This is a genomic window from Streptomyces sp. NPDC002730 (assembly GCF_042888805.1).
GTDB lineage: Bacteria > Actinomycetota > Actinomycetes > Streptomycetales > Streptomycetaceae > Streptomyces.
The window spans coordinates 1-107,622 of the sequence record NZ_JBIAQG010000020.1; the positions used below are offsets into that span (position 1 = coordinate 1).

A 107,622-nucleotide genomic window follows, 5' to 3' on the forward strand; every position below is an offset into this window, starting at 1 on the left:
TCGTTACGACAAGCGCGGATACGTCTTCCTCGGCACCGTCACCGCCGCAGCCCTCGTCATCTGGCTCCGCTCATGATCGACCGGACACTGCCTAGGGGACGAAGACGCCGGATGGGGTTCAACTCCGCCTCACCCACGCTGTTTGCCGTCTACGCTCATACGCGGACAACGGCGAGGAAACTCTGCATACCTGAGAGCCATTGAGGCTTGCTTGAGCCGTATGCGCGGATGACGTGCACGTACGGTTCTGAGGGGGCCGGGGTCCAGCAATGGACTCCGGCTACCCGACAAGAGTAGCGGGTCCTACCCGCGCGTCCGTGTCGAGAGCGGCGGTCGCGGGGTGGTTGCCCAGGCTGGCTCGGTGCTGCCGGTCGAGACGGTCCGCAAGTCCGGCCTGGACGGCGCGATATCGGCGGCACTGGCACCGTGGCGCAAGCCGCGGGCCGTGCACGATCCGGGCAAGATCCTGCTGGATGTGGCCCTGGCCGTCGCACTCGGCGGAGACTGTCTGGCCGACGTCGGCATGCTGCGGGCCGAGCCGGGTGTGTTCGGTCCGGTGGTCTCCGATCCGACGGTCTCCCGTCTCGTCGGCGCTCTCGCCGCGTCCGGCCCGAAGGCCCTTGCGGCGATCCCAGGCGCACGTTCCGAAGTGCGGACGCGGGTCTTGGAGCTGGCCGGCGCGAGCAGCCCGGCCGCCGACTTCGTGTCGGACGGTTGGGCGGCGGCCAGAGCCTCGATATCCGTCCGGGGGTCGGGGTACGCGGCGAGTACAGCAGTCAGGAAGCCGGCCCACCGTGCGGCGACGTCTGCCTGTGTGCCCGTCTGCTGTGTCAGCGCGGAGGCGTCCTCGTCCAGCGTCCGCCGTGCCTCGCTCCGCTGCTGTGCAGTTCCACGCTGGAAGATCGCGGGGAGCCGGGTTCGGAGTGTCAGCGTGCCCTGCGATCAGGTAGGCAACGACGTTGCTGGCAGCTCCTGTCGGGATGGCTATGGCTGCTGCATCGAGCATGTAAGTGGCGTCTCGTGGAAGGGGGGGCGAGCACGCTGCTGCGCGTATCCGTGGCGGCTCAATGGTCTCCCTCATATGGGGGGAACCATGTGCTGGCATTCGCCATAAACAACCCTCTTTTTCGCCTCAGTTGGCCAGATCACGCCTGTCGGAAATGCCAGTACTGGAATGTCACCATCCATATCAGATCTTACGCAACTCTATTGCCGCTCGCGAACCTCAGGTTTCGCTCAAATTTTGGAACTCTGTTGACACGGACATGCGGGGATCTTAGTTTTGGTGGGCGTCAACTCCACATCGGTAAGCCTGAGTTGAGGGAATGGGGTAATCAGTGCGTAAGACACCTAGAATCCTCCTGATGGGGTTCACGATGCTCGGCCTTGCGCTTACGGCACCTGCCACCGCATCAGCCGACAGTATCGAGTTAAAGGGGCGGCCCGCCGGCTGCAAGTATCAAGTTGCTGATGGTTGGCGAACCGCGGGCACTTGCACTAGCTCCAATGGTGGTTCCTACCGAGCTCTCGCAATTTGCAAGGATCCGGAAACCGGGGCGCTGCAGCAGTTCCAGGGCCCCTGGAAGAAGTACGGATGGTCCATCGCGTACTGCCAGGGATCCACCAAGACTCAGAGTGCAGGTATCGAGACAAAGGTCTCCTAAGAGTGCAGGTATCGAGACAACTGCACGTGGCATGACCTAGAACGAGTCAATCGAGAAAGGGTTCGCACGAATGAAGAAACAATTATCGGTACTGCTTGCTGGCGGTGCGCTGGCGACCTTCGCTCTGGGATTTCAGGGCACGGCCTCCGCGGCTGCCTACGAGTCTGCTGCCGATAAGTCCGTTACCGTGATGGGCTGGCCAACGGGCTGCGAATACAACAAGGTGTTCATAAACGGCGGGGCTGCCCGCTGCGCTAAGGGTAACGGCGGACACTACAAGGCGGTGGCGAATTGCGCGAGGTGGGACGGCACCGGTGTCGTCGTGCGCGAAGCGGGGAAGTGGGTGTCCAGCGGCTGGTCTCTTGTTTACTGCCCGCCGGAGACACACGTCGCATCCGCGGGGATCACGATGAAGGCCTCGTAGAAGCCATCCGCTCACCAGTCGGCAGGCTTGATCAGTCGAACTGGGATCTCGCGCCGACGACATGCCTGCCGTGTGGTCCGGCTCCCGCCTCTTGGTGACCGCCTCGGTGGCAGGTTCGCGCACTACGGGTGCGTTGGCCTCATGCCGTGGAGACCTGCCTGTATGAGACGGGCCCCGGACTGGATGGGCTGACGCTGTTGGCTAGTTCGAGGCCTTGATCACTTCGCCCCGTCGAGTTGTTCCTCGGCGGGGCGAAGTCGTGCGAAGTGGCGGGTGCCGGTGCGGGCCGGGGTGTGTCGGTGAGGTTGATGGCGACGCCGGAATCTGCGCAGTCCACAGCGCTGGACGCCTTGGGAGATGGTGCCTTCGACTCCGGCGCGGATCTTGTACCGCTCTTTCCGGGTGTCGGTTCGCTGTTCGGCCCGGACTGCTTGGACGGCTTCGTGTTCGTCCCGGTGCCGGAGGTTGAGCTCACGGCGGTGGGTGAGCTGACACAGTCGCGCAGGTGCGGGCAGGTGCGGGCAGGTGCGGGCAGGTGCGGGCAGGGGCGGCAGTCAGCCGGCTTGAATCGGACCCGGATGACGGGCAGGCCCCTGCTGCGAGTGCCAGTGGTGCCAACTGGGTGCTCGTAGTCCCGTTAGGTCACCCGCTCGCGGTCCCAGTCGATGGTGAACGCGTCCTGCCCGAAGGGCCGTCGGCCGAAGCTGCGGTGCTGCGGCCATCGGCCCGTGCAGGTCGATGCCGTGGTCCCGGCGGGCGGCCACGATCTGGCCGGCGGCGACCGGGACTGTGCCGGGCAGGCTGGACAGCCAGTAGTCGGTGGGCGCTTCGGCTTCCTTGGGCCATTCGACCAGCAGCCGGATGTCGGGCAGGACACCGTCTCAGTGACCGTCGCGCGTGGTGACGGTAGCCTGGGCCAGAGAGCGGGCCCGCACCCCGGCCGGACGCACCCGCAGGCCCAAAAGGCGTGAGCGTATCCGCGTGAGCCTTCACGCCAGGTCACCTCGGTGAAAGCCTCCCGTCCCTGGCCCGTTGCCAGGGCGGCCACCGAGGACGGCTTGTCGCGGTAACGGGGCTGCGGGCGGCGGCCGTTGCCGGACCAGAGCGGGGCGGTGGGCACCGCATCGTGCGGGTGGACAGTTACATCCGAACGGACTGCGACGACATATCCGATGCCCCGGTCGGTCAGCCCGGCCCGGAAGTCGGCGTTCTGCCCGTAGCCGGCATCGGCCACCAGCATCGGCGGCACCAGGCCCCACCCGGCCAGCTCGTCAGGACGTCCAGAGCCAGGCGCCACTTCTCGCGGTGCCCGATGTCCTCAGGTATCCCGCTCTTGTGCCGCCCTCCGGCATTGTCCGCCCACTCCTGCGGCACGAACAGGCGCCACTGCAACGGACAGGACGCGGTGTCGATGACCGCGTGCACGCTCACCGCGACCTGGCAGTTAGCTTGCTTACCAAGCGCGCCGCAGTACTGGTGGGCGACTGCTACCGACATCCGGCCGTCGGGAACGACAGATCATCGACCGCCCATGCCTCCGGACCGATCAGCGGGACCATCCGCTCCGCAATCCACCCCCGGACCGGCACCGGATCCCAGGGGGACTGGTTCACGAACTGCTGCAGGTTCTGCTCATTGCCGTCCGGCAGTCGCTCGGCCATCGGCTGGATCGACTTGCGCCGCCCGTCCAACATCAGCCCCCGCAGATAGCAGTCACCCTTCACCCGCTGGTCCTTTCGTGGCACCGAGGCGAACACATCCGCCACGAACCCCGATAACTCCGCCCGCAGATACTCGACTTGTCGCACGTCCATCCATCCACCGTGCCCCGCACCCTCAACCAGGCAAAGGACCTAACGGAGTCCTACTAGGGCCTGTTGCGAAAGTGGATCTTGGGAGGGGATGATCGCGTGCCGTGGGGTGTGGTGATCTGACGAGCGACCAGTGGGCCCGGCTGGAGCCGTTGCTGCCGCAGGGCATCAAGCTGGGCCGTCCACGGGTGTGGACCCGGCGGCAGTTGATAGACGGCATACGGTGGCGGACCCGGACCGGCGCCCTGTGGCGGGACGTGCCCGAGCGGTACGGATCGTGGGACCGGGTCTACTACCTGTTCAGGCGCTGGCAGCGGGACAGCACCTGGGCCCAGATCGTCACCCACCTCCAGGCCGAGGCGGACGCGAAGGGACTGATCACGTGGGACGTGAACGTCGACTCCACCGTCTGCCGGGCCCACCAGCACGCCGCCGGAGCGGTCAAAAGGGGGACCTGCAGAAGGAGCCGCCTGGTGGCGTCGCCGTCGAGCCGGCCGACCATGCACCCGCGGGAACGAAGAACGGCGGGCGGCATAAGTGGTTTGCCGCCCGCCGTCCTTGCTGATCGTCCGGATGGACTGTCAGTCGGCCTGTGTCTGCGGGCCTTCGGGATCCCTGAGTGGAGCTGTTCCACCTTCGACGTGCGGTCCGAGCGGGCCACCGGAGGTGTCGAGAACCCCCGGAGCCTCAGCGGGCTCCACGGCCGCTGCCGTCGCTATCCCGCTCTTGGCGCGTCGCCCTCGCTTCTCGATCCAGGTGGCGAGCGCAGAAAGCGCCAGACACATCGCCACATAGATCGTGCCGATGACGATGATCGTCGAGACGTACGGGTACTGGCCGTTGACCTGAGTGTTGCTGGCGATCAGCCGCGCGGTCTGGAGCAGTTCAGGGTACAGAATGATAAACCCGAGCGAGGTGTCCTTGAGGGTCACCACAAGTTGGCTGATGATCGTCGGCAGCATTGCCCGAACGGCCTGTGGGATCAGCACGCTGACCATCACCTGGGTCTTGCTCATTCCCAAGGCGTACGCGGCCTCCCTCTGCCCCTTGGGCACGGAGTTGATGCCGGCCCGCAGCACCTCGGCCTGGACACAGCCGTTGTAGATCGACAGGCCCAGTGCCAGCGCCCACATCGAGTAGTCGGTGAGGAAGCCCACCCAGACGGCGTAGATCGTGATCAGCAGCGGGATGGAGCGGAACAGCTCGATGAAGCCGGTTGCCAGCCAAGAGACCGGCTTGTGGTCGGAGAGCCGACCGACGGCCAGGACCACACCCAGCACCAGTGAGCCCACTGCGGCCAGGCCGAAGGCCTTGAGGGTGGCGACGATGGCGTCGGCGATGTTCTGCCGGATGCCCGCATAGTTGAAGATGTCCCACATTTCAGGAGCGAGATGCCCCTTGTCGGACAGTCGCAGTACGCTGACCACGATCAGCGCGAGGATGGCGAGGGTGCCGACGACGGCGTAGATCCGGTTGCGTACGACGGCCTTGGGGCCCGGTGCGTCGTAGAGAACACTGGCACTCATCGGGCGACCTCCAGTCGGCGCTCAAGAAGACGGAAGATGCCGCTGATTGTGAAGGTGATGACTAGATAGCCGAGGGCGACCCAGATGAAGATGGGGACGATGTCGTAACCCTGGTCGCTCAACACCTTCTGCCAGCCGAAGAGTTCGGTGACGCTGAAGGCGCCAGCGATCGCGGAGTTCTTGGTGAGGGCGATGAAGATGCTGCTCAACGGCGGCAGAACGGTCCGCGTCGCCTGGGGGAGCACGATCAGCCGCAGCGTCTTGGAGAAGGTCATCCCGATCGAGCGGGCAGCCTCGGCCTGGCCGAGCGGGACAGTGTTGATGCCGGACCTGACGGCCTCGCAGACGAACGCCGAGGTGTAGCAGCCTAGCGCCAGGGAGCCGAGGACGTACGCGCTCATTCCCGGAAAAAGGACCTCGGGCACGACGAACGCGGAGATCAGGAAGAGCAGAGTGAGCGGGGTGTTACGCAGCAGCGTGACCCAAGCCGTGCCGAAATAGCGCAGCGGCGGGACGGGGGAGACCCTGAAGCCGGCGATGACGATGCCGAGTACCAGCGCGATGGCGGAGCTGAAGAGCGTGATCGACAGGGTTCCTATGAAGCCGTCACGGAATGCTGGGAAGTTGTCGAGCAGTACGTTCATGAGGTCTCCGCGTCGGCGGTCAGCGGCTGGAGGGCAAGGGGCGGAGCGCCCCATACACGGGTACGGGGCGCTTCAGCGAGCGGTGCTAGGTAGCGGCGATGGTCAGTAGCGGACGATGGCAGGCGGCTCGACGTAATGGGAGCCGGACAGGCCCAGGGTCGCCTCGTAGATCTTCTTGTACGTGCCGTCCTCGATGTGCGTCTTGAGCGACTTGTTGACTGCCTCACGCAGGACCTTGTCGTCCTTGTTCATGCCGACGCCGTACGGCTCCTCGGTGAAAGGCTTGCCCACTACCTTGAGCTTGCCTGAGTTGGCGGCGGCGTAGCCCTTGAGGATCGAGTCATCGGTGGTGACTGCGTCGACCTGCTTGGTGAGTAGCTGCTGGACGCAGTCGGAGTACTTGGCGAGCTCGACGACGTTCGCGCCGTACTCCGGCTTCTTGATCTCCTGGAGCGGGGTGGAGCCGACGATCGAGCAGACCTTCTTGCCCTTGACAGAGTCCTTGCCGGTGATCGACGTGTCGTCCTTGCGGACCAGGAGGTCGGCGCCGGCCTTGTAGTACGGACCAGCGAAGCCGACGAGCTTCTTGCGCTTGTCGTTGATTGTGTAGGTGCCGACGTAGTAGTCGACCTGGCCCCTGGAGATCGCGGTCTCGCGGACGCCGGAGTCAACGGTCTTCCACTCGATCTGGTCTTCGCTGAAGCCCAGATCGGCGGCGACCAGCTTGGCGATCTCGATGTCGAAGCCCGAGCGCTTCTTGGTCGCCTGGTCCTCGAAGCCGAGGTAGGGCTGGTCGGCCTTGGAGCCGATGATGATCTTGCCGCGCTTCTTGGCTTCCTTGAAGGTCGGCGAGTCGAGGTTCACGTCCTTGGCGACCGTGTACGTCGGGAGCTTGGGGGCGCCCTCGCCACCCGGCTTGGCGGACTGCTTGTCCCCCGCCGAACCTTCCTTCCCGCCACATGCGGTGGCGGCCAGCGCGAGTGAGAGCACAGCGGCCGAAGCGGCGGTGACCTTGCGAAGCTTCATGGTGACTTTCCCCTGGGTTGACGCGATGTGGGTGATCAGCTGATCCGGGACTCAGTGGTGCAGGATCTTCGACAGGAAGTCCTTGGCGCGGTCACTGCGCGGGTTGCTGAAGAAGTTGTCGGGCGTGGCCTCTTCGACGATCTTGCCGTCGGCCATGAACACGACCCGGTTGGCGGCCGAGCGCGCGAATCCCATCTCATGGGTGACGACGACCATGGTCATTCCGTCGCGGGCGAGCTGCTGCATGACCTCCAGCACCTCATTGATCATCTCGGGGTCGAGCGCGGAGGTCGGCTCGTCGAAGAGCATCACCTTGGGATCCATCGCCAACGCCCGTGCGATGGCGACACGTTGCTGCTGACCACCGGAGAGCTGGGACGGGTACTTGTCCGCCTGCGTGGCCACGCCGACCCGGTCGAGCAGGGCGCGCGCCTTCTCCTCGGCAGCCTTCTTGTCCATCTTGCGGACCTTGAGCTGGCCCAGCATCACGTTCTCGAGCACCGTCTTGTGCGCGAAGAGGTTGAACGACTGGAAGACCATCCCCACGTCGGCACGCAGCCTGGCCAGCTCCTTGCCCTCATCGGGCAGCGGCTTGCCGTCGATCGAGATCGCACCTGAGTCGATCGTCTCCAAGCGGTTGATCGTGCGGCACAGCGTGGACTTCCCGGACCCGGAGGGCCCGATGACGACCACGACCTCGCCACGGGCGATGGTCAGGTCGATGTCCTGGAGCACATGCAGCGCGCCGAAGTGCTTGTTGACGTTGCTCAGCACGACCAGGTCGCCCGCGGTGGGCACAGCGTCTTCGGCGCCCTTGGTCACTGAAACTCCGCTCATCGGCTTCTTGCTCCGTCCTCCTCGGTTGGCAGGACCCTATTCACCTAGTGCGACCAGCGTCATTACATCTGAGCGGAAATTGAGGATAACGATCCGGCTGCAACCGGACACTATGCGTGAACGGGGAGGTGATCGGCGTACCGGGTGGGTAACGGAAACCGACATGTAACGGGGTGCCTCTTGACTGTCTGGGCGACAATCGGCCTTGATGCCCAGGTACATCGGAGAAGACCGCACGACCGGAGGGGGGCCATGAGACTGCTGCTCGTCGAGGACGACGACCATGTCGCCGCCGCCCTCTCCGCCGTGCTCGCAAGGCACGGCTTCGAAGTGGTGCACGCTCGCAACGGCGAGGAGGCGCTGCAGGCCGTGCTGCCCGCGACGCATCCGCACAAGCCGCCTTTCGGGGTCGTCCTGCTGGATCTGGGGCTGCCCGACCAGGACGGCTACCAGGTCTGTGGCAAGATCAGGAAGCTCACTTCGATCCCTGTGATCATGGTGACCGCGCGGGCCGACGTCCGATCCCGGATACACGGGCTCAACCTCGGGGCCGACGACTATGTCGTCAAGCCGTACGACACCGGTGAGCTGCTCGCGCGCATCCACGCCGTCAGCCGGCGTACCGCGCCCGGAGACGACGCTGCTACGGCCACTGCCGATCACGCGCTGCGGCTCGGCCCGGTCATCATCGAACTGCCCACCCGCCGCGTCAGTGTCGACGGTGCGACGGTGCAGCTGACCCGCAAGGAGTTCGACCTGCTGGCCCTGCTCGCGCAGCGGCCGGGGGTCGTCTTCCGCCGGGAGCAGATCATCAGCGAGGTGTGGCGGACCAGTTGGGAAGGGACCGGCCGCACGCTCGAGGTGCATGTCGCGTCCCTGCGCTCCAAGCTCCGCATGCCCGCCCTGATCGAGACCGTGCGCGGCGTCGGCTACCGCCTCGTCGTTCCCGTCGGCGCGTAAGGCCCGTAACTCCCTGTGCGTACCCGACTTCTCCCGCTGCTCATCGTCCTCATGGCGGGCGTGTTGCTCGCGCTCGGCTTCCCGCTCGCCGTGAGCGTGGCCGCCGCACAGCAACAGCGGGTCGTCGTCGACCGGATCGACGACACGGTGCGCTTCGCGGCGCTCGCGCAGTTCGTCACCGATCGCTCGGGTGCCGACGAGCGGCGCTCCACGCTCCAGGAGCAGCTCGACCGATACCACGACACCTACGGCATCAGTGCGGGCGTCTTCTACCGCGACAGCGACGCCATGGCACGCGCCCCCGAGACCTGGTCCGTGCCGTTGAGTGGCCAGGGCCGACAGGCCTTCGAAGAGGCGCTGTCGGGGCGGCGCAGCCATGACCCGCCGCAGGTCTGGCCGTGGCAGCAGGGCGGCCGGCTCGTCGTCGCCTCACCGGTCGTACGGGACGGGGACGTCGTGGCCGTGGTGTTCACGGACTCGCCCACCGGCCAGCTGCGTTCACGCGTGCTGCAGGGGTGGCTGCTGATCGCGGCAGGCGAGGGCGCGGCGATGCTGCTGGCCGTCGGCGCTGCCTTCCGCCTCACGGGCTGGGTGCTGCGGCCGGTACGCATCCTGGACGCGGCCACCCACGACATCGCGACCGGGCAGATGAACTCACGTGTCGCGGCGGCGAGCGGACCTCCGGAACTCCGGCGCCTGGCCCGTTCGTTCAACGAGATGGCCGACAATGTCGAAGAAGTCCTCGAACAGCAGCGGGCGTTCGTCGCCGACGCCTCCCACCAGCTGCGCAACCCGCTCGCCGCACTGCTGCTCCGGATCGAGCTCCTTGCACTCGAACTCCCCGCGGGCAACGAGGAGATCGCCTCGGTCCGCACCGAGGGCAAGCGCCTCGCCCAGGTCCTCGACGACCTGCTGGACCTGGCGCTGGCCGAGCACGCCTCCGCGGATCTTCAGCTCACCGATATCGGCGAACTGGCCGCCGAGCGGGTCGCGGCCTGGCGCCCCCTCGCCGAGGAGAAGGGCGTCCGGCTGACCGGACACGGCGCCGCGGTCACCGCCTGGGCCGATCCGGTCGCGTTGTCCAGCGCACTGGACGCGGTGATCGACAATGCCCTGAAGTTCACGCCCCAGGGCGAGGAGGTCACGGTCTCGGTCGCCTCCAACGGTGAGAGCTCCACGGTGGTGATCACCGACGGAGGTCCGGGTCTGACCGACGAGGAGCTGGCCCGAATCGGCGACCGCTTCTGGCGCAGCGGCCGCCACCAGAACGTCAAGGGCTCCGGCCTGGGCCTGTCCATCTCGCGCGCGTTGCTGACGGCGGGCGGCGGCTCGATCGCGTATGCGCATCACGAGCCGCGCGGACTGCGGGTGACCGTCACTGTCCCGCGTACGTCTCCTACGGCCTGACCGGGCGGTATCGACGGCCTGACCGGTCGGCGACGATGGCCTGACCGGTCGGCGACGACGGCCGCCCAGCCAGGGCTACGGCTTGACCGAGCGGTAGTAGCGCTGGGCGCCTTCGTGCAGCGGCAGCGGATCCGTGTAGACCGCGGTCCGCAGATCCACCAGCTGGGCAGGGTGCACCGTATTGCCGATACGGTCCCGGCTGTTGATCACCGTACGGGTGAAGCCCTCGGTCATCGCCGGATCCATCCGGTCCGTGGTGACCAGCAGATTCGCCACCGCCACGGTCGGCACGGGCACGCCGCTCTGCGCCTGGAGATAGGCGTCGGCGGGCATCACCGCGGAGCGGTAGTAGCTGGTCGACTCGCCTGTGGCGTGCAGCTTCTCGACGAGATCGGCCTCCAGCGGGACCAGCCGGATCTGGAAGCGCGCGGACAGCTCTTCGACGGCCGCCGTCGGCAGGCCGCCCGACCAGAAGAAGGCATCGAGCTCGCCGGCTTCGAGCCGCCCGGGCACCGTGTCGATTCCGGCCGGGACCGGAGTGATGTCCCGCGTCGGATCGATCCCTGAGGCCCTCAGCAGTCGCTCGGCGACCAGCCGCACACCCGACCCCTCCTGCCCGATGCCCACCCGCTTGTCGCGCAGATCCCGGACCGACATCACCGGCGAGCCGCGCGGCACGATGAGCTGCACATAGTCGTCGTACAGCCGGGCACAGCCGCGCAGCCGGGCGGCGCCCGGCTTGCCGTCCCGCTTGTACTTGGCGACGGCGTCGGCCGTGGCGATGGTGAAGTCGGCCTCGCCTGCGGCCACCCGCGCCAGATTCTGCTGCGAGCCCTCACTGGTTCGCAGATCGATCTTCACATCCGGCAGGTCATGGGCGAGTGCGTCCTTCAGCAGCACGCCGTACCGCTGATAGACGCCGCTCTGCGAACCGGTGCTGAAGGTCAGCGTCCCGCGCGGCGAGGTCTCGCCGAAGGGCAGCAGCCACCACAGCAGCAGCCCGAACACCACCAGGGCAGCGGCCGACCCCTGCAGGGCACGGCGGCGGCTGATGCGGGACAGGGCCGGGAACATGGCCGCGATCCTGCCAGCTCACTCCCTGTAATGGCCAGGCCCTCCCTCGCGGAAGGGAGGGGCGGAGCGTCGGTACGACCCCGTACCCTGGTGGGCGCGATGAGTGCGAAAACTTACGAGGTGCGCACCTACGGGTGCCAGATGAACGTCCACGACTCCGAGCGGCTGTCGGGCCTGCTGGAGGACGCAGGCTATGTGCGCGCGCCCGAGGGTGCCGACGGTGACGCCGATGTCGTCGTCTTCAACACCTGCGCGGTGCGGGAGAACGCCGACAACAAGCTGTACGGCAATCTCGGCCGGCTCGCGCCGATGAAGACCAAGCGGCCCGGGATGCAGATCGCCGTCGGCGGCTGCCTGGCCCAGAAGGACCGCGACACCATCGTGACCAAGGCGCCGTGGGTGGACGTCGTCTTCGGTACGCACAACATCGGCAAGCTGCCGATGCTGCTGGAGCGCGCCCGTATCCAGGAAGAGGCGCAGGTCGAGATCGCGGAGTCGCTCGAGGCCTTTCCCTCGACGCTGCCGACCCGCCGTGAGTCCGCCTACGCGGCGTGGGTCTCCATCTCGGTCGGCTGCAACAACACCTGCACCTTCTGTATCGTCCCGGCGCTGCGGGGCAAGGAGAAGGACCGCCGGCCCGGCGACATCCTGGCCGAGGTGGAGGCGCTTGTCGCCGAGGGCGTTTCCGAGATCACCCTGCTCGGCCAGAACGTCAATGCGTACGGCTCCGACATCGGCGACCGCGAGGCGTTCTCCAAGCTGCTGCGCGCCTGCGGAAAGATCGACGGTCTGGAGCGGGTCCGCTTCACCTCGCCGCATCCGCGTGACTTCACGGACGACGTGATCGCGGCGATGGCCGAGACCCCGAACGTCATGCCGCAGCTGCACATGCCGCTGCAGTCGGGTTCGGACACGATCCTGAAGGCGATGCGCCGCTCGTACCGGCAGGAGCGTTTCCTCGGAATCATCGAGAAGGTGCGCGCGGCCATTCCGCACGCCGCCATCTCCACCGACATCATCGTGGGCTTCCCCGGCGAGACCGAGGAGGACTTCGAGCAGACGATGCACACGGTGCGCGAGGCGCGCTTCGCGAACGCCTTCACCTTCCAGTACTCCAAGCGCCCCGGCACCCCGGCGGCCACCATGGAGGGGCAGATCTCCAAGGAGGTCGTCCAGGAGCGCTATCTGCGCCTGGTCGCCCTCCAGGAGGAGATTTCCTGGGAGGAGAACAAGAGGCAGGTCGGCCGGACGCTGGAGGTCATGGTCGCCGAGGGCGAGGGCCGCAAGGACGGCGCCACCCACCGCCTTTCGGGGCGCGCCCCCGACAACCGCCTGGTGCACTTCACCAAGCCGGACGAGGAAGTGCGCCCGGGCGATGTGGTGACTGTCGAGATCACGTATGCCGCGCCGCACCACCTGCTCGCCGAGGGCGCTGTGCACTCCGTACGTCCCACCCGCGCGGGCGACGCCTGGGAGAAGCGCAATGCCGCGGCGGCCGCGAAGCCGGCCGGCGTGATGCTGGGCCTGCCGAAGATCGGCGCACCCGAGCCGCTGCCGGCGGCTCAGGCGCCCGGGTGCGGCTGCGACTGACGGACCACCCGCGGACGGCGGACAGCCCGCTGGAAGGCCCGCCGGCAAGAGCGACGGGCTGAGTACGGACTACGCTGGCGATCATGCTTGTCGCCGCAGCCGTCTGCCCCTGTCCGCCGCTGCTGGTCCCGGACGTCGCCGCCGGGGCCGCCCCGGAACTCGACACCGCGCGGACCGCGTGTGCCGATGCGCTCGGGGTGCTCGCCGCCGCCCGGCCCGATCTGCTCGTCGTGCTCGGACCTGCCGAGCAGGACGGCCGCGGCCCGCACCTCGCGGGCGCGACCGGATCCTTCCACGGGTTCGGTGTGGACCTCGACGTACGGCTCGGAGCGGGCGAGGTCCAGGAACGGCCGCTGCCGCCCTCGCTGGCCGTCGGCGCCTGGTTGCTCTCCCGCGCCCGGTGGGCGGACGCCCCGGTGGAGGGCCTCGGCGTCGGCGAGCCGCTCGCCGGTGAGCGCTGCGTGGCTGTCGGTCGGGAACTGGCCGCCAGGGCGGACCGCGTCGCGCTGCTGGTGATGGGTGACGGCAGCGCCTGCCGCACGCTCAAGGCCCCCGGCTATCTCGACGAGCGGGCCGCGGACTTCGACGGACAGACCGCCCGTGCGCTGGGCGCCGCCGATGTCGAGGCGCTCAAGGCGCTGGACGAGTCACTGGCGTACGAACTCAAGGCGGCGGGCCGCGCTCCGTGGCAGGTGCTGGCGGGAGCCGCGGAGAACGCGGGACTGGCCGGACAGCTGCTGTACGAGGACGCCCCGTACGGCGTCGGCTACTTCGTCGCCGCCTGGTCCTAGTGGACGTAAAGCCGCCCCGTCGTAGCGGACCCAGAGCCGCAAGCCGCCCGGTCGTGGCGGTCGTGACGAAGATGTAGAGGCGTGACGTAACGAGGACGTCGAGCGGAGACGTACATCGGCGGGCGGCCGCGGAGCGAAGAGCTCCGCGGCCGCCCGCCGGTGATGTCAGGAAGCCGGAGGCGTCGTGCCATCGTCCTTGTGGGCGATGCGGCCCAGGGCGTTCTTGGCTTTGCCGGTGCCAGTCTCGATCTTGCTGCTGTACTTGCCCTTGGTCTTTTGATCGACCGTCTTGGCGGCTCTCTCCAGACCGTGCTCGATCTTGCCACCGTGCTGCTGCGCGAGGTCAGAGACCTTGTCCTTGGCCGGGGTGAGCTTGGCTTTCAGCGTGTCCTTGAAGCCCATGGGTCACCTTCCCTCGTGTTCCCTCGCCGGGGACTACTTGCGGGCGCCCTCTCCGGCTTCGTTGTCCGCCGCCTCCTCGGCCGACTGCTGCTTCGGAATCTCCACGCCTTCGGCAGCCGTGGCCTCAGCCGCCTCGGCGACCTCAGCCTCTTCGGCTTCGGTGACCTCGGCCGCCGCGTCCTTCGACGCTTCGGAATCGGAATCCGCCTCAACCGGGGACTCGGCTGTCAGAGTGCTGACAGCCGCCTCCTCGGTTGACGTCTCGGCAGTCGTCTTGGACTTACGACGAAATCGTGAAAAAACGCCCATATCTGCTCCATAGCCTACTCGTGTGGGCGAAGTTCCGCGCCGCCCGGGGCGTTCCATTGCGCCGCCCGCGGGCACCGGCCCAAAAACCGGCGTTCGGAACCTCGCAACAGGCAACGAACCCGCCCCTGTGCCGTCACCTCGCTCGTTCGGGGACATGCCTGCGGGTTTGCGAGACTGGGGCAGTGAGAAGTGCAGCTCCCGCACCGCGGGTCATCGCCATCGTCGGTCCCACCGCGGCCGGAAAGTCCGATCTGGGCGTTTTCCTGGCCCAGCGGTTGGGCGGTGACGTCGTCAACGCCGACTCCATGCAGCTCTACCGAGGGATGGACATCGGTACCGCCAAGCTGACGACCGACGAGCGCGGTGGCGTCCCGCACCGGCTCCTGGACATCTGGGACGTCACCGAGGCCGCGAGCGTGGCCGAGTATCAGAGGCTGGCCAGGGTGGAGATCGACCGGCTGCTCGCCGAAGGCCGTACACCCGTGCTCGTCGGTGGCTCCGGGCTCTACGTACGCGGTGCCATCGACGCCCTCGAATTCCCCGGCACCGACCCGGAGATCCGTGCCCGGCTCGAGGAGGAGCTGACCCAGCACGGCTCCGGCGCGCTGCACGCCCGGCTCGCCACCGCCGACCCGGAGGCCGGCAGCGCGATCCTGCCCAGCAACGGCCGCCGCATCGTCCGGGCGCTCGAGGTCATCGAGATCACCGGCAAGCCCTTCACCGCCAACCTTCCCGGTCATGACGCCGTGTACGACACCGTCCAGATCGGCGTCGACGTCGCACGCCCCGAGCTCGACGAGCGCATCGCGCTGCGGGTCGACCGGATGTGGGAGGCGGGTCTCGTCGACGAAGTGCGTGCGCTGGAGGCGCAAGGTCTGCGCGAGGGGCGCACGGCCTCACGTGCGCTCGGCTACCAGCAGGTGCTCACGGCGCTCGTGGGGGAGTGCACGGACCAGGAGGCGCGCGAGGAGACCGTGCGCGCCACGAAGCGCTTCGCGCGCCGCCAGGACTCCTGGTTCCGGCGGGACCCGCGGGTGCACTGGCTGAGCGGCGCCGCCCAGCACAGGGCGGAACTTCCGCACCTGGCGCTGGCGTTGGTCGAACGAGCGGTCACAGCCTGATCACGTGATGGCATCGGGACGCTCTGCCAGCCATTTCGGCACCCTGGAGCGTGCCATCATCGAGCATCGATCGACGTGGAGTCCGAATTGGGAGGGCGCGTGGCGATGGAGGCCGGCCCTCGCGACAGAGAACAGGAAAGGCGTGACGCAGCGGACAGCGCGTCCCGTCTGAGTCCGGACGGGCCTGACGAGCAGGACGTGATCGCGGACGAGGTCGAGGTCGAACTGCGCCCGCAGCGCAGGCTGCGGATCTGGCAGCTCGCCCCCATCGTGACGCTCGCCGCGATCGGCTCCCTGATGTTCGCCTTCCCTCTCGCCTTCGGCACGGGCGACGGCGGAGCGGTCGTCGCCATGCTGGGACTGCTGATCAGCTGCTGCGCCGCCGGCTGGGGCGTGATGGCAGCCCGCCGCGTGGGCCACACCTGGCCCGGACTGCCGGCCCGCGGCTCCGGGGAGCGCCCGGACTGGCGGGTCATCGCCCTGTACGTCGGCGTAGGCGTGGCGATCGTCGCGCTCGCCGTCTGGCGCGTGGCACGCCTCCGCTGAACTGTCCGCCCGGCCGTCCTCGTACGATGGACGGCGTGAGCACTCCGCAGACCTCGCCGATCGCCTTCCTCAAGGGCCATGGGACCGAGAACGACTTCGTGATCGTCCCCGACCCGGACAACGCCATCGACCTGCCCGCATCAGCTGTCGCCAGGCTCTGCGACCGCCGGGCCGGCATCGGCGGCGACGGAGTGCTGCATGTCGTGCGGTCCGCGGCGCACCCCGAGGCGCGTGCCATGGCCGACGAGGCCGAGTGGTTCATGGACTATCGCAACGCCGACGGGTCGATCGCCGAGATGTGCGGCAACGGCGTACGCGTCTTCGCCCGCTACCTCGAGCGAGCGGGCCATGCCGCGGCGGGCGACCTGGCCGTGGCGACCCGCGGCGGCGTCAAGAAGGTGCACCTCGGCAAGGAGGGCGACATCACCGTCTCCATGGGGCGCGCGCTGTTTCCCGAGGACGGCGTCACAGTCACCGTCGACGGCCGCAGCTGGCCCGCCCGCAACGTCAACATGGGCAATCCGCACGCGGTTGCCTTCGTCGACGACCTGGACCACGCAGGGGATCTGCTCTCCGTACCGACCTTCAGCCCGGCGTCGGTCTACCCGGACGGCGTGAACGTCGAGTTCGTCGTCGACCGCGGCGAGCGCCATGTCGCCATGCGTGTGCACGAGCGCGGCTCCGGCGAGACCCGCTCCTGCGGCACGGGTGCGTGTGCCGTTGCCGTGGCGGCCGCCCGCAGGGACGGCGCGGACCCCTCGGTCACCGGCGCCCCGGTCACGTACACCGTGGATCTCCCCGGCGGACGGCTGGTGATCACGGAACGGCCCGACGGCGAGATCGAGATGACAGCCCCCGCCGTCATCGTCGCCGAGGGCCACTTCGAACCGGCCTTCCTCGCTGTGACCGAAACCGCGATCGCATAGAGCTTCGCTCGAATGGGTGATCCCTTTCACGCTGAGCGAGAGCCGGACTGCGCCACGTGGTGGGCTCGGTAGCATCAAGCACCGGCACGGAGTGCACGCCTGCCCTTTCCACCGCCGGTCGAAGCTGCCGGAGGTGCCCCATGAGTGCAGAGGCCACCAACCCTGGTGCCCACAGCCGCAGGCGCGGCCGTCCCAGGATCGACCTCCGCAGGCTGGGCCGCGCCGCGCTCCTCGGGCCTGCCGCCCGGGACCGGCTGCCCGACGCGATCGGCCATGTTGCCGACGCGCACCGCGCACACCATCCCGATGCCGACCTCGCCATCCTGCGCAAGGCGTACGTCCTGGCCGAGTCCTCCCACCGCGGACAGTTCCGCAAGAGCGGCGAGCCGTACATCACGCATCCGCTCGCCGTGACGCTGATCCTCGCCGAACTGGGCGCCGAGACCACGACGTTGACCGCCTCGCTCCTCCACGACACCGTCGAGGACACCGAGGTGACCCTCGATCAGGTGCGTACGGAGTTCGGCGCCGAGGTCTGCTATCTCGTCGACGGCGTCACCAAACTGGAGAAGGTCGACTACGGCGCCGCCGCCGAGCCCGAGACCTTCCGCAAGATGCTCGTCGCCACCGGCAACGACGTCCGCGTGATGTCGATCAAACTCGCCGACCGGTTGCACAACATGCGCACGCTCGGCGTCATGCGCCCCGAGAAACAGGCTCGTATCGCCAAGGTCACCCGCGACGTCCTCATCCCCCTCGCCGAACGGCTCGGCGTACAGGCGCTCAAGACCGAGCTGGAGGACCTGGTCTTCGCGATCCTCCACCCGGAGGAGTACGAACACACCCGCGCCCTCATCGCCGAGAACACCGGCGCGGGTGATGCGCTCGCCGCCACCGCGGAGGACTTCAAGGCGGTGCTGCGGGACGCCGACATCGCCGCCGAAGTCCTCGTCAGGCCACGGCACTTCGTCTCTGTCCACCGGGCGCGGCGCAAGCGTGGCGAGATGCGCGGCACGGACTTCGGTCGGCTACTGGTGCTCGTCGGCGAGGACGCCGACTGCTACGGCGTCCTGGGTGAGCTGCACACCTGCTTCACCCCGGTGATCTCCGAGTTCAAGGACTTCATCGCCGCCCCCAAGTTCAACCTGTACCAGTCGCTGCACACCGCTGTCGCGGGACCGGACGGCGCGGTCGCCGAAGTCCTCATCCGTACGCACCAGATGCACAAGGTCGCCGAGGCCGGAGTGATCGCACTCGGCAATCCATACGTACCCCTGGAACCCGTCGAAGGGGCAGAACCGGCCGATGGCGAACGCGCCGACCCCACCCGGCCCGGCTGGCTCTCCCGCCTCCTGGAGTGGCAGCAGTCCACCCCCGACCCCGACACTTTCTGGTCCTCCCTGCGTGCGGATCTGGCACAGGACCGGGAGATCACCGTCTTCCGCGCCGACGGCGGCATGCTCGGCCTGCCGGTCGGCGCGAGCTGTGTGGACGCCGCGTACGCGCAGTACGGAGAGGAGGCACACGCCTGTATCGGCGCACGCGTCAACGGCCGTCTGGCGACGCTCAGTACGGTGCTGAGCGACGGCGACACAGTGCATCTGCTCCTCGCCCAGGACGCCGCATCCGGACCTTCGCCCGACTGGCTCGACCATGCCCGCACACCCGCCGCGCGCATCGCCATCGCCGCCTGGCTCGAGGCGAATCCGGAGGGGACGAAGGTCCCCGCCACCGCCATCCGCCGGCCCGCCCCCGTCACCGCCGACCGGCCGGCGGCCGCGAACGCAGTCGTCGATCTGCCGGACGCGACGGTACGTCTCGCCGGCTGCTGTACGCCCGTACCGCCGGACGCCGTCACCGGGTTCGCGGTACGCGGCGGCGCCGTGACCGTCCACCGCGAGAAGTGTCCGGCCGTGGCCCGCATGAGAGCCCTGGACCGCGAGCCCATCGCGGTGAGCTGGGGCGATGCCGCCGAATGCCGGGTCACTCTGATCGCTGAGTCCTTCGGCCGCCCGCGCCTGCTGGCCGATCTCACCGAGGTCATCGCCACCGAGGGCGCGGCCATCGTCTCGGCCACCGTCGAGCCGCCCAGCGAACAGCGCGTACGGCACACATACACCCTTCAACTCCCGGACGCCGCCGGGCTTCCCGCCCTGATGCGCGCCATGCGCGATGTGCCGGGGGTGTACGACGTGAGCCGCACCCAGCATCCGGCGGCCACCGCCTGATCTCGTTCGGGTGGTGCGAAGCGCGCCGCCACTGTCCGCGCCGAGCGCGCTGATAGCCGTAGTGCATGCTGCACACCTCTCGGCGCCGCCTGCGTGCCACTCTGCTGGCCGCCGCATCGGCCACCCTCGTCGCCGCGGCCCTGCCTCCGCCCGCACCGCTCGGCATCGGCGATCCGCTCTTTCCGCAGCTGGGCAATCCCGGCTATGACGTCCTCGCCTACGACATCGCCTTCACCTATCGCGGCAGCAACGCCAAGCCGCTGGACGCCGTCACAAGGATCGACGCACTGGCGACTCGGCGCCTGGACCGCATCAATCTCGACTTCACGCACGGCACCGTCAGCGCGGTCGAAGTGAACGGCGAGTCCGCCGAGTTCGCGAGTGCCGGAGAGGACCTGGTCGTCACCACGCCGGACGCGGTCGAGGAAGGATCACCGCTGCGGATCACCGTCACGCACACCAGCGACCCGAGGGGACCCGCGGACGCCGGAGGCTGGGTGCGCACCGCCGACGGGCTCGCGATGGCGAATCAGGCCGACGCCGCCCACCGGGTCTTCCCGTCCAACGACCACCCTGCCGACAAGGCGGACTTCACCTTCCGGATCACCGCGCCCAGCGAGCTCACCGCAGTGGCCAACGGGGTGCGGACGGCAAAGGTACGGACAGGGTCCACCACCACGTGGGCGTACCGGACGCTGCATCCCATGGCCACCGAGCTGGCCCAGGTGTCGATCGGCCGCTCGACCGTCGTCCGCCGCCAGGGGCCGCACGCCCTGCCCGTACGCGATGTCGTGCCGACCGCCGATCGCACGAGGCTGGAACCCTGGCTGAAGAAGACGCCGGAACACCTGAAGTGGATGGAGCGGCAGGTCGGCCGCTATCCCTTCGAGTCGTACGGAGTGCTGATCGCCGAAGCCGACACCGGATACGAGCTGGAGACGCAGACGCTCTCGCTCTTCGAGCGCTCGGTCTTCACCCAGGGCAGATTCCCCGAGTGGTACGTCGACTCGATCATGGTGCATGAGCTGGCCCACCAGTGGTTCGGTAACAGTGTCTCGCCCCGCACCTGGTCAGATCTGTGGCTGAACGAGGGGCACGCCACCTGGTACGAGGCGCTCTACGCCGATGAGAAGGCGCAGAAGTCCCTGGATCTGCGGATGCGCGAGGCGTACAGGCAGTCCGACCGCTGGCGTGCGGACGGCGGGCCGCCGGCCGCGCCCAAGCCGCCGGCACCGGGGGAGAAGATCAGCATCTTCCGTCCCGTGGTGTACGGCGGCAGCGCCCTGGTCCTGTACGCGCTGCGGCAGACGATCGGGAAGGACGCCTTCGGGCGGCTGGAGCGGGCCTGGGTGAGCGGGCACCGGGACCGGACGGCGAGCACGGCCGACTTCGCGGCACTGGCGTCGGGGATCGCGGGCCGTGACCTGTCGGCGTTCTTCCGGGAATGGCTGTACGGGAAGCGGACACCGCCGATGCCGGGGCACGCGGACTGGCGCAGCACGGCCGCCGCAGCCGCCGCAGCCCGCTGAAACTGGGGTGACGGCCCCGGCAGGCCCGTGGGAACATCAACAGGTCGACGACGCGGCCGGGGCCGGAACCCCTTGGGGAATCATCCGGGGCCATTACGCGTTGTGACTGACGTACCGGACTTCTCTCCGGCACTTTTTCCATCGACTCCCATCGACGTAAGGATCCAATGACCTCCTCTTCATCCCCTTCCCAGAACGAGCAGAGCTTCGCGGATACGCGCACCGAGAGCCTTCGGGCTGATGCCCTGATGGAAGAGGACGTCGCCTGGAGCCACGAGATCGACGGAGAGCGGGACGGCGATCAGTTCGACCGCTCCGAGCGCGCCGCGCTGCGGCGTGTGGCAGGTCTCTCCACGGAGCTCGAGGACGTCACCGAGGTCGAGTACCGGCAGCTGCGCCTTGAGCGTGTGGTGCTGGTCGGCGTGTGGACCACGGGGACGGTACAGGACTCGGAGAATTCCCTCGCGGAGCTGGCGGCGCTCGCCGAGACGGCGGGCGCGCTGGTGCTCGACGGCGTCATTCAGCGCCGTGACAAGCCCGACCCGGCCACCTACATCGGCTCGGGCAAGGCGCAGGAGCTGCGCGACATCGTGCTCGAAACCGGCGCCGACACCGTCGTCTGCGACGGTGAGCTCAGCCCCGGCCAGCTGATTCACCTCGAAGACGTCGTCAAGGTCAAGGTGGTCGACCGCACCGCCCTGATCCTCGACATCTTCGCCCAGCACGCCAAGTCCCGAGAGGGCAAGGCGCAGGTCGCGCTGGCACAGATGCAGTACATGCTGCCGAGGCTGCGCGGCTGGGGTCAGTCGCTGTCCCGGCAGATGGGTGGCGGCAGCGGTGGCGGCATGGCCACCCGAGGTCCCGGTGAGACCAAGATCGAGACGGACCGGCGTCGGATCCGCGAGAAGATGGCGAAGATGCGCCGGGAGATCGCGGAGATGAAGACGGGCCGCGAGATCAAACGGCAGGAGCGCCGGCGCAACAAGGTGCCCTCGGTCGCGATCGCCGGCTACACCAACGCGGGCAAGTCGTCTCTGCTCAACCGCCTCACGGGCGCCGGCGTCCTGGTGGAGAACGCACTGTTCGCCACTCTGGACCCGACCGTCCGCCGGGCCGAAACGCCGAGCGGCAGGCTCTACACCCTGGCCGACACCGTCGGGTTCGTACGGCATCTGCCGCACCACCTCGTCGAGGCCTTCCGCTCCACCATGGAGGAGGTCGGGGACTCCGACCTGATCCTGCATGTGGTGGACGGATCACACCCGGCGCCGGAGGAGCAGCTGGCCGCCGTGCGCGAGGTGATCCGCGATGTGGGCGCGACGGACGTGCCCGAGATCGTGGTGATCAACAAGGCGGATGCGGCCGATCCCCTCGTACTGCAGCGACTGCTGCGTATCGAGCGGCACGCGATCGCGGTTTCGGCGCGGACCGGCAGGGGCATCGACGAGCTGCTCGCGCTGATCGACGTCGAACTGCCGCGGCCCGAGGTCGAGATCGAGGTCCTCGTGCCGTACACCCAGGGCGGGCTCGTCTCGCGGGTGCATGCCGAGGGCGAGGTTCTCTCCGAGGAGCACACCACGGAGGGCACGTTGCTCAAGGCGCGGGTGCACGAGGAGCTGGCCGCGGCGCTGGCGCCGTATGTGCCGGCGACTCGCTGATCGCGTACTGAACCGAACAAGCCGGAAGGCCCGTCCCCTCATCGAGAGGGGACGGGCCTTCCGGCTTGGTGTGTGTCCAGCAGCCGGCAGTCTTACTGGCCTGCGAACTTGTCGCTCATCGTGGTGTAGATCTGCTTGGCTCCGGCGCCCAGGCGCGGACCCGCCAACCAGCCCGAAGTGACCGGGCCGATGGAGGTGTTGGAGACCAGCGCGGGCTTGCCGTTCGGCTGGTTGGCGAACCAGCCACCGCCGGAGGAACCGCCGGTCATCGTGCAGCCGATGCGCCACATCGTCGGCGTACCGGGAGCGACCGAGAGACGGCCCGGACGGTCGACGCACTTGTGCATGATCGCGCCGTTGTACGGCGGGGCGGCCGGGTAGCCCCAGGCGCCCATCGCGCTGATGCTCTTGGCCTCGGGCGCGTCGAAGTTGACGTCGAGGGCGTTGCCCACCGTCTCCTCCAGCGACTTGGTGCCCTTCTCCGGCTTCACATGCATCACGGCGTAGTCGTACGGAGCACCCGTACCGCCGGTCGGGCCGCCCTGGGAGATCCACTCGCCCGAGGTCGAGACCCAGTCGGCCCAGTAGACGCCGTACGGAGCGATCTCCTGCGGCTGCGCGTTCTCCAGCGCGGCCGGGGACTTGCCCAGGTCGTTGTACGACGGCACGAAGGCGATATTGCGGTACCAGCCGCCCGCCTGACCCGCGTGGACGCAGTGGCCCGCCGTCCACACCAGGTTGGACTTGCCCGGGTTCTTCGGGTCCTTGACGACGGTGGCGGAGCAGACCATCGTGCCCTCGGGCGAATCGAAGAAGGCCTTGCCGACCGGGGCCGCGTTCTCGTGGTACGGCTTCTTCTCCGCCTGGGCCTGGACCGGGCGCGGCTCCGGGTCGGTGACGCCCTGGTCACCGGAGATGTCGCCGGCCGCGAGCGTCTTCGCCGGCGCCTTGGCCGTCGTCATCCGCTTGGGCTTCCACAGCCCCTCGATCACCGGGTTGACGAAGTCCTTGGCCTCACGCAGCCACTTGTCCTTCTCCCAGTTCTTCCACTCGCCGTTCTTCCACTTGTCCAGGTCGACACCGTGCTCCTTGAGCTTGTCGGCCAGGTCTGCGGGAAGATCCGCGCCACCCTTGTCGGCCGCGGGGCTTGAAGCGGCGGGCTTGTCGGCCGCCTTGTCCTCGCCCGGACCACAGGCGGTGGCCGTCAGCGCGAGGGCTGCGGCAATGCCCGTGGCAGCCAGCAGCGGACGTATGGATCGCATGGAAACGATTCCCCCTGAAGTGCTTTTGGAAATGTGCCTATGTGCCTATGTGTCATGAATGTGTCGTGCATCAGTTGACGGCGTGGTGGTGCTGCCCTGCGCGTGAATTGCCATGAGCGTGTCACGCGAAAGGGCGGCCTTCCGGGGCCGCCCCTGCTTGGGCACCACCCTATGCCCGGTGCGGAGCCGCACAGTTGAGACGGGCCCCACCTGCACGGAGTCTCCACCAGGAAGGGCAGGAGCCATCGGCCCCCGCCCTTCTGCGGACTGCTTACTGGCCCGCGAACTTCTTGCTGACCGAGTTGTAGACGCCCTTGGCCTCGTCACCCAGGCGGGGACCCGCCAGCCAGCCGGCCGTCACTGGGCCGATGGAGGTGTTGGACACCAGGGCGGGCTTGCCGTCCTGGCCGTTGGCCACCCAGCCACCGCCGGAGGAACCGCCGGTCATCGTGCAGCCGATGCGGTACATCGTCGGCTCGTTGGCCTTGATGGACAGTCGGCCCGGCTTGTCGGAGCACTGGAAGAGCTTCTGGCCGTCGTACGGCGGCGCCGCGGGGTAGCCCTTGGCGGTCATGTTGTCGATCTTCGGCACAGGCGGGGCGTTGAAGTCGACCGGAAGTGCCGAACCGACTGTCTCCTCAAGCGACTTGCCCGTACCGCCCTTCTCGGGCGTGACGTGGATCACGGCGAAGTCGAACGGAGCGCCCTGGCCGCCGGTCGCGGCGCCCTGGGAGATCCACTGCTCGGAGGTCTGGGCCCAGTCGCCCCACCACACGCCGTACGGAGCGATCTGCTCCTTGGGAGCCTTCTCCAGCGCGGCGGTGGGCTTGGCGCTGTCGTTGTACGACGGCACGAAGGCGATGTTGCGGTACCAGCCGCCGCGCTTTCCGGCGTGCACACAGTGGCCCGCGGTCCACACCATGTTGGACTTGCCGGGGTGGGCCGGGTCCTTGACGACGGTCGCGGAGCAGACCATCGAGCCCTCCGGGCCGTCGAAGAAGACCTTGCCGGCCTCGGCGGCGTTGGAGTGGTACGGAGCCTTCACGGCCTGCGCGTTGACCGGGGCGGGCGTGGGGTCGGTGACACCTTCGTCGCCCGAGATGTCGTTGTCGACGGGCTTCTCCGGCGGCTTGTCGGCATCGCGCATCCGGTCCGGGTCCCAGAGGTCCTCGATGATCGGGTTGACGAAGTCCTTGGCCTCACGCAGCCACTTGTCCTTGTCCCAGTTCTTCCACTCGCCGTTCTTCCACTTGTCCAGGTCGATCCCGCGCTCCTTGAGCCGGTCCTTGAGATCGTCCGGGATGGTGATTTTGCCGTCGGTGGGCTGGCTGGCGGGCGTGCTCGGCTTTTCGCCCGCGTTGTCCTCGCTCGGACCGCAGGCGGTGGCAGCCAGCGCGAGTACAGCGGCTATGGAGGCCGCTGCCAGCGTCGGGCGAATGGGTCGCATGTCGTGATCCCCCTGGGACTTCATAACTCTGAACCGTCGGAACTTCACAAAGCGTTGCTCAGCCGAGGGCCGTACGTGGAGCCTGGCCCGGCTGCGGCCCCCACTATGCCGGTGCCGATGGGGACGGTGCGCAGCAGGTCCGCGGTTCCGTCACCGCAAGGATCTTCCGAATGCCCGTAATCCCCGGCTCCCGGCGTCGTTGGGTACGTACGGGGGACACAAGGCCAGCGTTCAGCGTGGGTGGGCGGCCTACGAATGCTGTACCGATGTGCAACGCAACTGTTACAGCTGGAGGACCAACAGCCGTGGCCGTGACCGAACCTGCTCCGGTGGCGCTGCCTGCCGCGCACGAGGGGATTCTGCGTCGGCAGTCGCTCCGCGAATCTGCGGCCCGTACATATGCACGCTCGCTGCCCATCGTTCCCGTACGGGCCCGGGGACTGACGATCGAGGGAGCGGACGGGCGGCGCTATCTCGACTGCCTTTCAGGGGCGGGGACTTTGGCGCTCGGGCACAACCATCCTGTGGTTCTCGAAGCGATCAGAAAAGTGATCGACTCGGGAGCGCCGCTGCATGTCCTCGACCTCGCCACCCCGGTCAAGGACGCGTTCACCACCGAGCTGTTCGCCACGCTGCCACCGCAGTTCGCCGACGACGCACGGGTCCAGTTCTGCGGGCCTGCCGGCACCGACGCGGTGGAAGCCGCCCTCAAACTCGTCCGCACGGCGACCGGCCGAAGCGGCCTCCTTGCTTTCACCGGCGCATACCACGGGATGACGGCCGGCGCGCTCGACGCCTCGGGTGGCGCCACCGACGTACGCGTGACCCGGCTGCCCTTCCCGCAGAACTACCGATGCCCCTTCGGGATCGGTGGCGAACGCGGCGCCGAACTCGGGGCCCGCTGGACCGAGAACCTCCTCGACGACTCCAAGGGCGGAGTGTCCACGCCGGCCGGGATGATCCTGGAACCGGTGCAGGGTGAGGGTGGAGTGATCCCGGCCCCCGATGCATGGATGCGCAGGATGCGGGAGATCACCGCTGCCCGCTCGATTCCGCTGATCGCCGACGAGGTGCAGACGGGCGTCGGGCGCACCGGTGCCTTCTGGGCGGTCGAACACAGCGGTGTCGTGCCCGATGTGATGGTGCTCTCCAAGGCGATCGGCGGCTCCCTTCCACTGGCTGTCATCGTCTACCGGTCCGAACTCGACGCCTGGCAGCCCGGTGCCCACGCCGGCACCTTCCGCGGCAACCAACTCGCCATGGCGGCGGGCGCGGCCACCCTTGCCTTCGTACGCGAGAACCGGCTCGCCGACCGCGCCGCGACCCTCGGTGCGCGCATGCTGGGCCGGCTGCAGGGACTGGCCGCGGCCCACCCCTGCATCGGAGACGTACGCGGCCGGGGCCTCATGATCGGCGTCGAGCTTGTCGACCCGGACGCCGCCGCCCCCGACGCCCTGGTCCCGCCGACCGCCCCGGCACTCGCCGCCGCTGTCCAGCACGAGTGCCTGAACCGCGGGCTCATCGTCGAACTCGGCGGACGCCACTCCGGTGTCGTACGGCTACTTCCTCCTCTCACCCTCACCGACGAACAGGCCGTGGCCGTCCTCGACCGTTTTGCCGACGCCCTGGCCGACGCCGAACGCTCCATGCGACACCGCACCGACAACGGGCAGTTGCACTGACCCGGACAAATCACAAGGAAGCCCTCCGTGAACCCCACCCCCGCGCCCGATGTGCCCGAGGCCGACGGCCGTCCCACCGCCCACCACCAAGGACAGGGCGGAATGTGTGGCCCCCTCATGGTCGAGGCGGCGGCGGTGCCCCGCCAACAGACGGGTGTTCTCGGCGAACAGCACACGCCCACGGCCGGCGCGTCCTCCGGCGCCCGAGCCGCAGAGCCCCTCGACCATCCGGATCCGCAGCGAGCGGCGGACGCGGCCGCCGTCGAGAATCTCCTCCGCTGCTGGGTACGGGAGAACGACCTCGCGAAGCCGGACGGCGCCACCCTGCGCATCCCGCTGCACGCCAGTGGCACCGCGCTGCTCGTCCCGGTGCGGTACTGGTCGGTCACCGGCTGGCACCGCTTCGGCCTGCCCGCCCTGGAGGGCGGTCCGCGCGACGCGCCGGGCGTCGATGCCGTCACCGTCGCCGCACTCCTCGGCCGGGAAGCGGGTCAGAGCGAAGGAGCCGATCTGGTGGGCCGCGTCGCCGACTCGGTGCGGCGCACCACCGACTTCATCACCGACCGCCGGGCCCATCCCGCTCCCGCGCCGGAGGCGGATCTCTTCCTCACCGCCGAGCAGTCCCTTGTACTGGGCCACCCGCTGCACCCGACACCCAAGAGCCGCGAAGGACTCTCTGAGGCCGAAGTCCGGCTCTACTCACCGGAGTTGTACGGCTCCTTTCCGCTGCACTGGATGGCCGTCGACCGCTCCGTCCTGGCCACCGAATCGGCATGGACCGAACAGGGCCGCACCCTGTCGGCCGAGCAGCTCACCGCCCGCCTCTGCGGTGACCTCCAACTCCCCGACCACACCGTTCCCTTGCCGCTGCACCCCTGGCAGGCCCGCGAACTGAAGCACCGCCCCGCCGTCGCAGCCCTCCTCGACGCTGGTCTCCTGCACGACCTCGGTCCCTATGGAGACCTCTGGCACCCCACCTCCTCGGTCCGCACGGTGCACCGTCCCGGCGCCCCGGCCATGCTCAAGCTCTCGCTCGGCGTACGCATCACCAACTCCCGTCGTGAGAATCTCCGCAAGGAACTCCACCGCGGCGTCGAGGTGCACCGGCTGCTCCGCACCGGCCTCGCCGACCAGTGGCAGGCCGCCCACCCCGGCTTCGACATCGTGCGGGATCCCGCGTGGCTCGCGGTCGACACCGCCGACGGCGAAGCCGTACCCGGCCTCGACGTCATGCTGCGCCACAATCCCTTTGGCCTCGGCGACGACGCCGTCTGCATCGCAGGGCTGACCGCACCCCGCCCCTGGCCGTCCCGCCCCGGAATGCACTCGCGCCTCTCCGATACGGTGGAACGGCTCGCCACGCGCACCGGCCGGCCCACCGGCGCAGTCGCCGCCGAGTGGTTCCTGCGCTACCTCGATCACGTCGTACGCCCGGTGCTCTGGCTGGACGCCACCGCCGGCATCGCTCTCGAGGCCCACCAGCAGAACACGCTCGTGATCCTCGACCCTGAGGGCTGGCCCGTCGGCGGCCGCTACCGAGACAACCAGGGCTACTACTTCCGCGAGTCCCACCGTGCCGCACTCGAGCGCCGCCTTCCCGGCATCGGCACCGTCAGCGACACCTTCGTCTCCGACGACGTCACCGACGAGCGCTTCGCCTACTACCTCGGCATCAACAACGTCCTCGGACTGATCGGAGCCTTCGGGGCTCAACGCCTCGCCGACGAGCGCGTACTCATCGCCGCTTTCCGACTGTTCCTCACCGCGAATGCAGGCATGGGATCGCCGTTGCCCGCTCAGCTTCTCGATGCCCCCATCCTGCGGTCCAAGGCCAATTTGCTCACGCGGCTGCGCGGCCTCGACGAACTCGTCGGTCCTGTCGACACCCAGTCCGTCTACGTCACCATCACCAACCCCCTTCGTCCTTGAGGGAACACAACCCGACCGAACTGCGAGAGGAGAGAGCCACCGTGCCTCCCACCGATGCGAGCACCGACACCGGAGCCGGGCCGGCACCTCAGCTCGGCGGAGGGGCCGAGGACACCTTGGACCTACAGCTCCCCGAGGAGCTCTTCGCGCTGTTCCGGGAGGACGAGCTGGCCTTCGCACCTCAGCGCACGGACGACGGCGCCGGCCACCTGCTGGACACCCCCGCCTGCTGGGGGCCGGCCACCACCCCGCTCGGGCTCTTCCAGCTCGTCCCCGTCCGCATCGAACGCGATCTGGCGCTGATCAGTCGCTGGATGAACGACCCTGCCGTCGCCGCGTTCTGGGAGCTGGCAGGACCCGAGTCGGTCACCGCCGGCCATCTGCGTGCCCAGCTCGACGGCGACGGACGCAGCGTCCCCTGTCTCGGCGTGCTCAGTGGCACCCCCATGAGCTACTTCGAGATCTACCGCGCCGACCTCGACCCATTGGCACGGCACTACCCGGCCCGTCCTCATGACACCGGAATCCACCTCCTCATCGGCGGTGTCGCCGACCGCGGCCGCGGTGTCGGCTCCACTCTCCTGAGAGCCGTCGCCGAACTCGCTCTCGACAATCGACCCCGCTGTGCACGAGTCATCGCGGAACCAGACCTGCGCAACACCCCCTCCGTATCTGCCTTCCTGAGCGCCGGCTTCCGGTTCTCCGCCGAAGTCGACCTCCCTGACAAGCGAGCTGCCCTCATGGTCCGCGACCGCGCCCTTCGCAACCTGCTGTGAACGACCCGCTGCCTTACTTACACCGCTCGACCCGCATCGGTTCCACTCGAGGAGTCCCCGTGCTGAAGTCCCCTGCCACCCATGACTCCGCGGAACCGACCGCGGTCCCGTTCACCCCGCCCGGGCTGAACCCGCAGGGCTGGGACCGGGCGGCCGGCCGTCTCCTCGCCAAGATGCTCGGTGAGTTCGCCTACGAAGAGATCATCGAGCCGGTCCCCGGCGCGGGTGACCACTACACCCTCGCGCTGGACGACGCATGCAGCCTGTCCTTCCGCGCCCGGCGCGGGGCATACGGAAGCTGGCGCGTCGATCCGCACTCCATCGAGCACCAGGGCCGGCGCTTCACCGACCCGCTTGCCTTCCTCGCTCAGGCCCGACGGCTCCTTGCCCTCGACGGAGCCACCCTCGGCCATCTCCTCCGCGAGCTGTCCACCACCCTCGCCTCCGACACCAGGCTCGATCACACAGCGCTGACCTCGGCCGAGCTGGCCGATCTCGGCTATGCCGAACTCGAGGGCCACCAGACCGGTCACCCGTGGCTCGTCCTCAACAAGGGCCGCATCGGTTTCTCCGCCACCGACACCGCCCTCTGGTCGCCGGAGGCCCGCAGACCCGCCCGGCTCCCGTGGATCGCGGTCAGCTCCAACCTCGCCGCCTACCGCGGTGTCCTCGGGCTCGGCACCCCCGAGGACCTGTACGTCCGTGAACTCGACCCTCCCGTACGCGAGTCCTTCACGGCCACCCTGCGCGCCAGGGGCCTCGACCCCGACACGTACCTCTTCCTCCCCGTACACCCCTGGCAGTGGGACGAGGTGCTCCTGCCCCTCTTCGCGCCGGCCATCGCCCGGGGCGAGATCGTTCCGCTGCCCACCGACGGCGATCTGCGGCTGCCACAGCAGTCCATCCGTACCTTCGCGAACCTGGACCGCGCCGACCGGCACACCGTCAAGCTGCCGCTGTCGATCCTCAACACCCTCGTCTGGCGCGGACTCCCGACCGAACGCACTCTCGCAGCCCCCGCCGTCACCTCTTGGGTGCACGGACTGCGCGACGCCGACCCCTTCCTGCGCGACGAGTGCGGTGTGATCCTCCTCGGCGAAGTCGCCTCGGTCACCGTCCAGCACCCCCTCTACGACCACCTCGCGGAGGTGCCGTACCAGTACAAGGAACTCCTCGGCGCGATCTGGCGCGAGCCGCTCCAGCCCCGCCTCGCCCCTGGCGAGCGGGCCCGCACCCTCGCATCGCTCCTTCACACCGACCCGCAGGGCCGCGCTTTCACGGCCGAGCTGGTCGGACGTTCCGGGCTCGACCCCACCGTCTGGCTTCAGTGTCTCTTCTCCGCACTGCTGCCTCCGCTGCTGCACTTCCTCTACCGCTACGGCACCGTCTTCTCCCCGCACGGGGAGAACGCGATCGTCGTCTACGACTCACAGGACGTCCCCGTGCGTCTCGCGATCAAGGACTTCGTCGACGATGTGAATGTCAGCGCCCGGCCGCTACCCGAACACGACTCGATGCCCGACGACGTACGCGGGATCCTCCTCACCGAGGACCCCGCCTTTCTCACTCAGTTCATCCACTCCGGGCTCTTCGTGGGTGTCTTCCGCTTCCTCGCCCCGCTCTGTGAGGAGCAGCTGGGCGTACCGGAAGAGGAGTTCTTCGCGCTCGTACGGGCGGAAATCCTGCGGCACCAGGCCCGTTTTCCGGGGCTCAAGGACCGTTACGAGATGTTTGACCTGCTCACGCCGCGTATCGAGCGCCTCTGCCTCAACCGGAACCGGCTCCATCTCGATGGCTACCGTGACCGTCCCGACCGGCCCCACGCCGCCGTCCACGGCACCGTCCCCAACCCTCTGGGCCCCTCTCGATGAACGGACGCGTGACCGCGCTGTCAGTGGTGCCCCGTAGGGTGGTCGGGCTATGACGAAGCCATCCCTCCCCGAGCTCCTGCACGCCGCCGTCACCGCCGTCGGCGGCGTGGAACGGCCAGGCCAGGTCACCATGGCCGAGGCCGTCGCCGAAGCCGTCGACGACAATGCGCACCTCCTCGTCCAGGCCGGCACAGGCACCGGAAAGTCCCTCGGCTATCTGGTGCCCGCCCTGGCGCACGGCGAGCGCGTCGTGGTGGCCACGGCCACCCTGGCCCTGCAGCGCCAGCTCGTGGAGCGTGATCTTCCGCGTACGGTCGACGCGCTGCACCCGCTGCTGCGTCGGCGGCCCGAGTTCGCGATGCTCAAGGGGCGTTCCAACTACCTCTGTCTGCACCGCCTGCACGAAGGCGTTCCGCAGGAGGAGGAGGACGGCCTCTTCGACCAGTTCGAAGCTGCCGCGCCCACCAGCAAGCTCGGTCAGGACCTGCTGCGGATGCGTGACTGGGCCGACGAGACCGAGACAGGAGACCGTGACGACCTCACCCCCGGAGTCTCCGACCGGGCCTGGGCGCAGGTCTCTGTCTCCTCCCGGGAGTGCCTCGGCGCGACGAAATGCGCCTACGGCGCCGAGTGCTTCGCCGAGGCGGCCCGCGAGCGCGCCAAGCTCGCCGATGTCGTCGTCACCAACCACGCGCTGCTGGCGATCGATGCGATCGAGGGCGCCCCGGTGCTCCCTCAGCACGAGGTGCTGATCGTGGACGAGGCCCATGAGCTGGTATCCCGGGTGACCGGCGTCGCCACCGGCGAGCTCACCCCCGGCCAGGTGAACCGGGCCGTGCGCCGCGCGGCGAAGCTGGTCAACGAGAAGGCCGCGGACTCTCTCCAGACTGCTGCGGAGACCTTCGAGCGGCTGATGGAGCTCGCGCTCCCGGGTCGTCTCGAGGAGCTCCCCGAGGATCTCGGGTACGCACTGATGGCGCTGCGCGACGCGGCCCGTACGGTCATCTCCGCCCTCGGCTCCACCCGCGACAAGTCCGTCCAGGACGAGGACGCGGTACGCAAGCAGGCCCTTGCGTCCGTCGAGAACATCCATGACGTCGCCGAGCGCATCACCCAGGGCTCCGAGTACGACGTCGTCTGGTACGAGCGCCACGACCGATTCGGCGCGTCTTTGCGGGTGGCTCCGCTCTCCGTCTCCGGGCTGCTGCGCGAGAAGCTCTTCGCCGAACGATCGGTGGTGCTGACCTCTGCCACGCTCAAGCTCGGCGGTGACTTCAACGGCGTCGGTGCCTCGCTCGGCCTCGCCCCGGAAGGCACCGAAAGTGAGGACGTCCCGCAGTGGAAGGGTCTCGACGTCGGCTCGCCCTTCGACTATCCCAAGCAGGGCATCCTCTACGTCGCCCGCCATCTGGCGGCGCCGGGCCGCGAAGGCTCCCGGGGCGACATGATGGACGAGCTTGCCGATCTGGTGGAGGCGGCCGGCGGCCGTACGCTCGGCCTTTTCTCCTCTATGCGGGCCGCCCAGGCGGCGGCCGAAGAGCTGCGCGGCAGACTCGACAAGCCGATCCTGCTCCAGGGCGAAGAGACCCTCGGCGAACTGATCAAGACCTTCGCCGCTGACCCGGAGACCTGTCTGTTCGGCACGCTCTCCCTCTGGCAGGGCGTCGATGTGCCCGGGGCCAGCTGCCAGCTGGTGGTGATGGACCGGATCCCGTTCCCACGCCCCGACGATCCGCTGATGAGCGCCCGCCAGAAGGCGGTCGAGGAGGGCGGCGGCAATGGATTCATGGCCGTCGCAGCGACGCATGCAGCCTTGCTGATGGCCCAGGGAGCGGGCCGTCTCGTCCGTGCCACGGGTGACCGGGGCGTCGTCGCCGTACTCGATCCGCGGCTCGCCAACGCCCGCTACGGCAGCTATCTGCGCGCCTCACTGCCCGACTTCTGGTACACCACGGACCGTAACCAGGTACGTCGCTCGCTGGCCACGATCGATGCTGCCGCCAAGGCGGACGGCAAGTAGTGCCCCTGCTGAACCGCATGCACGGAACCGCCTGAACCGCACTTGGTGAACGCACTCAGCCGCACTCAGACACAGCAGGGCCCCGGGACCGGCGCAGTGGGTCCCGGGGCCCGGTCAGAGCCGGCGGGTCTGTCACACCCGCCGCAGCACCGCCACCACCTTGCCGAGGATCGTCGCCTCGTCACCGGGGATGGGCTGGTACGCAGCGTTGTGCGGGAGCAGCCACACATGGCCGCTCTCCCGCTTGAACCGCTTGACGGTGGCCTCGCCGTCCAGCATCGCGGCCACGATGTCCCCGTTCTCCGCGACGGGCTGGCGTCGCACCGTCACCCAGTCCCCGTCGCAGATCGCGGCCTCGATCATCGAATCGCCGACGACCTTCAGTACGAACAGCTCGCCGTCCCCGACCAGCTGGCGGGGGAGCGGGAAGACGTCCTCGACGGATTCCTCCGCGAGGATCGGGCCGCCTGCCGCGATCCGGCCGACGAGTGGCACGTACGACGCGGCGGGCTTGCCCGTCGTGTCCGTCGGCTGGGTGCTGGGCTGGTCGGAGCCGCGTACCTCGTACGCCCTGGGCCGGTGCGGGTCCCTGCGCAGGAAGCCCTTGCGCTCGAGCGCCATCAGTTGATGTGCGACGGACGAGGTGCTGGACAGGCCTACCGCCTGACCGATCTCACGCATCGACGGTGGGTATCCGCGCCGCTGCACGGAGTCCCGGATCACCTCGATGACGCGCCGCTGCCGATCCGTGAGGCCGGAGCTGTCTGCCCGGATCCCTGGAGGTCGGCCGGGCAGCGAACGCGTGGGCTTGGGACCCTCCGGGGTCGTGGCTGCGTCATTCATGGCATGCACCGGCTCGAATCGGTTCTGGGAGCGGTCCTGGGCAGTGATGGTGGCACTGTCTGCGGTGGTGGTCACGTCGGCCCCTCTCGAATGGTCTCCCTAGCTGGACAACGGTAGTTGGTTTCGAAAGGTTGCGCCAAACACACGTTCGAGTGAAAAATCGCAGATCGCCTGACGTGAGCGTCTGGCTGGGTGTATGTGCGAACGATCTGTCCGCGAGGCATTTCGGGCCACTACGCTAACCTTCACCGCCGCGGCGCGGTGAGGCGGGGTGATTCCAGTCTGGCACCCGGGGGTCAGGAATCCGCGGAGCCGCGCGTCTCCCGTACTCTCATGGCCGGTCCCGTGCCGCCCGGATGCCGCGGCGAGGCGCTCGTACGTCGCTGGTGCAGCCTTCCTGCGGCCCCCCACCGCGCACCCGCCGCGCCCCCGCCGTGTGACACGCGCGCTGAGAGCCAAAGCGCGACCAAACCCCAGATCTAGTGGTTGGATTGTGTCTGTCGCCCAGAAGTTGTGGTCCCCGGTCCTTCAAGACCGTGGTCATCGCCTATGCTTGGGGCTGCTTCGGAGGGCTTCGATCTGCCTGTCGAGGCCATTCAGTCGTGCTGTGAAGGAGGGTTGGGAGCCATGCACTGCCCCTTCTGCAGGCACCCCGACAGCCGTGTCGTCGACAGTCGCACCACCGACGACGGAACGTCGATCCGGCGTCGTCGGCAGTGCCCCGACTGCTCCCGCCGCTTCACGACGGTGGAAACCGCCTCGCTGATGGTGATCAAGCGCAGCGGGGTGACCGAACCCTTCAGCCGTACCAAGGTCATCTCCGGCGTGCGCAAGGCGTGCCAGGGACGGCCGGTCACCGAGGACGCCCTCGCCCAGCTCGGCCAGCGGGTCGAGGAAGCGGTGCGTGCCACCGGCAGCGCCGAGCTGACCACCCATGACGTGGGTCTGGCCATCCTCGGCCCCCTGCAGGAACTCGACCTCGTCGCGTACCTGCGCTTCGCGTCCGTGTACCGGGCTTTCGACTCACTCGAAGACTTCGAGGCCGCCATCGCGGAACTCCGCGAGCAGCGGCCTCCCGCAGAGGAATGCGGGATCGGCGAGACCCTCGAGGTCCCCGTGCCCGCCACCGCCGCCGACTGAGCAGTACCGGCTGACCGGCTCGGGCCCGCGAAAATCCCGTCGGCCGGCAGCAGAGCGGCAAAAGACCTGTCACGGGCGCTGTGCGCGGCGCCCGAGGCATCAGACACACAATGTGCCACGGGAAGATCTGGGCACTTCAGGGCGTTTTTGCCCATGTATGGGAGGCGGCATGACAGAGACGACGAGCGGCCCGGCACGAGGGTCCCGAGCCAAGGGATCGAAGGCGAGCAAGGGTCTGCGTATCGAGCGAATCCACACCACCCCGGGCGTGCATCCGTACGACGAGGTTGTCTGGGAGCGCCGTGACGTCGTCATGACCAACTGGCGCGACGGCTCGGTCAACTTCGAGCAGCGTGGCGTCGAGTTCCCCGACTTCTGGTCGGTGAACGCGGTCAACATCGTCACCAGCAAGTACTTCCGCGGGGCCGTCGGCACCCCGCAGCGCGAGACCGGTCTCAAGCAGCTCATCGACCGGATCGTGAAGACGTATCGGAAGGCCGGCGAGGACTACAGCTACTTCGCCTCGCCCGCCGACGCCGAGATCTTCGAGCACGAGCTGGCGTACGCCCTCCTGCACCAGATCTTCAGCTTCAACTCGCCGGTGTGGTTCAACGTCGGCACGCCCCAGCCGCAGCAGGTCTCCGCCTGCTTCATCCTGGCCGTCGACGACTCCATGGAGTCGATCCTCGACTGGTACAAGGAAGAGGGCATGATCTTCAAGGGCGGCTCCGGCGCCGGCCTGAACCTCTCCCGTATCCGCTCCTCCAAGGAGCTGCTCTCCTCCGGCGGCAATGCCTCCGGCCCGGTCTCCTTCATGCGTGGCGCGGACGCGTCCGCAGGAACGATCAAGTCGGGCGGCGCCACCCGCCGTGCGGCGAAGATGGTCATCCTCGACGTCGACCACCCCGACATCGAGAACTTCATCGAGACCAAGGTGAAGGAAGAGGAGAAGATCCGCGCCCTGCGTGACGCGGGCTTCGACATGGACCTGGGCGGCGACGACATCACGTCCGTCCAGTACCAGAACGCCAACAACTCGGTCCGTGTGAACGACGAGTTCATGAAGGCCGTCGAGGCCGGCGGCAAGTTCGGGCTGCGCGCCCGGATGACCGGCGATGTCATCGAAGAGGTCGACGCCAAGTCGCTCTTCCGCAAGATGGCCGAGGCCGCCTGGGCCTGCGCCGACCCCGGCATCCAGTACGACGACACGATCAACAACTGGCACACCTGCCCGGAGTCCGGCCGGATCAACGGCTCGAACCCGTGCAGCGAGTACATGCACCTGGACAACACCTCGTGCAACCTTGCCTCGCTGAACCTGATGAAGTTCCTCAAGGACGACGGCAAGGGCAACCAGTCCTTCGAAGTCGAGCGCTTCGCCAAGGTCGTCGAGCTGGTCATCACCGCGATGGACATCTCCATCTGCTTCGCGGACTTCCCGACGCAGAAGATCGGCGAGAACACCCGCGCCTTCCGTCAGCTGGGCATCGGCTACGCCAACCTCGGCGCCCTGCTGATGGCCACGGGTCACGCGTACGACTCCGACGGCGGCCGTGCGCTGGCCGGCGCCATCACCTCGCTGATGACGAGTACCTCGTACAAGCGCTCCGCCGAACTTGCCGCGGTCGTCGGCCCGTACGACGGCTACGCCCGCAACGCAGAGCCGCATCAGCGGGTCATGAAGCAGCACGCCGACGCCAACACCACGGCCGTCCACATGGACGACCTGGACTCGCCGATCTGGGCCGCCGCCACGGAGGCCTGGCAGGACGTGATCCGCCTCGGCGCGAAGAACGGCTTCCGCAACGCGCAGGCCTCGGTCATCGCGCCCACCGGCACCATCGGTCTCGCGATGTCCTGCGACACCACCGGCCTCGAGCCCGACCTCGCCCTGGTCAAGTTCAAGAAGCTGGTCGGCGGCGGCTCGATGCAGATCGTCAACGGCACGGTCCCGCAGGCGCTGCGCCGCCTGGGCTACCAGGAGGAGCAGATCGAGGCGATCGTCGCCCACATCGCCGACCACGGCAATGTGATCGACGCTCCCGGCCTGAAGACCGAGCACTACGAGGTCTTCGACTGCGCCATGGGTGAGCGCTCCATCTCCGCGATGGGCCATGTCCGCATGATGGCGGCCATCCAGCCGTGGATCTCCGGCGCGCTCTCCAAGACGGTCAACCTGCCGGAGACCGCCACTGTCGAGGACGTCGAAGAGGTCTACTTCGAGGCGTGGAAGATGGGCGTCAAGGCGCTCGCGATCTACCGCGACAACTGCAAGGTCGGCCAGCCCCTCTCCGCCAAGACCAAGGAGAAGGAGAAGGCCGAGGTTACCGAGAAGGCCGAGGAGACGATCCGGGCCGCGGTCGAGAAGGTCGTCGAGTACCGCCCGGTCCGCAAGCGCCTTCCGAAGGGCCGTCCCGGCATCACCACCTCCTTCACGGTGGGCGGCGCCGAGGGCTACATGACCGCCAACTCCTACCCGGACGACGGTCTCGGCGAGGTCTTCCTGAAGATGTCGAAGCAGGGTTCCACCCTCGCCGGCATGATGGACGCCTTCTCCATCGCCGTCTCGGTCGGTCTGCAGTACGGCGTCCCGCTCGAGACGTACGTCTCGAAGTTCACCAACATGCGCTTCGAGCCGGCCGGTATGACGGACGACCCGGATGTGCGGATGGCGCAGTCGATTGTCGACTACATCTTCCGCCGCCTGGCGCTGGACTTCCTGCCCTTCGAGACCCGCTCGGCGCTCGGCATCCACTCGGCCGAGGAGCGTCAGCGTCACCTGGAGACCGGTTCGTACGAGCCCTCCGACGACGAGATGGACGTCGAGGGCCTGGCCCAGTCCGCACCGCGTCAGCAGGAGACGCTGAAGCCCGTCGCGGTGCCGAAGGCCGAGGTTCCGGCTCCGAAGCAGGCGCACACCTCGGCGGAGCTCGTCGAGATGCAGTTGGGCATCAGCGCGGACGCGCCGCTGTGCTTCTCGTGCGGGACGAAGATGCAGCGGGCCGGCTCCTGCTACATCTGCGAGGGTTGCGGCTCGACCAGCGGCTGCAGTTGATACTCCGGCGTTGGCCGGTAAGTGAATGACGGATAAAGCGGTGGCCGAAAATTCGGCCACCGCTTTATCTCGTTTGACCGTCTGCTGGAGGCGGGGTTCGCCACCTTTGGGGGCAAGCGGGAGCTTTACCTCGCAGCCCTGCGTCGCTACCTGCGCCACCGTGCGCAGCCCGCGTTCCAAGAAATGACCCCGCGATCCGCGCCTTGCTGGACGAGTTCCACCAGCAGCTGCGGGACGCGATGTGCGCCGTACTCGAAACGGCTCGCCTCCGCGGACAGCTGTCCTCGGGTGTCTCGACCGAGGCTGCTGCCGAGGCGCTCGCACTGCTCGCCTACGGCGTGAACCTGCGTTCTCGCGCCGGAGCCGACCCGGGCGTGCTCCTCCGCAGCGTCATTGCTGCCCTTGCGCCGCTCGGGCCGGGAAAATGGCTCCAGGTGAACAGCCGCGGGACCGAGGCTGCGCAATCTGCTGCGTCACTTGATCGAGCAGGGAGCCGACGCACTGTCGGCTCCCATGCTCTGCTCCCCGGCCCCTCCGCGCGTGCGTACGGGATACAACGCGAGCTCAGTAAGTACTGCTGCCCATGACCTCGACGAAGGACTGCGGGTCGGCGTCGAACCCGCGGACGGCCAGGTGGAATTCCCAGTCGCCCGCCTCGCTCCGGATGAACTCCCCGACGACCGCGGCAGTGGATCCGGAGACGGCGGCGAAGTCGTGCTTCCCCAGCTCGGTGTGCCCCTCGAGTACGCGGACGAGAGTGTTCGCTATGTCGGCGAACACCCTCCGTCCCTCCCGCTGCTGGATGACCACACCCACGACGACGCGCCCGTAGGTGGCCGCCAGGCGGTCGAACTCCAGCGTCATGACCTCGTCGGAGCCGAAGCCCTGACCGGTCTTGCTGTCCCTGGTCAGGATGATGGTGCCGTCCGGCGATCGGCTGTCGAAGTGCACGACGTACGCCGGTTCACCATGCGTGGCATCCGCCCGGTACGTCGCGGCGACGATGTCGAGATCACGCGCCGGCTCGCCCAGGGGGCTCGGATCCCACCTGAGTGTCACCTCGGCCTTCCGGACCCCCTTGTTGAGACTGCTCACCAGATTCCCCTTCCCCGTAACCCCGTAACCGCCGGGAGATTTACGTCGGTTGACCATGCTGCCATGCTCACGCTCCCGCACCACGGAGTCCTGCTTACGCTCAGTGCGGGATCAGCCGCGGCGGTCGCTGTCGCACGACTTCCTCGCGGAAGGACTCGATGGCGCTGCTGACCTGACGGATCAGATGGGTGTTCTCGATCCGGTCCAGATACAAGCAGCGGCGGGCCAGGCCGTCGAGCTCGAAGGCGAAGCAGATCGACATCAGAGGATTGATGAACAGTTCGCTGCCGCGGGTGCGGGAGGTGAACTGGACGTTCCCGAAGGCGCCCTGGACCGCCGCGGCTATGGAACCGTTCACGATGCTGGGATGGTCGGGGGTGTGCGCCTGGGCATGGGCCACGGCGTCGATGAAGAGGGCGCCCTCCCGGGTGGAGCGAGGCACGGAGAAGGCTCCGAGATACGCGCCGTCCGCTTCGAGCGCGGCGATGTTCTCCAGGACGAGGCCATGGCTCACCCCGTGGTACGCGTCGACACCGAAGCCGAGGGAAACCACCAGACGCTCGGGCAGGTCGATCCCATCGAGACCATGGAGCGCCGCGACGCTGGTCAAGTCCTCCTCGGGAGTGCCCAGCCCTGACTCGTCGCCGCGCATGAGGATGTCCGTACCGCCGTCCACGAGGACGACGGCATCGATCTCGTACCGTTCGATCAGCGCCCGGTAGGCGGCGCGCAGTGGCTGGACTCCGACGCGGGCGAAGGCGTGGACCGTACTGGGGTAGCCGTGCAGGGCCAGCCATTGGGCGAGTGTGCGCTCGGGGAAGTACGTCTGATGGGGTGCCGATTCGGGAGTGATCTCGGCGACGTCCGGGGCGAGCCAGGCGTCCAGTGGCAGGCCCTCGATCGCGCTGAACGACAGATTGGCCAGATGTACATCCTTGCCCTGGTGCAGGAGGGAGAGTGCCACCGGAAGCCCGGCGTACACATCGAATCCGCCGCCCGCGCCCGCGACCAGAATGCGTTCCGCGGACTCGAGGCGAGTGAACAAAGGGTTTGTGTGCAGCGCCGTCATGACGATCATTGTGCAGGCCGGGCCGCTCGGGTCGTCGGCGACGAGACGGGGGTGGGAAGTATGACGTGGAGTAGTGAAGAACTCGATCTGGACGCGTACTTGGCGCGGACCGGGTACGACGGGGCAGCGCTTGCGCCGGATCTGGAGACGCTGCGGGCGCTCATGCGGGCGCATGTCGCATCGATCCCCTTCGAGAATCTTGAAGTGGCGCTCGGCCGGAGTGTGCCGCTGGATCTGAAGAGCCTGCAGGCGAAGCTGGTCGGCCGGCGGCGCGGCGGCTACTGCTACGAGCAGAACTCCCTGTTCGCCGCCGTGCTGGAGCGGATTGGCTTCCAGGTGGCGGGGCGCGGCGCCCGCGTTCGGGCGAGTGGACCCGGACTGCGGCCGGTGACCCATGCGGTCCTGGTGGTGACGGTGGACGGCGAACCCTGGCTCGTCGACACGGGGTTCGGCGCGTCCGGAATTCTGGAGCCGGTGCCGTTGCGGGACGGGACCGAGGTGGTGCAGGCCGGATGGACCTTCGGAATCACCCTGGAGGACGAGGGGATTCACGTACTGCGGACTCTTCGTCTCGAAGGGTGGGCCGATCTGTACGCGTTCGCTCCGCAATCGCTCTATCCCGCGGATTTCACGGTCATGAACCACTACAGCTCGAGCCATCCGCAGTCGCGATTCGTCGGTCAGGTGGTCGCGCAGCAGCCCGGTCCCGAGGTGCGTCACGCCCTTGTGCGTGACGAACTGAGCGTGTCGCGTTCGGACGGTACGCACGAGCGGCGCATAGTGTCGGCGGGTGAGCTGACGGCCGTACTGGAAGAGATATTCGGCATCCAACTGGATGCCGAGGATGCCGCGCGGCTGCGCGCACTGAGCGAGCGCAGTGGGGAGTGCCGGTGACGACGGAGACGGCGTGGAGCAGCGGCGAGCTGGACCTCGCGGCGTATCTGCGGCGCACCGGCTGTACGGAGTACCGGGAGGGCGCCAAGCCCGACCTCGCGACGCTGCGTGCCGTCCACCGGGCGCATGCGGCCGCGATTCCCTTCGAGAATCTGGACATCTTGCTCGGCCGGCCGATCCCCCTGGATATCGCGTCTCTGCAGGCGAAGCTGGTCGGCCGACGGCGCGGCGGCTACTGCTACGAGCAGAATCTGCTGTTCGCGGCCGTGCTGGAGCGGATCGGTTTCGCCGTGACGGGACTTGGCGCCCGGGTCAGGATGGGCGAGACGAAACTGCGGCCCGTCACGCATATGACGCTGAGGGTCGAGGCCGACGGTGAGCCGTGGCTCTGTGACGTCGGGTTCGGCGGGGAAGGGCTGCGGGAGCCGATACCGCTGCGTGACGGCGTCGAAGTGAGCCAGGGAGGGTGGACGTTCGCCATCGCTCGCGAGGACAAGGGGGTCAGGGCACTGCGCTCGCTGCATCCGGACGGCTGGTTCGATCTGTACGGCTTCACGCTGGAGGAGCGTTTCCCCGTCGACTACGCCGTGATGAACCACTACACGTCGACGCATCCGCGCTCGCCCTTCATCGCGCGGGCCGTGGTGCAGCAGACGGGAGAGGGCGTACGCCACAGCCTGGCGGGCACGCGGCTGTCGACCGCGCGCCCTCACGCCCCCGAGACGGAACGGCAGGTTCCGGCAGGGGAGTTGCCCGAGATGCTCGCCGATGTGTTTGGGATCGAACTGGACGCAGAGGAGTCGGCCGAGCTGATACGGGTGCACTCCGCCCGAGAGTGACCGGGGCCACGCTCCGCGCCGTACGATGGCGCGGTGCTGGTCAAGTGGATTCGCTGCACCGTGGTGGACCGTCGAGGGTTCGAGCGGGGGCAGCGGAAGTGGGCGGGGCTGCTGGGTGAGCCGGGATTCCGGGGACAGGGCGGTGGGTGGAGCAGGGGGCGGCCGCATGTCGCCCATGTATTCGCGTTCTGGGAGAGCCGGGCGTTCTACGACTCGTTCATGGCGCGCTCCCACGACAGGCTCGCGGCCGGCCAGTCGGGGACGTACAAGGACATACAGGTCAAGCTCTTCGACTACCGCTTCGATGTGAAGACGGGGTTCGAGCCGCGGTTCACCGACGCCGACGTGGTGCGGGTCGCGCACTGCCGGGTGCACGAGGACCGGGTCGAGCACTACGCCCTGATGCAGGAGAAGGTGTGGAACCCGGCGATGGCCGGGTCGCCGGGGATGCTGCGCGGGGTGTTCGGTGAGGCGCCGGGGAGCGAGTTCCTGGTGATGTCGATGTGGCGGTCGGAGGCGGAGCACGGGAAGTACCGGAGGGAGCGGGTGGAGCGGCTGCTGCTACGGGCGCAGACCGAGGCGGATGTCGCGGCGCTGGCCGGTGATGTGGTGCAGCTCGAACCGTCCTGGACGGTCTGAGTCCGGCTGTCGGCCTGCCCGTGGAACTTGCCGGATAAGCCGTCCGGAACCCGTCCCGAATACTCGGCCGGGTCCGGACCGAACTACTGTCAAGACATGGCACGACCGCAACGCATCGTTCTCGTCCGGCACGGCGAGTCGGAGGGGAACGCCGATGACACCGTGTACGAACGCGTGCCCGACCATGCGCTGCGGCTGACCCCGACCGGCCGGGCCCAGGCCGAGGCAACGGGTGCGCGCCTGCGTGAGCTGTTCGGACGCGAGACCGTCAGTGTCTATGTCTCGCCCTACCGCCGCACCCATGAGACCCTCCGGGCGTTCGCCCTGGACCCGGAGCTGGTGCGGGTCAGGGAGGAGTCACGGCTGCGCGAGCAGGACTGGGGGAACTGGCAGGACAGGGAGGACGTACGGCTGCAGAAGGCTTACCGGGACGCCTACGGCCACTTCTTCTACCGCTTCGCCCAGGGTGAGTCGGGAGCGGATGTGTACGACCGGGTGGGGGCGTTTCTGGAGAGCCTGCACCGGAGCTTCGAGGCGCCGGACCACCCGCCGAACGTGCTCTTGGTCACGCACGGACTGACCATGAGGCTGTTCTGTATGCGGTGGTTCCACTGGTCGGTGGCGGAGTTCGAGTCGCTGTCCAACCCGGACAACGCCGAGCCCCGGATTCTGCAGCTCGGCGACGACGGGCGCTACACACTGGACCGGCCGTTCGAACGCTGGCGGACCCCCGAGCCGTACGGCGTCACCGGATAGAGTGGCAGGAAGATGACCGACGACTCCTCTCGCGACCGGCGCTTCGAACGCGCCCTGGACAGCCTGCGCGGACTGTCCGTGGGAGACGCCTTGGGCTCCCAGTTCTTCGTACCCGCGAACTATCCCCTGCTGAAGCGGCGCGAGCTGCCGCCAGGTCCCTGGCAGTGGACCGACGACACCGAGATGGCCTGCTCGGTACTGGCCGTTCTCGCGGAGCACCACCGGGTGGACCAGGACGCGCTCGCCCGGTCCTTCGCCGAGCATCATGACTTCGACCGCGGCTACGGCCCGGCGGTCAACCGGATGCTCCGGCTGATCAGGGAGGGCGGCGACTGGCGGGAGCTGGCCGCCGAGCTTTTCAAGGGCCAGGGCTCGTGGGGCAACGGCTCGGCGATGCGTATCGCACCGCTCGGCGCCTGGTACGCCGGCGACCCGGAACAGGCCACCCACCAGGCCGAAATCTCCTCGTACACCACGCACCAGCATCGTGAGGCCGTCGTCGGCGCCATGGCCGTCGCGGCGGCCGCCGCGCTCGTCGCGGATCCCGCAGGCCCGCCCGGGCCCGCGGACCTGCTCGACGGAGTCGTCGCGCTCGTGCCGCGCAGCGCGGTGGGAGCCGGTCTGCGCCGGGCGCGGGACATGCTCGACTACGAGGATGCCGGGACGGTCGCCGCCGTCCTCGGCAGCGGTCGGCGAACCAGTGCGCACGACACAGTGCCGTTCGCCCTGTGGTCCGCGGCCCGCTCACTCGGCGACTTCGAGCGGGTCTTCTGGACGACCGCACAAGTGGGCGGGGATGTCGACACCACGTGCGCCATCGCCTGTGGCGTGGTGGCTGCGGGCAAGGCGGGGCAGCCGCCGGCCGACTGGCTGGAGCAGACCGAAGCGCTTCCGGAGTGGGTGCCCGGCCGGGCACGCTGAGCTGCGGCCGCCGGGCCGTTGACCGCCGGCGGCGCGGCCCGACGGTCACGGTCCGGCCTCGGGCGCGCATACGGGGGCGTCGATCGGGCGTGCCGGAGCTAGCCTGTCCGACACGCCGCTGCGTTGATCATCACGGGCGAGCGCAGACGAGACACCGGTCGTACGCACCGTCCTGCCGACGTGCGCTGCGCCCGGTTGGGAGGGGGTCCCGTGTCAGACGTACGCGACACACCGCCGTCGGCTTCCGAGCCCGGTCCGGGCGCGGAGCCGAAGGTTCCGGTCGCGGAGCCGAAGCAGGCGCCGAAGCAGGTGAAGGCCGATCCGTACAAGCCGCCACCCCAGTGGCAGCAATGGCAGTCCAACGAGCCGGCTGCCTGGCTCGTGCGGGTACGCCCCGGCCCGCCGGCCGGCGTGCGGGTCGCCACGCTCTGGTCGGCCCTGGCCACGGCCGTTCTCAGCGCGTTTCTGCTGGGCGACGGGGCAGGTCTGAACCTGCTGATCGTGGCGGTGCCCGCCGCCCTCGGCGCGTATTTCGCAGCCCGCACGGCCGGTCGCCGACTCCGTCCCTGGACCTGTGTGTGGGCGGTCGGCGGGGTGGTGCTGCTGGCGGTTCCGGTACTGAGGGACGCAGGCTGGCCGACGTTCCTTGCCGTCGTCTCCGCGCTGGCGGCCGGGTCCCTGGCTCTGCACGGCGGCCGCACCTGGCCGGGCGTACTGCTCGGCTCGCTCGGACTGTTGGGCGCGATCGGTTCCGGCATGGCCTGGGGAGCGCAGGGACTGCGCGAGCGGGCGGGCAGCTCGCGCGGCCGCTGGGGCCCCGTGGTGCGTACGACAGCGGTCGCGGCGGTGCTGCTGATCGTTTTCGGCGCGCTCTTCGCGGGCGCCGACGCGGCCTTCGCCGATCTGCTCGGCGGGCTGATCCCGGACATCTCGGTGGCCGACGGCCCCTGGCGCTTCCTCCTCTTCCTGCTCGGCCTGGTCGGAGCGCTCGCCGCCGCGCACACCGCCGCCGCCCCGGTGCGCTGGGACCGTTTCGATGTGCGTCCCGGCCGGGCCCGCGCCCGCTGGGAGTGGGCGCTGCCGCTCATCGTGCTCAATCTGCTCTTCGCCGCCTTCATCACCGTCCAGCTCGCCGTTCTCTTCGGCGGCTACGACAAGGTGTTGCGCGAGACCGGACTGACGTACGCCGAGTACGCGCGGCAGGGCTTCTGGCAGCTGCTCTGGGCCACCTTGCTCACGCTGCTCGTGATCGCGCTCGCGCTGCGCTGGGCCCCCCGCGCCGGTGCCCGCGACCGTGCGCTGGTCCATGTCGTCCTTGGCGCACTCTGTGTGCTCACCCTGGTCGTGGTCGCCTCGGCGCTGCGCCGGATGGATCTGTATGTCGCCGCGTACGGGCTGACGCGGCTGCGGGTGTCGGTGGCGGCGATGGAACTGTGGCTCGGCCTGGTGATCGTCCTGATCATGGCGGCGGGGGTGTTCGGCGTGAAGTGGCTGCCACGCGCCGTCGCGGCGAGCGGCGCGGTCGCCGTGCTCGTTTTCGGCCTGCTCTCCCCGGACGGAATGGTCGCCGACCGGAACGTACAGCGTTACGAGAGCACCGGAAAGATCGACGTCGAGTACTTTCAGGAGCTGTCGGCCGATGCCGTACCGGCCCTCGACAGGCTGCCGGAGCCGCTGCGCTCCTGCGCACTGAAGGGCATCGCGGCGAACCTCGAGGGCACGCACAAGCCCTGGTACGCGTCCAGTTGGGGCGAGTGGCGGGCGCGGAAGATCCTGGCGGAGCGGAAGGTCGACACCTTCAGGTATGCCTGCGGGGATCAGGGGATTCCCGGTGCGGGGCGCGACCAGTACGACGAGGACGCCCAGTTCGGCGAGGAGGGCGAGATCAGCCCGTACGACGTGCCGTGAGACTCCTTGCTGAAGGAGGCTGAGGTACGGGTCGTGCCCCCCGCGCACGACCCGTACCCCAATGTGGCGGATCTACGCGGCTGGCCCGCCCGCGCCCGCCGCCCCGCTGAGCGCCTCCAGGTCGCTCTTGCGTACGCGGATGATGAACACCGCGGTCAACACGGCGAGTCCGACCAGACCAACGCCGGCCCAGAACGCCGTCGCGATGCCTTCGGCGAGCACCTGGTGCCCCCACGGCGGGGGCAGTTCGTGCGTCCTGGCGAAGACTTCCTTCTGCGCAGGGGTCGAATCCGCGAGGAACGACGGCAGTTGCCGTTCGGCCTCGTCGCGGCTGGCGGTACTGAAGACGGTCATGAGAATCGACAGCCCCAGGGAACCACCCACCATCTGTGTGGCGTTGAGCAGACTGGAAGCCGCACCCGATTCGTGCTGCGCCACGCCCGAGACCGCCGTGAGCGTCGCTGTCACGAACACCAGCCCCATGCCGAAGCCGAAGAGCAGCATCGGACCGAGCACCCCGCCCGCATATGAGCTGCCGGGATCGAGCGCGGTCAGCCATGCCATGCCGCTGCCGGTGAGCACCGCGCCCGCCGCCAGGAACGGTTTGGGACCGAGCACCGGCAGCAGCTTCGAGGAGATTCCGGCCGCCGTCACGATCATCACCGTGACCGGCAGGAACGCGAGACCGGAGTTGATAGGGCTGTAGCCCAGCACGTTCTGTACGAACAGGACGATGAAAAAGAACATGCCGAACATCGCCGCGGCGAGGCTCATCATGATCAGATACGTGCCGGAGCGGTTGCGGTCGGCGAACATCCGTAGCGGAGTGATCGGTTCCCGCGCCCGCCGCTCGGTCAGTACGAAGGCGGTGAGAAGCACGATCGCCGCGGCGAACGAGGAGAGGGTGAGTCCGTCGCTCCAGCCGTCCTCGGCGGCCCGGATGAAGCCGTAGACCAGGGACGCCATGCCCGCGGTCGAAGTGAGCGCGCCCGCGATGTCGAACCGGCCGGAGTGCGGCTCGGACTCATTGATGAAAACCGGAGCGAGCACCGCGATCAGGATTCCGATCGGGAGATTGACGTAGAACACCCAGCGCCAGTTCAACCACTCGGTGAGCATGCCGCCGGCGAGCAGGCCGATGGCCGCGCCGCTGGCCGAGACCGCAGCGAAGATGCCGAACGCGCGGTTGCGCTCGGGGCCTTCGCGGAAGGTCGTGGTGATGAGAGCGAGCGCCGTGGGCGAGGCGATGGCGCCGCCGACGCCCTGGAGCGCGCGGGCCGCGAGCATCTGCCAGGGCTCCTGCGCGACGCCGCACAGCAGTGAGGCGAAGGTGAAGAGCAGCACACCGAAGACAAACACCCGCCGGCGGCCGAGGATGTCGCCCGCCCGGCCGCCGAGCAGCAGCAGCCCGCCGAAGGTGAGGGTGTACGCGTTGACCACCCAGGAGAGCTGGGTCGTGGTGAACTCGAGAGCCTCTTGGATGTGCGGGAGCGCGATATTCACAATCGTGGTGTCGAGGACCACCATGAGCTGCAGCGCGGCAATGACGGCCAGGGCTATCCCGGGGCGTCCCTGTCTGCGGGCCGCTCCCGGTTTGCTTGGAGCAGTTAATTGAGAGGTTGTCACTATGGTCCCCCACAAGTGAGTTAGTGAACGCAGCCGTTCACTGTCCTGTCAACCGTAGAGAGTCCCCCTCAGTGAACGCAAGCGTTCACTGCAGCTCCTGTCCCCAACGGAGAGAAGAACATGGCCAATTCGCGCTGGACTGCAGCCGCTGAGACGCCCCCGGTCTCGCTGCGCCGTCGAGGACCCGTGCTGGAACGCGCGATCCTCGAGGCCGCTCTGGAGCAGTTGAGTACGGTCGGCTGGAGCGGGCTCACCATGGAGGGCGTCGCCGCCGGGGCCCAGACCGGCAAGGCCGCCGTCTACCGGCGCTGGCCGTCGAAGGAGGATCTCGTCGCGGACGCCCTGCAGGCCGGGCTGCCGGTACTCGACGAGGCCGCCGATCACGGCAGCATCCGCGAGGACCTCTTTCAGCTCTGCCGGCAGGTGCGCGACGCGATGTACTCCAGGTCCGGCTTTGCGCTCCGCTCTGTGCTTTACGAGTGCGACAGCTCCACCGCCGAGCGCTTCCACGGGGTGATCGTGCGCCGTGTGGTCGAGCCGTCGAATCAGCTCTACCGGGAGGTGGTGCGGCGTGGTGTCACGCGCGGCGACGTTCGCCCCGACGCCATCGGTGAGCTGGTTTTCGATGTGATTCCGGGTCTGATGATGTACCGGTCCAAGGTGTGCGGCAGCGAATGGCCGGACGAGGACATCGCCGAAATGATCGATCAGATCATGGTGCCGCTGCTGCGCCCGGGCGCCGGCTGATCGCAGGCCCGCAGCCTCCGAGCGCAATCCGGTTGTCGCCGGCGGCGTCCGGCGGCGTACGCTTGCTGTCGCCATGCCGTACGAACCACCCACCCACACAGTCGAGCGCTCAATCCGAGCCACCACCGGCGCCAAGATCGTCGCAGGTGTCGACGAGGTTGGACGCGGGGCGTGGGCCGGTCCGGTCACGGTGTGCGCGGCGGTCACCGGACTGCGCAGGCCGCCCCCCGGGCTGACCGATTCCAAACTGATCAGCCCGAAGCGCCGTACGGAACTGGCCGGGCGGCTGGAACAGTGGGTCACGTCGCATGCCCTGGGGCACGCGTCCCCGGAGGAGATCGACCAGCTGGGGATGACCGCGGCGCTGCGGCTGGCTGCCGTCCGTGCACTGGATGCGCTTCCGGTCCGTCCGGACGCCATCATCCTCGACGGCAAGCACAACTACCTGGGGTTGCCCTGGCAGGTTCGTACGGTCATCAAGGGCGACCAGTCCTGCGTCGCCGTCGCGGCCGCTTCGGTGATCGCCAAGGTGCGCAGGGATGCGATGATGGCCGAACTGCAGGGGGAGTTCGGCGACTTCGGCTTCGCCGCCAACGCCGGCTACCCCTCGCCCGTGCACAAGGCGGCGCTCGAGGAGTGGGGTCCCACCCCCTACCACCGGCTCTCGTGGTCGTATCTCGACGCGCTGCCCCAGTGGCGGCACCTCAAGAAGGTCCGCGTCTCCGCCGAGGCGGCCGCACTGGAAAGCGGGGGCCAGCTCGGCTTCGAATTCTGAACTCGCCCTCCCCGCAGCAGGGTCGCACTTATGTGCCCACCCGCCGATGCCATCCGCACCGGCGTTTGATAGACATCCACTTATGCCTCTCATCCCCGAGGAGCCTCAGATTCACGAGAGTGCCCAGGGTCCCCGCGCAACTCCGGCCGCAGGCCGCACCGCGCCGACCCCCCGTCCCGTACCCGGTCCGCGTTCCGCGGCCTCGCCGCGTCCCGGACACCCGGGCCCCGGTACCGCCCGGCCCGCACCGCCGGTGCAGCGCACGCACACCTCTGCCGGGCAGCCGCAGGCGCCCCGGTCGGAGAATCGCGCTGTGCCGCAGATCCAGCTGATCCCCGCCCCCGTCGACGGCGCGCTCGACGCCGCCGACGAGGCGGTCGACCTGCTGCTCGACTCCGGCCGCGCGCCGGGCGACGTCCTGGTGCTCACCACCGGCGAGCAGCACCCGTGGGCCGCGCACGAGTTGTCCTTCGGCGAGGCCGCCTACTGGGCCCAGCACGACGCCCGCGACGACGTCTTCTACGCCGACGCCGCCGCGGTGGGACGTGCTTCGGCCCGCCCCGTGGTGGTCGTCGCGATCAACGGAGGCGCCGACGACGCAGCCGCCCACGCGCTGCCTGCAGCACTGGCGAAGGCGACCGCACTGTTGATCGTGTGCGGAGACCCCAAGCGGATCAACACCGTGCTCGGCACGGGCGTCTGAGCCGCACGGCTTGTACGGACCGCCTGGTCCGGTCGTGACCCGGCTGCCCACCACGTGGGCAGCCGGAGAGTGGCACCTTCAGCGTGCCGCCGTGCGCCGGAGCGCTTCAGCCGCGCCACTCGCGGTGCGCAGCGGCAGCGGCTCGGCCTCGGCCGCACCGTCGAAGAACTGGCCGGGCGACGACGTGGAGTTGGGTCGGCGTCCGCCCCGGCCCTCGCCCAGCACCTGCCAGCCGGCGCGCGTCAGCGTGATGTACGCACCACAGCGCAGCCCGTGCAGGGTGCACGCGTCCCGCAGCCCCCACATCCACGCCCCGTCCTCCTCCGTCCAACGCTCGTCGCCCTCACGGCAGTAGAGCAGCACGGCGGTACGCACGGGCGCGCGGAGACGCAGATCGTGCGGGATGACCCGGCGGAGATGCGCCAGCAGCACGTTGCGGAACTCCCAGCCGTCCACAGGCGCGGAACGCTGGGAGAACGAAGCACTGGCAGCGAGCCGGTCCTCGTGGTCGAGCACGGCGACGACGCCTGTCGCCGGTGCCGGCGCGTGCCGGGTGTGCAGTCCACTGACCACCTCGCGGGGGTTGCGCAGCAGCGGTATCCCGGCTGCTGCCCACTCGGCGGGCTCGAGCATCCTGGCGAGTCGGCTGGCAGAGCCGGCCGACGTGGTGATCGAAGTGGCTGCGGACGGAGGGAATCCGAAGGTCACGGTCCTCCCTTCACATTCGCGCCCACGGTGCGGGCAGGGTCGGGTGAGGGCGCACCGCGGCACGGCCCTTCCGGACCGCGAACGGACCGTGCGGGGGAGCGTTCCAATTCTTGCTGCCTCGTGGGCATGCGGCAACGAGCAATTTGGCGCCACCGACAGGAATCGGCGGGTATGACGCTCATATCCCTGCCCAATTGCGTAGCCGGTGACCCTCCAGTCACGTCTGAATAGCAAGGACCAGCGGAAACACCCCCCGCGCACCTGCCCTGCGCAGCAGTCGCGCCGCCACCGCGAGGGTCCAGCCACTGTCCGAAAGGTCGTCCACGAGCAGAACGGGCCCGTCGGCTTCGGCCAATGTCTCAGCCAGCTGGGGAGGCACCGTGAACGCCTCGTGCAGCGCCCGCACCCGCTGGGCGCTGTTGGTACGCGAGATCCGTGCCTCCAACGCCTCGGGCACGTACTCGACAGAGCCCAGCAGCGGCATCCTGCCGACCTCGGCGATCCGGCCGCCCAGGGATCCGACCAGCTGAGGCCTGCTGCGGGAGGCGATGGTGACCACACCGACCGGCCGAGGCGGTGCGTCCGCCGCGCCGGACGCCCAGCCGCCAGGGCCCTTGGCCCAGTCGGCGAGCACGGTCACCACGGCCTTCACCACCTCGTCCGGCACGGGACCGTCCGGTGCCTGCGCCGCGAGCATCGGCCGCAGCCGATTGCCCCAGCCGATGTCGGAAAGCCGCCCCAGCGCACGTCCCGGGAAGGACTGCTCCCCTTCGGGGATACGGCCCTTGAGGCTGACGCCCACCGCCGCCAGCCCGGTCGGCCACATCTTGCGCGGCTCCACGTCCACACCCGGCCTGCCCAGCTCCCCGCGCGCGGCATCCAGAGCCGCCGCGGACACCTTGTCACTGAACCGGGCCCCCGAGCAGTTGTCACAGCGACCGCACGGTGCCGCTTCCTCGTCGTCCAACTGCCGTCGCAGGAACTCCATCCGGCAGCCGGTCGACGTCGCGTAGTCACGCATCGCCTGCTGCTCGGACTCCCGTTGCCGGGCGACCCACGCATACCGCTCGGCGTCGTACGACCAGGGCTGTCCCGTGGTCGTCCAGCCGCCCTTCACCCGGCGCACCGCACCGTCGACGTCGAGGACCTTGAGCATGGTCTCCAGCCGGGTGCGCCGCAGTTCGACCAGCGGCTCCAGCGCGGGCAGCGAGAGCGGCCTGCCCGCCTGCGCCAGCACATCGAGGGTGCGTCGCACCAGCTCCTCCGGCGGGAAGGCGACCGAGGCGAAGTACTGCCAGATCGCCTCGTCCTCCTTGCCCGGCAGCAGCAGAACTTCCGCGTGCTCCACACCACGGCCCGCCCGGCCCACCTGCTGGTAGTAGGCGATGGGGGAGGAGGGCGAACCCATATGCACGACGAAACCGAGATCGGGCTTGTCGAAGCCCATCCCGAGTGCGGACGTGGCGACGAGGGCCTTGACGCGGTTGGCGAGCAGATCCTCCTCGGCCTGCTGTCGGTCGGCGTTCTCCGTACGGCCGGTGTACGAGGCCACTCTGTGCCCGCACTGGCGCAGATATGCCGTGACCTCCTCGGCAGCCGCGACGGTGAGGGTGTAGATGATCCCGGAGCCGGGCAGCTCGCCGAGATGATCGGCGAGCCAGGCCAGCCGGTTCGCGGCATCGGGCAGCTGCAGCACACTCAGGCTGAGGCTCTCCCGGTCCAGAGCGCCACGCAGTACGAGGGCGTCCGTGCCCGCCCCCGTACCCAGCTGCTCGGCGACGTCCGCGGTCACACGGGCATTGGCCGTGGCGGTGGTGGCGAGCACCGGGACCCCGGCCGGCAGCTCCGCGAGCATGGTGCGCAGCCGTCGGTAGTCGGGCCGGAAGTCATGGCCCCAGTCGGAGATGCAGTGCGCCTCGTCCACCACCAGCAGACCGGTGGCGGCGGCCAGCTTGGGCAGCACCTGGTCACGGAAATCGGGATTGTTCAGCCGCTCGGGACTGACCAGCAGCACATCCACCTCGCCCGCGGCCACCTCTGCCTGGACCGTGTCCCACTCCTCCGTGTTGGAGGAATTGATGGTCCGGGCGCTGATACCGGCCCGCGCCGCGGCCTCCACCTGGTTGCGCATGAGCGCGAGCAGGGGAGAGACGATCACGGTCGGTCCGCTGCCGCGCTCGCGCAGCAGCGAGGTCGCGACGAAATACACGGCAGACTTGCCCCACCCGGTCCGCTGCACGACCAGAGCCCGGCGTTTGTCCGCCACGAGCGCCTCGATCGCCCGCCACTGGTCCTCGCGCAGCCGGGCCGCGCCCGTCGTGTCCGAGACGAGGCGGGCGAGTACGGAGTCGGCCGAGGCCCTGAGATCTGCGCGGTCTGCGTTGGTCATGCCCCCATGCAACCCGATGGCGCTGACAAAGCGCGAACGAGGCCGCGAGCCTGTGGATAAAGTTATCCACAGGGGTCGCGGTGCCGGAGCCGCCACGAGACCGTCGTGCCATGAACAAGCACCACGAACACACCGGTCCGACCGACGAGCAGCAGATCACCCTGCGCGGCCCTGCCGAACTGGCCGACGCCCTGCCGTACATGATGGGCTTCCATCCGAACGATTCGATCGTGCTCGTCGCGTTGCACGGCAGCCGCGGCCGCTTCGGCGGGCGGCTGAGGCTCGGCATTCCACGCTCGCCGCGCGAATGGTCGCCCGTGGCCGAACAGCTCGCGGAGTGTCTGATCGAAGGCAGCGAACGTCGCGGTTCGCGGCCCGACGGCATTGTCGTCTTCCTCTGCCAGGATCCGGCGGACGGCGAGACGAGCCGCTCTGTGATGGAGCGGCTGCGCCCGCTCGCGCAACGGCTGCGCACCGCCTGCGGCACCCTCGAGGTGCCAGTCTACGAGGCTCTCTGTATCTCCGACGGCCGTTACTGGTCCTACTGCTGCCCCGACGTGCGCTGCTGCCCGCCCGAAGGCAGCGTGCTTGCCCTGCCCGGCACTTCGGTGATGGCCGCGGCCGCCGCCTACGTGGGGGTCCAAGTGCGCGGCTCCCTGCGGGAGATGGAGGGACGGCTCGCGCCCTGGACGACCCCGGCCGCGTCCGGCCAGGAGAAGGCGCTGGACACCGCGGGTTCCGCGCTGCTGCCCAGGATCCTGGACGGAACGGGGCGTGAGCAGGTCGCCGCGGAGACCCTCGCGCTGGCCCGCCGGCTGACGAAACGCATCGCGGAGACACCGCGGGATGGCGGCTGGGCCGAGTCGGATGTCGCGGACGACCGGCTCATCACACATGACGAGGCGGCCGCTGTGATCCTGGGCCTGCAGGACCGGGACACCCGCGACCGGGCTGCGGAATGGATGGAGGGAGCCGACGCGGAACCGGCGCTACGCCTCTGGCGGGCGCTGGCCCGCCGATGCGTCGGCCCGTACTCCGAGCACGCGGCCGCGCCGCTCACCCTCGCCGGCTGGGTCGCCTGGTCCACCGGCGACGAACCCGGCGCGCGGGTCGCCCTCGGACTCGCCCTGCGCGTCGACCCCGAGTACGTCTTCGCCCGGCTTCTGCACCAGGCGTGCAATGAGGGCCTGGATCCGGAGGCGCTGCGGAGCTGTCTGCGCACGGACCGCGGCACACGGGCCTCCTCGGGGACCCGCCGGGGCAGCGCGCGCCCGCACCGTTCGCGCCCGCAGAAGGTCCGGCCGGCGACTCGCAAGCCGGCTGCTGGCAGGAAGCACCCGTCCGCCGGGACGCGCCCCGGCGGCACAGCGGCCGGGAACCGCAGCCGCCCGCGCAGGCGCAGCGGGCAGCGCGGCACCAGAAGCGGGCGTTGATGCCGTGACACCGCCGCCTGTGCGGATCAGCAGGCTCGGTCTCGGGACGGTCGAGCAGGCCGCCGACGGCCTTCAGTTGGGGGTCTGAGCCGGTGGGCGCGCAGGGCTGGGGGAACGGGTGAAGAAAGAGTCGACGCAGGTGAAGAAGGGAGTGTTTATCGTCAGGCAGACGACTATGATCGCGGCATGTCGCCCTACGACCCGTCGGCCTTTCCGCCCTTTGCTGTCACCGTCGACCTGGTCGTGCTCACTGTGCGCCGGCATGCGCTCTGCGCGCTGGTCGTACGCCGCGGAGAGCCGCCGTTTCAGGGCCGGTGGGCGCTGCCCGGCGGCTTCGTCAGGGGCGACGAGGATCTGGCGGCGGCCGCAGCACGCGAGCTCGCCGAGGAGACCGGGCTGTGCGCGCACGACCCCGCTTCCCCGGCACCTGGCAACGGCGCACATCTCGAGCAGCTGGCCACCTATGGCGACCCCAAGCGGGACCCTCGTATGCGGGTCGTCAGCGTCGCCCATCTGGTGCTGGCCCCGGACCTGCCCGCACCCCGCGCGGGCGGCGACGCGAATAGCGCCCGGTGGGCCCCTGTCGAGGATCTGCTGGGCCAGGAGAACGGCTTCGGCCGCGAGGAGGAGCAGCCCGCAGCGCTCGCCTTCGACCATGCGCGGATCCTGGCCGACGGGGTGGAGAGGGCGCGATCCAAGATCGAGTACTCCTCGCTGGCGACCGCTTTCTGCCCGTCGGAGTTCACGGTCGGCGAGCTGCGGCGGGTGTACGAAGCGGTCTGGGGCGTTGCTCTCGATCCCCGGAACTTCCATCGCAAGGTGACCGGAACTCCGGGCTTCCTGGTCCCGGCCGGCGGGACCACCACCCGGCAGGGCGGCCGACCTGCCCAGCTCTTCCGGGCAGGCGGCGCCACCGTACTCAACCCGCCGATGCTGCGCCCCGAAGTCTGAGCGAGGTCTGACACCCGGGGCCCTGTCGGCTGCACCAAAAGTCGGAAATGTCGCGCTATCTTGCTGCGGTACCCGCCCTTCCGCCGAGCGGTCTCACCTACCGCGAGAGAAGCGATGCTCCAGGCCATCGGACTCACCAGCACCCGCCGCCGAGACCTCCCGCCAGCCGTCGACGATCTCACCTTCGAAGCTCGGTCCGGCTCTGTCACGGCCCTTCTCGGTGCGCCTGGCTCGGGCAAGACAGCGGCGCTGCGCCTGATGCTCGAACTCGAGTCCGGCCGGGGCGTCACCTACTTCCGCGGCAGCCCTCTCCATCGCATCGCCCACCCCGCCCGCGAGGTCGGTGTGCTTCTCGGCGACGTACCGGGCCATCCCGCTCGGACGGCCAGGGGGCAGCTCCGTATGCTCTGCGCAGCCGCTGGAGTGCCCGCGTCCCGTGCCGACGAGATGCTCGAGGTGGTCGGTCTCGCCGGCCTCGCCGGCCAGCGCCTCGACGCGCTCTCCCTCGGTATGGACCGCAGACTCGGGCTTGCCTCCGCCCTGTTGGGCGACCCGCAGACGCTGATCCTCGACGAGCCCTGCCGAGGTCTCTCGGCTGGTGAGAACAGTTGGCTGTACGGGCTGTTGCGCTCCCGCGCCTCGTGCGGCGGAACCGTTCTCTACACCACCAGTGATCCCAAGGGGGCCGCCCGCCTCGCCGACCGTGTCATCACCCTCGACAAGGGCCGCCTCGTCGCCGACCAGGACGCGGAAACCTTCTCCCGTACCAGGCTCCGCCCCCGCGTCGCCGTCCGCACCCCGCACGCCGCCCGCCTCGCCGCCGCTGTCGCGCGCGAGGCACGCGCCGCCCAGCGCTCCGTCGAAGTGGTCACCGAGGAGGGCAGCCTCCTCTCCGTCTACGGCAGCAGCTGCGCCGTGATCGGCGAAACCGCCTTCCGGCACGGTGTACTCGTTCACCGGCTCAGCGACGAGATCGGCGACACAGGCCCGGCGGCGGCGCCCCCACCTGACTCCGCACCTGACGCCACGCCTGCCCGAGAGGCCCAGAAACGGCCCGTACCGGCCGTGGCGGAGCGCCCCGGTCCTATGTCTCTCCCGCCCCCGCCGCGCCCCGTACGCAGCCCCCTGAGGCCGCTGCGCTATGAAATCCGCCGTCTCCTCGGAGTCCGGACCGCGGCGCTGATCGCGGCGGCCGCGCTCGTCGCCTCCCTCGCCCTCTGCGTCCTGCTCGCCCGCATCGGCGACGCCCCGCTGCCGGCCCTGCTCGCCGCCTGGCCCGAATACCTCCCGCTGCCGCCCGCCGCCTTCGCTGCCGGCCTGGTCGGGGCGCTCTCCTACGGTGAGGAGTTCCGCTATCCGGCGCTCGCCGCCGCCCGTGGCACCGTTCCCCGCCGCCTCGGCCTCCTCCTCGCCAAACTCACGGTGACCTCCGTGTTCGCCCTGCTGCTCGCGCTCCTTGTCGCGGTGGCCGACGCCCAGGCCCTCTGCCTTGTGTACGGCACCGACATGACTCCCGCCCCGCGGAACTGGCCTGCTCTGGTGACCAGTTGGGGCGGGCTCGCGGTCGGCTGCGCCTGGGCCGGGCTGCTCGCCGCCGGAGTCTTCCGGGTCACGGCCGCCGGAGTGGCCGCCGTACTCGCCGTACCGGTCCTCGTCGCCCCCCTCGTGCAGACGGCGCTCGTCGTTCCGCCGGCACGTTCGATCGCCGGACTTCCCGGCAGGCTGCGCGAGCTGGCCTGGGTACAGCTGCCGCAGCAGGCCGACCGTTGGCTGATGGCCGCCGTACGCCTCGTCGCCCAACCCTTCGGCGCGGCACTGGCGTTGTCACTCTCGGCCCTGATCTGCGCATATCTGTTCACGGGCCTTCGTCGCAAGCCACGTTGGTGATCATGATCGACCGGGTCCCGACGAAGTGTTCGCAACTCCCTTGAAGGCGCCCGTTTCTTTCCGATAAGGCGTCAATTGCGAGGCGAGCGCCGATCACCCTTTCGTGTGCTTTTCACCAAAGACCTCAAGGGCCACGGGAGCCGCGCCGACAAAGGATGCGTGAGTACCCTTGCGCACACCATGATGACCGCCGCCCGCCCCGCCGAGTCCGGCCTCGCCGGCCCGGGCGAACTCGATCGATACCCCTACGCGGAGTCGCCCGGCGCCGACCGCGTCGGCCCTCCCTCCTGGGACGGCGCCGACGCCGAGTTGGGCCGGGTCGGCCGCCGCGCGGCAGGCAGCCGGGGCCGCGGACTGCACGGCCAACTCGTCCAGCAACTTGGCCAGATGATCGTCTCGGGGGACCTCGGCGCGGACCGCCCGCTCGTCCCCGAGGAGATCGGCCAGCGCTTCGAGGTCTCCCGCACCGTCGTCCGTGAATCCCTACGCGTGCTCGAGGCCAAGGGCCTGGTCAGCGCCCGCCCCAATGTCGGCACCCGGGTCCGTCCGGTCAGCGACTGGAATCTGCTGGACCCCGACATCATCGAGTGGCGTGCCTTCGGCCCGCAGCGGGACGATCAGCGTCGGGAGCTGAGCGAGCTGCGGTGGACCATCGAGCCCCTCGCCGCGCGCCTCGCCGCAGGTCACGGGCGTGAGGACGTTCAGCAGCGGCTCGGCGACATGGTCGAGATCATGGGTCACTCCCTCGCCCAGGGTGACGGGATCACGTTCTCGCGGGCCGACGCGGAGTTCCACTCCCTCCTCATCCAGCTCGCCGGCAACCGCATGCTCGAGCACCTCTCCGGCATCGTCTCCGCCGCCCTCCAGGTCTCCGGCGGCCCGGTCACCGGCTGTGACCGCCCTACCGAGGTCTCCCTGGCCCACCATGCGCGGATCGCCGACGCACTCGCCACCGGCGACCCGCACGCCGCCGAGTCGGCCATGCGCCAACTGCTCACCGCGCACTCAGAGGTGGAGCGAGTCGTGCCTGCGCCGCGCGAGCACTGACCGCAGGACGCGGCCAGGGGTACCGAGGCGTACGCATCGCGTGTCGCCGGATTCCAAGGGGGTCCGGCGACACGATTATGTGGCGAACGCCCTCTCTGGCCGTTTTGTCGTAAATGAGGTGTGACTCGGGCCACGTGGATTGGGCGTAACACTCCTCGAAACAACGCGATGACCTAAGAGGTGACAGCCGAGGAGGGAATACAGCAGCCATACACGGCGCTGTGCAGCTCCGAGGTTTCATCCCGCGCCACCGGCACATCCGCAGCCCGGTGGTCGTCGGCTCCGGCCCGATCATGGGTGGGGCCGGAAGCCGTTTTCCATCGTTCCGAGAGGTTGTTCGTGTCGGCCAGCACATCCCGTACGCTCCCGCCGGAGATCGCCGAGTCCGAGTCTGTGATGGCGCTCATCGAGCGGGGAAAGGCTGATGGGCAGATCGCCGGCGATGACGTGCGTCGGGCCTTCGAGGCTGACCAGATTCCGCCAACCCAGTGGAAGAATGTTCTGCGCAGCCTCAACCAGATCCTCGAGGAAGAGGGTGTGACGCTGATGGTCAGTGCCGCGGAGTCGCCGAAGCGCGCCCGCAAGAGCGTCGCAGCGAAGAGCCCGGCAAAGCGCACCGCCACCAAGACCGTCGCGGCCAAGACCGCCACGGCGAAGAGCGTCGCGGCCACCGCGGCGTCGACGGCCGAGACCGCCGACGCCCCGGCCGACGACGCTTCGGCGACAGCGCCTGCCAAGAAGGCGGCCGCCAAGAAGACGGCGGCCAAGAAGGCGGTGGCGAAGAAGACCACCGCCAAGAAGACCGTGGCCAAGAAGACCGCGGGCAAGAAGGACGCCGACGAGGCCGCCGAGGGCGAAGAGCTGCTCGATGAGGCCCAGCCCGGTGGAAAGGGCGAGGAGGAAGAGGCCGAGGGCGAGAACAAGGGCTTCGTCCTCTCCGACGACGACGAGGACGACGCGCCTGCCCAGCAGGTCGCCGTCGCCGGCGCCACCGCTGACCCGGTCAAGGACTACCTCAAGCAGATCGGCAAGGTCCCGCTCCTCAACGCCGAGCAGGAGGTCGAGCTCGCCAAGCGCATCGAGGCGGGTCTGTTCGCCGAGGACAAGCTGGCGAACTCCGACAAGCTCGCGCCGAAGCTCAAGCGCGAGCTGGAGATCATCGCCGAGGACGGCCGCCGAGCCAAGAACCACCTGCTCGAGGCCAACCTCCGACTGGTCGTCTCGCTCGCCAAGCGCTACACCGGTCGCGGCATGCTCTTCCTGGACCTGATCCAGGAGGGCAACCTCGGTCTGATCCGCGCGGTCGAGAAGTTCGACTACACCAAGGGCTACAAGTTCTCCACGTATGCCACCTGGTGGATCCGTCAGGCGATCACCCGCGCCATGGCCGACCAGGCCCGCACCATCCGTATCCCGGTGCACATGGTCGAGGTCATCAACAAGCTCGCGCGCGTGCAGCGCCAGATGCTCCAGGACCTGGGCCGCGAGCCCACCCCGGAGGAGCTGGCCAAGGAACTCGACATGACCCCCGAGAAGGTCATCGAGGTCCAGAAGTACGGCCGCGAGCCGATCTCGCTGCACACCCCGCTCGGTGAGGACGGCGACAGCGAGTTCGGTGACCTGATCGAGGACTCCGAGGCGGTCGTGCCGGCCGACGCGGTCAGCTTCACGCTTCTGCAGGAGCAGCTGCACTCGGTGCTCGACACCCTGTCCGAGCGCGAGGCGGGCGTCGTCTCCATGCGCTTCGGTCTCACGGACGGCCAGCCGAAGACCCTGGACGAGATCGGCAAGGTCTACGGCGTGACGCGTGAGCGCATCCGTCAGATCGAGTCCAAGACCATGTCGAAGCTGCGTCACCCGTCGCGTTCGCAGGTTCTGCGCGACTACCTCGACTAGGTCGTCACAGCAGTACGCAGTATGTCGGCCGAGGGCCCGGATCCCGTTAGGGAACCGGGCCCTCGGCGTGTGTGCGGGTGCGGGCGGCGGCGCCCTGGCTGACTCTGAGTGGACGGAATTCACCCAGAGTCAGGAGGCCGTATGCGGCGACCCATCGTTCGAGCCCTGATCATGGCGTCGGCCCTGATCGCAGCGGCGGCCGTGGCGCCGTTCGCTTCGCCCTCTCTCGCGGCCGCCGACAGCGTGGTCATCGGCGGCTATCCGGCAAAGGCTGCCGACAGCCCGTGGGTGGTGGCGCTGTCCAGCCGTGACCGGTTCGGCGGAACGCGAGCAGGTCAGTTCTGCGGCGGTGTGGTGGTGTCGCCGACGAAGGTCATGACAGCCGCCCACTGCCTGAGCCGGACAGTACTCGGCGTGGATGTGCGCGACGTTCGTGACCTGGCGGTCCTCGCGGGACGCACGGAGCTGCTCGGCGCGGGAGGCAAGGAGATCCGGGTGAGCGACGCCCGGGTCGCGCCGACGTACAACTCGCAGACGAACAGCCAGGACGTGGCGGTGCTGACGCTGGCCGAGGCGCTGCCCGCCTCCCAGGTGATCCTCCTGGCCGGCGCCGGCGACCCGGCGTACGAGCCGGGTACGAGCGCCACCGTGTACGGCTGGGGCGATACGACGGGGAACGCCAGCTACGCGTTCTCCCTGCGCGCCGCACGCGTGACGGTGCTGTCGGACGCTGTCTGCGGGCAGGCCTATCCAGGGGGCCTGGGCGGGAAGTATCTGAAGTCCACGATGCTCTGCGCCGGAGACCCGCAGGGCGGGCGCGACGCCTGTCAGGGGGACAGCGGAGGCCCGCTGGTGGCTCGCGGGCGGCTCATCGGACTGGTCTCCTGGGGCGGCGGCTGCGGCCGGGCCGACAGCCCCGGGGTGTACACGCGGATCTCGGCGGTGGCCCCTTCGTAGGCCGCCTTCCGCCTGGTTCGCCGACGCCGCGGCAGTCACGCTATGAGAGCGGGCGGCCGCCCCTGGTATTCAGGGGCGGCCGCCCGTCAGCCGATCCTGGACCGGCCTTGGCTCGTCGTGGATGCGAGGTGTCAGTGTTCCTCTTCACCAACGCTGGCCGGCACGGCCGTCAGTCGGTCGGTCTCATCCTGTATTTCCGCGGCGATCTTCTTGAGTTCCGGCTCGAACTTGCGCCCGTGGTGGGCACAGAAGAGCAGTTCACCGCCGCTGCTCAGGACGACGCGCAGATAAGCCTGGGCGCCGCAGCGGTCGCAGCGGTCAGCGGCCGTCAGTGGGCTCGCGGGGGTCAGAACAGTAGTCACGTCGCCTCTTCTCTAGCTCGACGAGCTGTCGTACCAGGGTCAACATCCAACCAGGCCGAAAACGTTCCCGCTCGTGGCTTCTCCTGGAAACTTCTTTCCCAAGGTGGCTGTCTGCTGCCGGTTGGCGGCGAATGAACCGTATTGCTTCGCTCTACGGATTTCGCGTTGCTTGTCTCTATTGGCCCTCCCGGCTGGGTTGCCGGTTGTTCATGAGGACGTGCCCGGAGCCTAAATGGTTCATGCCTGGAAGGGAACGTGATGTGCACGTCACTCCATCGAGGGATCGAACATGCATGCGAAGCTGGACTAGCATGAGAAATCAATAGGGTGGCGTTACATCGGCTCTACCAGGCCTCGGTACCCTCTGAGCGTCGACCGACGCCGGCCCCTTACCCCACTGGGCCACATCTCAAATTCAGCGAGGAGCGAACCGCGTGACCGCCGAAACGTCCGCGCCGTCCACAGCGCTGCTGACAGCAGACCGTGACAGTTCCAACTACACAGCGCGGCACCTGCTCGTACTCGAGGGGCTCGAGGCGGTCCGCAAGCGCCCGGGCATGTACATCGGGTCCACCGACAGCCGCGGCCTGATGCACTGCCTCTGGGAGATCATCGACAACTCCGTGGACGAAGCCCTCGGCGGCCACTGCGACCACATCGAGGTGATCCTTCACGAGGACGGATCCGTCGAGGTCAAGGACAACGGCCGAGGCATCCCTGTCGATATCGAGCCCAAGACCGGGCTCTCCGGTGTCGAGGTCGTGATGACCAAGCTGCACGCCGGCGGAAAGTTCGGCGGCGGCTCGTACGCCGCGTCGGGCGGACTGCACGGCGTGGGCGCCTCCGTCGTCAACGCCCTCTCCGCGCGCCTCGACGTCGAGGTCGACCGCGGGAGCGCGACCCACCTGATCAGCTTCCGCCGCGGTGTCCCCGGCATCTTCACCGAGTCGGGACCCGACGCGCCCTTCGACCCGGGGAACGGGCTGCTCAAGGGCAAGCGGGTGCCCAAGACCCGCACCGGCACGCGCACACGGTACTGGGCCGACCGGCAGATCTTCCTCAAGGACGCCAAGCTCTCACTGGACAACCTCCACCAGCGCGCCCGCCAGACCGCCTTCCTGGTGCCCGGTCTGACGATCGTGGTCCGGGACGAGCGGGACCTGGAGGGAGCGGGCAAGAGCGAGGAGATTTTCCGCTTCGACGGCGGCATCAGCGAGTTCTGCGAATACCTGGCCCAGGACAAGGCCGTCTGCGATGTGCAGCGCCTGACCGGGCAGGGCACCTTCAAGGAGACCGTCCCGGTCCTCGACGACCGCGGTCATATGACGCCCACCGAGGTCACCCGCGAGCTCGGCGTAGACATCGCCCTCCGCTGGGGCACGGGATACGACACCGCGGTCAAGTCCTTCGTCAACATCATCGCCACCCCCAAGGGCGGCACCCATGTGACCGGCTTCGAGCGCTCCATCACCAAGACGATGAACGAGGTGCTGCGCTCGACCAAGCTGCTGCGCGTCGCCGAGGACGACATCGTCAAGGACGACGCACTGGAGGGCCTCACTGCGGTCGTCACGGTCCGGCTGGCGGAGCCGCAGTTCGAGGGCCAGACCAAGGAGGTGCTGGGCACCTCGGCGGCCAACAGGATCGTCGCCAGTGTCGTCGCCAAGGAGCTCAAGGCGTTCCTGACCTCCACCAAGCGCGACGACAAGGCGCAGGCCCGTGCGGTGATGGAGAAGGCCGTTGCCGCCGCCCGTACGCGCATCGCGGCCCGTCAGCACAAGGACGCGCAGCGCCGTAAGACCGCGCTGGAGACCTCCTCGCTGCCGGCCAAGCTCGCCGACTGCCGCAGCGACGACGTGGAGCGCAGCGAGCTCTTCATTGTCGAGGGGGACTCCGCACTCGGCACCGCCAAGCTCGCGCGGAACAGCGAGTTCCAGGCGCTTCTGCCGATCCGCGGCAAGATCCTGAACGTCCAGAAGGCGTCCGTGACGGACATGCTCAAGAACGCCGAGTGCGGCGCGATCATCCAGGTCATAGGAGCGGGGTCCGGGCGGACCTTCGACATTGACGCCGCCCGCTACGGCAAGATCGTCCTGCTGGTCGACGCCGACGTCGACGGCGCCCACATCCGCATCCTGCTGCTCACGCTCTTCCAGCGCTATATGCGGCCGATGGTGGAGGCGGGCCGGGTGTTCGCCGCCGTGCCGCCGCTGCACCGGATCGAGCTGGTCCAGCCCAAGAAGGGCCAGGACAAGTACGTGTACACGTACTCCGACAGCGAGCTGCGGCAGACGCTGCTGGAGTTCCAGCGCAAGGGGGTCCGCTTCAAGGACTCCATCCAGCGCTACAAGGGCCTCGGCGAGATGGACGCCGACCAGCTGGCGGAGACCACGATGGACCCGCGCCACCGCACGCTGCGCCGGATCAACATCGGCGACCTGGACTCCTCCGAGCAGGTCTTCGACCTGCTGATGGGCAATGAGGTCGCGCCCCGCAAGGAGTTCATCACCAGCTCGGCGGCGACGCTGGACCGCTCGCGGATCGACGCCTGACCGCGTCCCCGCCACCCAGGGGTGGAGCCGCAGGCTCCACCCCTGGTCCGATCCCCGGGTCCGGCTCCTACCGCGTGGGACTCGCGCAGCCAACCGGGACAAGCATCACCTGATGGGGTGAAGGCGGGCGGGAGAAGAGTCCGGGATCTTCCCGCTCTGTCCATCCTTGGGCATGCGAGCTGAAACGGTTCGCTGACAAGGAGAGCTGATCGGTGGAGAAGCAGGAAGGGCGGGACGCCGCTGCGGTGCGGCTCGACGACCCGTGGTACGACGCGCTGGCCTCCGGCTGGGGCGAGCTGGACGGCACGGGCGCCCCCACGCCCGTCGTGCCGGACCCGCGCGCGAACCGGGAGAGTGCCGGACCGGGCGCGGCCGACATCTATCTGGAAGTGCAGCGCAGCGCCGCCTTTCAGGAGGTGCGCAGCCGCTACCGGAGGTTCGTCGGCCCCGCCGTTCTCGCCTTCCTCGTCTGGTACTTGGCGTATGTCGTCGCGGCGACCACCGCTCCCGGGCTGATGGCCCGGCCGGTGGCGGGAGCGGTGAATGTGGCGATGGTCGCGGGCCTCGGACAGTTCCTCACCACCTTCCTGCTGACCTGGGCGTACGCACGCCATGCCCGACTGCGAAGGGACCGCGCGGCCCTGGATCTGCGCTGGACCGTGTTTGACCAGACGAGGGCACAGGAGACGGCACGAGGGACCGAGCGTTGAGCGACGACCACCAGACCCTGGCGCTGCTGCTGTTCAGCGCGTTCATCGCGGTCACTCTCGGCATCACCAGCTGGGTGGGCCACAACAGGCGTGGCTCGGCAGAGGAGTTCTACGTCGGCGGGCGGCTCTTCTCCCCCATGGAGAACGGGTTCGCCATCGCCGGCGACTACATGTCCGCCGCGTCCTTCCTCGGGATCTCCGGCCTCATCGCCCTGTTCGGCTACGACGGGATGCTCTATTCCGTGGGCTTCCTGGTCGCCTGGCTGGTGGTTCTGTTCCTCGTTGCCGAACTCGTACGCAACTGCGGCCGGTTCACCCTCGCCGATGTCGTTGCCTCGAGGATGAGAGAGCGGCCCGTCCGTATCGCCGCGGGAACTTCTTCGGTCACCGTGTCCGTTCTCTATCTGGTGGCGCAGATGGTGGGAGCCGGGAGCCTGGTCGCGCTGCTGCTCGGTGGTACGAGCGAGGCCGCGCGCTCGTGGACCGTGATCGGCGTGGGTGCCCTGATGGTGATCTATGTGTCGTTGGGAGGGATGCGAGCCACCACCTGGATCCAGATCGTGAAGGCCGTGCTGCTGATGGCGGGCGCGATCGTGATGACCGTGCTCGTACTCACGCGTTTCCACGGCGACTTCAACCAACTGCTCAACACCGCAGCCGAACGCAGCGGCCACGGCAAGGACTTCCTCTCGCCCGGCCTCAAGTACGGCGGGGACTGGACCGCGCGCCTCGACTTCATCAGCCTCGGACTGGCGCTGGTTCTGGGCACGGCCGGCCTGCCGCACATCCTGTCCCGCTTCTACACCGTGCCGACCGCGCGGGCCGCCCGCCGCTCGGTCGTCTGGTCGATCGGTCTCATCGGCAGCTTCTATCTGATGACGATCGTGCTCGGCTTCGGTGCGGCTGCGGTGGTCGGCACCGACGAGGTGCGGAAGTCGAACGCCGCAGGGAACACCGCGGTTCCGCTGCTCGCGCTGGACCTCGGCGGAGGAGCGGGATCCACTGGTGGCACCATTCTCTTCGCGGTGGTCGCGGCCGTGGCCTTCGCGACGATCCTTGCCGTCGTTGCCGGAATCACCCTCGCCTCCTCCGCCTCCGTCGCCCACGATCTGTACGCCTCGCTCCGCCGACGCCACGCCAGACAGCACAGTGAGGTAGCGGTCGCCCGTCTCGCCGCGGCCGGCATCGGCGTGGCCGCCATCGCGCTCGGCCTGCTCGCCCGGGACCTGAACGTCGCGTTCCTGGTGGGCCTGGCCTTCGCGGTCGCCGCCTCCGCCAATCTGCCCGTACTGCTCTACTCGCTGTTCTGGCGGAACTTCACCACGCGCGGGGCGGTCTGGTCGGTGTACGGAGGGCTGGTCCCGGCCCTGCTCCTGGTGGTGCTTTCGCCGGTTGTCTCGGGCAGCCCAGAGGCGCTGTTCACAGGCGTGGACTTTCATGTCTTCCCGCTGCAGAACCCCGGCCTGGTCTCCATCCCGCTGGGTTTCCTGGCGGGCTGGATCGGCACCGCCACCTCGGCGGAGCAGCCGGACGGGGCGAAGCACGCGGAGACGGAGGTGCGGGCGCTGACAGGTGCGGGAGCGGTGTGAGCCCGGGTTCACCCGGGGGCCGTTTTGTCGTCAATCGCCGGACGGGCTTGAAGGCGGCTGGGTGGGCTTGAAAGCTGGCCCGGACGGGCTTGATGTTGCGGGCCGCCGTGGCTCGAGAATCAGGCGCGCGAGGACCACACGTAGCGGTGCTCCGGACGGCCGGTCTCGCCGTACTTGAGACTGAGCCGCACCCTGCTTGTCCGCTCCAGCAGCTTCAGATAGCGCTGCGCGGTCTGTCGGCTCACGCCCGCCCGTTCTGCGATCTCCTGGGTGGAGAGCGGCCCCTCGGCGGCCAGCAGCACCTGGCGTACCAGCTCGGCGGTGGTCGGCGAGTGGCCCTTGGGCAGGTCGGGCGCGACGGAACCGGCCGACAGGGCCCCGAACATACGGTCCACCTCCGCCTGTTCCGCCTCGCCACCGCCCTCCAGAGTGCGGCGCAGCGTGGAGTACGCCTCCAACTTGGTACGCAGACCCGCGAAGTTGAACGGTTTCACCAGATACTGCAGCGCGCCATGGCGCATCGCCGCCTGGACGGTGGCGACATCACGCGCCGCTGTCACCATGATCACGTCGGTCTGGTGGCCGAGCCGACGCAGCTCCCGTACGACCGCGAGACCGTTTCCGTCCGGCAGATAGTGGTCGAGCAGGATCAGATCCACCGGCCTGTCGGCGATCCGGGCGAGCGCCTCGGCGGCCGAGTGCGCCGTCGCGGAGACCCGAAAGCCCGGCACTTTGGACACATAGGCGGCGTTGATCTCCGCGACCCGGACGTCGTCGTCCACCACCAGTACGTCGATCAGGTCCTTGGCCGCCTGTTCGGCACGTCCCTCGGTCATCGCGCTCCCTCGGTGGTGGCCAGCCCCGGCTCGGTCAGCGCCTCCGGGAGCACGACGGTGAATTCGGCGCCCCCGCCCGCCGCGTCGCGTACTCGCGCGCTGCCGCCCTGCCGCTCCGCGAGCCTGCGCACCATCGCCAGCCCGAGGCCGCGCTTGCCGTGGACCGGAAGTTCCTTGGTGGACCAGCCCTCAGTGAAGATCAACTCTTGCTGCTCGGGCGGGACTCCGGGACCGCTGTCCGCGATCCGCAGCACGGCCGTACGGCCCTCCGCACGAAGCTCGATCTCGATCCGCGGGTCGTCCGAGCCGCCGGCCGCGTCCAGAGCGTTGTCCACGAGATTGCCGACGACCGTCACCAGACCGCGCGGGTCCACCAGCCGGTCCGGCAGCAGCGTGCCGGGCGCGATACGCAGCGATACGCCCCGCTCCGCCGCCACCGTCGCCTTGCCCACCAGCAGCGCGGCGAGCAGCGGGTCGTGGATCTTTTCGGTGATCTGCTCCGCGGTGGCCCGGTGCACCCCGACCACCTCGGTGACGAACTCCACCGCGTCCTCGTGCATCTCCAATTCGAGGAGCCCGAGCAGGGTGTGCATCCGGTTGGCGTGCTCATGGTCCTGCGCCCGCAGGGCGTCGATCAGGCCGCGGGTGGAGTCCAGCTCACGGCCCAGCTGCTCCAGCTCGGTGCGGTCGCGCAGGGTGGCGACGGCGCCGCCGTCGTCGGTCGGCATCCGGTTGGCGATCAGCACCCGGCTGCCCTGCACGGTCAGCAGGTCCTCGCCGGTGACCCGGCCCGCCAGTACATCGGTGGTGCGGCCGTCGCCGAGGACCGCGTCGAGCGGCAGCCCCATCGCCTCGTCGCCCAGGCCGAGCAGCCGCTGTGCCTCGTCGTTCATCAACCGGATCCTGCCCGTGGCGTCGAGCGCCACGACTCCTTCCCGGATGCCGTGCAGCATTGCCTCGCGCTCCGCCAGCAGAGCGGAGATATCGGAGAAGGCCAGGTCATGGGTCTGCCGCTGGAGCCTGCGGGAGATCAGATAGGCGGCCAGGGCTCCGACGGCCAGGGCCCCGCCGGCATATGCGAGCAGTCCCGGGATCGCCGCCAGCAGCCTGGCGCGCACGCTGTCGTACTCGATACCGACCGACACCGCGCCGACGATCGTGCCGCTTCTGTCGCGCAGCGGCACCTTCCCGCGGGCGGATCGGCCGAGCGTTCCGCTGTCGATCTCCAGCACCTCGTTGCCCGCGAGGGCGTCGCTGGGATCGGTGGAGACGACCCGGCCGATCTGCTCGGGGGCGGTGTGGGACCAGCGCACGCCACGTCTGTCCATGATCACGACATACTCGGCGCCGGTGGCCTGTCGTATCCGCTCGGCCTTGGCCTGAACCGGACCGCGGGCCGTCGGCCGTGAGCCGAGCAGCTCGTCGGCGACTTCCGGGGAAGCGGTGGTCTGGGCGATGGCGAGCGCCCGGCGCATCGCCTGATCGTCGAGCTGTGCGCTGAGCGGGGCGAGGAAGAGGCCGGTGGCCAGCACAGTGACACCGGTGGCGATGGCCAGCTGCATCAGCAGGACCTGGGAGAAGACCCGCTGCGGCCAGCCGAACCGCCGGCGCCGGGCGGGAGCGGTCGGTACGGGACTCATGCCTAGGAACGGTAGAGGGCCGAACGTTCTTTCTGAAATCTCCAGGTCGCCGCACCCGTCGACCGGCCTGCGGGGTCGCTGTCCGTGACGGACTACGGTGCCGACGCGAGCGGGGCCGCGGACTCGACCGCCGCCTTCCAGCGGGCCGTCGACGCGGGAAGGCGCAGGCCAAGGAGGTGTACATCCCGCAGGGCACATTCAGGCTCACCGACCATGTCGTCGTCGACCGGGTCACGCTGCGCGGTGCCGGTCCCTGGTACACCGTGCTGACCGGGCGGCATCCCGCCGACCGCAAGCGGGCCGCCGGGATCTACGGAAAGTATGTGGCTGGGGGCGGCTACAGCGGTGAGATACGCCCGCACGAGGCCGGCGGACCGAGCCGCAAAGTCACGCTCAAGGACTTCGCGATCCTCGGCGAGATCGGCGAGCGCGTCGACGAGGACCAGGTCAACGCCATCGGCGGCGCCATGAGCGACTCGGCCGTCGACAACGTCTGGATGCAGCACACCAAGGTCGGGGCCTGGATGGACGGCCCGATGGACAACTTCCACATCAGAAACAGCTGGATCCTGGACCAGACCGCAGACGGGGTCAACTTCCACTGGGGAGTCACCAACTCGTCGGTGGAGAACACCTCCTGCGCATGGGCAGCTCCTACGCGGCGATCCACTTCGTCTCCGGGACCACCAAGGGCGCCAACTTCAGCAAGGTCAACATCGACGGCACCGGCACGTTCGCGATGCAGTTCAACGGCCCGGCGCAGGCCTCGTTCACAGGCGTCACCGCCAAGCACATCGGATTCGCCGAGCTCGTCTACAGCTGCCTCGGCGGCCAGCTGGCCATCACCCAGGGCGCGGGCAACTCCGGCTGGAACGAGAAGCTGCCGGAGACGTACTGCGGACCATGGCCGGAACCGGACTGCAGCGGGGGTACGGACCCGGGCCCGAGCCCTTCGCCGGACCCCACCACCACCCCGCCCCGGACCCCGGCCGTAACCTCGCCAAGGGCCGCCCGGTCGGTGCGACCGGCTCGGTCGACGTCTACACCCCGGGCAAGGCGGTCGACGGTGACGCCAACTCGTACTGGGAGAGCACCAACAACGTCTTCCCGCAGTCGCTCACGATCGACCTCGGCGAGGCCACGGGGGTGACCCGCCTGGTGCTGAAGCTGCCGTCGCCCGCCGTCTGGCAGACGCGTACCCAGACCCTGTCGGTGCTGGGCAGCGTCAACGGCTTGTCCTACTCCACCCTGGTGGCCCCGAAGGGCTACCGCTTCGACCCGGCGAGCGGCAACGCGGTCACCGTCCCGCTGCCGGTCGGCACCACGACGCGCCATCTGCGGCTCACGGTCACGGCCAACACCGGCTGGCCGGCGGCGCAGTTCAGTGAAGTGGAGGCCTACCGCTCCTGACAGGCAGACCGTGAACGACAACGTGCTCGGCACCTGTGGGCGCCGAGCACGTGTGGGTCCCTGCGCCGATCAAGCGTCCGGGATGTCTGCCTTCGCTCTGATGAGCGTGTCGCGACTGATGATCACGATCCGCTCGTAGTCGGCGCGTCCTGCGTCGGAGGGGAGCTCATGGTCGAGCACCTCCGTGGCGTCTGTGCCGATGACGGCGAAGTTGCCGTCACTCAGCTCGAAGATGTCCGGGCATGTTTGTCCTGACATGCTTCCGCGCTGACGGGGAGATGCTCCGATCCGGCGCACGATCTTCAATTGGGGGATCCTCGGAAAGTGGTAGGGGTGCGATGAATCGCCGTGCTAAGTCAAGATCACACACGCAGCGTCAGTCGGCCCACCAGCCACGGCCGTCATCCCCCTGACGGTTGATGAGGCGATCGACCAGCCGCCCCAGGTAGGCCTCCTGCGATTCATAACTCACGCTGGCGCGATGGTCCCTTGTAGCAGCCCAGAACTCGCGGAAGATGGGGTTCCGGCAAATCACTCGAAGGTGTCCCCGGACGTCGTCCTCGCTTGCCGCCCCGATTCGGTAGGCGTGCAGAACGTGCTGGTACAGGGCATTGGCGTAGAGGAACTGGCGCTGCTTCACCGGTGATAACGCGGCGTCGTAGGTGTCCAGGACAGCGGCCAGGTCCGGATCGTCCATCGCCTTGCTCAGCAGCTCGAAATGGAGTCGCTGCTGGTTGGTGATGTCGGCGCGGCGCTGGAAACCGTTGGCCTGCTCCATGTGCTCCAACTGGGTGCTCAGATTGCTGTTCTGGCGGTGCATTTGCTGGTGCTGAATCACCAGGGCGACGATCACCGCGCCGAAGGCCAGACCGGAGAAGACCGCATTGGCGGCAGAGACGTCCGTGTCGGGCGCGAGTTCCTTCATCGTGGCGCTGATGGCGAGGCTGAGCGCAGCGACCAGTCCGATGACCGCCAATGCGCTCAGGAAGACAACCGCGACACCGGCGATGACACCCCGGTTGCCGTTCCCCTGTGTGCTCATGTCAACCCCCGATTCACAGGCGACCGGCCGATGTGGAGGCCGGTGACTGCGTGTACCGACTCCCAGAGTGCCGAGCGGCTCTGATCGGCCGGGAGGCGGAGAAAACGGCGCACAGAGGGAACGCGGTGGCGTATATCCGTGGGCCGTGTCCCATGTGTGCCCGCTGCGCGCCGCTAACAACCGTTCACTTCGCGCCGCGCCCATATCCTGGGGAGCCCCCGCCGCAGTCGAGAATCCCCGAGGTGCCCCTTGAGTAAGCCGCAGATCCCCGTCGTCGTCCTCGCGGGCTTTCTGGGATCCGGCAAGACCACCCTCCTCAACCACCTGCTCCGTCGCAACGGCGGCACCCGCATCGGTGTCGTCGTCAATGACTTCGGCTCCATCGAGATCGACGCCATGACCGTCGCAGGGCAGGTCGGCTCCACCGTGTCCCTCGGAAACGGCTGTCTGTGCTGTGCCGTCGACGCGAGTGAGCTGGACGACTATCTGGAGAAGCTCACCCGGCCCGCCGCGCGTATCGACGTCATCGTCATCGAGGCCAGTGGGCTTGCAGAGCCGCAGGAGCTCGTACGGATGCTGCTGGCCAGCGACAATCCGCGCATCGTGTACGGGGGACTGGTCGAGGTCGTCGACGCGGCCGAGTTCGACGCGACCCGGGCGCGGCACCCCGAGATCGACCGGCATCTCGCGATCGCGGATCTCGTCGTTCTGAACAAGGCGGACCGGGTGGAGCCGGACGCACTGGGACGAGTGCTCGGGACGCTCGGCGAGCTCGGTGCGGGCACGCCCGCGATCACCGTGGAGCACGGGCGGGTCGACCCACAGATGCTCTTCGACCCCGCCGAGCGGCCGGAGCGGCAGGAGAAGGTACGCCAGCTGTCCTTCGAGGACCTGTACGCGGACGAGTACGACCACGACCACGGCCATACGGACCATCTGCACACCGCGTACGAGAGCCTCGCCTTCACGGCGGACGCGCCCATGCACCCGCGCCGGCTCATGGACTTCCTCGACTCCAGGCCCGAAGGGCTCTACCGGATCAAGGGATTCGTCGACTTCGGGACCGCCGACCCGGACAACCGGTACGCCGTCCATGCCGTCGGCCGGTTTCTGCGGTTCTACCCGTCACGCTGGGTGCCCGGCGAGGAGCGGCTGACGCAGCTCGTGCTGATCGGCTCGGGCGTCGACGTCGGGGCGCTGCGCAAGCAGCTGGAGTCCTGCGCGCAGACCGGTCCGCAGGACGCCCCCGACGAGCGGAGCATATGGGGCGTCCTGCGGTACGTACCGGCCGAACCGGATGAGACAGCGGAGCCGGCGGAGACCGCGCTCCAGCAGCTCGACTAGCTCAACGGGCCCGCCAGCACCGCGACCGCCGACGTCACCGGCGTACCCGAGCCGTCACGCCGCGGGTCCAGCTCCGGGAGCTCGGCCGGTGCGCCGTTCTTCTGCGCCGCACGGGCCGGTGCCGCTCCCGCCCAGGCCAGCACCAGCACGTCCTCGCCCTTGAGGAAGCGCTGGCAGCGCACGCCGCCCGTGGCCCGCCCCTTGCGCGGGTACTGGTCGAAGGGGGTGAGCTTCCACGTCGTCACCGAGTCGTCCAGCGTGCCGTGCGAGCCCGCGATGGTGAAGACCACCGCGTCCCCGGCCGGGTCGACCGCCGTGAACGAGAGCACCTCGGCGCCGTCCGCCAGCTTGATGCCGGCCATGCCGCCGGCCGCACGGCCCTGTGGCCGCACCTGCGCGGCCTGGTAGCGCAGCAACTGGGCGTCGGAGGTGATGAAGACCAGGTCCTCCTCGCCCGTACGCAGCTCGGTCCCGCCGACGATCCGGTCACCTTCCTTGAGGGTGATGACCTCCAACTCGTCCTTGTTCGCCGGGTAGTCGGGTACGACGCGCTTGACGACACCCTGCAGCGTGCCGAGCGCGAGGCCCGGCGAGGACGCGTCGAGCGTGGTGAGGCAGATGACCGTCTCGTCCTCCTCCAGCGACAGGAACTCCGAGTCCGGCGCACCGCCCGACAGATTGGGCGAGGACACCGTGTCCGGAAGCTGCGGAAGGTCGATCACCGCGAGCCGCAGCAGCCGCCCGGCTGAGGTCACAGCGCCCACATCGCCGCGCTGTGTCGCCGGCACCGCCGAAACGATCACATCGTGCTTGGCGCGCTTTCCGCCCTCGTGCGCCAGGGGCTCGCCATTGGCGGTGCGGGCCAGCAGACCGGTCGAGGACAGCAGCACCCGGCACGGGTCGTCCGCGACCTCCAGCGCCACCGCAGCGAGCGGTGTACCCGCCGACTCCAGCAGCACCGTGCGCCGCTCGGTGCCGAACTTCTTGGCCACCGCGGCCAGTTCGGTCGAGACCAGCTTGCGCAGCTCGGCGTCCGAGTCGAGGATCCCGGTCAGCTCGTCGATCTCGCCGTTGAGCCGGTCGCGCTCGCTCTCCAGCTCGATCCGGTCGAACTTGGTCAGCCGGCGGAGCGGAGTGTCCAGAATGTACTGAGTCTGGATTTCGCTGAGCGAGAAGCGCTCGATGAGCCGCTCCTTCGCCTGCGCGGAATTGTCACTCGACCGGATGAGCCGGATGACCTCGTCGATGTCGAGAAGCGCGACAAGCAGGCCCTCGACCAGGTGCAGCCGGTCGCGCCGCTTGGCCCGCCGGAACTCGCTGCGCCGCCGCACGACCTCGAAGCGGTGATCGAGATAGACCTCGAGCAGCTCCTTGAGCCCCAGGGTGAGCGGCTGCCCGTCCACCAGCGCCACATTGTTGATGCCGAAGGACTCCTCCATCGGCGTCAGCTTGTAGAGCTGCTCCAGCACGGCCTCGGGGATGAAGCCGTTCTTGACCTCGATGACCAGCCGCAGACCGTGCTGCCGGTCGGTGAGGTCCTTGACGTCCGCGATGCCCTGGAGCTTCTTCGCCGAGACCAGGTCCTTGATCTTCGCGATCACCTTCTCCGGGCCGACCGTGAAGGGCAGTTCGGTGATCACCAGGCCCTTGCGGCGCGCCGTGACGTCCTCCACGGAGGCCGTCGCGCGGATCTTGAAGGTGCCGCGGCCGGTCTCGTACGCGTCCTTGATGCCGTTCAGGCCCACGATCCGGCCGCCGGTCGGCAGGTCGGGCCCGGGGACGAAGCGCATCAGCGTCTCGAGGTCCGCGCCCGGGTGCTTGATCAGATGCCGGGCGGCGGCGATGACCTCGCCCAGATTGTGCGGCGGCATGTTCGTCGCCATGCCGACGGCGATCCCGGACGAGCCGTTGACCAGCAGGTTCGGGTAGGCGGCGGGGAGCGCGACCGGCTCCCGCTCCTGCCCGTCGTAGTTCGACTGGAAGTCGACGGTGTCCTCGTCGATCGACTCCGTCATCAGGCTGGTGGCATCCGCCATCCGGCACTCGGTGTACCGCATGGCGGCCGGCGGGTCGTCGTTGCCGAGGGAGCCGAAGTTGCCGTGGCCGTCGACCAGCGGCAGGCGCATCGAGAACGGCTGCGCCATCCGCACCAGGGCGTCGTAGATCGACGCGTCGCCGTGCGGGTGCAGCTTACCCATGACCTCGCCGACCACGCGGGCGCACTTCACATAGCCGCGGTCGGGGCGCAGGCCCATCTCGTTCATCTGGTAGACGATGCGGCGGTGCACCGGCTTCATACCGTCGCGGGCGTCCGGCAGGGCCCGGGAGTAGATCACCGAGTACGCGTACTCGAGGAAGGAGCCCTGCATTTCGTCGACGACGTCGATGTCGAGGATCTTCTCCTCGAAGTCGTCCGGCGGCGGGGTCTTCGTGCTGCGGCGGGCCATCGCGGCTGCGGCTCCTTCTCGCTCTTGTGCGGGGCAGTACTCAGGTTCTGACGCGGACCATTGTGGACCGAGCCTCTGACAACGCCGACCTCGACCCGTCGTTGGGCCGTTCTCGGCCGGGAACTTCGCCAGGTGTCAGATCGCTTGCATACAGTGGCAGGACTTCTCCATATCGCGATCGAAGGGACGTACATGCCCATGGGTCACACGGCCACAGCGCAGGCCGGTTCCGGCGGCCTGACAGCGACCGAGCACCGCCTGGCCAACGGCCTGCGTGTGGTGCTCTCCGAGGACCACCTGACCCCGGTCGCCGCGGTCTGCCTCTGGTACGACGTAGGTTCGCGCCACGAGGTCAAGGCCCGTACCGGCCTTGCTCACCTTTTCGAGCATCTGATGTTCCAGGGCTCGGGCCAGGTCAAGGGGAACGGCCACTTCGAGCTGGTTCAGGGAGCCGGCGGCTCGCTGAACGGCACCACCAGCTTCGAGCGCACCAACTACTTCGAGACGATGCCCACGCACCAGCTGGAGCTCGCCCTCTGGCTGGAAGCCGACCGCATGGGCTCGCTGCTCGCGGCTCTCGACGACGAGTCGATGGAGAATCAGCGTGACGTCGTCAAGAACGAGCGCCGCCAGCGGTACGACAATGTCCCGTACGGCACGGCCTTCGAGCGGCTGACGGCTCTGGCCTACCCGGAGGGCCACCCGTACCACCACACGCCGATCGGCTCGATGGCCGATCTGGACGCCGCGACCCTCGAGGACGCGCGCACGTTCTTCCGTACGTACTACGCGCCGAACAACGCCGTGCTGTCGGTCGTCGGCGACATCGACCCGGAGCATACGCTCGCCTGGATCGAGAAGTACTTCGGCTCCATCCCGTCCCACGAGGGCAAGCAACCGCCGCGCGACGGCTCCCTCCCGGAGATCATCGGCGAGCAGCTGCGCGAGGAGATCGTCGAGGAGGTCCCGGCCCGGGCGCTGATGGCCGCCTACCGCCTGCCGCACGACGGCACGCGCGAGTGCGACGCCGCTGACCTGGCGCTCACCGTCCTCGGTGGCGGTGAGTCCTCGCGGCTGCACAACCGCCTGGTGCGCCGTGACCAGACGGCCGTCGCGGCCGGCTTCGGTCTGCTGCGGCTGGCCGGCGCCCCTTCGCTGGGCTGGCTGGACGTCAAGACCTCCGGCGGTGTCGAGGTGCCGCAGATCGAGGCCGCGGTCGACGAGGAGCTGGCGCGGTTCGCCGCGGAGGGTCCCACGCCCGAGGAGATGGAGCGGGCGCAGGCCCAGTTGGAGCGCGAGTGGCTGGACCGGCTCGGCACGGTCGCCGGCCGCGCCGACGAACTGTGCCGGTACGCCGTGCTGTTCGGCGACCCGCAGCTGGCGCTGACCGCCGTGCAGCGGGTGCTGGACGTCACCGCCGCAGAGGTGCAGGCGGTCGCCAAGGCCCGGCTGCGCCCGGACAACAGGGCGGTGCTGGTCTACGAGCCCCTCTCCGCGGACAACGGCGACAGCGACAGCGACGAGAACGACGAGCGCGAAGGGGCGGACCAGTGAGCGACGCTGCCGTGACCATGGAGTTCCACCCGCAGCCGAAGGCCGGCGCCGCCCGCCCCTGGGCGTTCCCGGCCCCCGAGCGCGGCACGCTGGACAACGGCCTCACCGTGCTGCGCTGCCATCGCCCCGGCCAGCAGGTGGTGGCCGTCGAGATCTGCCTCGACGCCCCGCTGGACGCCGAGCCGGAGGGCATCGACGGCGTTGCCACGATCATGGCGCGCGCCTTGTCGGAAGGCACCGACAAGCACACCGCCGAGGAGTTCGCCGCCGAGCTGGAGCGCTGCGGCGCCACCCTCGACGCGCACGCCGACCACCCGGGAGTCCGCGTCTCCCTGGAGGTCCCGGTCTCCCGGCTGCCGAAGGCGCTCGGCCTGCTCGCCGAGGCGCTGCGCGCGCCGGCCTTCGCCGACAACGAGGTGGAGCGGCTGGTACGCAACCGGCTGGACGAGATCCCGCACGAGACGGCCAACCCGGCCCGCCGTGCGGCCAAGGAGCTCTCCAAGGAGCTCTTCCCGGCCTCCCTGCGTATGTCGCGCCCCCGCCAGGGCACGGAGGAGACGGTCGCCCGTATCGACTCCGCGGCCGTACGGGCCTTCTACGAGGCGCATGTCCGGCCCGCCACCGCCACCGCGGTGATCGTCGGCGACCTCACGGACGTCGATCTGGACGCCGTGCTCGCCGACTCACTCGGCCCCTGGAAGGGCGACAGCGCCGAGCCCCGTCCCGTACCGCCGATCACCGCCGACGAAACCGGCCGTGTGATCATCGTGGACCGTCCCGGCGCCGTCCAGACGCAGCTGCTGATCGGCCGCATCGGCCCGGATCGCCACGACCGCGTCTGGCCGGCCCAGGTGCTCGGGGCGTACTGCCTGGGTGGCACTCTCACCTCGCGCCTTGACCGCGTGCTGCGCGAGGAGAAGGGCTACACCTACGGCGTACGGGCCTTCGGCCAGGTGCTGCGCTCCGCTCCCGACGGGTCGGGCGCCGCGATGCTCGCCATCAGCGGCTCCGTGGACACCCCGAACACCGGACCCGCGCTGGACGACCTCTGGAAGGTGCTGCGTACGCTCGCGGCCGAAGGTCTGACCGACGCCGAGCGCGATGTCGCCGTGCAGAACCTGGTGGGTGTCGCCCCGCTGAAGTTCGAGACGGCCGCCTCCGTCGCGGGCACGCTCGCCGACCAGGTCGAGCAGTTCCTCCCGGACGACTACCAGGCGCAGTTGTACGTACGCCTGGCCGAGACCGGCACCGTCGAGGCGACGGCCGCGGCCGTCAGCGCCTTCCCGGTGGACCGTCTTGTCACGGTGCTCGTCGGCGACGCCTCGCAGATCGAGGAGCCGGTCAAGGCGCTCGGCATCGGCGAAGTGACGGTTGTCACAGGCTGATTGAGGATATCCGGCAGACAGCTCAAAACGGGCAAGCGGAACCCCGGCGTCCCTCGTGATGCCGGGGTTCCGCCTTATGCCCGTTTTGTTGGAGAGGTTGCCTGTCTGCCCTGTGGCGTGCGCTACAAAAGGGCCTGTCTGTTTGGCGATTGAAAGACGGCCCGCCTAGCGTCGGTCCGGCTGTCCGCCAGTAGCCCGCCGCATCCGCGGCATCGGACAGTCATCGCCGAGTCCCCGTCTGGCGCGAGCCTGGGGAGCCGGGGACCCACTCAGTCCCTGGGGTGAATCGGGCGCCTTCGCACCTGCGGAGGGGCCCGTAGGAGACCTTCCTGCTCCGAACCCGTCAGCTAACCCGGTAGGCGAGAAGGAAGGAAAGGATCAGCCACTTCATGGCGTTCACCCGTGCCACCGGGAAGCACCGTGCCCCGAGCCGCATGACGCGCAAGAGGGCGAACATCGCCGGCGTCGCGGCTCTCGCCACCACCGGCGTCATCGGAACCCTCGCTTCCCCGGCACTTGCCGCCGAGACCGGCGCGACCACCGTCGAGGACACCGGCCTGACCCAGATCGTGGCCGCCGACTCCCTCGCCGACCAGATCGCCGACCAGGCCGCCGCGCAGAAGCAGGAGGCCGCCGAGGCCGAGGCGAAGGCCGAGGCGAAGCGCAAGGCCGAGGCCCGCGCCAAGGAGGCCCGCCAGGCCAAGGAGCGCGCCGCCCGGGAGGCCGAGCGCAAGCGCCTCAACTCCTTCGTGGCGCCGATATCCCACTCGTACGTGTCCACGGGCTACAAGACCGGAGGCTCCATCTGGTCCTCCGGCAGCCACACCGGCATCGACTTCCACGCCGCGTCCGGCAGCACCGTGCACGCGGTCGGCTCCGGCACCGTCGTCGAGGCCGGCTGGGGCGGCGCATACGGCAACAACATCGTGATCAAGATGAACGACGGCTCGTACACGCAGTACGGCCACCTCTCGTCCATCAGCGTCTCGGTAGGCCAGTCGGTGACCCCGGGCCAGCAGATCGGCCACTCCGGCTCGACCGGCAACACCACTGGTCCGCACCTCCACTTCGAGGCTCGCACCAGCCCCGAGTACGGCTCCGACATGGACCCGGTCGCGTACCTGCGCGCGCACGGCGTCAACGTCTGATCCGACGACGGGGCCGATGCCCGGTCCCGCGTGCTTCCCGACGGCCCCGGCTCACCGCCGGGGCCTTCGGTGTTTGCCGCCCCGCCGGAGTTCTGGCCAAAAGATATCCATGGATTCCGGTCTCCCATCGGAAAATCCCGCCCACTGCAATAGAGTCACCGAACAGACGTCAATCGGCTGCGTTTCGCGCGGATTAAAGCGGAGGTTCGGTCATGCGCATTCCCGCGCACTCGGTATGCACGGCGATCCGCGACGACATCGTCTCCGGTGTATTCGAGCGCGGCAGCCGGCTCACCGAGGAGCAGCTGGCACGCCGCTACGGCGTCTCCCGGGTCCCGGTGCGCGAGGCCCTGCGCACGCTGGAGTCCGAGGGCTTCGTCACCACCCGCCGCCACGCCGGCGCCTGTGTCGCCGAGCCCACCGAGCAGGAGGCCGCCGACCTTCTGGAGATCCGGATGCTGCTGGAGCCCATGAGTGCGGCGCGCGCCGCCCAGCGCCGCACCGAGGCACATCTCAAGGTGCTGCGTGGCCTGGTCAGACTGGGGCAGGAGCGGGCCCGCCGTGGTCAGGGTGAGGATCTGCGTTCACTGGGTGGTTGGTTCCACGAGACGCTCGCCCAGGCCTCCGGCAGTCCGGGGTTGATCGCTCTGCTCACCCAGCTGCGGCACAAGATCGCCTGGATGTACGCCGTCGAGCAGCCCGCCAAGCCCGTCGAGTCCTGGATCGAGCACGGCGCGATCGTGGACGCGGTGGCGCGAGGCGACGCGGAACGGGCGCGGGCGCTGACGGCCTTGCACACCGAACGGGCTGCCGCCGCGCACCGGCTGCGCCGCCCCGAGCGGGTGAGGACTTCGCAACATGCCGTAAACATCGCAAGCGCCCGCCATTAACAGGTGCACCGTATACAAAGGGTAGATATTCGCGGGGCCTCTTTTCTGCTGCCCGCATTCAAAGCGCCGGGGCCGAAAGCCGCGTCCATGAAAGCTGTGTCCAGGAAAGCCGCGTCCAGAAAAGACGAAGCCGCGATGTCCGAGAATTCGGGACACCGCGGCTTTGCCGTGGGTAATGGGCCTGATCGGCTCAGACGGTCTCGGGAAGCTCTTCGAGCCCCTCGGCGACGAGCCGGGCGAGACGGTCCAGCGCGGCGTCGGAGTCCTCCGCCTCGGAAGCGAGCACGATCTCCTCGCCGCCCTGCGCGCCCAGGCCGAGCACCGCGAGCATGGAGGCGGCGTTGACCGGGGTGCCGTCCGCCTTGGCGATCGTCACGGGGACGCCGGCGGCCGTGGCGGCACGGACGAAGATGGAAGCGGGGCGGGCGTGAAGGCCCTCGGCCCAGCCGACATTGACGCGGCGCTCAGCCATGGTGTTGCCCTTCAAGTCTCAGTGGTTGTCTAGACCAGTCTCTCATGTGTTTCTGCGTGCTCGCACCGGCCCCGGACCCGGGATCGGCCGCTGATCGGCCTTCTCAGACTGCCCCGCGGCAACCTCCTCCGCGACCCGTGGGTGAGCCGTACGCTTTCCCCATGCAGACCTCGTCGGATCACGCCTACCCCGACCACTGGGAAGCAGACGTGGTGCTGCGCGACGGCGGCACCGCGCGCATCAGGCCCATCACCACCGAGGACGCCGACCGTCTGGTCAGCTTCTACGAGCAGGTCTCCGACGAGTCGAAGTACTACCGCTTCTTCGCGCCCTATCCCCGGCTCTCCGACAAGGACGTCCACCGCTTCACCCATCACGACTATGTGGACCGGGTGGGTCTCGCGGTCACGGTGGGCGGCGAGTTCATCGCCACCGTCCGCTACGACCGGATCAACGCGGAGGGCCGGCCCGCGAGCGCCCCCGCCGACGAGGCCGAGGTCGCCTTCCTCGTCCAGGACGCCCACCAGGGTCGCGGCGTGGCCTCCGCTCTCCTCGAGCACATCGCCGCGGTGGCCCGCGAACGCGGCATCCGGCGCTTCGCCGCCGAGGTGCTGCCCGCCAACAACAAAATGATCAAGGTGTTCCGGGATGCCGGCTACACCCAGAAGCGCAGCTTCGAGGACGGCTCCGTCCATCTCACCCTCGACCTCGAACCGACCGAGGAGTCCCTCGCCGTCCAGCGCGGCCGCGAGCAGCGCGCCGAGGCCCGCTCCGTGCAGCGCCTCCTCGCGCCCGGTTCGGTCGCCGTCATCGGCACCGGTCGCGCGCCGGGCGGCGTGGGCCGCACCGCCCTGCGCAACCTCCTCAGTGCCGGATACACGGGACGTACCTATGCCGTGAACCGCGCGTTTCCCGAGGACCAGGCCGAGGTCGACGGCGTCCCGGCCCACCGTTCTGTGGGCGAGATCGGGGAGACCGTCGACCTGGCGGTTGTGGCCGTCCCGGCGGAGCGGGTTCCCGAAGTGGTCGCCGACTGCGGCGAGCACGGCGTCCAGGGGCTGGTCGTGCTGACCGCCGGATACGCCGAGAGCGGGGCCGCAGGACGGGAGCGCCAGCGCGAACTGGTACGGCAGGCCCGCTCGTACGGGATGCGCATCATCGGCCCGAACTCCTTCGGCATCATCAGCACCGCCGACACCGTCCGCCTCAATGCCTCGCTGGCCCCGGAGTCCCCGGCGCCCGGCCGCATCGGCTTGTTCACCCAGTCCGGCGCCATCGGCATCGCACTGCTCGCCGGCCTGCACCGGCGCGGCGCCGGGCTGTCCTCCTTCATCTCGTCGGGCAACCGCGCGGATGTGTCCGGCAACGACTTTCTGCAGTACTGGTACGAGGACCCGGACACCGATGTGGTCCTGCTGTACCTCGAATCGATCGGCAACCCGCGCAAGTTCACGCGCCTGGCCCGGCGAACGGCGGCGGTGAAACCGGTCGTCGTGGTGAAGGGCGCCCGGCACAGCGGCAGCGCGCCCCCCGGACACGCGGTGCCGGTCACCCGGATCCCCGACACCACGGTCGGGGCGCTGTTCCGCCAGGCCGGTGTGATCCGCGTCGACACCGTCACCGAACTCGTCGACGTGGGCCTGCTGCTGGCCGGCCAGCCGCTGCCCGCAGGACCGCGCGTGGCGATCCTCGGCAACTCCGAGTCCCTCGGCCTCCTCACGTACGACGCCTGCCTCGCCGACGGCCTCCGTCCCCTCCGGCCGCGCGACCTCACGACGGCCGCCACGCCCGCGGACTTCCGTGCCGCCCTCGCCGAGGCCCTGGTGGACGACGCCTGCGACGCGGTGGTGGTGACGGCGATCCCGTGGGTAGGGGAGAACGGCGTCACGGAGTCGGGTGACGGCGAGGTCCTGGCCGCAGCGCTGCGCGACGCGGTCACCACGGCCCCGGCCAAACCGGTCGCGGTGGTCCATGTGGAGATCGGGGGTCTGGCGGAGGCGCTGGCGGCGGCGACGAGTACGCGTACGGTCCCGGCCCCCGCGACCGACGGCGGGAACCCTGGCCCCGGCCACGAAGCGCCGCGGGCCGTCCGCACCCGACCACCCGCCCCGAGCTCGTCCGCCGTCTCCGCGGCCGTCCGTTACGCCGCCCCGGCCCCCGCGACCGCCCCGCACGCCGCCCGTATCCCCGCCTACCCCGCCGCAGAGCGGGCCGTCCGAGCCCTTTCCGAGGCGGTCAAGTACGCCCAGTGGCGCCGGCAGGCCGCCGAGCCCGGCAGGGTGCCGCAGTACGAGGACATCGACGAGGCCGGCGCGGCCGCGCAGATCGACGCACTGCTCGGCGGGCTCACCGACCCTCGCGGCAGCACCCTCGGGCCCGCTGCCGCCCACGAGCTCCTCGGCCGGTACGGCATCCCCGTACGGCCGACCCTCCCCGCGCCCGGTCCCGACGCCGCCGTGGCCGCCGCCGGCCGCCTCGGCTACCCCGTCGCCCTCAAGACCACCGCCCCGCACCTCCGCCACCGCGCCGACCTCGGTGGCGTACGGCTGGATCTGGCCAACGAGGCGCAACTGCGGCGGGCGTACCGCGAATTGACCGAAGCCCTCGGCAAGCCCGAGGAGCTCCAGCCCGTCGTTCAGGCGATGGCCCCGCGCGGCGTTGACACGGTCGTACGCGCCGCCATCGACCCCGCCGTCGGCGCCGTGCTCTCCTTCGGGCTGGCCGGAGCCGCCTCCGAGCTGCTCGGTGACACCGCCCACCGGCTCGTGCCCGCCACCGACCGGGACGCCGCGGAGTTGATCAGGACCATCCGGACGGCCCCGCTCCTCTTCGGCTGGCGGGGCTCCGCGCCCGTCGACACCCCGGCCCTCGAAGAGCTGCTGCTCCGGGTGTCACGACTGGTCGACGATCACCCAGAAGTGGTCGGAATCAGCCTCGAACCGGTCGTCGTCGCTCAGCATGGCCTCTCCGTGCTCGGCGCGTCCGTACGGCTCGCGCCGTCGCCCGCCCGCACCGACCTGGGCCCCCGCCGACTCCCCAGCTACTGAGCGCTCACCACCCCCCGAGCCCCGTAGGATGGACCGCATGGCGAAGACCGGTACGACGACCCAGGGGCTGCGCGCGGCGATCGAGCGCAGCGGCTACTACCCGGCCCTCGTGGCCGAGGCGGTGGAGGCCGCTGTCGGTGGCGAGCAGATCGCGTCGTACCTGGTGCACCAAGAAACCACCTTCGACGCCAACGAGGTGCGCCGCCATGTCACCGTCCTCGTCCTGACGGCCAACCGCTTCATCGTCAGCCACACCGACGAACAGGCTGCCGACTCCAGCTCCCCGACGCCGTACGCCACCACCTCGACCGAATCGGTCAAGCTCGGCCGGATCTCGTCGGTCGTGGTGAGCCGCGTCGTCGCGAACCCGGAGTCGTACACCCCCGGCACCCTGCCCCGCGAGGTCGTCCTCACCATTGGCTGGGGCGCCGTCTCCCGTATCGACCTGGAGCCCGCCGCCTGCGGCGACCCCAACTGCGAGGCGGACCACGGCTACACCGGCAACTCCACCGCGGACGACCTGAGCCTGCGCGTCAGCGAGGCCGGTGACGGCCCGGACGCGGTCCGGCAGACGCTTGCCTTCGCGCAGGCGCTCTCCGAAGCCACGGCAGCCACGCGCTGATGGCTCAGCCCGCAGTCTGGCCGGACGACCCCGTTCCGCTCGCCCTCGACACCGCGCCCGTCCCCGAGTACGGCACTGGATCGCTCGCCGATCTGCTCCCGACGCTCGCCGCGGGCCAGGGCGTACCGGGCCTGGCGCAGAGCATCCCCGAGCTGACCCCCGCCGACCGGAACTGCGTCTTCCTGATCGACGGCCTCGGCTGGGAACAGATCAAGAACCACCCTGACGAGGCCCCGTATCTCACCTCGCTGCTCGCCACCTCGCGCGGCGGCACGGGACTGCCCATAACCGCTGGTTTCCCCGCCACCACAGCCACCTCGCTGGCCTCCGTCGGGACCGGCCTGCCGCCCGGCGCACACGGCCTGCCCGGCTACACCGCGCGCAATCCGGAGACCGGCGAGCTGATGAACCAGCTGCGCTGGAAGCCCTGGACGGCCCCGAACGTCTGGCAGCCGTACCCCACGGTCTTCCAGCTCGCCGACGCAGCGGGTGTGCACACCGCACAGGTGACATCGCCGACCTTCCAGCACACCCCGCTCACCAAGATCGCACTCAGCGGCGGCAGCTTCCTCGGCCGGCTCTCCGGCGAGGAGCGAATGGACCTGGCGGCCGAGCAACTGGCCCTGGGGGACCGGTCGCTGGTCTACACGTACTACAGCGATGTGGACGGCAAGGGCCACCGCTTCGGCGTGGACTCCGACGCCTGGCGCGGCCAACTGATGTACGTCGACCGGCTGGTGCAGCGCCTCGCCGAGCAACTCCCGCCGCGCGCCGCCCTGTACGTCACCGCCGACCACGGAATGATCGACATCCCCTTCGACGAACAGTCGCGCATCGACTTCGACGAGGACTGGGAACTGCGCGCCGGGGTTGCGCTGCTGGGCGGCGAGGGCCGCGCCCGCCATGTCTACGCCGTGCCGGGTGCCGAGTCCGATGTGCTCACGGTCTGGCGCGAGGTGCTCGGCGAGCAGTTCTGGGTGGCGAGCCGGGACGAGGCGATCGCCGCGGGATGGTTCGGCGACCGGGTGGACGAGCGGGTGTACGCACGGATCGGTGATGTCGTCGCCGCGGCCTGCGACGATGTGGTGATCACCGCCTCCGTCAATGAGCCGCACGAGTCGGCGATGGTCGGGATGCACGGCTCCATGACCCCCGTCGAGCAGCTCGTCCCGCTCTTCGAAGTACGCTCGTAACCGCCTCCCTCACCCAGACCCGAAAGGTCCTCAACTCCCCATGCCCGAGCTGGTGTTCTTCTCCGGAACCATGGACTGCGGAAAGAGCACCCTCGCTCTTCAGATCGAGCACAACCGGTCCGCGCGCGGCCTCCAGGGCATGATCTTCACCCGTGACGACCGCGCCGGCGAGGGCAAGCTGTCCTCCCGGCTCGGCCTGGTCACCGACGCGGTCGAGGCCGCGGAGGGCTTCGACTTCTACGCGTATCTCGTCGCCCATCTCTCCAAGGGCGGCCGCTGCGACTACGTGATCGCCGACGAGGCGCAGTTCCTCGCGCCCGAGCAGATCGACCAGCTCGCCCGTGTCGTCGACGACCTCGACCTGGACGTCTTCGCCTTCGGCATCACCACCGACTTCCGCTCCAAGCTCTTCCCCGGCTCGCAGCGGCTCGTCGAGCTCGCCGACCGGGTCGAGGTACTGCAGGTCGAGGCGCTGTGCTGGTGCGGCGCGCGTGCCACGCACAACGCCCGTACCGTCGGCGGGATCATGGTCCTCGAGGGCGCGCAGGTCGTCGTGGGTGACGTCGACCAGTCGCCGGACGAGATCGGCTACGAGGTGCTCTGCCGACGCCACCACCGGCGGCGGATGACGGCCGCCACCGCCCGAGCGGCCGCCCTCTCCCCGGACGTTCTGCCCGTCGAGGTCAGCGAGAGGCCGTCCGTACGATCGTGAAGACCGCGCCCTCCGGGTCCGCGACGGTCGCGAGCCGGCCGCTGGAGCCGTCTCTCGGCGGCTGCAGCACCTGCCCGCCGAGCTCCACCACCTGGCGTGCCGCCAGTTCGGTGTCCTCGACCTCGAAGTGGGTCATCCAGTGTGAGCCCCTGCGCGGAAGGGCCTGGCCCACACCGTGGACAGCGGCGACCGGGCGTCCCGCCAGGTGCAGTGTCAGACAGTCGAAGTCGGCCGAGACGACTGCCTCCACTTCATAGCCGAAGACCGCCTCGTAGAACTTGCCGACGAACGAGGTCTCCGTGGTCACCAGCTCGTTCCAGACGGGCGTGCCATGCGTGCCGTACACCGCGGTGCCGCCGTGGGATGCCGTCTGCCAGATGCCGAAGACCGCGCCCGAGGGGTCGGTCGCGATGGCCATCCGGCCCGCGGGGCCCGCATCCAGCGGGCCGACACCGACCGTGCCGCCGCAGCTTCTGATCGTCTCGGCGGTCACATCCGCGTCGTCGGTCGCCAGATACGGCGTCCAGGCGATCGGCAGCTGCCGACTGGTCGGGATCCGGCCGATGCCCGCGACCTCTTTGCCGTCGATCAGCGCGCGGACGTACGGGCCCAGCTGCTCGGGACCGGGGGAGAACTCCCAGCCGAACAGCGCTCCGTAGAAATCCTGCGTCGCCTCAAGGCCGTGCACCATCAAGCTCACCCAGCAGGGTGTGCCGGGTGTGTGCCGAGTCGCCTCGGTCATCGTCACTCTCTCCTCGGACCATCGTGGTGGCCGTGCGGGGGGACCGGGTATGCCGTTGTGCGGAACTGTGCCCCGTGCAGATGCTTGCACCACAGAGCGTCCGGCGCGCCCCGGCCGCGCCGCATTTGGCGGGTTCCCGCTGGAGGATGCCCTTTTTGGCACGTCTCATCCGTTTCAGTGGCGTTACCGGTCGGCCAGTCACTGCGCGAGGATGGCTCACATGAACCCCATCATCTCCGCCACGGAACTGGCGAAGGAGCTCACCGGATCCCGCCGTCCGGTTCTTCTGGACGTCCGCTGGCAGCTCGGCGGCCCGCACGGGCGGCCTGCGTACGAGGCTGGACACATCCCCGGAGCGGTCTTCGTCGACCTGGATACGGAACTGGCCTCTCCGCCCGGTGCGGGAGGCCGTCACCCGCTGCCCGAGCCGGAGGCCTTCGGCGCGGTGATGCGTCGCGCCGGCGTATCACCCGGCTCGCCGGTGGTGGCGTACGACGGCGGCCAGGGCTGGGCGTCGGCCCGCGCCTGGTGGCTGCTGCGCTGGACGGGCCACCCGGATGTGCGGGTCCTGGACGGTGGCCTCGCCATGTGGACCGGGCCGCTGGAGACCGGGATCCCATCTCCCGAGGAGGGCACGTTCGCCCCGAAGCCGGGCGCGCTCCCACTGCTGGACGCGGACGCCGCCGCGGCGCAGGCCCGCTCCGGACTGCTGCTGGACGCGCGCGCGGCGGAGCGCTATCGCGGCGATGTGGAGCCGATCGACCGCATCGGCGGCCATATCCCGGGCGCGGTCTCGGCCCCGACCACGGAGAACGTGGACAAGCGCGGCCGCTTCCTGCCGGCGGAGGCCCTGGCTGCCCGCTTCTTCGAACTGGGGGCGTCCGAGGAGGCCAAGCCCGTCGGCGTCTACTGCGGCTCGGGCGTCTCCGGCGCACACGAGGCCCTGGCCCTGGAGATCGCGGGCTTCGAGCCGGCCCTGTACGCAGGCTCCTGGTCCGAGTGGTCCACGGACCCGACCCGCCCGGTGGCAACGGGCCCGCAGCCGGGCTGACGGTCTCGGCGGGGGGCGTGAGGCTGACCCGGGCGACCCAGGGACATCCCCGTACCCCTGCTTCGAGGGCGGGCGGGTCGGCGAGACCCCTGAGCACGCGTCAAAAAGGGTCCGGCACGAAGACCGTGCCGGACCCTCTGGGCAATGGGCCGTGCCCGCTAGTCCTGCTTTTTGCGGCGGGTGCCGAAGACGATCTCGTCCCAGCTCGGTACCGCCGCCCGGCGGCCCGGGCGGACGCCGTCCGCCTCCGCCTGGCGGTCGGTCGTGCCCGTCAGACGGTCTCGGTGACCGGCCACCGAACGCGGCATCAGCACATCCGCGTACGCCGACCCCGCACCAGCCGAGGCTGCAGGGGCCACCGGCTCCTCCGCCTCCGGCTCCTGGACCGGCTCGGTGGCCGGCGGCTCCGGTGGTGCCGGGCGCTCGGGGACGACCATGTCGCCGCGGAAACTTGGCACCGCCTCCAGCAGACTCGTCAGGGAGTCCCGCTCCCCGCCGCTCTCCTCCGGCTCGGCCGGAGCCGCCGACGCGGTCGGACGCTCCAGCTGACGGTCGAGGGCCCGGTCCAGCGGCCGGTCACGCGGCAGCCGTGCGATCCGCGGTACGAACGGAAAGCTCGGCTCCTGCGTCGCCGCGATCGTGTCGTCGGTCTCGCCGATCAGCGCACGCGCCTCGTCGTCGACGGCCTGGACGAGCCGCCGCGGCGGGTCGTACGTCCAGCTCGCCGAGTGCGGCTCGCCCGCCACCCGGTAGACCAACAACACCTCCCAGGTGCCGTCGTCGCGGCGCCAGGAGTCCCACAGCACGGTGTCCTTCTCGGCGCCGCGCAGCGTCAGCCGCTCCTGCACCGCCTCGCCGAGCTGCGGTCCGGTGTTCTCGCCGGGACGGCGTACGGGCGTCTTGCGGGCCCGCTCCGCCATGAAAGCGCGCTCCGCGAGCACGGGCCCCTCGAAGCGGCGCACCCGGTCGACCGGAATTCCGGCGAGCTGGGCGACCTCCTCCGCGGAGGCTCCGGCACGTATACGGGCCTGGATGTCTCGGGGCCGGAGATGGCTCTCCACCTCGATCTCGATCTGGCCGAGGCGGGCGCGGTCATTGCGTACGGCAGCGCGCAGCCGCTCATCAATCGGAAGCGTGTATTCCGTGCTGTCCGCAGCCTTGAGCACCAGTCGTGTGCCGTCGTTGGAGACGGCCACGACACGCAGTTCGGGCATGGGGACCTCCCGGGTGGTGCCTGCCGACGTCACGTGCGTCGCTGCTTCCGCTAGTCGAGTGTGGCCTGCCCGGGTGCAGCCTGCCACAACCTTGCCGAGTTGCCCGGCGTGTCGGGCACAGGCCCTGGATCGCCGTTATGGCACGGTTACCTGTTTGCGACTCTGAGTGATTGATCCGTCACTCTTCGCATCGGGTACCCGTGCGGTGCCGCGGCGCCGCCGGATCGAGCGCCGCTTTCGGCCCCCTACCTGGGGTCCCACCACCCGAGAGGGAGGCCGGGCCCAGGGCTCGCCACAGTACTCCATTCGGGCCACGGGGGTGGACCGCCGCGCCGCCGAACTTCTCCAGGAGTACGGGAGTTGGGCCTCCTGGGTATGCGTGACCAGGTGTTCTGCTTCACAGAATCTACCCAAAGGGAACTATTCGCTTCGCTCAAATGTCCCCACTGGGTGCACGGCGGGACAGATGGGCCATCAGGGACTGAAAGATGGATCAGAAGCAGGACGGCGCGTTAAAACGGAAGGAACCGAGCGAAGAGAATGAAGAGCACAAAAAGACCGAAGAGCGGGAACAGCGGCTGGATCTGAGCCTTCCGCAGGTCGCGGGCAGCGCGCTCGCGGCGATCGCGGCGACGGTGCTCTCCTCCAGACTCGGTGTGTACGGGACGATCATCGGCGCCGGAGTCGTCAGCGTCGTGGCCACCTGCGGCGGCCCGGTCTTTCAGCACTTCTTCCGTCGTACCGGCGAGCAGATACGCGAGGTCACGGTCCAGGCGAAGCCGAAGGGCCGTCAGGTCCCCGTGCCGCGCGGCGCTGCCAACGCCGCCACGGCCCGAGGACGTACGGACCCGGCTGATGAAACAGGTACCGCAGCGCGGTGACGCCGAGGCGACCCGAACGCTCCGGCACGTGACACCCAACGGGACACCCGGCGAAGCGGAGTTCAGCCGCGCCACCACCCACGGCACGCGCGTCCGCGGCCGGCGGCGCTCCGTCATCGCCGCCGCCGTCTTCGGCGTCGCCATGATCGGTATCACCGGGTACGGACTCGCCTCGGGCCCCGACCTCAGCGGCGGCAAGGGCACGACCCTGACGTCGGTCGTCCACGGCGGCGGCGAGAAGTCCGCACCGCCCAGCACCCCGTCATGGACGCCGAGTCACAGCGAGGACCAGAACCAGGAATCCGGCCCCCCAGCCCGACACCGGAGCCTGAGCCGGTACGACGACCGGACAGTGAACGGCCGTCAGTCGCCCAGCACCCGGCGGAGATAGTCGTTGCCGAACAGCCGCTCCGGATCCAGCCGGTCCCGCAGTGCCGTGAACTCACCGAACCGCGGATACACCTCGGCGAAGTACTCCGCGTCCCGCGTATGCACCTTGCCCCAGTGCGGCCGGCCGCCGTGCGCGGTCATGATCCGCTCCACCGCCGTGAAGTACGACTGGTACGGCGTGCCCCGGTAGAGGTGCACGGCGATGTATGCGCTCTCCCGGCCCGACGCCGTGGAGAGTGCGATGTCGTCCGCCGGTGCCGTACGCACCTCCACCGGGAAGCTCACACGCAGCGGCGAGCGCTCGATCATCGCCTTGACCTCGCGCAGCGCCCCGACCGCGGCCTCGCGCGGCAGCGCGTACTCCATCTCCACGAACCGCACCCGGCGCGGAGAGGTGAAAACCTTGTAGGGGATGTCCGTGTAGGTACGGGCGGAGAGGGCGCGGCTGGAGATCTTGGCGATCGCCGGAATCGTCCCGGGCACGGCCTGGCCGAGCGAACAGGCCAGCTGGAACAGGCCGTTGGAGAGCAGCTCGTCCTCGATCCAGCCGCTGATCCGTCCGGGCGGAGCGGCGGGACCCGCGCTGCGGTTGTTGCGCTTGGTGTTGCAGTTGCCGGTGTGCGGGAACCAGTAGAACTCGAAGTGCTCGTTCTCCGCGAAGAGCGCCTCGAAGTCGGCCGTGACCTTGTCGAAGGTCATCGGTTCCTCACGAGCCGTCAGCAGGAAGACCGGCTCCACGGAGAAGGTGATCGCGGCGACGACGCCCAGTGCGCCGAGCCCGATCCGGGCCGCCGCGAAGACCTCCGGATTCTCCTTCTCGGAGCAGGTCAGCAGCGAGCCGTCCGCCGTGACCAGCTCAAGTGCCTTGATCTGCGCGGCGATCGAGGCCGATTCGCGGCCTGTGCCGTGCGTGCCGGTCGAGGTCGCGCCCGCGACCGTCTGATCCATGATGTCGCCCATGTTCGTGAGCGACAGGCCCTCGCGGGCGAGGGCCGCGTTCAGCCGCTTGAGCGGGGTGCCCGCCTCGACGGTCACGGTCATCGCCGTACGGTCGATCTCCCGGATTCCGGTCAGCAGATCGGGCCGTATCAGCACTCCGTCGGTGGCGGCGGCAGCGGTGAAGGAGTGGCCCGTGCCGACGGCCTTCACCTTCAGGCCGTCCTCGGCCGCCTTGCGTACGACGTCGGCGAGTTCCTGGGTGGAGGCGGGCGAGACCTCCCGTACCGGCCGGGCGGTGACATTCCCCGCCCAGTTACGCCATGTGCTGCGCCCCGTCTTCGTAGTCCCGCTCACGCTGCCCCTCCCGCGTCGGCACCGGCTTGGCCAGCCGGCGGTACCCCAGGAACGCCACCAAGGCCGCGATCGCTCCCGACACGGCGGGCACCACATACCCCGCGTCCGCCCCGGACGCGTCGACCACCCAGCCTGCGGCCGACGAGCCGAGCGCCACACCGACCGCGAGCCCGGTACTGGTCCAGGTCATGCCCTCGGTCAGCTTGGTGCGCGGTACGTGCGCTTCGACGAGAGCCATCGTGGTCACCATCGTGGGTGCGATGGACAGGCCCGCGACAAAGAGCGCCACGGCCAGGAAGGGAAGGTTCCCGGCCAGTTGGAGGGGGATCATACTCACGGCCATCGCACACACTCCCACCAGCCACCTTCGGGAGGCCGGGCCCTTGAGGTGCAGCAGCCCGAAGACCGCGCCGGCGAGGCAGGAGCCGAGCGCGTACACCGCGAGGACCAGGCTCGCCGCGGCCTTGTGGCCCTGCTCGTCGGCGAAGGCGACCGTGACGACGTCGACCGCGCCGAAGATCGCGCCGGTGGCCACGAAGGTGGCCACCAGGACCTGCAGTCCGGGGGAGCGGAGGGCGGAGCCACCGGTGTGGTGCTCGCGCGGATGCGGCACAGGCTCGGTGGCGCGCTGAGCGGTCAGCCAGAAGACGCCGACAAGCAGGAACACGGCGGCGAGCAGCGGGCCCGCCTCCGGGAACCAGGCGGTGGAGAGCCCGATGGAGATGATCGGTCCGAAGATGAAGCAGACCTCATCGACGATCGACTCCCACGAGTACGCGGTGTGCAGCGCGCGCGGCGATCCCCGGTAGATCTCGGCCCAGCGGGCCCGGATCATCGAGCCCACGCTCGGCACACAGCCGGCGGCCGCGGCGAAGACGAACAGCGTCCAGTCCGGGGCCTTCTGCTGGGCGCAGATCAGCAGACCCGTGACCGCCGCCACCGAGACGAGCGTGGCCGGGCGCAGCACGCGCGCCTGACCGTGCCGGTCGACGAGCCGGGAGATCTGCGGACCGACCGCCGCGGCCGACATCGCAAGGGTCGCGGAGAGCGCGCCCGCAAGCCCGTAACGCCCCGTGAGCTGCGAAACCATCGTCACAATCCCGATGCCCATCATGGACAGCGGCATCCGCCCGAAGAAGCCCGCGGCGGAGAACCCCTTGCTGCCTGGGGCGGTGAAAATGGCGCGGTACGGACTGGGCAAGGGGTGCTCCGGTAAGGCGTACGAGTGGCGTTCACAGATTACGTCCGAACGGCAGCCCGGCGCACGGCGGTTTCCCCGCTGTCAGAGGCTGGTGGCAGGATCGGATCCATGTCCGATCAGCGCGATCCAGCCCCTTACGATGCCCTGCTGCTGCTCTCCTTCGGCGGCCCCGAGGGCCCGGACGACGTCGTCCCGTTCCTGGAGAACGTGACGCGCGGCCGCGGCATCCCCAAGGAACGGCTCAAGGAGGTGGGTCAGCACTACTTCCTGTTCGGCGGGGTCAGCCCCATCAACGACCAGAACCGCGCCCTGCTGGACGCCCTGCGCAAGGACTTCGCCGAACACGGCCTGGACCTGCCGGTGCACTGGGGCAACCGGAACTGGGCGCCGTATCTGACCGACACCCTGCGCGAGATGGTCGCGGACGGCCACCGGCGCATCGCCGTCCTCACCACCAGCGCGTACGCCTCGTACTCGGGCTGCCGGCAGTACCGCGAGAACCTCGCGGACGCGCTGGCCACGCTGGAGGCGGAAGGCCTTGAGCTGCCGCGCGTGGACAAGCTGCGGCATTACTTCAACCACCCCGGTTTTGTACGGCCCATGGTGGAAGGCGTCCTGGAGTCCCTCGCGGACCTCCCCGAGGAGGTGCGGGCAGGCGCCCGGCTGGCCTTCACCACCCACTCCATCCCGACGTCAGCCGCCGACGCATCGGGCCCGGTGGAGGAGCAGGGCGAGGGCGGTGCGTACGTACGGCAGCACTTGGACGTGGCCCGGCTGATCGCGGACGCCGTGCGCGAGGAGACGGGCGTCGAGCACCCCTGGGAGCTCGTCTACCAGTCGCGCAGCGGCGCCCCGCACATCCCCTGGCTGGAGCCGGACATCTGCGAGCACCTGGAGGAACTGCACGCCGCGGGCGCACCTGCCGTGGTGATGGTGCCCATCGGCTTCGTCTCGGACCATATGGAGGTCCTGTACGACCTCGACACGGAGGCCACCGCCAAGGCCGCCGAGCTGGGGCTGCCCGTGCGGCGATCGTCGACGGTGGGCGCCGACCCCCGCTTCGCGGCGGCCGTACGGGACCTCGTCCTGGAGCGTGCGGCTACCGAACGGGGCGTGCGCGCCGAACGGTGCGCGCGGGGAAGCCTCGGACCCTCCCACGACCTCTGTCCGGTCGGCTGCTGTCCGGCCCGGACGCCGAAGCCCGCGGCCGCCGGTGCCGACAGCCCGTACGCGTAAGGAAGACCTGTGACCGCTCCTCTCCTGTCCGAACTCCTCGACCTCGCCCTGGAGGCCGCCCGCCGGGCCGGGGAGCTGCTGCGCGACGGCCGCCCCGCCGACCTGGGCGTCGCCGCGACCAAGTCCAGCCCCATCGACGTCGTCACCGAGATGGACATCGCGGCGGAGAAGCTGATCACCGGGTTCCTGAGCGAGCGCCGCCCGGACGACGGGTTCCTCGGCGAGGAAGGTGCCTCCACCACCGGCACCAGCGGCGTCCGCTGGGTCATCGATCCGCTCGACGGCACGGTCAACTATCTCTACGGGCTGCCGACCTGGGCGGTCTCCATAGGTGCCGAGCGCGACGGCGAGACGGTCGTCGGGGTCGTTGAGGCGCCGATGCGCCGGGAGACCTACCGCGCGGTGCTCGGCGGCGGCGCGTACGCCAACGACAAGCCAGTCCGCTGCCGTCCGGCGCCCCCGCTGGACCAGGCCCTGGTCTCCACCGGCTTCAACTACGTCACGACCGTACGCACCCACCAGGCGGAGGTCGCCCAGCGGCTCATCCCGCGGCTGCGTGACATCCGCCGCAGCGGCTCCGCGGCCGTCGACCTCTGCGATGTCGCCGCGGGCCGCCTGGACGGCTACTACGAGCGCGGCCTCAACCCCTGGGACCTGTCGGCGGGCGACCTGATCGCGCGCGAGGCGGGGGCGCTGACCGGTGGCCGCCCCGGCGACACGGCGAACGGCGATCTGGCGATCGCGGCGAGCCCTGGCGTATTCGAGCCGCTGCAGGCCCTGCTGGAGGAGTTCGGCGCCTGGCACGACTAGATCAGCCCGGCATCACGACGGGATCAACCCCGCATCCGGCACAAAAGGGCCCCGACGCCGTCCAGCGGCGTCGGGGCCCTCTCGTATCGGTTGGGTACGGTCCGCGCTAGGCGGCGCTGAGCTGCACGCCGTGCTCCGCCGCCAGGCGATGCAGGTCGTCCAGCTCTGCCTGCTCGACATCCGCGAGGAAGTCGTCGCCCGTCTCTCGAGCCAGCGTGAGGTCGGTCTCGGCAGCCTTTATGCGCTGCAGCAATCCTGTGGTGAATGCGTCCATGGTGCGCCCCCTCGTCGTGGGTCGGTGGCACGGGGGTGTGCCGACGGTGGGTGGATCAACCCTGGAACAGGTCGTGGTATGCCGCAAACAGGGCGTGATCTCGGGGTGTGCAGTCGTCCTCCCCCAGCCTTCCCTCAGAGAAACCTCAACTGGTCGCAGAATCCGGTGAATTCCTGGGGCGGGTGGTCCGGGCACTCCGCCTTACAGCCGGTTTACGCGCGTAACGGGCAGGATGGAAGCGCACAGCCAGTGCTCACACACCTGCCCTGATCACGCTTGACGGGCACAGAGGAAGGACAGCGACGTGCGCGTACTCGTCGTCGAGGACGAGCAGCTGCTCGCCGATGCGGTGGCCACCGGACTGCGCCGGGAGGCCATGGCCGTCGACGTCGTGTACGACGGCGCTGCCGCTCTGGAGCGTATCGGGGTCAACGACTACGACGTGGTCGTGCTGGACCGTGACCTTCCGCTGGTTCACGGCGACGATGTGTGCCGCAAGATCGTCGAGTTGGGCATGCCCACCCGGGTGCTGATGCTGACCGCCTCCGGAGACGTCAGCGACCGCGTCGAGGGCCTCGAGCTCGGCGCGGACGACTACCTCCCCAAGCCCTTCGCCTTCAGCGAGCTCACCGCCCGGGTGCGGGCGCTCGGCCGCCGTACGACCGTGCCGCTGCCGCCCGTCCTGGAGCGCGCCGGCATCAAGCTCGACCCCAACCGCCGTGAGGTCTTCCGCGACGGCAAGGAGATCCAGCTCGCGCCCAAGGAGTTCGCGGTGCTGGAGGTGCTGATGCGCAGCGAGGGCGCGGTCGTGTCGGCCGAGCAGCTCCTCGAGAAGGCCTGGGACGAGAACACCGACCCGTTCACCAATGTTGTCCGTGTGACGGTGATGACCCTGCGCCGCAAGCTCGGCGAACCGCCAGTGATCGTCACCGTGCCCGGCTCCGGCTACCGGATCTGACCCCATGGCCACTGCCCCGGCGCCACCGCAGGCGCCTCCGAAGCCGACGTGGGATCCGCGCGATCCCGTACGCCCCTGGCTGCGTCCGACGATCCGGATACGGCTGACCCTGCTGTACGGCGGCATGTTCCTGATCGCGGGCATCCTGCTGCTCTCGATCATCTATCTGCTCGCCGCGCAGGCCATCCACCAGGGCAGTGAGCTGGCGCTGAGGGTCACAGGTGTGAACGTGACCCTCGACAGCCCCACCTGCCCGGACCTCAACGGCGTGATCAACAACGATCAGCTCAACACGGCGCTCAAGACCTGCATGTCCGTGCAGCGCCAGCACGCCCTGGACGACCTCCTGCGCCGCTCGCTCTTCGCACTGCTCGGCCTCAGCATCATCGCCTTCGCCTTCGGTTACGCGATGGCGGGACGCGTCCTCTCGCCGCTCGGCAAGATCACCCGCACCGCCCGTCAGGTGGCCGGCTCCGACCTCTCGCGGCGGATCGAGCTGGACGGCCCCGACGACGAGCTCAAGGAGCTCGCGGACACCTTCGACGAGATGCTGGACCGGCTGGAGCGGGCCTTCACCGCGCAGCAGCGGTTCGTGGCGAACGCCTCGCACGAGCTCCGTACGCCCCTCGCGATCAACCGCACGCTGCTGGAGGTCCATCTCTCCGACCCCGGCGTGCCCGCGGAGCTCCAGCAGCTCGGCAAGACGCTCCTGACCACCAACGAGCGCAGCGAGCAGCTGGTCGAGGGCCTGCTGCTGCTCGCGCGCAGCGACAACCAGATCGTCGAGCGCAAACCGGTGGACCTCGCCGAGGTCGCCACGCGTGCCGTGGACCAGACCCGGGCCGAGGCCGAGGCGAACGGCGTGGAGATCCGCGGGGAGCGTGCGCCCGTCGTCGTACAGGGCAATGGCGTCCTGTTGGAGCGGATCGCCCTGAACCTGGTGCAGAACGGCGTGCGCTACAACATCCCGGAAGGCGGGTGGGTGGATGTCACTACCGAGGTCCGGCAGGGCCAGGCGGTCCTGGTGGTCTCGAACACGGGGCCGGTGGTTCCCGCATACGAGATCGACAATCTCTTCGAGCCCTTCCGGCGCCTGCGGCAGGAGCGGACCGGCAGCGACAAGGGTGTCGGCCTGGGGCTTTCGATCGCCCGCTCGGTAGCCCGCGCCCACGGAGGCCGTATCATCGCGGAGCCTCGTGAGGGCGGTGGCCTCGTGATGCGTGTCACCCTCCCGGTCTGAGATGCTGATCGACGCGAATCGTTTCTCTCGCTTCGTTCGCTTTACGCGGAATTTTCGGGACCCGTGCCCGAGAGGTCCGTGTGGGGTCGATCACAGAGGCGAATTTCAGGCCACCTACTCTCCGTGATCAAGACTCCTACCGGAAAGCCGGGAAAAGTCCGGGTTTCCGGGGGGTGGGATCACGGGAAGTACACGGGGTGGCGCCCGTGAAGTGCGACATTCGGACCGTGTACGGTCCCGATCGCCACCCAACCCCAGCACTCTTGAGGGGTCCGGTTGGGTGTCGATTGAGTAACAGACCTTGATGTGAGGCAAAATCTCCGCCTCAGGTCGGGCACAAGTCCGGCCTCTCACGCGTTACGTGCGCTGAGACACCGCAGACACCCAGAGGGGGAGAGGCACACATGGCAACGGACTACGACACCCCACGCAAGACCGATGACGACGTCGACTCGGACAGCCTTGAGGAACTGAAGGCCCGCCGGAACGACAAGACGACCTCGGCCGTCGACGTCGACGAGTTCGAGCAGGCTGAAGGCCTGGAGCTGCCCGGAGCGGACCTCTCCAACGAGGAACTGTCCGTCCGCGTGCTGCCCCGGCAGGCCGACGAGTTCACCTGCATGAGCTGCTTCCTCGTGCACCACCGCAGCCAGCTGGCGCGCGAGAAGAACGGTCAGCCGATCTGCCGCGACTGCGACTGAGGTCCGGCCGGCCGTGGCAGGCGAAACACCGTCCAGGAAGCGGCGCTTCCGGCGTCAGAAGCCGCCGGAGGCGCTCCAGGGCGGTACGGGCCCGGCAGAAAGCGCCACGGCGTCTGCCGAGCACTCGGCCGCTCTGCTGCCCGACGGTGCAGGAGACGACGAGGGGCGGGGCCTGACAGCCTCGCTCGAACCACCCGGTGCCGCGGATCAGGCGGGGCCCCCGAGCAGGGCCCCACGCCTGGCCACGGTCAGGAACGGCGTCCGGAAGAGCGGCGAGAGCGCCAAGGCGGCGCTCGCTTACGTCGCCGACCGGCTCATCGAGAACGCACCACGCATTGCGGTGCGCGATCTCGCGACGCTGCGCAAGCAGTTCCCCGGCCTCGCTCCCGAGCAGCTTGCCGACAAGCTGGTCGCGGGCGCGGCGAACGCCACCTCCACGGTGGGTGCGGGCATCGGCGCGGCCGCGATGCTGCCCGTACCACCCGCGATGCCGGCCGAGCTGGCAACCGAGATCGTCGGCGTCGCCGCGATCGAGCTCAAACTCATCGCCGAGCTCCACGAGGTCTACGGGATACGGCCGCCCGGCACCCTCATGGAGCGCAGCACCGCGTATCTGACCTCCTGGTCGGAGGAGCGCGGGATCCAGGTGACCAAACCCTCGACGATCAACGCCGCACTCGGCGGTCAGCTCAGGCGTGAGCTGCGGCAGCAGATCATGAAGCGCACGGTCCGCAATCTGCCGAACCTCATGCCGTTCATGGTCGGCGCGGCCGTCGGCGCAGTGATGAACCGCCGGGACACCAGAAAGCTGGCGAACCGGATCCGCAAGGACTTGAGAAGTCGGCAGATCCCGTGGGACGCGCTGCCCGCGCTGCCGCCGCTGGAACAGCCCAAGAACCCCCTTGAGACGGTGTACATCCCGAGAGAGCTCGGGCGCTGACAGGGGTCCTCAGTCAGACCGGGTGAACGGCCGCGAGAGCGGCAGCCAGCGCCTTCGGGTCCCGGGTCGACAGATACAGGTACGGCGTCGGGTCGTCCGGGTCCGTGACCTCCACCCGCAGGGCGGTCGGCACATAGCTGCGCAGCAGCATGAACGCCCGTGTATCGGCCTTGTACGAGCGCCAGGCGCGCGCTTCCTCCGCGTCCAGCGCCTCGGTCTCGCCGAGCGCCGACAGCGGGATCCGCGCGTCGCCCGCGACCAGTGAGTCGGCCACCACACGGATACGGACCGAGCCGTACGAACTCACCACGACCGCCGCGACCGCGGTGGCGGCGATCAGACCTCCGAGCAGCGCCAGAGGGCCGAGCGGCAGCAGGATGAGGCCGCCCGCGACACCCACGAGCGCGGTGATGAGCCACCACGAACGGGGCGCGGTGAGTCGTTCTTCGTAGTGCGGGGCGGAAGGCTGCATGAAACCAAGCTTGGCACGGTGCGACCTGCGGGTACCCGCGCGGGTAAGGTCTGCGCCTGTGAGTACTGCGAAATCCCGGGGGGCGGCCCCCGGACCCTCGGCCCGCGCCGCGGCGCTGACCCCGCCGGCCGATGCCATACCGCCGGTACGGCACCCCGACGCCCCGGCCCCAGGTGAGCTCCTCGGCTCGCACTACGAGCACTGCTTCGGCTGCGGCGAGGGCCAGTCCCACGGGCTGCACCTCGCGGCACGCGCAGGCGAAGGTGTACGTATCACCGCCGAGTTCACCGTCAAGCCCGCCCACCAGGGCGCACCCGGCCTGGCGCACGGCGGCGTCCTCGCCACGGCCCTGGACGAGACCCTCGGCTCGCTGAACTGGCTGCTGCGGGTGATCGCGGTGACCGGCCGGCTCGAGACCGATTTCGTACGGCCCGTGCCCGTGGACACCGTGCTGCATCTGCAGGCCGAGGTGACCGCGGTCGCCGGCCGCAAGATCTACTCCACCGCCGTGGGCCGGATCGGCGGCCCCGACGGGCCCGTCGCCGTCCGTGCCGACGCACTCTTCGTCGAGGTCAAGGTCGACCACTTCATCGACAACGGCCGCCCGGAGGAGATCCAGGCAGCCATGGCCGACCCCGACCGGATCAGGCGCGCCCGCGCCTTTGAGGTGAACCCCTGATGCGTAACCCTGTCGATGTCCTGATCCGCCGAGTCGACCCGGAAGTGCCGCTGCCGACGTATGCGCACGCCGGCGACGCCGGAGCCGATCTGGTCACCTGTGAGGCCGCCGAACTCGCACCGGGCGAGCGGACGGTGTTGCCCACCGGAGTGTCCATCGCCCTCCCCGACGGGTACGCCGCCTTCGTGCACCCCCGCTCCGGTCTCGCAGCCCGCTGCGGAGTAGCCCTCGTGAATGCCCCGGGGACGGTGGATGCCGGGTACCGTGGGGAGATCAAGGTGATCGTGGTCAATCTCGACCCGCGCGAGAGTGTGCGGTTCGATCGGTTCGACCGGATTGCCCAACTGGTCGTCCAGCAGGTCGAGAAGGTGCGCTTCCACGAGGTGGCGGAGCTTCCCGGCTCGGCGCGGGCCGAGGGGGGCTTCGGGTCCACCGGCGGTCATGCCGCTGTGGACGGCTCAACGGGTGGGAATCGATACGCTTCGGTCGTATCCGACCGGGAAGGACAGTGACGTGTTCGGACGTCGCAAGAAGAGTGGTTCCGCCGAGGACACGGCGGACGCAGCGGGCGAGGCCGAGCAGGTCGTCGACGAGCGCGACACGGAGTACGCCGACGAGGAAGGCGCGCCCCGCCGGGTGAACCTTCCGCCGGCGCCCCGGCCCGACGGCCCCTGGGACGTCTCCGAGGTATCCAAGCCCGGCGAGGGCCGGGTCGACCTGGGCGGTCTTTTTGTGCCCGGGGTCGACGGCATGGAGCTGCGCGTCGAGGTCGCGGGTGACGCGATTGTCGCCGCCACCGTCGTACTGCGCGACAGCGCCGTACAGCTGCAGGCCTTCGCAGCGCCCAAGAAGGAAGGCATCTGGAGCGAGGTCCGCGAGGAGATCGCCTCCGGCATCACCCAGCAGGGCGGCATCATCGACGAGGTCGAGGGCCCGCTGGGCTGGGAGCTGCGGGCCCAGGTGCCCGTACAGCTGCCGGACGGCACCGGCGGCGTGCAGCTGGTGCGCTTCATCGGCGTCGACGGGCCGCGGTGGTTCCTGCGCGGAGTGATCTCCGGGCAGGGCGCGGTGCAGCCGGAGGCCGCCGGGCTGCTGGAGCAGATCTTCCGGGACACCGTTGTCGTACGTGGCGAGGGGCCGATGGCGCCGCGCGACCCGATCGTCCTCAAGTTGCCGGAAGACGCCCAGATGGTGCCCGAGGGCGTCCAGCAGGAGGAGCAGGAAGGCTCGCGCTTCTCCGGAGGCATGGGGCAGTTGCAGCGCGGACCTGAGATCACCGAGGTGCGCTGACGCGTCGACCTGAAATCGACTCGGCCGGTGGGCCGTATTCCCTCGACGGGGGTACGGCCCACCGGCCTTTTTGCAGGTCAGCGCCGGTCCGACGCCGATTCCGTAGGCCACCGGTGACGTCTCCACACGCTGCTGCTCGACAAGACCGGCACCCTCACCCTCGGCAACCGGCAGGCCGAGTTCTTACCCGTCAAGGGCACGACGGAGGCCGAGCTGGCGGATGCCGCGCAGCTCTCCTCCCTCGCCGACGAGACCCCGGAGGGACGCTCCATCGTCGTCCTGGCGAAGGAGAAGTACGGCCTGCGCGAGCGCCACCAGGGCGAGCTCGAGGGCGCCGACTGGGGCACCTTCACCGCCCAGACCCGTATGTCCGGCGTCGACCTCGTCGAGAACGGAACGGGCCGAAAGGTCCGCAAGGGGGCGGCCGGTTCGGTCATCACCTGGGTCACCGAGCACGGTGGCAGCGTGGCCGAGGACGCCGACGTCAGCGCCAACAAGATCTCGCAAGCGGGCGGCACGCCGCTGCTGGTCGCGGTCGAGGACGCTGACGGTGCCCGCGTGCTGGGTGTCATTCACCTGAAGGACGTCGTCAAGGAGGGCATGCGGGAGCGGTTCGACGAGCTGCGCCGTATGGGCATCAAGACGGTCATGATCACGGGTGACAACCCGCTGACTGCGAAGACGATCAGATGAGGCCGGGGTGGACAACTTCCGCCGGGGACCGGCATCAGAATCGCGTCAATACGCGGCTGCGGCCCGTCCCCGGCCCGATTTTTCCGAATCTCCGGCCGTAAGGTCGACGCAGCGTACACAGCTGTTCCTGAAAGACAATGAGGCCATGGGACGCGGCAAGCTACGGATATATCTCGGCGCGGCGCCGGGCGTCGGCAAGACGTACGCGATGCTGTCCGAAGCGCACCGCCGTGTGGAGCGTGGCACCGACTGCGTCGTCGCCTTCGTGGAGCACCACGGACGCTCCCGCACTGAAGTGATGCTGCACGGCCTGGAGCAGACCCAGCGCCGCGAGATCGAGTACCGCGGCACCGTCTTCACCGAGATGGACGTCGACGCGGTCCTCGAACGGCATCCCACCGTCGCCCTCGTCGACGAACTCGCGCACACCAACATCCCCGGCTCCCGCAACACCAAGCGCTGGCAGGACGTCGAGGAACTGCTCGCGGCCGGCATCGACGTCATCTCCACCGTCAACATCCAGCATCTCGAGTCCCTCGGCGACGTCGTCGAGTCGATCACCGGTGTACGCCAGCGGGAGACCGTCCCCGACGAGGTGGTCCGCCGGGCGGACCAGATCGAGTTGGTCGACATGTCGCCACAGGCGCTGCGCCGCCGGATGGCTCACGGCAACATCTACACGTCGGACAAGGTCGACGCGGCACTCTCCAACTACTTCCGCCCCGGGAACCTCACCGCACTGCGTGAGCTCGCCCTGCTCTGGGTCGCCGACCGGGTCGACGAATATCTCCAGCAGTACCGCGGTGAGCACGACATACGCTCCACCTGGCAGGCCCGCGAGCGCATCGTCGTCGGCCTCACCGGCGGGCCCGAGGGCCGCACGCTCATCCGCCGCGCGTCCCGGATGGCCGCCAAGGGCTCCGGCAGCGAGATCCTCGCCGTCTACATCGCCCGCAGCGACGGACTGACCTCCGCCTCGCCCAAGGAGCTGGCCGTCCAACGGACCCTCGTCGAGGATCTCGGCGGCACCTTCCACCACGTCATCGGCGACGACGTCCCGTCCTCGCTGCTGGAGTTCGCGCGCGGAGTCAACGCCACCCAGATAGTGCTCGGCTCCAGCCGCCGCAAGACCTGGCAGTACATCTTCGGCCCCGGCGTCGGCGCGACCGTCGCCCGCGACTCCGGCCCCGACCTCGACGTACACATCGTCACTCACGACGAGGCCGGCAAGGGCCGCGGACTGCCCGTGGCCCGCGGCGCACGCCTCGGCCGCTCCCGGATCATCGCCGGCTGGCTGGTCGGCGTCGTCGGTCCTGTCCTGCTCTCGCTGGTACTGGCCGGCCTCAACGACAGTCTGGGACTCGCCAACGACGTCCTGGTCTTCCTCTTCCTGACCGTGGTGTCGGCGCTGCTCGGCGGACTGCTGCCGGCGCTGACCTCGGCCGCCGTCGGCTCACTGCTGCTGAACTATTACTTCACCCCGCCCACCCACACCCTGACGATCAGCGACCCGAAGAACATCGTTGCCATCGTGATCTTCTTCGCGGTGGCCGTCGCGGTCGCGTCCGTCGTGGATCTGGCCGCCCGACGCACCCACCAGGCCGCCAGACTGCGAGCCGAGTCGGAGATCCTCTCCTTCCTGGCAGGCAGCGTGCTGCGCGGGGAGACCACGCTGGACGCCCTGCTGGAGAGGGTCCGCGAGACCTTCGCCATGGAGTCCGTGGCACTGCTGGAGCGGGAGAGCGACGTCGCCCCCTGGACCTGCGCGGGCAGCGTCGGCCCCAGTTCCGTCGTACGTCCCGAGGACGCGGACGTGGACATGCCGGTCGGCGCCCATATGGCGCTGGCCCTCTCCGGCCGCGTACTGCCCGCCGAGGACCGCCGGGTGCTGGCGGCCTTCGCGGCCCAGGCCGCGGTCGTACTGGACCGGCAGCGGCTGGTGGGGCAGGCGGAGGAGGCCCGCCGGCTGGCCGAGGGCAACCGCATCCGTACGGCGCTGCTCGCCGCCGTCAGCCACGATCTGCGGACCCCGCTGGCCGCCATCAAGGCCGCCGTCTCCTCGCTCAGGTCCGACGACGTCGCCTGGTCCGACGAGGACGAGGCGGAACTGCTCGAAGCCATCGAGGACGGCGCCGACCGGCTCGACCATCTGGTCGGCAACCTCCTCGACATGTCCCGGCTGCAGACCGGCACCGTCGCCCCGCTGATCCGGGTGACCGACCTCGACGAGGTCGTCCCGATGGCGCTCGTCGGAGTGCCCGTGGAGAGCGTCGAGCTGGACATTCCGGAGACGCTGCCGATGGTGGCCGTCGACCGGGGACTGCTGGAGCGGTCCGTCGCCAACATCGTCGAGAACGCCGTCAAGTACAGCCCTGACGCCACACCCGTCACCGTTTCCGCGAGCGCGCTCGGCGACCGCGTCGAGGTGCGGGTCGCGGACCGTGGCCCCGGCGTTCCCGATGACGCGAAGGACCGGATTTTCGAGCCGTTCCAGCGTTACGGTGACGCTCCACGCGGCGCCGGAGTGGGTCTCGGTCTCGCGGTCGCGCGCGGCTTCGTCGATGCCATGGGCGGCACGCTCATCGCCGAGGACACCCCCGGCGGTGGCATGACCATGGTCCTCACCCTCAGGGCGGCGCCCGGGATCGCTCCGGTCAGCTCCGACCTTCCCGCCCAGGTCACCTCATGACCGGGACGGCAACGCAGCGACAGACGACATCGCAGAAAGAAACGGCAGCGCGGCGACAGACGGCAGCGCAGCCACAACACCGCAGAAAGGCAGGCCGGCGAAAATGACCCGGGTGCTCGTGGTCGACGACGAGCCGCAGATCGTACGTGCCCTCGTGATCAATCTGAAGGCGCGCAAGTACGAGGTGGACGCGGCCCCCGACGGTGCGACCGCGCTCCAGCTCGCCGCGGCCCGTCATCCCGACGTCGTCGTCCTCGACCTCGGTCTGCCCGACATGGACGGCGTCGAGGTGATCAAGGGCCTGCGCGGCTGGACTCGCGTCCCGATCCTGGTGCTCTCCGCCCGCCACACCTCCGACGAGAAGGTCGAGGCGCTGGACGCCGGCGCCGACGACTACGTCACCAAGCCCTTCGGCATGGACGAGCTGCTGGCCCGGCTGCGCGCCGCGGTCCGCCGGGCCGAGCCGGTCGGGGGCGGTGACGACGATCTCGTGATCGTCGAGACGGAGGGCTTCACCGTCGACCTCGCGGCGAAGAAGGTGCACCGGGACGGCCGCGATGTCCGGCTGACCCCGACCGAGTGGCATCTGCTGGAAGTCCTTGTACGCAACACGGGCCGGCTGGTCAGCCAGAAGCAGCTGCTCCAGGAGGTCTGGGGCCCCTCGTACGGCACGGAGACCAACTATCTGCGGGTCTACATGGCCCAGCTGCGCCGCAAGCTCGAAGCCGATCCCTCGCACCCCAAGCACTTCGTCACCGAGCCGGGCATGGGATACCGCTTCGAGCGTTGATCCGGCACACAGGCCGTGGCCGGTAGGCTTTCTGTATGAGTGCCGTACCCCGTTCCGAGAAGGCCGAGAGGCCGGCGAAGCCCGCCGGCCGGTTCCGCCGCATGCTCGACCGGCTGTCCACCTCCCAGGAGGACCTCGAGTCGGAGGAGCTGCAGGAGGACGCGCAGGCATCGGGGTGTACCCGCATCGCCGAATGCAACGACCGCCAGATAGTCCGGGTGACTGGTACCTTGCGCACGGTCACCCTGCGTCCGCGGGCCGGAGTGCCCGCGCTGGAGGCGGAGCTCTTCGACGGCACGGCCCCGCTGGACGTCGTCTGGCTCGGCCGCCGTTCCATAGTGGGCATAGAGCCGGGCCGGAAGCTCATCGCCTCGGGCCGGATCTCCATGAACCACGGCCGCCGGGTGCTGTTCAACCCCAAATACGAACTCCGACCGCTCGGACAGGAGTAGCCGGTGACGTCTTTCGACAAGCCGACCACCACCACGACGAACGACCAGCAGGACAGCGACGCGAAAGCCGTCACGGAGGCCGCACTGTTCGAGGCCTTCGGCGGCGTACGCGGCATGGTGGAGACGGTCCTCCCCGGGCTGCTCTTCGTCACGATCTTCACGGTCAACAAGGATCTCCACATCTCGGCCATCGCGGCCCTGACGGTCTCCCTGCTGCTCGTCGCGGTCCGGCTGATCCGCAGGGACACCCTCAAGCACGCCTTCAGCGGGGTCTTCGGAGTGGCCTTCGGTGTCGTCTTCGCGATGATGACCGGCAATGCGAAGGACTTCTATCTGCCGGGCATGATCTACACGCTCGGCCTGGCGGTGGCGTACATCGCGACGACGATCGCGGGCGTCCCGCTGATCGGCCTGATCCTCGGCCCGGTCTTCAAGGAGAACCTCTCCTGGCGGACCCGTAACCCCGGCCGCAAGAAGGCGTACGCCAAGGCCAGCTGGGCCTGGGGCCTGATCCTGCTCGCCAAGTGCGCGATCCTCTTCCCGCTCTACTGGTGGGCCGACACCGCTCAGCTCGGCTGGGTTCTGGTGGCGCTGAAGATCCCACCATTCCTGCTCGCGGTGTACCTGACCTGGGTCTTCCTGGCCAAGGCGCCGCCGCCGATCGACGTCTTCGCGGAGATGGAGGCGGAGGAGCGCGCCGAGAAGGAGCGCCGGCACACCGCGGAGCGGTTCGGCGAGGCGATGGAGCCCCTGGTCGACGAGGCGGCGCAGCGCCTCGCGGACGGCGCCGATTCCCGGCGCATCACCGAGGGTCCGGCCAAGCACCGCAAGCCCTAGCTGTATTGCCCTGTGAGGTTAGGGACGCGGCTGGCGGGTGGTTGGCCTTTCAGCGCGGTGTGTCCGCGGTGGTGATTGTAGGTGTGAAGCCAGTGC

The 107,622-nt window shown here is 69.2% G+C and carries 89 protein-coding genes, 6 pseudogenes and 1 riboswitch; of the genes and pseudogenes, 65 read left to right on the forward strand and 30 right to left on the reverse strand.

Translation table 11 applies throughout. From position 1 onward, the window contains the following. Positions 1-247 precede the first annotated feature (247 nt). Both ACFYXH_RS37750 and ACFYXH_RS37755 read left to right on the forward strand, forming a co-directional pair. Positions 248-691, forward strand: a pseudogene (locus ACFYXH_RS37750) (transposase); the annotation flags it as partial. A 1,043-nt stretch (positions 692-1,734) separates the two neighbouring features. Continuing rightward, the gene (locus ACFYXH_RS37755; RefSeq protein WP_389573098.1) at positions 1,735-2,088 is read left to right on the forward strand and encodes a hypothetical protein; all 354 of its coding nucleotides are present in this window, start codon (positions 1,735-1,737) and stop codon (positions 2,086-2,088) included. 218 nt (positions 2,089-2,306) lie between these two features. Here the strand turns inward: ACFYXH_RS37755 and ACFYXH_RS37760 are convergent. Then, positions 2,307-3,902, reverse strand: a pseudogene (locus tag ACFYXH_RS37760) (IS701 family transposase). 101 nt (positions 3,903-4,003) lie between these two features. Between ACFYXH_RS37760 and ACFYXH_RS37765 the strand changes: the two are divergent. Beyond that, positions 4,004-4,177 (forward strand): annotated as a pseudogene (locus ACFYXH_RS37765) (transposase); the annotation flags it as partial. A gap of 303 nt (positions 4,178-4,480) precedes the next feature. Here the strand turns inward: ACFYXH_RS37765 and ACFYXH_RS37770 are convergent. The 4 genes from ACFYXH_RS37770 to ACFYXH_RS37785 form a co-directional block, all read right to left on the reverse strand. Next, positions 4,481-5,425: an amino acid ABC transporter permease gene (locus tag ACFYXH_RS37770; protein ID WP_389573101.1), complete on the reverse strand. Its 945-nt coding sequence runs from the start codon at positions 5,423-5,425 to the stop codon at positions 4,481-4,483. Next, positions 5,422-6,069, reverse strand: a complete 648-nt coding sequence (locus ACFYXH_RS37775; RefSeq protein WP_389573104.1) for an amino acid ABC transporter permease — start codon at positions 6,067-6,069, stop codon at positions 5,422-5,424. Before ACFYXH_RS37775 ends, ACFYXH_RS37770 begins: the two co-directional genes overlap by 4 nt. A gap of 102 nt (positions 6,070-6,171) precedes the next feature. After that, a complete protein-coding gene (locus tag ACFYXH_RS37780; protein WP_389573107.1) occupies positions 6,172-7,095 on the reverse strand; it encodes a glutamate ABC transporter substrate-binding protein in 924 nt (307 codons plus the stop codon). 51 nt (positions 7,096-7,146) lie between these two features. Beyond that, a complete protein-coding gene (locus tag ACFYXH_RS37785) occupies positions 7,147-7,932 on the reverse strand; it encodes an amino acid ABC transporter ATP-binding protein (protein WP_362688958.1) in 786 nt (261 codons plus the stop codon). 252 nt (positions 7,933-8,184) lie between these two features. Here ACFYXH_RS37785 and ACFYXH_RS37790 point away from each other — a divergent pair, with 252 nt between their 5' ends. Then, entirely contained in the window at positions 8,185-8,892 is a 708-nt protein-coding gene (locus tag ACFYXH_RS37790; RefSeq protein WP_389573111.1) for a response regulator transcription factor, read from the forward strand. A 15-nt stretch (positions 8,893-8,907) separates the two neighbouring features. Further along, positions 8,908-10,299, forward strand: a complete 1,392-nt coding sequence (locus ACFYXH_RS37795) for a sensor histidine kinase (RefSeq protein WP_385303627.1) — start codon at positions 8,908-8,910, stop codon at positions 10,297-10,299. 75 nt (positions 10,300-10,374) lie between these two features. Here ACFYXH_RS37795 and ACFYXH_RS37800 read toward each other — a convergent pair whose 3' ends face one another. After that, positions 10,375-11,373, reverse strand: a complete 999-nt coding sequence (locus ACFYXH_RS37800; RefSeq protein ID WP_389573114.1) for a TAXI family TRAP transporter solute-binding subunit — start codon at positions 11,371-11,373, stop codon at positions 10,375-10,377. Between the two features lie 99 nt (positions 11,374-11,472). Between ACFYXH_RS37800 and miaB the strand changes: the two genes are divergently transcribed. Next, positions 11,473-12,963, forward strand: a complete 1,491-nt coding sequence (miaB, locus tag ACFYXH_RS37805; protein WP_389573117.1) for a tRNA (N6-isopentenyl adenosine(37)-C2)-methylthiotransferase MiaB — start codon at positions 11,473-11,475, stop codon at positions 12,961-12,963. A gap of 83 nt (positions 12,964-13,046) precedes the next feature. Further along, complete coding sequence (locus ACFYXH_RS37810) at positions 13,047-13,754, forward strand: class III extradiol dioxygenase subunit B-like domain-containing protein (RefSeq protein WP_389573120.1); 708 nt, start codon at positions 13,047-13,049, stop codon at positions 13,752-13,754. Positions 13,755-13,919: 165 nt separating this feature from the next. On the opposite strand, the gene ACFYXH_RS37815 is transcribed toward ACFYXH_RS37810, so the two are convergent. Both ACFYXH_RS37815 and ACFYXH_RS37820 read right to left on the reverse strand, forming a co-directional pair. Beyond that, positions 13,920-14,156, reverse strand: coding sequence for an antitoxin (locus tag ACFYXH_RS37815; protein WP_327326467.1), 237 nt, complete (start codon positions 14,154-14,156; stop codon positions 13,920-13,922). A gap of 33 nt (positions 14,157-14,189) precedes the next feature. Continuing rightward, on the reverse strand, positions 14,190-14,465 hold the full coding sequence (locus ACFYXH_RS37820) for a hypothetical protein (protein WP_389573123.1): 276 nt from the start codon (positions 14,463-14,465) through the stop codon (positions 14,190-14,192). Between the two features lie 182 nt (positions 14,466-14,647). Here ACFYXH_RS37820 and miaA point away from each other — a divergent pair, with 182 nt between their 5' ends. The 6 genes from miaA (at position 14,648) to hflX (ending at position 22,473) form a co-directional block, all read left to right on the forward strand. Next, positions 14,648-15,586, forward strand: a complete 939-nt coding sequence (gene miaA / locus ACFYXH_RS37825; RefSeq protein ID WP_389573126.1) for a tRNA (adenosine(37)-N6)-dimethylallyltransferase MiaA — start codon at positions 14,648-14,650, stop codon at positions 15,584-15,586. Positions 15,587-15,784: 198 nt separating this feature from the next. Continuing rightward, positions 15,785-16,132, forward strand: a complete 348-nt coding sequence (locus ACFYXH_RS37830; protein WP_385303638.1) for a hypothetical protein — start codon at positions 15,785-15,787, stop codon at positions 16,130-16,132. A 26-nt stretch (positions 16,133-16,158) separates the two neighbouring features. Next, positions 16,159-17,058 carry a diaminopimelate epimerase gene (gene dapF, locus ACFYXH_RS37835; RefSeq protein WP_389573130.1) on the forward strand — a complete coding sequence of 300 codons (900 nt, stop codon included), beginning with the start codon at positions 16,159-16,161 and terminating at the stop codon, positions 17,056-17,058. Positions 17,059-17,198: 140 nt separating this feature from the next. Further along, positions 17,199-19,286 (forward strand): RelA/SpoT family protein, encoded by a 2,088-nt coding sequence (locus ACFYXH_RS37840; protein WP_389573133.1) that lies wholly within the window; start codon positions 17,199-17,201, stop codon positions 19,284-19,286. 65 nt (positions 19,287-19,351) lie between these two features. After that, entirely contained in the window at positions 19,352-20,815 is a 1,464-nt protein-coding gene (locus ACFYXH_RS37845; RefSeq protein ID WP_389573136.1) for a M1 family metallopeptidase, read from the forward strand. A 167-nt stretch (positions 20,816-20,982) separates the two neighbouring features. After that, positions 20,983-22,473 carry a GTPase HflX gene (gene hflX, locus ACFYXH_RS37850; protein ID WP_385303646.1) on the forward strand — a complete coding sequence of 497 codons (1,491 nt, stop codon included), beginning with the start codon at positions 20,983-20,985 and terminating at the stop codon, positions 22,471-22,473. Positions 22,474-22,565: 92 nt separating this feature from the next. Here the strand turns inward: hflX and ACFYXH_RS37855 are convergent, their stop codons facing one another. Together ACFYXH_RS37855 and ACFYXH_RS37860 are read right to left on the reverse strand one after the other, a co-directional pair. Then, on the reverse strand, positions 22,566-23,735 hold the full coding sequence (locus ACFYXH_RS37855; protein ID WP_389573139.1) for a trypsin-like serine peptidase: 1,170 nt from the start codon (positions 23,733-23,735) through the stop codon (positions 22,566-22,568). Between the two features lie 271 nt (positions 23,736-24,006). Next, positions 24,007-25,182 carry a trypsin-like serine peptidase gene (locus tag ACFYXH_RS37860; RefSeq protein ID WP_389573142.1) on the reverse strand — a complete coding sequence of 392 codons (1,176 nt, stop codon included), beginning with the start codon at positions 25,180-25,182 and terminating at the stop codon, positions 24,007-24,009. Positions 25,183-25,487: 305 nt separating this feature from the next. Between ACFYXH_RS37860 and ACFYXH_RS37865 the strand changes: the two genes are divergently transcribed. The 5 genes from ACFYXH_RS37865 to ACFYXH_RS37885 are packed head-to-tail and all read left to right on the forward strand — an operon-like array spanning position 25,488 to position 33,460. Continuing rightward, positions 25,488-26,864 (forward strand): diaminobutyrate--2-oxoglutarate transaminase family protein, encoded by a 1,377-nt coding sequence (locus ACFYXH_RS37865; RefSeq protein ID WP_389573145.1) that lies wholly within the window; start codon positions 25,488-25,490, stop codon positions 26,862-26,864. Positions 26,865-26,891: 27 nt separating this feature from the next. Beyond that, positions 26,892-28,793 (forward strand): IucA/IucC family protein, encoded by a 1,902-nt coding sequence (locus tag ACFYXH_RS37870; protein ID WP_389573147.1) that lies wholly within the window; start codon positions 26,892-26,894, stop codon positions 28,791-28,793. Between the two features lie 41 nt (positions 28,794-28,834). After that, positions 28,835-29,569 carry a GNAT family N-acetyltransferase gene (locus tag ACFYXH_RS37875; protein ID WP_389573150.1) on the forward strand — a complete coding sequence of 245 codons (735 nt, stop codon included), beginning with the start codon at positions 28,835-28,837 and terminating at the stop codon, positions 29,567-29,569. Positions 29,570-29,628: 59 nt separating this feature from the next. Then, a complete protein-coding gene (locus tag ACFYXH_RS37880; RefSeq protein ID WP_389573152.1) occupies positions 29,629-31,440 on the forward strand; it encodes an IucA/IucC family protein in 1,812 nt (603 codons plus the stop codon). Positions 31,441-31,489: 49 nt separating this feature from the next. After that, entirely contained in the window at positions 31,490-33,460 is a 1,971-nt protein-coding gene (locus tag ACFYXH_RS37885; protein WP_389573154.1) for an ATP-dependent DNA helicase, read from the forward strand. Positions 33,461-33,592: 132 nt separating this feature from the next. On the opposite strand, the gene lexA is transcribed toward ACFYXH_RS37885, so the two are convergent. Next, positions 33,593-34,378 (reverse strand): transcriptional repressor LexA, encoded by a 786-nt coding sequence (gene lexA, locus ACFYXH_RS37890; protein ID WP_326653047.1) that lies wholly within the window; start codon positions 34,376-34,378, stop codon positions 33,593-33,595. Between the two features lie 552 nt (positions 34,379-34,930). On the opposite strand from lexA, the gene nrdR reads away from it, so the two are divergent. Both nrdR and ACFYXH_RS37900 read left to right on the forward strand, forming a co-directional pair. Further along, on the forward strand, positions 34,931-35,443 hold the full coding sequence (nrdR, locus tag ACFYXH_RS37895; protein ID WP_389573157.1) for a transcriptional regulator NrdR: 513 nt from the start codon (positions 34,931-34,933) through the stop codon (positions 35,441-35,443). A 169-nt stretch (positions 35,444-35,612) separates the two neighbouring features. Next, entirely contained in the window at positions 35,613-38,498 is a 2,886-nt protein-coding gene (locus ACFYXH_RS37900) for a vitamin B12-dependent ribonucleotide reductase (RefSeq protein WP_389573159.1), read from the forward strand. Between the two features lie 564 nt (positions 38,499-39,062). Here ACFYXH_RS37900 and ACFYXH_RS37905 read toward each other — a convergent pair. Together ACFYXH_RS37905 and ACFYXH_RS37910 are read right to left on the reverse strand one after the other, a co-directional pair. Then, a complete protein-coding gene (locus tag ACFYXH_RS37905; RefSeq protein ID WP_389573162.1) occupies positions 39,063-39,593 on the reverse strand; it encodes a TerD family protein in 531 nt (176 codons plus the stop codon). A 100-nt stretch (positions 39,594-39,693) separates the two neighbouring features. After that, on the reverse strand, positions 39,694-40,662 hold the full coding sequence (locus ACFYXH_RS37910; protein ID WP_389573165.1) for a DUF1152 domain-containing protein: 969 nt from the start codon (positions 40,660-40,662) through the stop codon (positions 39,694-39,696). Between the two features lie 60 nt (positions 40,663-40,722). On the opposite strand from ACFYXH_RS37910, the gene ACFYXH_RS37915 reads away from it, so the two are divergent. From ACFYXH_RS37915 to ACFYXH_RS37940, 6 genes are all read left to right on the forward strand, one after another. Continuing rightward, positions 40,723-41,556, forward strand: a complete 834-nt coding sequence (locus ACFYXH_RS37915; protein WP_389573168.1) for an arylamine N-acetyltransferase — start codon at positions 40,723-40,725, stop codon at positions 41,554-41,556. Next, a complete protein-coding gene (locus ACFYXH_RS37920; RefSeq protein ID WP_389573170.1) occupies positions 41,553-42,395 on the forward strand; it encodes an arylamine N-acetyltransferase in 843 nt (280 codons plus the stop codon). Before ACFYXH_RS37915 ends, ACFYXH_RS37920 begins: the two co-directional genes overlap by 4 nt. Before the next feature lie 33 nt (positions 42,396-42,428). Then, the gene (locus tag ACFYXH_RS37925) at positions 42,429-43,034 is read left to right on the forward strand and encodes a YdbC family protein (protein WP_362688882.1); all 606 of its coding nucleotides are present in this window, start codon (positions 42,429-42,431) and stop codon (positions 43,032-43,034) included. A 96-nt stretch (positions 43,035-43,130) separates the two neighbouring features. Then, positions 43,131-43,790, forward strand: a complete 660-nt coding sequence (locus ACFYXH_RS37930) for a histidine phosphatase family protein (protein WP_389573173.1) — start codon at positions 43,131-43,133, stop codon at positions 43,788-43,790. A 12-nt stretch (positions 43,791-43,802) separates the two neighbouring features. Continuing rightward, complete coding sequence (locus ACFYXH_RS37935) at positions 43,803-44,711, forward strand: ADP-ribosylglycohydrolase family protein (RefSeq protein WP_389573176.1); 909 nt, start codon at positions 43,803-43,805, stop codon at positions 44,709-44,711. Positions 44,712-44,921: 210 nt separating this feature from the next. Then, positions 44,922-46,619, forward strand: a complete 1,698-nt coding sequence (locus ACFYXH_RS37940; protein ID WP_389573179.1) for a DUF4153 domain-containing protein — start codon at positions 44,922-44,924, stop codon at positions 46,617-46,619. A 72-nt stretch (positions 46,620-46,691) separates the two neighbouring features. Here ACFYXH_RS37940 and ACFYXH_RS37945 read toward each other — a convergent pair whose 3' ends face one another. Continuing rightward, positions 46,692-48,245 (reverse strand): MFS transporter, encoded by a 1,554-nt coding sequence (locus ACFYXH_RS37945; RefSeq protein WP_389573182.1) that lies wholly within the window; start codon positions 48,243-48,245, stop codon positions 46,692-46,694. Between the two features lie 120 nt (positions 48,246-48,365). On the opposite strand from ACFYXH_RS37945, the gene ACFYXH_RS37950 reads away from it, so the two are divergent. The 3 genes from ACFYXH_RS37950 to ACFYXH_RS37960 all read left to right on the forward strand — a co-directional run bounded on the left by ACFYXH_RS37950 (position 48,366) and on the right by ACFYXH_RS37960 (position 50,470). Beyond that, complete coding sequence (locus ACFYXH_RS37950; protein ID WP_389573185.1) at positions 48,366-48,992, forward strand: TetR/AcrR family transcriptional regulator; 627 nt, start codon at positions 48,366-48,368, stop codon at positions 48,990-48,992. 73 nt (positions 48,993-49,065) lie between these two features. Beyond that, entirely contained in the window at positions 49,066-49,767 is a 702-nt protein-coding gene (locus ACFYXH_RS37955; protein ID WP_389573188.1) for a ribonuclease HII, read from the forward strand. Positions 49,768-49,849: 82 nt separating this feature from the next. Continuing rightward, positions 49,850-50,470 (forward strand): hypothetical protein, encoded by a 621-nt coding sequence (locus ACFYXH_RS37960; protein ID WP_389573190.1) that lies wholly within the window; start codon positions 49,850-49,852, stop codon positions 50,468-50,470. Between the two features lie 78 nt (positions 50,471-50,548). On the opposite strand, the gene ACFYXH_RS37965 is transcribed toward ACFYXH_RS37960, so the two are convergent. Next, on the reverse strand, positions 50,549-51,178 hold the full coding sequence (locus tag ACFYXH_RS37965; protein ID WP_389573193.1) for a hypothetical protein: 630 nt from the start codon (positions 51,176-51,178) through the stop codon (positions 50,549-50,551). A 217-nt stretch (positions 51,179-51,395) separates the two neighbouring features. Then, positions 51,396-53,567 carry a RecQ family ATP-dependent DNA helicase gene (locus tag ACFYXH_RS37970; RefSeq protein ID WP_389573195.1) on the reverse strand — a complete coding sequence of 724 codons (2,172 nt, stop codon included), beginning with the start codon at positions 53,565-53,567 and terminating at the stop codon, positions 51,396-51,398. 110 nt (positions 53,568-53,677) lie between these two features. On the opposite strand from ACFYXH_RS37970, the gene ACFYXH_RS37975 reads away from it, so the two are divergent. From ACFYXH_RS37975 to ACFYXH_RS38000, 6 genes are all read left to right on the forward strand, one after another. Beyond that, entirely contained in the window at positions 53,678-55,000 is a 1,323-nt protein-coding gene (locus ACFYXH_RS37975) for a DUF4192 domain-containing protein (protein ID WP_389573198.1), read from the forward strand. Between the two features lie 186 nt (positions 55,001-55,186). Beyond that, complete coding sequence (locus tag ACFYXH_RS37980; protein WP_327326499.1) at positions 55,187-55,951, forward strand: NUDIX domain-containing protein; 765 nt, start codon at positions 55,187-55,189, stop codon at positions 55,949-55,951. Positions 55,952-56,065: 114 nt separating this feature from the next. Further along, on the forward strand, positions 56,066-57,838 hold the full coding sequence (locus ACFYXH_RS37985; RefSeq protein ID WP_389573201.1) for an ATP-binding cassette domain-containing protein: 1,773 nt from the start codon (positions 56,066-56,068) through the stop codon (positions 57,836-57,838). A gap of 159 nt (positions 57,839-57,997) precedes the next feature. Further along, positions 57,998-58,885, forward strand: coding sequence for a FadR/GntR family transcriptional regulator (locus ACFYXH_RS37990; protein WP_389573203.1), 888 nt, complete (start codon positions 57,998-58,000; stop codon positions 58,883-58,885). Positions 58,886-59,224: 339 nt separating this feature from the next. Next, positions 59,225-60,781: an RNA polymerase sigma factor gene (locus ACFYXH_RS37995; RefSeq protein ID WP_389573206.1), complete on the forward strand. Its 1,557-nt coding sequence runs from the start codon at positions 59,225-59,227 to the stop codon at positions 60,779-60,781. Positions 60,782-60,922: 141 nt separating this feature from the next. After that, entirely contained in the window at positions 60,923-61,738 is an 816-nt protein-coding gene (locus ACFYXH_RS38000) for a serine protease (RefSeq protein ID WP_389573209.1), read from the forward strand. A 131-nt stretch (positions 61,739-61,869) separates the two neighbouring features. Here ACFYXH_RS38000 and ACFYXH_RS38005 read toward each other — a convergent pair whose 3' ends face one another. Next, positions 61,870-62,100, reverse strand: coding sequence for a hypothetical protein (locus tag ACFYXH_RS38005; RefSeq protein ID WP_326653069.1), 231 nt, complete (start codon positions 62,098-62,100; stop codon positions 61,870-61,872). A 434-nt stretch (positions 62,101-62,534) separates the two neighbouring features. Here ACFYXH_RS38005 and ACFYXH_RS38010 point away from each other — a divergent pair, with 434 nt between their 5' ends. The 3 genes from ACFYXH_RS38010 to ACFYXH_RS38020 all read left to right on the forward strand — a co-directional run bounded on the left by ACFYXH_RS38010 (position 62,535) and on the right by ACFYXH_RS38020 (position 66,951). Then, positions 62,535-64,652, forward strand: a complete 2,118-nt coding sequence (locus tag ACFYXH_RS38010) for a type IIA DNA topoisomerase subunit B (RefSeq protein ID WP_389573214.1) — start codon at positions 62,535-62,537, stop codon at positions 64,650-64,652. A 212-nt stretch (positions 64,653-64,864) separates the two neighbouring features. Next, positions 64,865-65,362 (forward strand): DUF485 domain-containing protein, encoded by a 498-nt coding sequence (locus ACFYXH_RS38015; RefSeq protein WP_389573217.1) that lies wholly within the window; start codon positions 64,865-64,867, stop codon positions 65,360-65,362. Further along, on the forward strand, positions 65,359-66,951 hold the full coding sequence (locus tag ACFYXH_RS38020) for a cation acetate symporter (RefSeq protein ID WP_389573220.1): 1,593 nt from the start codon (positions 65,359-65,361) through the stop codon (positions 66,949-66,951). Before ACFYXH_RS38015 ends, ACFYXH_RS38020 begins: the two co-directional genes overlap by 4 nt. A 119-nt stretch (positions 66,952-67,070) precedes the next feature. Here ACFYXH_RS38020 and ACFYXH_RS38025 read toward each other — a convergent pair whose 3' ends face one another. Both ACFYXH_RS38025 and ACFYXH_RS38030 read right to left on the reverse strand, forming a co-directional pair. Next, on the reverse strand, positions 67,071-67,751 hold the full coding sequence (locus ACFYXH_RS38025; RefSeq protein ID WP_389573297.1) for a response regulator: 681 nt from the start codon (positions 67,749-67,751) through the stop codon (positions 67,071-67,073). 32 nt (positions 67,752-67,783) lie between these two features. Then, positions 67,784-69,427 carry an ATP-binding protein gene (locus ACFYXH_RS38030; RefSeq protein WP_389573223.1) on the reverse strand — a complete coding sequence of 548 codons (1,644 nt, stop codon included), beginning with the start codon at positions 69,425-69,427 and terminating at the stop codon, positions 67,784-67,786. 42 nt (positions 69,428-69,469) lie between these two features. Here ACFYXH_RS38030 and ACFYXH_RS38035 point away from each other — a divergent pair. Beyond that, positions 69,470-70,837 (forward strand): annotated as a pseudogene (locus ACFYXH_RS38035) (discoidin domain-containing protein); the annotation flags it as partial. A gap of 69 nt (positions 70,838-70,906) precedes the next feature. Here ACFYXH_RS38035 and ACFYXH_RS38040 read toward each other — a convergent pair. Beyond that, positions 70,907-71,143 carry a hypothetical protein gene (locus tag ACFYXH_RS38040; RefSeq protein ID WP_327326508.1) on the reverse strand — a complete coding sequence of 79 codons (237 nt, stop codon included), beginning with the start codon at positions 71,141-71,143 and terminating at the stop codon, positions 70,907-70,909. Positions 71,144-71,213: 70 nt separating this feature from the next. Next, on the reverse strand, positions 71,214-71,879 hold the full coding sequence (locus ACFYXH_RS38045; protein WP_385303704.1) for a DUF6082 family protein: 666 nt from the start codon (positions 71,877-71,879) through the stop codon (positions 71,214-71,216). A gap of 249 nt (positions 71,880-72,128) precedes the next feature. Between ACFYXH_RS38045 and ACFYXH_RS38050 the strand changes: the two genes are divergently transcribed. Beyond that, positions 72,129-73,223, forward strand: a complete 1,095-nt coding sequence (locus ACFYXH_RS38050; protein WP_389573227.1) for a CobW family GTP-binding protein — start codon at positions 72,129-72,131, stop codon at positions 73,221-73,223. On the opposite strand, the gene ACFYXH_RS38055 is transcribed toward ACFYXH_RS38050, so the two are convergent. Continuing rightward, positions 73,220-75,670 (reverse strand): DNA topoisomerase (ATP-hydrolyzing) subunit A, encoded by a 2,451-nt coding sequence (locus ACFYXH_RS38055; RefSeq protein WP_389573230.1) that lies wholly within the window; start codon positions 75,668-75,670, stop codon positions 73,220-73,222. The genes ACFYXH_RS38050 and ACFYXH_RS38055 overlap by 4 nt on opposite strands. 192 nt (positions 75,671-75,862) lie before the next feature. Here ACFYXH_RS38055 and ACFYXH_RS38060 point away from each other — a divergent pair, with 192 nt between their 5' ends. The 4 genes from ACFYXH_RS38060 to ACFYXH_RS38075 all read left to right on the forward strand — a co-directional run bounded on the left by ACFYXH_RS38060 (position 75,863) and on the right by ACFYXH_RS38075 (position 80,647). After that, positions 75,863-77,224: a M16 family metallopeptidase gene (locus ACFYXH_RS38060; RefSeq protein ID WP_389573300.1), complete on the forward strand. Its 1,362-nt coding sequence runs from the start codon at positions 75,863-75,865 to the stop codon at positions 77,222-77,224. A gap of 17 nt (positions 77,225-77,241) precedes the next feature. Beyond that, complete coding sequence (locus ACFYXH_RS38065; RefSeq protein WP_389573303.1) at positions 77,242-78,609, forward strand: M16 family metallopeptidase; 1,368 nt, start codon at positions 77,242-77,244, stop codon at positions 78,607-78,609. Between the two features lie 214 nt (positions 78,610-78,823). Then, a riboswitch (cyclic di-AMP (ydaO/yuaA leader) is annotated at positions 78,824-78,986 on the forward strand. A 12-nt stretch (positions 78,987-78,998) separates the two neighbouring features. Further along, complete coding sequence (locus ACFYXH_RS38070) at positions 78,999-79,757, forward strand: M23 family metallopeptidase (RefSeq protein ID WP_389573233.1); 759 nt, start codon at positions 78,999-79,001, stop codon at positions 79,755-79,757. 212 nt (positions 79,758-79,969) lie between these two features. After that, the gene (locus ACFYXH_RS38075; protein WP_389573236.1) at positions 79,970-80,647 is read left to right on the forward strand and encodes a GntR family transcriptional regulator; all 678 of its coding nucleotides are present in this window, start codon (positions 79,970-79,972) and stop codon (positions 80,645-80,647) included. A gap of 190 nt (positions 80,648-80,837) precedes the next feature. Here ACFYXH_RS38075 and ACFYXH_RS38080 read toward each other — a convergent pair whose 3' ends face one another. Beyond that, complete coding sequence (locus ACFYXH_RS38080; RefSeq protein WP_389573239.1) at positions 80,838-81,119, reverse strand: HPr family phosphocarrier protein; 282 nt, start codon at positions 81,117-81,119, stop codon at positions 80,838-80,840. Between the two features lie 161 nt (positions 81,120-81,280). On the opposite strand from ACFYXH_RS38080, the gene ACFYXH_RS38085 reads away from it, so the two are divergent. From ACFYXH_RS38085 to ACFYXH_RS38100, 4 genes are read left to right on the forward strand one after another with little or no spacing between them, the layout of a single operon-like run. Then, on the forward strand, positions 81,281-84,166 hold the full coding sequence (locus ACFYXH_RS38085; protein WP_389573242.1) for a GNAT family N-acetyltransferase: 2,886 nt from the start codon (positions 81,281-81,283) through the stop codon (positions 84,164-84,166). Positions 84,167-84,203: 37 nt separating this feature from the next. Then, positions 84,204-84,788, forward strand: a complete 585-nt coding sequence (locus tag ACFYXH_RS38090; protein ID WP_327326517.1) for a DUF5998 family protein — start codon at positions 84,204-84,206, stop codon at positions 84,786-84,788. Next, positions 84,788-85,981, forward strand: coding sequence for an alkaline phosphatase family protein (locus tag ACFYXH_RS38095; RefSeq protein WP_389573247.1), 1,194 nt, complete (start codon positions 84,788-84,790; stop codon positions 85,979-85,981). The genes ACFYXH_RS38090 and ACFYXH_RS38095 overlap by 1 nt, the downstream gene beginning before the upstream one ends. A 40-nt stretch (positions 85,982-86,021) precedes the next feature. Next, positions 86,022-86,693 (forward strand): thymidine kinase, encoded by a 672-nt coding sequence (locus ACFYXH_RS38100; RefSeq protein WP_327326519.1) that lies wholly within the window; start codon positions 86,022-86,024, stop codon positions 86,691-86,693. Here the strand turns inward: ACFYXH_RS38100 and ACFYXH_RS38105 are convergent. Next, positions 86,665-87,435 (reverse strand): VOC family protein, encoded by a 771-nt coding sequence (locus tag ACFYXH_RS38105; protein WP_389573251.1) that lies wholly within the window; start codon positions 87,433-87,435, stop codon positions 86,665-86,667. The two genes, ACFYXH_RS38100 and ACFYXH_RS38105, sit on opposite strands and share 29 nt — an antisense overlap. A gap of 220 nt (positions 87,436-87,655) precedes the next feature. On the opposite strand from ACFYXH_RS38105, the gene ACFYXH_RS38110 reads away from it, so the two are divergent. Then, positions 87,656-88,486, forward strand: a complete 831-nt coding sequence (locus tag ACFYXH_RS38110; protein WP_389573254.1) for a sulfurtransferase — start codon at positions 87,656-87,658, stop codon at positions 88,484-88,486. 158 nt (positions 88,487-88,644) lie between these two features. Here the strand turns inward: ACFYXH_RS38110 and sepH are convergent, their stop codons facing one another. Beyond that, positions 88,645-89,700, reverse strand: coding sequence for a septation protein SepH (gene sepH, locus ACFYXH_RS38115; RefSeq protein WP_327326522.1), 1,056 nt, complete (start codon positions 89,698-89,700; stop codon positions 88,645-88,647). 488 nt (positions 89,701-90,188) lie between these two features. Here sepH and ACFYXH_RS38120 point away from each other — a divergent pair, with 488 nt between their 5' ends. After that, on the forward strand, positions 90,189-90,581 hold the full coding sequence (locus tag ACFYXH_RS38120; protein ID WP_389573257.1) for a hypothetical protein: 393 nt from the start codon (positions 90,189-90,191) through the stop codon (positions 90,579-90,581). 28 nt (positions 90,582-90,609) lie between these two features. Continuing rightward, positions 90,610-90,972 (forward strand): hypothetical protein, encoded by a 363-nt coding sequence (locus ACFYXH_RS38125; RefSeq protein ID WP_389573260.1) that lies wholly within the window; start codon positions 90,610-90,612, stop codon positions 90,970-90,972. On the opposite strand, the gene ACFYXH_RS38130 is transcribed toward ACFYXH_RS38125, so the two are convergent. Then, the gene (locus ACFYXH_RS38130) at positions 90,945-92,264 is read right to left on the reverse strand and encodes a D-arabinono-1,4-lactone oxidase (protein WP_389573263.1); all 1,320 of its coding nucleotides are present in this window, start codon (positions 92,262-92,264) and stop codon (positions 90,945-90,947) included. The genes ACFYXH_RS38125 and ACFYXH_RS38130 overlap by 28 nt on opposite strands. Then, positions 92,224-93,465, reverse strand: a complete 1,242-nt coding sequence (locus tag ACFYXH_RS38135; RefSeq protein WP_389573266.1) for an MFS transporter — start codon at positions 93,463-93,465, stop codon at positions 92,224-92,226. Before ACFYXH_RS38135 ends, ACFYXH_RS38130 begins: the two co-directional genes overlap by 41 nt. Before the next feature lie 108 nt (positions 93,466-93,573). On the opposite strand from ACFYXH_RS38135, the gene ACFYXH_RS38140 reads away from it, so the two are divergent. Both ACFYXH_RS38140 and ACFYXH_RS38145 read left to right on the forward strand, forming a co-directional pair. Beyond that, entirely contained in the window at positions 93,574-94,701 is a 1,128-nt protein-coding gene (locus ACFYXH_RS38140) for a ferrochelatase (protein ID WP_389573269.1), read from the forward strand. 9 nt (positions 94,702-94,710) lie between these two features. Then, positions 94,711-95,511, forward strand: coding sequence for an inositol monophosphatase family protein (locus ACFYXH_RS38145; RefSeq protein ID WP_389573272.1), 801 nt, complete (start codon positions 94,711-94,713; stop codon positions 95,509-95,511). Positions 95,512-95,617: 106 nt separating this feature from the next. Here ACFYXH_RS38145 and ACFYXH_RS38150 read toward each other — a convergent pair whose 3' ends face one another. Further along, positions 95,618-95,785 carry a hypothetical protein gene (locus ACFYXH_RS38150; RefSeq protein WP_327326527.1) on the reverse strand — a complete coding sequence of 56 codons (168 nt, stop codon included), beginning with the start codon at positions 95,783-95,785 and terminating at the stop codon, positions 95,618-95,620. Between the two features lie 304 nt (positions 95,786-96,089). Between ACFYXH_RS38150 and ACFYXH_RS38155 the strand changes: the two genes are divergently transcribed. The 4 genes from ACFYXH_RS38155 (at position 96,090) to ACFYXH_RS38170 (ending at position 99,624) form a co-directional block, all read left to right on the forward strand. Then, the gene (locus ACFYXH_RS38155; protein WP_142213241.1) at positions 96,090-96,743 is read left to right on the forward strand and encodes a response regulator transcription factor; all 654 of its coding nucleotides are present in this window, start codon (positions 96,090-96,092) and stop codon (positions 96,741-96,743) included. 4 nt (positions 96,744-96,747) lie between these two features. Next, the gene (locus ACFYXH_RS38160; RefSeq protein ID WP_389573275.1) at positions 96,748-97,983 is read left to right on the forward strand and encodes a sensor histidine kinase; all 1,236 of its coding nucleotides are present in this window, start codon (positions 96,748-96,750) and stop codon (positions 97,981-97,983) included. 404 nt (positions 97,984-98,387) lie between these two features. Further along, complete coding sequence (locus ACFYXH_RS38165; RefSeq protein ID WP_108153055.1) at positions 98,388-98,684, forward strand: DUF4193 domain-containing protein; 297 nt, start codon at positions 98,388-98,390, stop codon at positions 98,682-98,684. A gap of 13 nt (positions 98,685-98,697) precedes the next feature. Continuing rightward, complete coding sequence (locus ACFYXH_RS38170; protein WP_389573279.1) at positions 98,698-99,624, forward strand: hypothetical protein; 927 nt, start codon at positions 98,698-98,700, stop codon at positions 99,622-99,624. A 13-nt stretch (positions 99,625-99,637) separates the two neighbouring features. Here ACFYXH_RS38170 and ACFYXH_RS38175 read toward each other — a convergent pair whose 3' ends face one another. After that, entirely contained in the window at positions 99,638-100,096 is a 459-nt protein-coding gene (locus tag ACFYXH_RS38175) for a DUF3093 domain-containing protein (protein ID WP_389573282.1), read from the reverse strand. A 58-nt stretch (positions 100,097-100,154) separates the two neighbouring features. On the opposite strand from ACFYXH_RS38175, the gene ACFYXH_RS38180 reads away from it, so the two are divergent. From ACFYXH_RS38180 to ACFYXH_RS38215, 8 genes and pseudogenes are all read left to right on the forward strand, one after another. Continuing rightward, positions 100,155-100,775 carry a PaaI family thioesterase gene (locus ACFYXH_RS38180; protein WP_385303733.1) on the forward strand — a complete coding sequence of 207 codons (621 nt, stop codon included), beginning with the start codon at positions 100,155-100,157 and terminating at the stop codon, positions 100,773-100,775. Next, a complete protein-coding gene (dut, locus tag ACFYXH_RS38185) occupies positions 100,775-101,287 on the forward strand; it encodes a dUTP diphosphatase (RefSeq protein ID WP_362688769.1) in 513 nt (170 codons plus the stop codon). Before ACFYXH_RS38180 ends, dut begins: the two co-directional genes overlap by 1 nt. A gap of 1 nt (position 101,288) precedes the next feature. After that, positions 101,289-102,065 (forward strand): DUF3710 domain-containing protein, encoded by a 777-nt coding sequence (locus ACFYXH_RS38190; protein ID WP_389573287.1) that lies wholly within the window; start codon positions 101,289-101,291, stop codon positions 102,063-102,065. A 106-nt stretch (positions 102,066-102,171) separates the two neighbouring features. Further along, positions 102,172-102,777 (forward strand): annotated as a pseudogene (locus ACFYXH_RS38195) (HAD family hydrolase); the annotation flags it as partial. 126 nt (positions 102,778-102,903) lie between these two features. Then, entirely contained in the window at positions 102,904-105,447 is a 2,544-nt protein-coding gene (locus ACFYXH_RS38200; RefSeq protein WP_389573305.1) for a DUF4118 domain-containing protein, read from the forward strand. A gap of 103 nt (positions 105,448-105,550) precedes the next feature. Further along, on the forward strand, positions 105,551-106,237 hold the full coding sequence (locus tag ACFYXH_RS38205) for a response regulator (RefSeq protein WP_389573290.1): 687 nt from the start codon (positions 105,551-105,553) through the stop codon (positions 106,235-106,237). 35 nt (positions 106,238-106,272) lie between these two features. Continuing rightward, positions 106,273-106,689 carry an OB-fold nucleic acid binding domain-containing protein gene (locus ACFYXH_RS38210; RefSeq protein ID WP_327326539.1) on the forward strand — a complete coding sequence of 139 codons (417 nt, stop codon included), beginning with the start codon at positions 106,273-106,275 and terminating at the stop codon, positions 106,687-106,689. 3 nt (positions 106,690-106,692) lie between these two features. Further along, positions 106,693-107,526, forward strand: coding sequence for a DUF3159 domain-containing protein (locus ACFYXH_RS38215; RefSeq protein ID WP_389573294.1), 834 nt, complete (start codon positions 106,693-106,695; stop codon positions 107,524-107,526). Here the strand turns inward: ACFYXH_RS38215 and ACFYXH_RS38220 are convergent. Further along, positions 107,523-107,622, reverse strand: a pseudogene (locus ACFYXH_RS38220) (IS481 family transposase); the annotation flags it as partial. The gene ACFYXH_RS38215 and the pseudogene ACFYXH_RS38220 overlap by 4 nt on opposite strands.

Bases quoted from the DNA above. Each gene is read 5' to 3' on its own strand.
- ACFYXH_RS37755 (WP_389573098.1), top strand. From the start codon at position 1,735: ATGAAGAAACAATTATCGGTACTGCTTGCTGGCGGTGCGCTGGCGACC.
- ACFYXH_RS37770 (WP_389573101.1), bottom strand. From the start codon at position 5,425: ATGAGTGCCAGTGTTCTCTACGACGCACCGGGCCCCAAGGCCGTCGTA.
- ACFYXH_RS37775 (WP_389573104.1), bottom strand. From the start codon at position 6,069: ATGAACGTACTGCTCGACAACTTCCCAGCATTCCGTGACGGCTTCATA.
- ACFYXH_RS37780 (WP_389573107.1), bottom strand. From the start codon at position 7,095: ATGAAGCTTCGCAAGGTCACCGCCGCTTCGGCCGCTGTGCTCTCACTC.
- ACFYXH_RS37785 (WP_362688958.1), bottom strand. From the start codon at position 7,932: ATGAGCGGAGTTTCAGTGACCAAGGGCGCCGAAGACGCTGTGCCCACC.
- ACFYXH_RS37790 (WP_389573111.1), top strand. From the start codon at position 8,185: ATGAGACTGCTGCTCGTCGAGGACGACGACCATGTCGCCGCCGCCCTC.
- ACFYXH_RS37800 (WP_389573114.1), bottom strand. From the start codon at position 11,373: ATGTTCCCGGCCCTGTCCCGCATCAGCCGCCGCCGTGCCCTGCAGGGG.
- miaB (WP_389573117.1), top strand. From the start codon at position 11,473: ATGAGTGCGAAAACTTACGAGGTGCGCACCTACGGGTGCCAGATGAAC.
- ACFYXH_RS37810 (WP_389573120.1), top strand. From the start codon at position 13,047: ATGCTTGTCGCCGCAGCCGTCTGCCCCTGTCCGCCGCTGCTGGTCCCG.
- ACFYXH_RS37815 (WP_327326467.1), bottom strand. From the start codon at position 14,156: ATGGGCTTCAAGGACACGCTGAAAGCCAAGCTCACCCCGGCCAAGGAC.
- ACFYXH_RS37820 (WP_389573123.1), bottom strand. From the start codon at position 14,465: ATGGGCGTTTTTTCACGATTTCGTCGTAAGTCCAAGACGACTGCCGAG.
- dapF (WP_389573130.1), top strand. From the start codon at position 16,159: ATGGACGGCGTGAGCACTCCGCAGACCTCGCCGATCGCCTTCCTCAAG.
- ACFYXH_RS37840 (WP_389573133.1), top strand. From the start codon at position 17,199: ATGAGTGCAGAGGCCACCAACCCTGGTGCCCACAGCCGCAGGCGCGGC.
- ACFYXH_RS37845 (WP_389573136.1), top strand. From the start codon at position 19,352: ATGCTGCACACCTCTCGGCGCCGCCTGCGTGCCACTCTGCTGGCCGCC.
- hflX (WP_385303646.1), top strand. From the start codon at position 20,983: ATGACCTCCTCTTCATCCCCTTCCCAGAACGAGCAGAGCTTCGCGGAT.
- ACFYXH_RS37855 (WP_389573139.1), bottom strand. From the start codon at position 23,735: ATGCGATCCATACGTCCGCTGCTGGCTGCCACGGGCATTGCCGCAGCC.
- ACFYXH_RS37860 (WP_389573142.1), bottom strand. From the start codon at position 25,182: ATGCGACCCATTCGCCCGACGCTGGCAGCGGCCTCCATAGCCGCTGTA.
- ACFYXH_RS37885 (WP_389573154.1), top strand. From the start codon at position 31,490: ATGACGAAGCCATCCCTCCCCGAGCTCCTGCACGCCGCCGTCACCGCC.
- nrdR (WP_389573157.1), top strand. From the start codon at position 34,931: ATGCACTGCCCCTTCTGCAGGCACCCCGACAGCCGTGTCGTCGACAGT.
- ACFYXH_RS37900 (WP_389573159.1), top strand. From the start codon at position 35,613: ATGACAGAGACGACGAGCGGCCCGGCACGAGGGTCCCGAGCCAAGGGA.
- ACFYXH_RS37910 (WP_389573165.1), bottom strand. From the start codon at position 40,662: ATGACGGCGCTGCACACAAACCCTTTGTTCACTCGCCTCGAGTCCGCG.
- ACFYXH_RS37915 (WP_389573168.1), top strand. From the start codon at position 40,723: ATGACGTGGAGTAGTGAAGAACTCGATCTGGACGCGTACTTGGCGCGG.
- ACFYXH_RS37930 (WP_389573173.1), top strand. From the start codon at position 43,131: ATGGCACGACCGCAACGCATCGTTCTCGTCCGGCACGGCGAGTCGGAG.
- ACFYXH_RS37935 (WP_389573176.1), top strand. From the start codon at position 43,803: ATGACCGACGACTCCTCTCGCGACCGGCGCTTCGAACGCGCCCTGGAC.
- ACFYXH_RS37950 (WP_389573185.1), top strand. From the start codon at position 48,366: ATGGCCAATTCGCGCTGGACTGCAGCCGCTGAGACGCCCCCGGTCTCG.
- ACFYXH_RS37955 (WP_389573188.1), top strand. From the start codon at position 49,066: ATGCCGTACGAACCACCCACCCACACAGTCGAGCGCTCAATCCGAGCC.
- ACFYXH_RS37960 (WP_389573190.1), top strand. From the start codon at position 49,850: ATGCCTCTCATCCCCGAGGAGCCTCAGATTCACGAGAGTGCCCAGGGT.
- ACFYXH_RS37970 (WP_389573195.1), bottom strand. From the start codon at position 53,567: ATGACCAACGCAGACCGCGCAGATCTCAGGGCCTCGGCCGACTCCGTA.
- ACFYXH_RS37975 (WP_389573198.1), top strand. From the start codon at position 53,678: ATGAACAAGCACCACGAACACACCGGTCCGACCGACGAGCAGCAGATC.
- ACFYXH_RS37980 (WP_327326499.1), top strand. From the start codon at position 55,187: ATGTCGCCCTACGACCCGTCGGCCTTTCCGCCCTTTGCTGTCACCGTC.
- ACFYXH_RS37985 (WP_389573201.1), top strand. From the start codon at position 56,066: ATGCTCCAGGCCATCGGACTCACCAGCACCCGCCGCCGAGACCTCCCG.
- ACFYXH_RS38000 (WP_389573209.1), top strand. From the start codon at position 60,923: ATGCGGCGACCCATCGTTCGAGCCCTGATCATGGCGTCGGCCCTGATC.
- ACFYXH_RS38030 (WP_389573223.1), bottom strand. From the start codon at position 69,427: ATGAGTCCCGTACCGACCGCTCCCGCCCGGCGCCGGCGGTTCGGCTGG.
- ACFYXH_RS38045 (WP_385303704.1), bottom strand. From the start codon at position 71,879: ATGAGCACACAGGGGAACGGCAACCGGGGTGTCATCGCCGGTGTCGCG.
- ACFYXH_RS38055 (WP_389573230.1), bottom strand. From the start codon at position 75,670: ATGGCCCGCCGCAGCACGAAGACCCCGCCGCCGGACGACTTCGAGGAG.
- ACFYXH_RS38060 (WP_389573300.1), top strand. From the start codon at position 75,863: ATGCCCATGGGTCACACGGCCACAGCGCAGGCCGGTTCCGGCGGCCTG.
- ACFYXH_RS38065 (WP_389573303.1), top strand. From the start codon at position 77,242: ATGGAGTTCCACCCGCAGCCGAAGGCCGGCGCCGCCCGCCCCTGGGCG.
- ACFYXH_RS38070 (WP_389573233.1), top strand. From the start codon at position 78,999: ATGGCGTTCACCCGTGCCACCGGGAAGCACCGTGCCCCGAGCCGCATG.
- ACFYXH_RS38075 (WP_389573236.1), top strand. From the start codon at position 79,970: ATGCGCATTCCCGCGCACTCGGTATGCACGGCGATCCGCGACGACATC.
- ACFYXH_RS38080 (WP_389573239.1), bottom strand. From the start codon at position 81,119: ATGGCTGAGCGCCGCGTCAATGTCGGCTGGGCCGAGGGCCTTCACGCC.
- ACFYXH_RS38085 (WP_389573242.1), top strand. From the start codon at position 81,281: ATGCAGACCTCGTCGGATCACGCCTACCCCGACCACTGGGAAGCAGAC.
- ACFYXH_RS38090 (WP_327326517.1), top strand. From the start codon at position 84,204: ATGGCGAAGACCGGTACGACGACCCAGGGGCTGCGCGCGGCGATCGAG.
- ACFYXH_RS38095 (WP_389573247.1), top strand. From the start codon at position 84,788: ATGGCTCAGCCCGCAGTCTGGCCGGACGACCCCGTTCCGCTCGCCCTC.
- ACFYXH_RS38100 (WP_327326519.1), top strand. From the start codon at position 86,022: ATGCCCGAGCTGGTGTTCTTCTCCGGAACCATGGACTGCGGAAAGAGC.
- ACFYXH_RS38105 (WP_389573251.1), bottom strand. From the start codon at position 87,435: ATGACCGAGGCGACTCGGCACACACCCGGCACACCCTGCTGGGTGAGC.
- ACFYXH_RS38110 (WP_389573254.1), top strand. From the start codon at position 87,656: ATGAACCCCATCATCTCCGCCACGGAACTGGCGAAGGAGCTCACCGGA.
- sepH (WP_327326522.1), bottom strand. From the start codon at position 89,700: ATGCCCGAACTGCGTGTCGTGGCCGTCTCCAACGACGGCACACGACTG.
- ACFYXH_RS38120 (WP_389573257.1), top strand. From the start codon at position 90,189: ATGGATCAGAAGCAGGACGGCGCGTTAAAACGGAAGGAACCGAGCGAA.
- ACFYXH_RS38140 (WP_389573269.1), top strand. From the start codon at position 93,574: ATGTCCGATCAGCGCGATCCAGCCCCTTACGATGCCCTGCTGCTGCTC.
- ACFYXH_RS38150 (WP_327326527.1), bottom strand. From the start codon at position 95,785: ATGGACGCATTCACCACAGGATTGCTGCAGCGCATAAAGGCTGCCGAG.
- ACFYXH_RS38160 (WP_389573275.1), top strand. From the start codon at position 96,748: ATGGCCACTGCCCCGGCGCCACCGCAGGCGCCTCCGAAGCCGACGTGG.
- ACFYXH_RS38165 (WP_108153055.1), top strand. From the start codon at position 98,388: ATGGCAACGGACTACGACACCCCACGCAAGACCGATGACGACGTCGAC.
- ACFYXH_RS38175 (WP_389573282.1), bottom strand. From the start codon at position 100,096: ATGCAGCCTTCCGCCCCGCACTACGAAGAACGACTCACCGCGCCCCGT.
- dut (WP_362688769.1), top strand. From the start codon at position 100,775: ATGCGTAACCCTGTCGATGTCCTGATCCGCCGAGTCGACCCGGAAGTG.
- ACFYXH_RS38200 (WP_389573305.1), top strand. From the start codon at position 102,904: ATGGGACGCGGCAAGCTACGGATATATCTCGGCGCGGCGCCGGGCGTC.
- ACFYXH_RS38205 (WP_389573290.1), top strand. From the start codon at position 105,551: ATGACCCGGGTGCTCGTGGTCGACGACGAGCCGCAGATCGTACGTGCC.
- ACFYXH_RS38210 (WP_327326539.1), top strand. From the start codon at position 106,273: ATGAGTGCCGTACCCCGTTCCGAGAAGGCCGAGAGGCCGGCGAAGCCC.